At 44.8% G+C, this 100,292-nt stretch carries 100 protein-coding genes, 1 tRNA gene and 1 other annotated feature (1 of these 102 only partly in view); of the genes, 50 read left to right on the top strand and 51 right to left on the bottom strand.

Going from position 1 to position 100,292, the window contains the following annotated elements; translation table 11 throughout:
• The 15 genes from DWW81_RS02780 to DWW81_RS02710 all read right to left on the bottom strand — a co-directional run.
• Positions 1-243 (bottom strand): DUF4314 domain-containing protein (locus DWW81_RS02780; protein ID WP_117945372.1); only part of this gene is annotated, 243 nt, incomplete at its 3' end.
• Between the two features lie 431 nt (positions 244-674).
• Positions 675-758: transfer RNA gene (locus DWW81_RS02775), tRNA-Leu, on the bottom strand.
• A 337-nt stretch (positions 759-1,095) separates the two neighbouring features.
• The gene (gene rplL / locus DWW81_RS02770) at positions 1,096-1,467 is read right to left on the bottom strand and encodes a 50S ribosomal protein L7/L12 (RefSeq protein ID WP_117891382.1); all 372 of its coding nucleotides are present in this window, start codon (positions 1,465-1,467) and stop codon (positions 1,096-1,098) included.
• A 66-nt stretch (positions 1,468-1,533) separates the two neighbouring features.
• Entirely contained in the window at positions 1,534-2,043 is a 510-nt protein-coding gene (rplJ, locus tag DWW81_RS02765; RefSeq protein WP_022288200.1) for a 50S ribosomal protein L10, read from the bottom strand.
• A 41-nt stretch (positions 2,044-2,084) separates the two neighbouring features.
• Positions 2,085-2,218, bottom strand: a sequence feature (ribosomal protein L10 leader region).
• 69 nt (positions 2,219-2,287) lie between these two features.
• Positions 2,288-2,731 (bottom strand): hypothetical protein, encoded by a 444-nt coding sequence (locus DWW81_RS02760; protein WP_117897160.1) that lies wholly within the window; start codon positions 2,729-2,731, stop codon positions 2,288-2,290.
• On the bottom strand, positions 2,718-3,275 hold the full coding sequence (locus tag DWW81_RS02755; protein ID WP_181982650.1) for a sigma-70 family RNA polymerase sigma factor: 558 nt from the start codon (positions 3,273-3,275) through the stop codon (positions 2,718-2,720). Before DWW81_RS02755 ends, DWW81_RS02760 begins: the two co-directional genes overlap by 14 nt.
• Before the next feature lie 107 nt (positions 3,276-3,382).
• Positions 3,383-3,808, bottom strand: a complete 426-nt coding sequence (locus DWW81_RS02750; protein ID WP_117865184.1) for a F0F1 ATP synthase subunit epsilon — start codon at positions 3,806-3,808, stop codon at positions 3,383-3,385.
• 27 nt (positions 3,809-3,835) lie between these two features.
• Positions 3,836-5,230: a F0F1 ATP synthase subunit beta gene (gene atpD / locus DWW81_RS02745; RefSeq protein WP_022288198.1), complete on the bottom strand. Its 1,395-nt coding sequence runs from the start codon at positions 5,228-5,230 to the stop codon at positions 3,836-3,838.
• Positions 5,231-5,258: 28 nt separating this feature from the next.
• Positions 5,259-6,143 carry an ATP synthase F1 subunit gamma gene (gene atpG, locus DWW81_RS02740; protein ID WP_038672510.1) on the bottom strand — a complete coding sequence of 295 codons (885 nt, stop codon included), beginning with the start codon at positions 6,141-6,143 and terminating at the stop codon, positions 5,259-5,261.
• 29 nt (positions 6,144-6,172) lie between these two features.
• Complete coding sequence (atpA, locus tag DWW81_RS02735; protein ID WP_337399820.1) at positions 6,173-7,687, bottom strand: F0F1 ATP synthase subunit alpha; 1,515 nt, start codon at positions 7,685-7,687, stop codon at positions 6,173-6,175.
• On the bottom strand, positions 7,684-8,190 hold the full coding sequence (gene atpH, locus DWW81_RS02730; protein WP_117897162.1) for an ATP synthase F1 subunit delta: 507 nt from the start codon (positions 8,188-8,190) through the stop codon (positions 7,684-7,686). The genes atpA and atpH overlap by 4 nt, the downstream gene beginning before the upstream one ends.
• On the bottom strand, positions 8,187-8,672 hold the full coding sequence (atpF, locus tag DWW81_RS02725) for a F0F1 ATP synthase subunit B (protein ID WP_117897163.1): 486 nt from the start codon (positions 8,670-8,672) through the stop codon (positions 8,187-8,189). Before atpF ends, atpH begins: the two co-directional genes overlap by 4 nt.
• A 34-nt stretch (positions 8,673-8,706) precedes the next feature.
• Positions 8,707-8,925, bottom strand: coding sequence for an ATP synthase F0 subunit C (gene atpE / locus DWW81_RS02720; protein WP_022288193.1), 219 nt, complete (start codon positions 8,923-8,925; stop codon positions 8,707-8,709).
• A gap of 47 nt (positions 8,926-8,972) precedes the next feature.
• On the bottom strand, positions 8,973-9,191 hold the full coding sequence (gene atpE / locus DWW81_RS02715; protein ID WP_022288192.1) for an ATP synthase F0 subunit C: 219 nt from the start codon (positions 9,189-9,191) through the stop codon (positions 8,973-8,975).
• Between the two features lie 27 nt (positions 9,192-9,218).
• Positions 9,219-9,914, bottom strand: a complete 696-nt coding sequence (locus DWW81_RS02710; protein ID WP_022288191.1) for a F0F1 ATP synthase subunit A — start codon at positions 9,912-9,914, stop codon at positions 9,219-9,221.
• A gap of 275 nt (positions 9,915-10,189) precedes the next feature.
• Between DWW81_RS02710 and DWW81_RS02705 the strand changes: the two genes are divergently transcribed.
• Positions 10,190-11,095, top strand: coding sequence for a LysR family transcriptional regulator (locus tag DWW81_RS02705; protein ID WP_117876924.1), 906 nt, complete (start codon positions 10,190-10,192; stop codon positions 11,093-11,095).
• Positions 11,096-11,375: 280 nt separating this feature from the next.
• Here the strand turns inward: DWW81_RS02705 and DWW81_RS02700 are convergent, their stop codons facing one another.
• Positions 11,376-12,275, bottom strand: coding sequence for an FAD-dependent oxidoreductase (locus DWW81_RS02700; RefSeq protein ID WP_117897164.1), 900 nt, complete (start codon positions 12,273-12,275; stop codon positions 11,376-11,378).
• 71 nt (positions 12,276-12,346) lie between these two features.
• The gene (locus DWW81_RS02695; RefSeq protein ID WP_117897165.1) at positions 12,347-12,799 is read right to left on the bottom strand and encodes an Rrf2 family transcriptional regulator; all 453 of its coding nucleotides are present in this window, start codon (positions 12,797-12,799) and stop codon (positions 12,347-12,349) included.
• A gap of 296 nt (positions 12,800-13,095) precedes the next feature.
• Between DWW81_RS02695 and DWW81_RS02690 the strand changes: the two genes are divergently transcribed.
• From DWW81_RS02690 to DWW81_RS02660, 7 genes are read left to right on the top strand one after another with little or no spacing between them, the layout of a single operon-like run.
• Positions 13,096-14,322, top strand: a complete 1,227-nt coding sequence (locus DWW81_RS02690; protein ID WP_117897166.1) for a PLP-dependent transferase — start codon at positions 13,096-13,098, stop codon at positions 14,320-14,322.
• 12 nt (positions 14,323-14,334) lie between these two features.
• Complete coding sequence (locus tag DWW81_RS02685) at positions 14,335-15,198, top strand: 4Fe-4S binding protein (protein WP_117897167.1); 864 nt, start codon at positions 14,335-14,337, stop codon at positions 15,196-15,198.
• Complete coding sequence (locus tag DWW81_RS02680; RefSeq protein ID WP_022288185.1) at positions 15,191-15,436, top strand: sulfurtransferase TusA family protein; 246 nt, start codon at positions 15,191-15,193, stop codon at positions 15,434-15,436. Before DWW81_RS02685 ends, DWW81_RS02680 begins: the two co-directional genes overlap by 8 nt.
• Positions 15,436-15,753: a thioredoxin family protein gene (locus DWW81_RS02675; protein ID WP_038672494.1), complete on the top strand. Its 318-nt coding sequence runs from the start codon at positions 15,436-15,438 to the stop codon at positions 15,751-15,753. Before DWW81_RS02680 ends, DWW81_RS02675 begins: the two co-directional genes overlap by 1 nt.
• A 13-nt stretch (positions 15,754-15,766) precedes the next feature.
• Positions 15,767-15,973: a sulfur carrier protein ThiS gene (thiS, locus tag DWW81_RS02670; protein ID WP_022288183.1), complete on the top strand. Its 207-nt coding sequence runs from the start codon at positions 15,767-15,769 to the stop codon at positions 15,971-15,973.
• Positions 15,973-16,785 (top strand): molybdopterin-synthase adenylyltransferase MoeB, encoded by an 813-nt coding sequence (gene moeB, locus DWW81_RS02665; protein ID WP_117897168.1) that lies wholly within the window; start codon positions 15,973-15,975, stop codon positions 16,783-16,785. The genes thiS and moeB overlap by 1 nt, the downstream gene beginning before the upstream one ends.
• A complete protein-coding gene (locus tag DWW81_RS02660; protein ID WP_117858160.1) occupies positions 16,782-17,192 on the top strand; it encodes a M67 family metallopeptidase in 411 nt (136 codons plus the stop codon). Before moeB ends, DWW81_RS02660 begins: the two co-directional genes overlap by 4 nt.
• Positions 17,193-17,365: 173 nt before the next feature.
• Here DWW81_RS02660 and DWW81_RS02655 read toward each other — a convergent pair whose 3' ends face one another.
• Positions 17,366-18,643 carry a glycoside hydrolase family 5 protein gene (locus DWW81_RS02655; protein ID WP_242989578.1) on the bottom strand — a complete coding sequence of 426 codons (1,278 nt, stop codon included), beginning with the start codon at positions 18,641-18,643 and terminating at the stop codon, positions 17,366-17,368.
• Between the two features lie 256 nt (positions 18,644-18,899).
• On the opposite strand from DWW81_RS02655, the gene DWW81_RS02650 reads away from it, so the two are divergent.
• The 16 genes from DWW81_RS02650 (at position 18,900) to DWW81_RS02575 (ending at position 38,263) form a co-directional block, all read left to right on the top strand.
• Positions 18,900-20,069, top strand: a complete 1,170-nt coding sequence (locus tag DWW81_RS02650; protein WP_117897169.1) for a cation diffusion facilitator family transporter — start codon at positions 18,900-18,902, stop codon at positions 20,067-20,069.
• Between the two features lie 277 nt (positions 20,070-20,346).
• A complete protein-coding gene (locus DWW81_RS02645) occupies positions 20,347-20,550 on the top strand; it encodes a DUF1858 domain-containing protein (RefSeq protein ID WP_022288179.1) in 204 nt (67 codons plus the stop codon).
• A gap of 75 nt (positions 20,551-20,625) precedes the next feature.
• On the top strand, positions 20,626-21,294 hold the full coding sequence (locus DWW81_RS02640; protein ID WP_117897170.1) for a class I SAM-dependent methyltransferase: 669 nt from the start codon (positions 20,626-20,628) through the stop codon (positions 21,292-21,294).
• 29 nt (positions 21,295-21,323) lie between these two features.
• Positions 21,324-21,809, top strand: coding sequence for a hypothetical protein (locus DWW81_RS02635; protein WP_117897171.1), 486 nt, complete (start codon positions 21,324-21,326; stop codon positions 21,807-21,809).
• Positions 21,793-22,554 (top strand): Nif3-like dinuclear metal center hexameric protein, encoded by a 762-nt coding sequence (locus DWW81_RS02630; RefSeq protein WP_117897172.1) that lies wholly within the window; start codon positions 21,793-21,795, stop codon positions 22,552-22,554. The genes DWW81_RS02635 and DWW81_RS02630 overlap by 17 nt, the downstream gene beginning before the upstream one ends.
• A gap of 16 nt (positions 22,555-22,570) precedes the next feature.
• The gene (locus DWW81_RS02625; RefSeq protein ID WP_117897173.1) at positions 22,571-24,322 is read left to right on the top strand and encodes an NFACT RNA binding domain-containing protein; all 1,752 of its coding nucleotides are present in this window, start codon (positions 22,571-22,573) and stop codon (positions 24,320-24,322) included.
• Positions 24,323-24,571: 249 nt separating this feature from the next.
• The gene (locus DWW81_RS02620) at positions 24,572-26,860 is read left to right on the top strand and encodes an NPXTG-anchored protein (RefSeq protein ID WP_117897174.1); all 2,289 of its coding nucleotides are present in this window, start codon (positions 24,572-24,574) and stop codon (positions 26,858-26,860) included.
• Between the two features lie 193 nt (positions 26,861-27,053).
• Entirely contained in the window at positions 27,054-28,919 is a 1,866-nt protein-coding gene (locus DWW81_RS02615; RefSeq protein ID WP_181982649.1) for a DUF4430 domain-containing protein, read from the top strand.
• A 10-nt stretch (positions 28,920-28,929) separates the two neighbouring features.
• On the top strand, positions 28,930-30,660 hold the full coding sequence (locus DWW81_RS02610) for a prenyltransferase/squalene oxidase repeat-containing protein (RefSeq protein ID WP_181982648.1): 1,731 nt from the start codon (positions 28,930-28,932) through the stop codon (positions 30,658-30,660).
• Positions 30,648-31,580: a MoxR family ATPase gene (locus DWW81_RS02605; protein ID WP_117897177.1), complete on the top strand. Its 933-nt coding sequence runs from the start codon at positions 30,648-30,650 to the stop codon at positions 31,578-31,580. Before DWW81_RS02610 ends, DWW81_RS02605 begins: the two co-directional genes overlap by 13 nt.
• Positions 31,577-32,542, top strand: a complete 966-nt coding sequence (locus DWW81_RS02600; protein WP_117897178.1) for a DUF58 domain-containing protein — start codon at positions 31,577-31,579, stop codon at positions 32,540-32,542. The genes DWW81_RS02605 and DWW81_RS02600 overlap by 4 nt, the downstream gene beginning before the upstream one ends.
• A gap of 20 nt (positions 32,543-32,562) precedes the next feature.
• Positions 32,563-34,584: a transglutaminase family protein gene (locus tag DWW81_RS02595; RefSeq protein WP_117897179.1), complete on the top strand. Its 2,022-nt coding sequence runs from the start codon at positions 32,563-32,565 to the stop codon at positions 34,582-34,584.
• Positions 34,581-35,111 (top strand): DUF4430 domain-containing protein, encoded by a 531-nt coding sequence (locus tag DWW81_RS02590; RefSeq protein WP_117897180.1) that lies wholly within the window; start codon positions 34,581-34,583, stop codon positions 35,109-35,111. Before DWW81_RS02595 ends, DWW81_RS02590 begins: the two co-directional genes overlap by 4 nt.
• On the top strand, positions 35,108-35,974 hold the full coding sequence (locus tag DWW81_RS02585; RefSeq protein WP_117897181.1) for an energy-coupling factor transporter transmembrane component T: 867 nt from the start codon (positions 35,108-35,110) through the stop codon (positions 35,972-35,974). Before DWW81_RS02590 ends, DWW81_RS02585 begins: the two co-directional genes overlap by 4 nt.
• Entirely contained in the window at positions 35,947-37,587 is a 1,641-nt protein-coding gene (locus DWW81_RS02580; RefSeq protein WP_117897182.1) for an ABC transporter ATP-binding protein, read from the top strand. Before DWW81_RS02585 ends, DWW81_RS02580 begins: the two co-directional genes overlap by 28 nt.
• The gene (locus DWW81_RS02575; RefSeq protein ID WP_117858119.1) at positions 37,577-38,263 is read left to right on the top strand and encodes an ECF transporter S component; all 687 of its coding nucleotides are present in this window, start codon (positions 37,577-37,579) and stop codon (positions 38,261-38,263) included. Before DWW81_RS02580 ends, DWW81_RS02575 begins: the two co-directional genes overlap by 11 nt.
• A gap of 31 nt (positions 38,264-38,294) precedes the next feature.
• On the opposite strand, the gene DWW81_RS02570 is transcribed toward DWW81_RS02575, so the two are convergent.
• A complete protein-coding gene (locus DWW81_RS02570) occupies positions 38,295-40,976 on the bottom strand; it encodes a cation-translocating P-type ATPase (RefSeq protein WP_242989579.1) in 2,682 nt (893 codons plus the stop codon).
• A 236-nt stretch (positions 40,977-41,212) separates the two neighbouring features.
• Between DWW81_RS02570 and DWW81_RS02565 the strand changes: the two genes are divergently transcribed.
• Complete coding sequence (locus DWW81_RS02565; protein WP_117897183.1) at positions 41,213-42,004, top strand: Bax inhibitor-1/YccA family protein; 792 nt, start codon at positions 41,213-41,215, stop codon at positions 42,002-42,004.
• A 132-nt stretch (positions 42,005-42,136) separates the two neighbouring features.
• Here DWW81_RS02565 and DWW81_RS02560 read toward each other — a convergent pair whose 3' ends face one another.
• The 5 genes from DWW81_RS02560 to DWW81_RS02540 all read right to left on the bottom strand — a co-directional run bounded on the left by DWW81_RS02560 (position 42,137) and on the right by DWW81_RS02540 (position 47,144).
• Positions 42,137-44,497: a phosphoketolase family protein gene (locus DWW81_RS02560; protein ID WP_117897184.1), complete on the bottom strand. Its 2,361-nt coding sequence runs from the start codon at positions 44,495-44,497 to the stop codon at positions 42,137-42,139.
• A gap of 260 nt (positions 44,498-44,757) precedes the next feature.
• A complete protein-coding gene (locus DWW81_RS02555; protein WP_022288164.1) occupies positions 44,758-45,078 on the bottom strand; it encodes an AzlD domain-containing protein in 321 nt (106 codons plus the stop codon).
• Complete coding sequence (locus tag DWW81_RS02550; protein WP_022288163.1) at positions 45,072-45,782, bottom strand: AzlC family ABC transporter permease; 711 nt, start codon at positions 45,780-45,782, stop codon at positions 45,072-45,074. The genes DWW81_RS02555 and DWW81_RS02550 overlap by 7 nt, the downstream gene beginning before the upstream one ends.
• A gap of 34 nt (positions 45,783-45,816) precedes the next feature.
• A complete protein-coding gene (locus DWW81_RS02545; protein WP_117897185.1) occupies positions 45,817-46,347 on the bottom strand; it encodes an isochorismatase family cysteine hydrolase in 531 nt (176 codons plus the stop codon).
• 590 nt (positions 46,348-46,937) lie between these two features.
• Positions 46,938-47,144 carry a DUF378 domain-containing protein gene (locus DWW81_RS02540; protein ID WP_022288161.1) on the bottom strand — a complete coding sequence of 69 codons (207 nt, stop codon included), beginning with the start codon at positions 47,142-47,144 and terminating at the stop codon, positions 46,938-46,940.
• 272 nt (positions 47,145-47,416) lie between these two features.
• On the opposite strand from DWW81_RS02540, the gene DWW81_RS02535 reads away from it, so the two are divergent.
• From DWW81_RS02535 to DWW81_RS02520, 4 genes are all read left to right on the top strand, one after another.
• Entirely contained in the window at positions 47,417-48,421 is a 1,005-nt protein-coding gene (locus DWW81_RS02535; protein WP_117897186.1) for an aldose 1-epimerase, read from the top strand.
• A gap of 112 nt (positions 48,422-48,533) precedes the next feature.
• The gene (locus DWW81_RS02530; protein ID WP_117897187.1) at positions 48,534-50,993 is read left to right on the top strand and encodes a glycosyl transferase; all 2,460 of its coding nucleotides are present in this window, start codon (positions 48,534-48,536) and stop codon (positions 50,991-50,993) included.
• A gap of 26 nt (positions 50,994-51,019) precedes the next feature.
• On the top strand, positions 51,020-51,532 hold the full coding sequence (locus DWW81_RS02525) for a hypothetical protein (protein WP_117897188.1): 513 nt from the start codon (positions 51,020-51,022) through the stop codon (positions 51,530-51,532).
• A 99-nt stretch (positions 51,533-51,631) separates the two neighbouring features.
• Positions 51,632-51,853 (top strand): helix-turn-helix domain-containing protein, encoded by a 222-nt coding sequence (locus DWW81_RS02520; RefSeq protein ID WP_242843639.1) that lies wholly within the window; start codon positions 51,632-51,634, stop codon positions 51,851-51,853.
• Between the two features lie 120 nt (positions 51,854-51,973).
• Here DWW81_RS02520 and argF read toward each other — a convergent pair whose 3' ends face one another.
• The 9 genes from argF to DWW81_RS02475 all read right to left on the bottom strand — a co-directional run bounded on the left by argF (position 51,974) and on the right by DWW81_RS02475 (position 61,197).
• On the bottom strand, positions 51,974-52,888 hold the full coding sequence (gene argF, locus DWW81_RS02515; RefSeq protein ID WP_117897189.1) for an ornithine carbamoyltransferase: 915 nt from the start codon (positions 52,886-52,888) through the stop codon (positions 51,974-51,976).
• A gap of 78 nt (positions 52,889-52,966) precedes the next feature.
• A complete protein-coding gene (locus DWW81_RS02510) occupies positions 52,967-54,151 on the bottom strand; it encodes an aspartate aminotransferase family protein (RefSeq protein WP_117897190.1) in 1,185 nt (394 codons plus the stop codon).
• Positions 54,152-54,183: 32 nt separating this feature from the next.
• The gene (argB, locus tag DWW81_RS02505) at positions 54,184-55,041 is read right to left on the bottom strand and encodes an acetylglutamate kinase (RefSeq protein ID WP_022288154.1); all 858 of its coding nucleotides are present in this window, start codon (positions 55,039-55,041) and stop codon (positions 54,184-54,186) included.
• A gap of 34 nt (positions 55,042-55,075) precedes the next feature.
• Complete coding sequence (argJ, locus tag DWW81_RS02500; RefSeq protein WP_117897191.1) at positions 55,076-56,332, bottom strand: bifunctional glutamate N-acetyltransferase/amino-acid acetyltransferase ArgJ; 1,257 nt, start codon at positions 56,330-56,332, stop codon at positions 55,076-55,078.
• Between the two features lie 127 nt (positions 56,333-56,459).
• Positions 56,460-57,407 carry an N-acetyl-gamma-glutamyl-phosphate reductase gene (gene argC, locus DWW81_RS02495; protein WP_117897192.1) on the bottom strand — a complete coding sequence of 316 codons (948 nt, stop codon included), beginning with the start codon at positions 57,405-57,407 and terminating at the stop codon, positions 56,460-56,462.
• A gap of 135 nt (positions 57,408-57,542) precedes the next feature.
• Positions 57,543-57,986, bottom strand: coding sequence for a hypothetical protein (locus tag DWW81_RS02490; RefSeq protein WP_117897193.1), 444 nt, complete (start codon positions 57,984-57,986; stop codon positions 57,543-57,545).
• Positions 57,967-59,340 carry an argininosuccinate lyase gene (gene argH / locus DWW81_RS02485; protein WP_117897194.1) on the bottom strand — a complete coding sequence of 458 codons (1,374 nt, stop codon included), beginning with the start codon at positions 59,338-59,340 and terminating at the stop codon, positions 57,967-57,969. Before argH ends, DWW81_RS02490 begins: the two co-directional genes overlap by 20 nt.
• A 107-nt stretch (positions 59,341-59,447) precedes the next feature.
• Entirely contained in the window at positions 59,448-59,882 is a 435-nt protein-coding gene (locus tag DWW81_RS02480) for a pentapeptide repeat-containing protein (RefSeq protein ID WP_117876987.1), read from the bottom strand.
• A gap of 79 nt (positions 59,883-59,961) precedes the next feature.
• Positions 59,962-61,197, bottom strand: a complete 1,236-nt coding sequence (locus DWW81_RS02475; RefSeq protein WP_117897195.1) for an argininosuccinate synthase — start codon at positions 61,195-61,197, stop codon at positions 59,962-59,964.
• A gap of 475 nt (positions 61,198-61,672) precedes the next feature.
• Between DWW81_RS02475 and DWW81_RS02470 the strand changes: the two genes are divergently transcribed.
• The 4 genes from DWW81_RS02470 to DWW81_RS02455 all read left to right on the top strand — a co-directional run bounded on the left by DWW81_RS02470 (position 61,673) and on the right by DWW81_RS02455 (position 64,783).
• A complete protein-coding gene (locus tag DWW81_RS02470; RefSeq protein WP_022288147.1) occupies positions 61,673-62,209 on the top strand; it encodes a flavin reductase in 537 nt (178 codons plus the stop codon).
• A gap of 30 nt (positions 62,210-62,239) precedes the next feature.
• Entirely contained in the window at positions 62,240-62,437 is a 198-nt protein-coding gene (locus DWW81_RS02465; RefSeq protein ID WP_022288146.1) for a ferredoxin-thioredoxin reductase catalytic domain-containing protein, read from the top strand.
• A gap of 17 nt (positions 62,438-62,454) precedes the next feature.
• Positions 62,455-62,778 (top strand): thioredoxin, encoded by a 324-nt coding sequence (gene trxA, locus DWW81_RS02460; protein WP_117897196.1) that lies wholly within the window; start codon positions 62,455-62,457, stop codon positions 62,776-62,778.
• Positions 62,779-62,971: 193 nt separating this feature from the next.
• Complete coding sequence (locus tag DWW81_RS02455) at positions 62,972-64,783, top strand: beta-L-arabinofuranosidase domain-containing protein (RefSeq protein ID WP_117897197.1); 1,812 nt, start codon at positions 62,972-62,974, stop codon at positions 64,781-64,783.
• Between the two features lie 115 nt (positions 64,784-64,898).
• Here DWW81_RS02455 and DWW81_RS02450 read toward each other — a convergent pair whose 3' ends face one another.
• The 13 genes from DWW81_RS02450 to fabD all read right to left on the bottom strand — a co-directional run bounded on the left by DWW81_RS02450 (position 64,899) and on the right by fabD (position 78,827).
• Entirely contained in the window at positions 64,899-65,729 is an 831-nt protein-coding gene (locus tag DWW81_RS02450; protein ID WP_117897198.1) for an AraC family transcriptional regulator, read from the bottom strand.
• A gap of 178 nt (positions 65,730-65,907) precedes the next feature.
• Positions 65,908-66,867: an ABC transporter permease gene (locus DWW81_RS02445; RefSeq protein ID WP_117897199.1), complete on the bottom strand. Its 960-nt coding sequence runs from the start codon at positions 66,865-66,867 to the stop codon at positions 65,908-65,910.
• Complete coding sequence (locus DWW81_RS02440) at positions 66,860-67,966, bottom strand: ABC transporter permease (RefSeq protein WP_022288141.1); 1,107 nt, start codon at positions 67,964-67,966, stop codon at positions 66,860-66,862. The genes DWW81_RS02445 and DWW81_RS02440 overlap by 8 nt, the downstream gene beginning before the upstream one ends.
• Positions 67,959-69,494: an ABC transporter ATP-binding protein gene (locus DWW81_RS02435; protein ID WP_022288140.1), complete on the bottom strand. Its 1,536-nt coding sequence runs from the start codon at positions 69,492-69,494 to the stop codon at positions 67,959-67,961. Before DWW81_RS02435 ends, DWW81_RS02440 begins: the two co-directional genes overlap by 8 nt.
• A gap of 145 nt (positions 69,495-69,639) precedes the next feature.
• Positions 69,640-70,791: a BMP family ABC transporter substrate-binding protein gene (locus DWW81_RS02430; protein ID WP_117877001.1), complete on the bottom strand. Its 1,152-nt coding sequence runs from the start codon at positions 70,789-70,791 to the stop codon at positions 69,640-69,642.
• A 45-nt stretch (positions 70,792-70,836) separates the two neighbouring features.
• Entirely contained in the window at positions 70,837-71,412 is a 576-nt protein-coding gene (locus DWW81_RS02425; protein WP_022288138.1) for a xanthine phosphoribosyltransferase, read from the bottom strand.
• A gap of 203 nt (positions 71,413-71,615) precedes the next feature.
• Positions 71,616-72,425, bottom strand: a complete 810-nt coding sequence (locus tag DWW81_RS02420) for a hypothetical protein (protein ID WP_117934522.1) — start codon at positions 72,423-72,425, stop codon at positions 71,616-71,618.
• Positions 72,426-72,520: 95 nt separating this feature from the next.
• A complete protein-coding gene (locus DWW81_RS02415) occupies positions 72,521-75,061 on the bottom strand; it encodes an EAL domain-containing protein (RefSeq protein ID WP_117897201.1) in 2,541 nt (846 codons plus the stop codon).
• A gap of 342 nt (positions 75,062-75,403) precedes the next feature.
• Complete coding sequence (locus DWW81_RS02410) at positions 75,404-75,919, bottom strand: shikimate kinase (RefSeq protein WP_117891417.1); 516 nt, start codon at positions 75,917-75,919, stop codon at positions 75,404-75,406.
• 26 nt (positions 75,920-75,945) lie between these two features.
• Positions 75,946-76,794, bottom strand: a complete 849-nt coding sequence (locus DWW81_RS02405; protein ID WP_117897202.1) for a shikimate dehydrogenase — start codon at positions 76,792-76,794, stop codon at positions 75,946-75,948.
• A 65-nt stretch (positions 76,795-76,859) separates the two neighbouring features.
• Positions 76,860-77,339 (bottom strand): dCMP deaminase family protein, encoded by a 480-nt coding sequence (locus DWW81_RS02400; RefSeq protein ID WP_117897203.1) that lies wholly within the window; start codon positions 77,337-77,339, stop codon positions 76,860-76,862.
• A gap of 18 nt (positions 77,340-77,357) precedes the next feature.
• Positions 77,358-77,885: a hypothetical protein gene (locus tag DWW81_RS02395; RefSeq protein WP_117897204.1), complete on the bottom strand. Its 528-nt coding sequence runs from the start codon at positions 77,883-77,885 to the stop codon at positions 77,358-77,360.
• An 18-nt stretch (positions 77,886-77,903) separates the two neighbouring features.
• Entirely contained in the window at positions 77,904-78,827 is a 924-nt protein-coding gene (gene fabD, locus DWW81_RS02390; RefSeq protein WP_117897205.1) for an ACP S-malonyltransferase, read from the bottom strand.
• 413 nt (positions 78,828-79,240) lie between these two features.
• On the opposite strand from fabD, the gene DWW81_RS02385 reads away from it, so the two are divergent.
• The 13 genes from DWW81_RS02385 to DWW81_RS02325 all read left to right on the top strand — a co-directional run bounded on the left by DWW81_RS02385 (position 79,241) and on the right by DWW81_RS02325 (position 89,244).
• The gene (locus DWW81_RS02385) at positions 79,241-80,248 is read left to right on the top strand and encodes a beta-ketoacyl-ACP synthase III (protein WP_038672435.1); all 1,008 of its coding nucleotides are present in this window, start codon (positions 79,241-79,243) and stop codon (positions 80,246-80,248) included.
• A 90-nt stretch (positions 80,249-80,338) separates the two neighbouring features.
• Positions 80,339-81,277, top strand: coding sequence for an enoyl-[acyl-carrier-protein] reductase FabK (fabK, locus tag DWW81_RS02380; RefSeq protein ID WP_117877015.1), 939 nt, complete (start codon positions 80,339-80,341; stop codon positions 81,275-81,277).
• A 9-nt stretch (positions 81,278-81,286) separates the two neighbouring features.
• On the top strand, positions 81,287-81,901 hold the full coding sequence (locus DWW81_RS13380; RefSeq protein WP_117897206.1) for a hypothetical protein: 615 nt from the start codon (positions 81,287-81,289) through the stop codon (positions 81,899-81,901).
• A 15-nt stretch (positions 81,902-81,916) separates the two neighbouring features.
• Positions 81,917-82,651 (top strand): 3-oxoacyl-[acyl-carrier-protein] reductase, encoded by a 735-nt coding sequence (gene fabG / locus DWW81_RS02370; RefSeq protein WP_038672431.1) that lies wholly within the window; start codon positions 81,917-81,919, stop codon positions 82,649-82,651.
• A 106-nt stretch (positions 82,652-82,757) separates the two neighbouring features.
• Complete coding sequence (gene fabF, locus DWW81_RS02365; protein WP_117891419.1) at positions 82,758-83,990, top strand: beta-ketoacyl-ACP synthase II; 1,233 nt, start codon at positions 82,758-82,760, stop codon at positions 83,988-83,990.
• Positions 83,991-84,005: 15 nt separating this feature from the next.
• Entirely contained in the window at positions 84,006-84,482 is a 477-nt protein-coding gene (gene accB / locus DWW81_RS02360; protein WP_038672426.1) for an acetyl-CoA carboxylase biotin carboxyl carrier protein, read from the top strand.
• A gap of 20 nt (positions 84,483-84,502) precedes the next feature.
• Positions 84,503-84,934 (top strand): 3-hydroxyacyl-ACP dehydratase FabZ, encoded by a 432-nt coding sequence (gene fabZ, locus DWW81_RS02355; protein WP_022288125.1) that lies wholly within the window; start codon positions 84,503-84,505, stop codon positions 84,932-84,934.
• 38 nt (positions 84,935-84,972) lie between these two features.
• Entirely contained in the window at positions 84,973-86,343 is a 1,371-nt protein-coding gene (locus DWW81_RS02350; RefSeq protein ID WP_038672424.1) for an acetyl-CoA carboxylase biotin carboxylase subunit, read from the top strand.
• Positions 86,343-87,221, top strand: coding sequence for an acetyl-CoA carboxylase, carboxyltransferase subunit beta (gene accD / locus DWW81_RS02345; RefSeq protein ID WP_117897207.1), 879 nt, complete (start codon positions 86,343-86,345; stop codon positions 87,219-87,221). Before DWW81_RS02350 ends, accD begins: the two co-directional genes overlap by 1 nt.
• Entirely contained in the window at positions 87,214-88,029 is an 816-nt protein-coding gene (locus DWW81_RS02340; protein WP_022288122.1) for an acetyl-CoA carboxylase carboxyltransferase subunit alpha, read from the top strand. The genes accD and DWW81_RS02340 overlap by 8 nt, the downstream gene beginning before the upstream one ends.
• 110 nt (positions 88,030-88,139) lie before the next feature.
• Entirely contained in the window at positions 88,140-88,373 is a 234-nt protein-coding gene (locus tag DWW81_RS02335; RefSeq protein WP_022288121.1) for an acyl carrier protein, read from the top strand.
• 175 nt (positions 88,374-88,548) lie between these two features.
• A complete protein-coding gene (locus tag DWW81_RS02330) occupies positions 88,549-88,953 on the top strand; it encodes an NUDIX domain-containing protein (protein WP_046439839.1) in 405 nt (134 codons plus the stop codon).
• Between the two features lie 66 nt (positions 88,954-89,019).
• Positions 89,020-89,244, top strand: coding sequence for a hypothetical protein (locus DWW81_RS02325; protein ID WP_181982947.1), 225 nt, complete (start codon positions 89,020-89,022; stop codon positions 89,242-89,244).
• A gap of 709 nt (positions 89,245-89,953) precedes the next feature.
• Here the strand turns inward: DWW81_RS02325 and DWW81_RS02320 are convergent.
• The 4 genes from DWW81_RS02320 to DWW81_RS02305 form a co-directional block, all read right to left on the bottom strand.
• Complete coding sequence (locus tag DWW81_RS02320) at positions 89,954-90,307, bottom strand: hypothetical protein (protein WP_117897209.1); 354 nt, start codon at positions 90,305-90,307, stop codon at positions 89,954-89,956.
• A 598-nt stretch (positions 90,308-90,905) separates the two neighbouring features.
• On the bottom strand, positions 90,906-92,399 hold the full coding sequence (locus DWW81_RS02315; protein ID WP_117897230.1) for a sodium/solute symporter: 1,494 nt from the start codon (positions 92,397-92,399) through the stop codon (positions 90,906-90,908).
• Between the two features lie 241 nt (positions 92,400-92,640).
• A complete protein-coding gene (locus DWW81_RS02310; RefSeq protein ID WP_022288118.1) occupies positions 92,641-92,745 on the bottom strand; it encodes a DUF3789 domain-containing protein in 105 nt (34 codons plus the stop codon).
• Between the two features lie 80 nt (positions 92,746-92,825).
• Positions 92,826-94,001 carry an SLC13 family permease gene (locus DWW81_RS02305; RefSeq protein ID WP_243004727.1) on the bottom strand — a complete coding sequence of 392 codons (1,176 nt, stop codon included), beginning with the start codon at positions 93,999-94,001 and terminating at the stop codon, positions 92,826-92,828.
• 135 nt (positions 94,002-94,136) lie between these two features.
• Here DWW81_RS02305 and DWW81_RS13510 point away from each other — a divergent pair, with 135 nt between their 5' ends.
• The 4 genes from DWW81_RS13510 (at position 94,137) to DWW81_RS02290 (ending at position 98,480) form a co-directional block, all read left to right on the top strand.
• Entirely contained in the window at positions 94,137-94,352 is a 216-nt protein-coding gene (locus DWW81_RS13510) for a TetR/AcrR family transcriptional regulator (RefSeq protein ID WP_242989580.1), read from the top strand.
• Positions 94,336-94,743, top strand: coding sequence for a hypothetical protein (locus tag DWW81_RS02300; RefSeq protein ID WP_242989581.1), 408 nt, complete (start codon positions 94,336-94,338; stop codon positions 94,741-94,743). The genes DWW81_RS13510 and DWW81_RS02300 overlap by 17 nt, the downstream gene beginning before the upstream one ends.
• A gap of 249 nt (positions 94,744-94,992) precedes the next feature.
• Entirely contained in the window at positions 94,993-96,741 is a 1,749-nt protein-coding gene (locus DWW81_RS02295; protein ID WP_117897231.1) for an ABC transporter ATP-binding protein, read from the top strand.
• A gap of 2 nt (positions 96,742-96,743) precedes the next feature.
• Positions 96,744-98,480: an ABC transporter ATP-binding protein gene (locus DWW81_RS02290; protein WP_117897211.1), complete on the top strand. Its 1,737-nt coding sequence runs from the start codon at positions 96,744-96,746 to the stop codon at positions 98,478-98,480.
• A 61-nt stretch (positions 98,481-98,541) separates the two neighbouring features.
• On the opposite strand, the gene DWW81_RS02285 is transcribed toward DWW81_RS02290, so the two are convergent.
• On the bottom strand, positions 98,542-100,292 hold the end of the coding sequence (locus tag DWW81_RS02285; protein ID WP_117897212.1) for a DUF3320 domain-containing protein. It continues 4,018 nt past the right edge of the window; 1,751 of the gene's 5,769 nt are visible here — the last part of the coding sequence; the start codon falls outside the window, past its right edge; its stop codon occupies positions 98,542-98,544.

Below are 100,292 nucleotides of genomic sequence, written 5' to 3'. Positions count from 1 at the left end.
CTTATCAATCTGACTCTGTTCCTGAGCGATTTTATGGAACTTATCCACATCGGGGATAACCCCAAGCGTTCTTCCGTTATCAAATTTACAGTGCAGAGTACCCGCATCGTCCACAAATTGAACTATGCCTTTAGTACCTGGTGGAATCGGACGGGGATCGTTATCCATACTGTCAAGGCATATCCGAGTTCCTTCGGGATATCTCTGCCTGAGCATTTCTACCTTCTTTTCGTTGTAAATCATATAACACCTCACATCGTCATTCCCATATCGGGTCTTTGGTCATGTCCTCGGTCTGACTGCTGTTCATTTTTTACTTGATCACCTCCAGTCGTTTTAGATTCCCTTTTTATAGTATATTTGTTATCAAGCCTCCTTTGAAATAAAAAAAGACCGCTTTGTCGTTTATCGCATTTCGTGATATTTGACAAAACAGCCTTCTAAACTTTGTGAATGTTTTTTTATAAAAAAACGGCAAGCCGGGAGCGAAATCTGCTCAAAGCTTGCCGTTTTATTTGACAATATTCATTTGTCGAGGGTTCGAACCCTTCCGGTCGGTGAAAATCATGAAAAAGCATCCATGGTTTTTACCTTGAATTTTTCAGCTGAAAAGCATGAAAAAAGCCCGTAAATACGAGCTTTTAAGGGTGAGCATCCATTTAGTCTCACCAATATGGTGCGGCAAACGGGACTTGAACCCGTACGTCAAGGACACACGCCCCTCAAACGTGCCTGTCTGCCAATTCCAGCACTGCCGCATTTGCTATTCTTTTCGCTGAACTCTTTCGTTTTGTTTGTGTTCCGTGTCATTCAGCTTAATTATTATAGCATTTATTTTTTCTATTGTCAAGGCTTTTTTTCAAAAAAATTCGACTATTTATAAATATACATACCACATACTTATTTATATATATTCAAACTCCGCTATTGACAAATCAGTCAGGCAGTATAACAGTTCTGTTAGGCTAGATATTCTAAAGCAAAGCAGAAATTGAGCTGTTCCACCTATACAAAACAGTTTCACTCATTATGAATTTTCTCAACAAAAAAAGGACTTCATTACGAAGTCCTTTAATTATTTGTGCAAACTCAGGATTACTTGAGCTCAACAGAAGCGCCAGCAGCCTCAAGCTTTGTCTTGATCTCCTCAGCGTCAGCCTTTGAAACACCTTCCTTGATAGCCTTAGGAGCACTCTCAACGAGTTCCTTAGACTCCTTAAGACCAAGACCTGTGATCTCCTTAACAGCCTTGATAACAGCCATCTTAGCATCGCCGAATGAAGTCAGAACTACGTCGAACTCTGTCTTCTCCTCAGCAGCAGCGCCAGCAGCACCGGCAGCTGGAGCAGCAGCAACAGCAGCTGTTACACCGAATTCTTCCTGGATAGCGTCAACAAGCTCTGAAAGCTCGAGAACGGAAAGTTTCTTGATCTCTTCTACAAAATTCATAATCTTCTCTGAAGCCATGATAAAAATCTCCTTTTTATTAAATAATTTTTCGGGTCAAAGCCCATTCGTTAAGCGGCATATAAATTATGCAGCCTCGTTGTCCTTGTCCACAACAGCCTGAAGTGTTGCGGCAAGCTTCTGGATAGGACCCTGAAGGGAACCAACCAGCTGTGCGAGCAGTGTTTCTCTTGAAGGGATCTTCGAGAGAGCCTTAACGCCTGCCTCGTCGTAAACGTCCTCACCAATGTAACCAGCCTTGAGGAAGAACTTTTCGTCCTTGCAGTCCTCAGCAAACTTACCGAGTATTCTTGCAGGAGCTGTCTGGTCGTCGTTAGAGATAGCGATAGCTGTTGTACCCTCGAGTACGTTTGTGATACCGTCAAGACCAGCTTCCTTAAGAGCAAATCTCAGGATAGTGTTCTTCTCAACGAAATAACTTACGCCAGCCTCTCTCAGCTCTTTTCTGAGCTTTGTATCCTCTTCAACAGTGATACCCTTGTAATCAACGAGTACGCCTGCAGCAGAGTTCTTGAGCATTTCAACGAGCTGTGCAACTCTTTCCTTCTTAGCGGACAATGTCTTTTCGCTTGGCATTTCAATTTCACCTCTTTGAACTAATTTACGCAAACCGTAAACTAACAAAAGAAAAATCCCTTTCGTCGCAAGACAAAAGAGATACAAAGTCATAATTACTTTGCTATTCCTTTCCTCGGCTGGACTTCTGCAGTTTCCTGCTGCCAACTGTCTTTAGATACGAATGCTCTAATATTATAACAGACCCCTGACATTTTGTCAAGAGCCTGCTACATTTCTAATGTAAATTTTTTATGAACTGGCGTTATTCAGCCTCGTCAACATCCATCTTATGCTGAATGCCGTTATCATCAGCGTCGTAAACATCTCCCCTAAGCTCCACAGATACCTCGCTGTCCGTGTCCTCATTGACGTGAAATTCATAATACTGATCGCCGTTCTCGTCAACGCCTTTCTTGATATTTGAGTTGTCGATATCCTGCTCTTTGCCATTTATGAATAGACTTATCTTCTCAACAAGCTGTCCGTCTGTGGCGGCGTTTACTGATACCATAGAAACTGCGGCGGTGGCTGCAACTGCTGCTGCGATAACAAGCGGCTTCATTCTTTTTTTGTTTGTTTTCATCGTTATGTTCCTGCCCTTCTCTGCGTTTATCTTTTCTCTGACAGAGCCTGCAATGCGGACGGGGTCACATTCTGCCGTATTGAGCGGTGCAAAGCTCTGCGACCAGTTATCATTTTTTTTCATTTTTATAGCCCCTTTCTGCCAGATATTCTCTAAGCTTTTTTCTCGTGCGTGAAAGTCTTGTTTTGCAGGCGTTTTCTGTAATGCCCATTTTTCCGCTTATGGCGGCAAGCCTTTCTCCGTAATAGTAAAATCTTATAAAGATCTCTTTGTCCTGCTTTGAAAGCCGTTCAAGACCGTCGGATATCAGTTCAAGCTTCTCGGCGTTTTCCATATCATTTTCAATGCTGCCGCAGGATAAGATATCCTCCATAAGCTCGCCGCACTGCATATCCTTGCCCTTTGACCTGAGCTTGTTTATAGCACAGTTTCGTGTGCAGGCTGCAAGATACGGTGAAATGCTGCGGCTCTCATCAAGACTGTCGGCGGTCTGCCAGATACGGAAAAACACATCTGATGTTATCTCCTCTGCGTCCTCTGCAGTGAACGCACCTCCCAGAATGTTTCTCGCTATGGTATACACATAAGCCGAATAGGAGCTTATAAGCTGATCCAGAGCTTTCTGGGATCTCTTTTTCAGCTTTGTTATCAGATGTTTTTCGTTCAAGCTTTCCACCTCCTGTCTTTTGGCTTTCACTAATATATACACGCATTTTTGAAAAAGGTAACACACAAACACGAAAAAGCTCCCCGTGTGAGCGGAGAGCCTTTGTATTAAATATTTATCTTATGCTTTGTATACTTGCTTGATATTTTAAGCCTTGCCACAGCCTTGTTAAGAGCCGCCTGCGTGTGATAATATTCTGAAATGCTCTGCTTCTGCCTGAGCTTCTCCTCAGCTCTCTCCTTAGCGGCTTCCGCACGCTTTTCGTCTATCTCCTCAGGGCGTTCCACAGTGTCTGCAAGAAGCGTCACATATGACGGCATTATCTCCACAAAACCGTCGCTTACCACTGCATAGTGCCACTGATCCCCCGTCCTGAAACGCAGCTCGCCTGCATTAAGACAGGTTATCATGGGCTGATGATTAGGCAGTATTCCGAAAGAGCCGTCCTGACCCGGGAATATAAGCTCGTCACATTCTCCCGAATAGAAAACGTGGTCGCTGGCAAGTATTTCAAGCTTGAATGTCTTTACCATTTCAGCTTCTCCTTTCGGTGAGGGTCATCACTCGTTTTCAAGCTGTTTAGCCTTTTCGATAACATCGTCGATAGTGCCTGCGTTAAGGAATGCAGCCTCTGGATATTCGTCCATTTCGCCGTCGATTATCTTCTTGAAGCCTCTGATAGTTTCTTTAAGCGGAACGTATTTGCCCTCTATGCCTGTGAAGTTCTCTGCAACATGGAAAGGCTGTGAAAGGAATTTCTGTATCTTTCTTGCTCTGTAAACAGCCGTCTTGTCGGCGTCGTCAAGCTCCTCCATGCCCAGGATAGAAATGATATCCTGAAGCTCCTTGTATTTCTGCAAAAGCTCCTGCGTCTTTCTTGCGACCTCATAATGCTCCTGACCTACTACGTCAGGCTCAAGTATTCTTGAAGTTGACTCCAGTGGGTCAACGGCAGGATAGATGCCCTGCTCAACTATCTTTCTTGACAGCACCGTTGTTGCGTCAAGATGTGAGAACGTGATAGCAGGTGCCGGGTCTGTCAGGTCGTCCGCAGGGACATATACAGCCTGTACAGATGTGATAGAGCCTTGCTTTGTTGAGGCGATACGCTCCTGCAAAGCGCCCATTTCGTTCGCAAGGGTAGGCTGATAACCAACGGCTGACGGCATTCTGCCAAGCAGTGCAGATACCTCAGAGCCTGCCTGAACGAATCTGAATATGTTGTCTATGAAAAGCAGTACGTCCTGATGTTCCTTATCTCTGAAATACTCAGCCATTGTAAGTCCTGTCTGAGCAACTCTCATTCTTGATCCTGGTGGCTCGTTCATCTGACCGAACACTAGGGCTGTCTTTTTGATAACGCCTGAGTCTGTCATTTCGTGCCATAGGTCATTGCCCTCTCTTGAACGCTCTCCAACGCCTGTGAAGATAGAATATCCGCCATGCTCTGTGGCAACGTTTGTGATAAGCTCCTGAATAAGCACAGTTTTACCAACGCCTGCACCGCCGAACAGACCTATTTTACCGCCCTTTGCATATGGAGCAAGAAGGTCTATTACCTTTATGCCTGTTTCAAGGATCTCTGTTGCAGGCTTCTGATCTTCAAATTTTGGCGGCTCTCTGTGTATCTCCCAGTAGTCGTCAGCCTTGACAGGCTCGCCGCCGTCAATGCTCTCACCAAGGACATTGAACATTCTTCCAAGGGTAGCGTCGCCTACAGGAACTTTTATGCAAGCGCCTGTGGCAGTGACCTCCATATCCTTTTCAAGTCCGTCGCTTGAAGCAAGCATGATAGCTCTGACAGTGTTGTTGCCAAGCTGCTGAGCCACTTCCATGACCTTTGTCTTGCCGTCAAGCTGTACAGTAAGAGCGTCCTTTATCATAGGAAGCTTGCCGTTTTCAAATTCAACGTCAACGACAGGTCCCATTATTTCAACGATCTTTCCTTTTTCCATTTTAATCTCAACACCTTTCCCGAAAGCCTTAACTCTCGTCCTTTTGAGCATTTGCTCCGCTGACGATCTCGGTTATCTCCTGTGTGATAGCCGCCTGTCTTGCTCGGTTATACTGCAACGACAGCTCCTTTATCATCTCCGAAGCACTTGTGGTAGCACCGCTCATGGCGGTCATTCTGGCATTCTGCTCACTAGAGAACGCCTCTACCAAAACGCCGAATATAAGACCTTTCATGTAGTTCGGCACAAGATGATCCATTACCTTTTCAGGACTTGGTCTGAACGTCACGATATCGTGATCCTGCTTTTGCAGAGGGTGTTCAAAGTCCTCACGCTCCAGCGGAAAAAGCTTGAGCATCTCAGGCTCCATATCCATGGAATTTATCATCTTGGTGTAAATAACATAAACCTCGTCAAGATATTTTCTCTCAAAAAGATCTGTGACAGTTTCGGCGATCGCCCTCGCCCTGTAAAGGGTAGGATTTTGAGCCGTGTAAAGGAACTCAGCGTCGATGGTCACGTTCTTTCTTGAAAAATAATGTCTTCCGATCTGTCCCACAACGAAAAGGCAGGTGTTCTTGTGCTTAGCCATTTCCTGCTCTGCAAGCTTTAAAACGTTGTGGTTATAAGCTCCTGCCAGACCCTTGTCGGCTGTTACCACTATGTAGCCTATCATTTTGTCCTCAGGCTTTTTCTCCTCACGCTGGTCGAAATACTTGTGCTCGAACTCAGGTGTGTGGAGCAGTATGTGGTGAATGGTAGATTGGAGCTTTTCAAAGTAAGGCTCGGTGTTTTCAAGCCTTTTCTTGGCTTTTTTCAGATTTGAGGAAGAGATAAGGTACATAGCGTTTGTGATCTTCATGATCTCGCTTACGCTTGCGATCCTTTCTCTTATCTCTCTCATTCCTGCCATGCCTTATGCCTCCTTTCGGTGCAGAGCCTTTATCTGCCCTGCTTAAATTCCTTTGCGGCAGCAACTATCTTTGCGTCAAGCTCGTCTGTCATGACCTTTTTGTCGTTTATCTCGGCAATGATATCGCTGTGATTTGCCTCAAAGTAGGAAAGCATATCCAGAGTGAATTTTCTTATCTCCTTAACAGGCACGTCAAGCAAAAGCTTGTGCTGTGCGCAACAGAGGATAATTACCTCCTCGTGCATTGAATAAGGGTGATAAAGCGGCTGTTTAAGTATCTCAACGAGCCTGTGACCATGGTCGAGAAGCTCCTGCGTTGTCTTATCAAGCTCAGAGCTGAACTGTGTGAACACTTCCATTTCTCTGAACTGCGCAAGGTCGATACGCAGATTACCTGATACTTTCTTTACTATCTTGGTCTGTGCCGCACCGCCTACACGGGATACTGAAAGACCAACGTTTACAGCAGGTCTTACGCCTGAGAAGAACAGCTCTGTTTCAAGGAAGATCTGTCCGTCTGTGATAGAAATAACGTTTGTAGGGATATATGCGGAAACGTCGCCCGCCTGTGTTTCGATTATAGGCAGGGCAGTGATAGAGCCGCCGCCGTGAGCGTCGTCAAGTCTGCATGAACGCTCCAGAAGTCTTGAATGAAGATAGAATACATCTCCAGGGTAAGCCTCACGTCCCGGAGAACGTTTCAGAAGCAGGCTCATTGCTCTGTATGCAACTGCGTGCTTTGAAAGGTCATCGTATACTATAAGAACGTCCTTGCCCTTATCCATGAAATATTCAGCCATTGCTGTGCCTGCGTATGGGCATATGTACTGCAATGGCGCAAGGTCGCTGGCCATAGCCGTTACAACTATGGTGTAATCCATGGCACCGTGCTTTTTAAGATCCTCAACGAACTTTGCGACTGTGGAAGCTTTTTGTCCGATAGCCACATATACGCATATCATATCCTTGCCCTTTTGGTTAAGAATGGTATCAAGAGCAATGGAAGTTTTACCTGTCTGACGGTCGCCTATGATAAGCTCACGCTGACCTCTGCCGATAGGGAACATCGAGTCGATAGAAAGTATACCTGTTTCCAGCGGCACTGTAACAGACTTTCTGTCGCAAACGCCTGCGGCTTCACGTTCGATAGGGTAATAATCGTCATACTCTATCTCGCCCATGCCGTCGATAGGAGCGCCCAGAGCGTCAACAACTCTGCCCAGAAGCTTTTCGCCAACGCCGACGCCTGCCCTTTTCTTTGTTCTGACTACCTTTGAACCTTCCGTAAGACCATGGTCAGAGCCAAGAAGAACGCAGCCGAGAGTTTTTCTCTCCACATTCTGAACTATTCCTTTAACGCCTGTTTCAAATTCAACAAGCTCACCATACATTGCATGATTAAGACCGTAAATATTTACGATACCGTCATTTATGGATATTATCCTGCCTGTTTCGTTGACCTGAGTTTTCGCCTCAAAGTCAGCTATCTCACTTTTAAGCACCGAGATAATATCGCTTCTGCTTGAACCTGCCAAGCCGTTCACCTCCCTGATATCCTGTTCTGCAAAGCTTTTATCATACCCTGAACGCTCTTGTCATACTCGACCCCGTTCACTTCAAGACGATAGCCGCCCATGAGGGCTTCGTCGGTATTCACTTCCAGCAGAACATCGCTCACGCCGTATTTCTTTTTCAGCGTTTCTTTTATTTTATCCGTCTGTGCCTTTTCAGGCGGGCAGACGCAGTAAAGCTCAGCTTTAAGTATATTTTTGCTTTTGAGGACTTCCTCATCGTATGCGTCAAAAATGTCCATGATGTTATCCATGTGACCCCACTGACACATGACCTTGAGAAAGTTTCTCATATCTTGTGGAAAAAGCCTGTCTATAACTTTCTCCTTTTCCTTTATTTCCACAGCAGGGCTTGCAAGAGCGTCCTTAAGCTCGTCACAGCTTTCAAAAAGCTCTCTTGAAGCCTTTACGCTCTCAGCCTTTGGCGAAAGCTCAAAAAGCACTCTGCCGCAGACTTCCTCGGGATAAAAGATCATTTGGCAGCACCTACCTCGGAGAGAAATTCATCAACAGTTTCTCTGTCGGAGTCGCCTCCCACATTTTTCTTAATGACCTTAGCAGCCGCCAGTATAGCAAGGTCTGCGATCTGGTATTTTGCGTCGTCCATAGCCTTTTCCTTTTCGTTTGCAATGGACTTTTCAGCTTCTTTCATTATCTTAGCAGACTCGGCTCTTGCATTTTCAAGCATAAGGTCGCATTCTCTGCCTGCCTGTGCTTTAGCCTTGTTTGTTATCTCAACAGCCTGACTGTGTGCGTCGGCTATCTCAGCTTCATAGTCAGCTTTCATTTTTTCAGCGTCCGCCTTAGCCTGTGCCGCACCGTCAAGGTCGCTTTGTATCTTTGCAGACCTCTCGTCCATCATTTTGCACACGGGCTTGAAAAGAAACTTTTTAAGGAGCAGATACAGTACCAGCAGATTTATTATTACCCATACCAAACTTATATCAAGACTTATCATAGCTATGCTCCTTTCATAAAGATGTTTTGTTTTATTACTTCAGGAAGAAGATGATAAGGATAGCTACGATAAGACCATAAATAGCGGTCGCCTCTGCAAGTGCGCAGCCGAGAAGCAGTGAGCTTCTTATATCCTTTTTTGCTTCAGGCTGTCTTGCGATAGACTCTGTTGCCTTTCCTGTTGCAAGACCTATTCCGATGCCTGCGCCTATTCCTGTAATAACGGCTACAGCCGCACCAATTGCTACTAACATGATATATACCTCCGTTTTTATTCTTTTACTTTTCTACGCTTATTCTCTTACTTCAGGAAGAAGATGATAAGGATAGCTACGATAAGGCCGTAGATAGCTGTTGCCTCTGCAAGTGCGCAGCCGAGAAGCAGTGAGCTTCTTATATCCTTTTTAGCCTCAGGCTGTCTTGCGATAGACTCTGTTGCTTTTCCTGTTGCGATACCTATTCCGATACCTGCTCCTATTCCTGTAATAACGGCTACAGCCGCACCGATTGCTACTAACATAGATCATACCTCCGAATTTCTGTTATCTTAGTCGTCGTCCTCTATTGCTTCATTTATGAACAGGGACGTGAGGAACACGAAAACATATGCCTGAATGAAGCCGTCGAAAATATCAAAGTATGCCGAGAATGCCAGCGGTATCACTATCGGGCAAACGGCGTCGATAAGCTCCATGATGATATAAGACGCAAGCACGTTTCCAAAAAGTCGCATACAAAGCGACAGCGGTCTGATAACAAGCTCCATTACATTCAGCGGAGCGATTATCGCCACAGGTTTGGCAAAGCTTTTCAGCCAGCCCTTTGTTCCTTTTGCTCTTATTCCTGCAACCTCCACAAGCACAATGCTCATGATCGCAAGTCCTGCGGTAACATTCAAGTCTTTTGTAGGCGGTGTAAAGCCCAGCAGACCGATGATGTTCGCAAAGCCTATGTAGATAATGACAGTTGCAAGGAACGGAAAATACGCCATACCCTTTTCTCCGAGCTGTTCTCTGAAGAAATCTCTGAGAAAGCCTACGAATGATTCAAGCATCATCTGTTTCCTGTCAGGGATAAGTTTAAGGTTTCTTGTGAGAAGTATTGAAGCTATCACAAGTATCGCCATTATTATCCATGTTACCACGCAGGACACAGGAACGGGTATGCCTCCGAAAATCGGTATCCTGAAAGCTACTTTGTTTTGCATAGCCTCGGAAAGATTTTCGGAAATCCTCTCCAGCATTTTATCACCTCCAAAAAAATAAAACCAATAAGAATGCCAGCCTCATAAGGGTACAATAAGGTCCTTACCGTTCACCCCCAGCGGTCGAATGCAATCGTCATTGATTTTATCATGATAAAACTATTTTTTGTATGCGTCCCCCTATGGGCGCAGTGATGTAAGACTTGCTTTTTGTCTACGAATATATTATAATACAATCATAAGCATATGTCAAATAGATATTTTCTATTGTAAACATACTCATAGTGTATGGATAGAGAGGAGAGGAACGGTTTATGAGAGAGATAAATTTCGAGCATTATAAGATATTCTATTATGTGGCAAAGTTCCAGAACATAACAATGGCGGCAAACTATCTGTTTTTGTCGCAGCCGAGCATAAGCCGATGCGTAAAAAATCTTGAGGACGAGCTTGGGTGCAAGCTTTTTGTGCGGTCAAAAAAGGGTGTAGAGCTGACAACGGGCGGAGAGATGCTCTTTAAGCATATATCCATAGCCTGCAAGCATATATTCTCGGCAGAGGAGGAGCTTGCGCTGATAAGCGAGCGTGACAGGGCGATAGTAAGGCTTGGAGGAAGCGAGGTGGCACTGCAAAGCTTTCTTATCGACCGAATAGTAGAGTTTCACAGAGAACACCCGAAGATACAGATAAAGATAGACAGTATGTCCACCCCTGACGCTATAGAAGCGTTGAGGGCAAATCTAATAGACGTGGCTGTAGTTACCTCGCCGTTTGCAGACAAAACGGGGCTTAACATAAATGTGATAAAGAAGCTTCAGGACATCGTTGCCGCAGGAAATGGCTTTTCCTATCTTAAAGACAAGGAGATATCCCTGCATGAGCTTGTGAAATATCCGCTTATCTGTCTTAAAAACACCACCACCACCCGAAACTATCTTGACCATATATTCAGACAGCACAACCTGCTGTTAAGACCTGATATTGAGCTTACGTCCATAAACTTTGTAATGCCGATGGTAAAGAACAATCTTGGCATAGGCTTCATGCAGTATGCGACCACCAAGGCGGAGATAGAGGCAGGGAACATCTTCAGGGTGAACACAAAAGAGCAGATACCGCCCAGGAGCATATGTGCGGTAACGGCTTCCCAGTATGAAACTCCGGAGCCTGTTCAGAGGTTTATAGACAGCCTGCTTGAAAAGGAGAGCGTGGAGGCATAAGTGCAATTTGGGGCGTTGGTGACAGCGTCCTTTTTTTGCGGTTTACACACAACGTTTGGCACATTGTTTCAAACACTATACGGCACGTCTACACAAATTCGTGATAAAACCAAACCTTGCCGCCCTCAGAGCGGGCTGTCGAGGGCGCCAGCCCCTACATTTATACCTGCAGTTTCTACTGCCGCAAAATCGCTGTCGCCCTTTGCAGGGGTTACTTTGTATAAGGATATAGAAAAAGCGGTGCAGAGTTTTACGCTCCGACACCGCTTTGTTTTGCTTTTTACAGCTCCATTATATATTTTTCCGCAGAAGAAAGTGCGTTTGCACCGTCTGCCGCTGCTGTTATTACCTGCCTGAGAGGTGTAGTACGGACATCTCCTGCCACAAAAAGACCCTTTGCAGTGGTGATCCCGTCCTCGCCAGCTTTCACATATCCGCTTTCGTCAAGCTCGCAAACGCCCTCTAAAGCTTGTGTATTCGGCACGCTTCCGATTGCGCAGAACACTCCGTCCACGGCAATGTTCTTTTCCTCGTCGTTTTGCGTATAGGTAATGCCCTCTGCATTTTCGCCCCCTGTTACCTCTTTTATAACTGCGTTCATAACAGGCACGATATTGTCTGTTTCAGCGACCTTTTTCTGCAAAGCTTTGTTTGCTCTGAACTCGTCACGTCTGTGGATAAGGTAAACAGTTTTTGCAAGCTTTGAAAGATAAAGTGCGTCACCAAGTGCAGTATCTCCTCCGCCCACAACAGCCACAACTTTATCCTTATAGAAGAAGCCGTCGCACACTGCGCAGTAAGAAATGCGCTGTTTCTCACCGCCTGCCACGTCAAGATGACGATATGAAGTGCCTGCGGTGTAAATAACCGTTTTTCCTTCTTTTACAGAGCCGTCCTTGAATATGACCTTCCAGCCCTCGGCTGTTTTCTCAAAGCTCTCAGCCTCACCCTCGTAAAACTCAGCACCAAGAGTTTCAGCCTGCTCTCTGAACTTTTCTCCAAGGTCATAGCCGTTTATGCCATAAAGACCAGGGTAGTTCTCAACTCTGTCTGTAACAGATATCTGACCTGTACCCATGTAGTCCTTTTCGCACACCAGTGCGGAAAGCATTGCTCTGCCTGCATATATCGCTGCAGTAAGCCCCGCAGGACCACTGCCTATTATTATAACGTCATACATAAAAACACATCCTTTATATATAGTATACACTCTCTGTCCCTAATTATAAAATGAAAACCGACTTTTGTCAATCAGATATAATACATAGGCTCTGAAACGTTCTCTGCTGACTCTTTATTATAGAAGTCAACAAGCTGTCTGAGGGTGATAGACTCAGTGTAGCTTTTCAACTTGTTCTCTAATCTCAGCCATATAAAATCGTCAAGTACCTGTGCAAATTCTGTGTTTTCGTCATTTACTACCGCAACATCGCTTCCAAGCACCGATGGGTCGAGGGCGTCGATTATTTCTTTGAGTGTTATCTTCTCCGGCTTTTTGTTGAGTATATATCCGCCCCTAGAGCCTTTTATGCCTTTTATGAGCCTTGCCTGCCTCAGAGAAGTAAGCACCTGCTCAAGATATTTTCCTGAAAGTCCACGTCTTTCTGCCACGCTGTATACTGTTACTGTTTCGCCGTTTTCTGAGTTCATTGCAATGTCTGCAATGGCAATTATGCCACATTCTACTTTTGTTGAAATTTTCATTTCTGCACCTCCCTGAGCAAACAAATACGATCTGTTCTAATGCTTTTTCATGTTTTTGATACTAACTTTGCTATTCATAGTAATCCTATCAACATAATATATTTTATACTTTTTTGAGCAAACTGTCAAGAGTTTTCATAAAAATAAGGGCATATTTTAAAAGAAATGTTAAATCTATAGTAATCCTATTGACTTTATATGATTTATGTTGTATAATATCTACAGTAACAGAGAACATCGCACCTTGACAGGCTTGCGGTGATAGCTATATAATAAGAAAACAGGGGGCGTTTCCTTTGAAATTCAATACAAAATTGCTCCATGGCGGATTTGGACCTGAGAAAACAACAGGCTCAACGCTCACTCCGATATATCAGGTGAGTGCCTTTGCGCAGGAGTCGGCTGAGCAGCTTGAAAAAGTATTCAATAATAAAGCACCGGGATATGCTTATACAAGAATAAGCAACCCGACAGTGGCGGCTTTTGAGAACCGAATGAATACACTTGAAAAAGGTGTTGGCGCAGTGGCTTGTTCATCAGGCATGGCGGCTGTTACAATGTCGCTTCTGAACATTCTTGAAGCAGGGGACGAGATAATATGCGGCGCAGGTCTTTTCGGCGGCACTATCGACCTTTTCGGTGACCTTGCGGCATTCGGTATCAAAACCAAGTTCGTAAAGCACGTTACAAAAGAGGAGATAGCCCCTATTATAAATAGTAAGACCAAAGCGGTCTTTGCCGAGCTTATCGGAAACCCTAATCTTGAAATAGTTGATATAAAGTCGGTGGCTGACCTTGCCCATGAAAATGGTGCAGTGTTTATACTTGACAGCACAACGGCTACGCCTTATCTTATAAATCCATTTGACTACGGTGCTGATATCGTGGTACATTCCACATCAAAGTATATAAACGGCGGTGGAAATTCCATAAGCGGCGTTATAATCGACAGCGGAAACTTCAAATGGGATTATGACAAATTCAAGGGTCTGGCAGAATATAAGAAATTCGGGAAGTTTGCTTATATCGCAAAGCTGAGAAACGGCATATGGAGAAACGTTGGCGGCTGTCTTGCTCCAATGAACGCATTTATGAACAGCGTGGGACTTGAAACACTGGGTCTTAGAATGGAGCGATGTTGTCACAACGCTTTGAAGCTTGCGGAGTTTTTTGAAAGCTGTGAGGGCATAGATGTAAACTATCCTGCACTGAAAGCCAGCCCGTTCTATGACCTTTGTCAGGAAGAACTTGGCGGCAAGGGCGGTGCTATACTCACCATAAGGGCAGGCTCGAAGGAAAGAGCCTTCAAGCTTATAAACGGTTTGAAGCTTGCAACAAACGCAACTAATATCGGAGATACACGAACACTCGTTATACACCCTGCAAGTACGATCTACGCTCACGGAAGCGAGGAGCAGAAGACAAACGCAGGCGTGTTCGGCGACACAATCAGGATAAGCGTCGGAATTGAGGACGCATCGGATCTGATCGAGGACTTTAAACAGTCTATAGAAAAACTTTAGGAGGAATTTACTATGGCAGTTGACTACGCAACACTTAAAAAAGGCGGTTTCATGCGCCAGAAGCAGAAGAATAACTTTTCACTTAGACTTAGAGTTGTGGGCGGAAACCTTACGGCAAAACAGCTTGCAGCTATTGCAGAGGTGTCAGATAAATACGGCGAGGGCTATGTTCATCTTACATCACGTCAGAGCGTTGAGATACCTTTTATAAAGCTTGACGATATCGACGAGGTAAAAGCGGCACTTGCAAAGGGCGACACAGAGCCGGGCGTTTGCGGACCGAGAGTAAGAACTATCACAGCCTGTCAGGGCGCTGCGGTCTGTCCAAGCGGCTGTATAGATACATACGCTCTTGCAAAGGAGCTTGACGAAAGATATTTCGCAAGGGAGCTTCCTCATAAGTTCAAGTTCGGCATCACAGGCTGTCAGAACAACTGCCTTAAAGCGGAAGAAAATGACGTTGGTATCAAGGGCGGAATAAAGGTAGAGTGGCGTGAAGCTGATTGTATCGGCTGTGGCGTGTGCGTAAAGGCTTGCCGTCAGGGTGCGCTTACAATGGAGGACGGAAAGATAGTCCTTGACAAAGAGAAGTGCAACTTCTGCGGACGCTGTTTTAAGGCTTGTCCTACAGAAGCGTGGGATACTATCCACGGCTATATAGTTTCATTCGGCGGACTTTTCGGCAACCATATCAACAAGGGCGAAACTGTTATCCCATTTATCGAGGATAAGGAAACTCTTATGAAGATTTGCGATACCGCTATACAGTTCTTTGACGATAACGCAAAAGCTGGCGAAAGATTCAAGTTCACTATCGACAGAGTGGGCAGAGAGAAATTTACAAATACTATACTGGAGGTTTATAACAATGGCTGATTTTAAAATAGACGATACAGTGGATATCACCACAGTGGTTTGCCCGACAACATTTGTCAAGGCAAAGGTAGCTCTTGAGGAGCTTGACGACGGACAGATACTTTCCATTAAAATGAATGACGGTGAGCCTGTTCAGAACGTTCCAAGAAGCATTAAGGAAGAGGGTCACAAGATACTGAAGCTCATCGATAATGAGGACGGCACTTATGACCTTATCGTACAAAAGGTGGGAGATTAATGTCAGTAAGAGCAAATAAGGATACTTTCGAGAGCGAGATAAACGAGGCAGGAAAGCTTGTTATAGCAGATTTCTATTCAGATTCCTGCGTTCCGTGTAAGCGAATGTCACCGCTTCTTGCGGAAACTGAGGAGGAGAACCCTGAGGGCATAAAGCTTGTGAAACTCAATATCAATTTTGACGGCGAGACTGCTCAGAAGTATAATGTCACAAGCGTTCCGACACTTGTGTTCTTCAAGGACGGAGCAGAAAAAGCAAGACTTACGGGAGCTGTAAAGAAAGCACAGCTTGCCGAAACAATAAATTCTATAGATTAAGGAGAAATGTATCATGACTATAACAGTAGCAGGCAATAAAAAGGACGTTGCAGAGGGACTTACAGTGGCACAGCTCGTTATCGACGAGAACGTTGAAACACCACAGTATGTTACAGTAACTATCAATGACGAATTTGTAGAGAGCGGTGCTTTTGAAAGCACAGTTCTTAAAGACGGCGACGTTGTAGAATTTCTTTACTTCATGGGAGGCGGACAGTAATGGCATTTACAGACGAACAGCTCGAGCGTTACTCACGCCACATCATTCTTAAAGAGGTTGGCGCAAAGGGACAGAAAAAGCTTTTTAACGCAAAGATTCTTATCATAGGCGCAGGTGGACTTGGCGCACCTGCCGCTATGTATCTTGCCGCAGCAGGCGTTGGTACTATCGGCATTGCAGACGCAGACGAGGTAGATCTCTCAAATCTGCAAAGACAGATAATCCACACAACACAGGACGTTGGCAAGGCAAAGGTTCTTTCCGCAAAGGAAACAATGGAGGCTATCAACCCTGACGTCAAGGTGAATACATACCGTACCTTTATCGACAGCGAGAACATCATGGATATAATCAAGGACTATGATTTCGTTATCGACGGCACTGATAATTTCCCTGCAAAGTTTCTTATTAATGACGCCTGCGTAATGGCTAAAAAGCCATTTTCTCACGCCGGCATCATCAGATTCAAGGGTCAGCTCATGACCTATGTTCCAGGTCAGGGACCATGCTATAGATGCGTGTTCAAGAACCCACCTCCGAAGGACGCTGTTCCTACTTGCAAGCAGGCTGGCGTTATCGGTGCAATGGGTGGTGTTATAGGAAGCTTGCAGGCAATGGAAGCTATCAAGTATATCCTTGGAGTTGGCGAGCTTCTCACAGGCTATCTGCTTACTTATGACGCACTTAAAATGGAGTTCAGAAAGGTAAAGCTCCCTCAGGATACAAAGGGCTGTGCAGTATGCGGCGAGCACCCTACTATCACAGAGCTTATCGACTATGAACAGGCAGAATGTGACGGTGTACATCTATGATAAAACTCAGCAAAAGCGATTATGAAAAGATACTGCACCACGCTGAAAGCGAGCTTCCAAACGAAGCCTGCGGTCTTATCGGCGGAGTAAAAGAGGGCAGTGACAAGATAATAAAAAAGGTCTATCTTCTCACGAACATAGACCACTCAAACGAGCATTTTTCTCTTGACCCTAAGGAGCAGCTTGCTGCTATCAAGGATATGAGAGCGGAGGGACTTGTTCCTCTGGGCAACTGGCACTCACACCCTGAGTCACCTTCTCGTCCTTCTGATGAGGATAAAAGGCTTGCTTATGACAAGACTGCAAGCTATATGATACTCTCACTTATGAACAGAGATGAGCCTGTGCTCAATTCTTTCCATATCGAGGGAACAGATTCCACAAAAGAGGAACTTGTGATAGAATAGCAAAAAGTAGGGGCGAACAGCGTTCGCCCGCAATTCGCCCACTCTCGTTTCGTAAGACACAAACAAAAAGCAGTACCCCAACAGGTACTGCTTTTATTATTTCATCATTCAGATCAAACGGGCGAACGCTGTTCGCCCCTACAAATGTATCAGCATATTTGCGTGTGAAAAACTTATGAAGCCTTTGCGCTCTTTCTGACCTCTGTGTAGCCTGCCGGTGACGGGATCTCATAATCGTCAGTTGAGTTTATGGCTCTCATCATGCCTGCAATAAGGTCAGGCTGTGTGATAGTGTAGTCAAATCTGTTTATGATGCCAAAGCCCTTGTTGCCGTTGTAGCCGTTGTCCCAGTATACACAAACAACGCCGTTTTTCTTTGCCGCCTTGATAAGATATTCAGCCCAGTAACGTCTGAACTCATTGTAGTCTGCAAACTTTTCTGTCTTGTCCTGTGCGCCAAATTCGCCGATAACAACAGGGTAGCCCTGACTTACAAACTTTTTGTTAAGAAGTGCCATTTGGCTGTCAACATGATCCTCCTGACCCCAGTTGTCATAATTCTTTACTGCATATTTGCCCCACTGAGTTTTTGCGGTCTTGTTCTCGTCAATAGTGAAATTGAATGGGTCATAATAGTGAACTGATATCATGATACGCTTGCCGTCTGCCTTGCAGCCGTTGTCGGTCGGTATCTTGAAGTTGTAATCATCTCCTGCTGTGTATTCAATATTGGTGTTCCAGCCTGGGAGAAGCAGCCAGCGTTTTTCATTGTTTGAACCTGTTGCTCTTACTGAGTCAACAAATATCTGATTGTATGCGTTTATGTTCTCATAAGCATTAGCGTCAGGCTTGCCGTAGTCGTTGTTGAATTCCTCGTTCATGGACTCGAAGATAAGGTGCTGGTCATAGTCCTTGAAACGGTCTGCTATCTGAGTCCAAACCTTGCCGTATTTGTCCTTTATCTCCGTCTGCTTGTCATCGTCTTCAGCACAAAGCAACCAACTGTGGTCAACAGTGTAATATCCGTCACCATGCATATTAACTATAGCGAACATATCGTTGTCAACAACATAGTCAACGACCTCCTGAACTCTGTCCAGCCAGTCGGTGTCTATCTTGTAGTCAGGGCCGTCGCCTATCATGTCAAGATAAGAAACAGGTATTCTTACTGTCTTGAAACCCTGTGCCTTGACAGTGTCGATAAGCTCCTTTGTTATCTCAGGATTGCCCCAGCAAGTTTCGCTGGGAAGTCCGCCGCTGGAAGCTTCAAGCTGATTGCCTAAGTTCCAGCCAAGCCCCATGGCTTCTGTTATCTGTGTCTGGTCAAGCTCAGTCCACTTCTTTGCTGTGTCTTTTGCCTCTCTGTCGGAGTTTTTTCCGCAGCCTGCCACAGCCACTGTCATAACTCCTGCCAGCAGCAGAGCCGCAGCTCTCGATATGAATTTTCTCATTTTTTATATAACCTCTTTTCTTTTTGCGTATGTAAACGATTAACGCTAATGACTATTATAGCACACTGCACAAAATTTTTCAATAGCGAAAAGAAAATTTTATTATGTGGTTGAAATGAGAAATAAGTGGCTGCATATTGCCTGCTGCGGCGAATATCCATATAAATAAGCATTTGCACTTGATTTTGTAATATTATGTGTTATAATAGTAGATAAACTTATAAGTTTACTTTGGTAAACAAAAGGGGATATTCATATGGCAGCACTTCTTATAAGATTATTCATAAAAGACAGAGATAACGTGAAAGATAAAAACGTCCGAAAAAAATATGGCTACCTAGGCTCATGTACTGGTATAGTCCTTAATATCATGCTTTTCCTCGGTAAGCTTATTGCAGGATTTGTGTCAGGGGCTGTGTCCGTTATGGCGGACGCCTTCAATAACTTGTCCGACGCCGGTTCGTCTATAATGTCGCTGGTTGGCTTTAAAATGGCGGCCAAAGCTGCAGACGAAGATCACCCTTTCGGTCATGGCAGAATGGAGTATATCTCAGGTCTTGTCATTTCGTTTATTATAATGATGATGAGCATTGAACTTGGAAAATCATCGTTCACAAAAATTTTCGCCCATGATAAGCTTGCTTTCTCGGTAATGACCTTTGTGATACTTGCCTGCTCTGTGGCTGTGAAGCTTTGGATGTGGTATTTCTATAGAAAGCTTGGAAAAAAGATAAACTCTACCTCGCTTTTCGCCTCTGCTGCTGACAGCCTTTCCGATTGCGCCGCAACAGGGGCTGTTATGCTTGCAATGGTATTCTCTGCGTTCACAGGCATAAACATAGACGGCTATATGGGCGTTCTCGTTGCTCTCTTTATCTTCCGCTCAGGCTTTATGACCTGCAAGGACAGCGTTTCGCCGCTTCTCGGCTCAAAGCCCGATAAGGAGTTCGTTCAGGATATTGTTGATACCGCAACAAGCTTTCCTGAGATAATCGGTATCCATGATCTGCTCATACATGATTATGGCGTAGGGAATACTGTTATCTCTTTTCATGCCGAAGTGCCATGTGAAATGGACTTTATGGCGGCTCATGAGCTTATAGACGATCTTGAGGATAGCATGAAAGAAAAATATCACTGCGCAGTGTCTATACATATGGATCCGGTGGCAGATCATGACGAGCAAACTATCGAAACTAAAAAGATAGTAACAGACGTTGTGAAGTCTATTGATCAGTGCTTGTCAATACACGATTTCAGAATGACAAAGGGAGAAAACCGTGAAAACCTTATCTTTGACGTGGTAGTGCCTTTTGATTTCAGACTTTCAGACAGCGAGGTAAAAGCAAAAATATCAAAACGGCTCACAGAATTTGACGGAAGATATAACGCTGTTATAAATGTTGATAAGGGAGATACATTATAATATATAAGGCAACACCGCACAAAGCCCGCCTGACGGCTTTGCACGCCATCTGCTTGCAGATTTTCCGTCATATCACACAAAAATCCCTTGACATACGACAGTATGCCTGCGGAATTTTTATGCAATCTGACAAAAAATCTGACTACGCATCTGACGCACGATCTTTGTGCGGTATTGCCTTAAAAAGGGCTTGCTTTTTTTCGCAGGATTGGTTATAATATAGGTATAGCGCAAAGCGTTTGCGGTGCGTGGTCTATCATGATAGGAGGAATATAAAATGGCATTCACAGTTACAAAGGATACTATTATAGGCGATATAATGGACGCTGATGAAAATACAGCACCATACTTTATGGAAATGGGTATGCACTGTCTGTTCTGCCCAGCGTCAAGAGGCGAAACTCTTGAAGAGGCTTGTGCTGTTCATGGCGTTCCTGTTGAGGAAATGCTCGAAAAGCTCAACAAGCACTTTGCAGAATAAGCGTTTGGAACTATTTTCGCCGCCCAGCCGCCTTTTCAGGGGGCGAGCGGCGATTTTTTTCTTTGGAGGAAAGTTTTGGATAAAAGACTTGTGACCTGTGCAAAGCTATGTACAGGAGATTTTGTATGCGACGTGGGGACAGATCATGGTTATCTGCCCTGTTTTATGATAAAGGAAAATATGTGCAAAAAGGCTCTAGCTTGTGATGTTGCACCAATGCCGCTAAAGTCGGCTGAGGAGCATATCCGCCGTGAGGGGCTTTCAGACCGCATTGGAACAGTGCTTTCAGACGGACTTGACAATGTTCCGCCTGAGGGCATAACAGACGTTGTTATGGCAGGCATGGGCGGTGAGCTTATTGCAAGACTGCTTGAAAAATGTCCGTGGGTGAAAAACAGCGTAAACCTCGTTTTACAGCCTATGACAAAGTGGGACGTGCTTAGAAAGTGGCTTTATGACAACGGCTTTGAGGTGAAAAAAGAGCTTGCCTGCACAGAGGGGCAGTTTGCATATTCTGTCATGCAGGCGGTGTATACAGGCAAAACGCCGTCCTATGAATGTGATGACAGATATTTGCAGTTCGGCTTTGTTGAGCCTGAGGGCGAGGGGAAAGAGTATGTCGCAAGGCAGGCAAAAAGAATTTTTGTTGCAGGCAGCGGAATGATGAAGTCCGAGGACAAAAAGGAGTTAGGTGAAAGGCTTGTTAAGCTTGCACAGAGCGAACTTGAAACGTTGAAAAAATAAAAATGTGATACAAAAAACAGGGGGATAAAATGAAATTTCTGAAAGCTTTAGGGATAGGCGTAGCGACCCAACTTTCCGTAACGATACTGTCAGTAATTCTGTTGCTTGCATTCTGCTCCGTAAGTCCCGGCGGTGCAAGCGTGATATTAAGCGGCGTTGTTGCTTTGGGTGCGTATATAGGTTTTTATTTTAAATTTAAGAAACCAAACGTGGGCAAAGCCTTTTATTGGCTCAGCTTTGCGTTTATACCGCTTGTTATACATACCATTGTTATGGTTTTGGGATATATTTATTGCGAAAAAGATGCGGCAGCGGCTTTGTCCAGCGGCGAAAGATTTCCTGCATTAAATTTCTTGCCTTTTGAGGCTATGCTTCCTGCATTGTTTGTTCTTATAGTGGTGGTATTTATCACGGGCTTTTACGAACTTCTTGACGCAGTTATCAAGGACAGAAATATCCCTGACAGCACATCAGACACACAAAAAGGAGCTGACAAAATTGACGACAGTTTATGATATTTATAGTTTTATAGAGGATTTAGCCCCGTACCGCCTGCAGGAGGGCTATGACAACAGCGGTCTTAACGTGGGAGAAATGTACGCAGAGGTAAGGAGCGTGCTGGTGGCGCTGGATTGCACCGCTGAGGTGGCAAGAGAGGCTTGTCAGCGCGACTTTGACCTTGTTCTCACCCACCACCCTGTTATTTTCAGAGGACTAAAGACCCTCGTGCCGAACGATCCTGCTGTGATACTTGCGGCAGGGGGAAAGAACGCTCTTTCCATGCACACAAATTTCGACTCTGCAGAGGGCGGAATGAATGACGTGCTTTGCAAAATGCTTGGTCTAAAACCCGAGAGCGCTTTGCATGAGGAGCATGGCGTTGGCTGTGGATATGTCTGCGAGTGTGACGGCATGAACGTCCGTGAGCTTGCACAGAGAGCAAAGGACGTTCTCGGCTGTAGGGTAGTCCGTTTCAGCGGCGGCGAGCGTGAGATAAGGCGTGTGGGAGTATGCTCAGGCTCAGGCGGTTCGTTCCTTGCTGACGCCGCAGAAAAAGGCTGTCAGGTGCTTTTGACAGGTGACGTGAAGCATGACGTTTTCATAGACGGCGGAAATATGGGCATTTCTGTTATAGACGCAGGTCATTTCTATACGGAAAATATCTTCTGCGAGTTTATCGCCAACGAGCTGAAAAACAAGTTCAGCGGTCTGAGAGTAGAGATAGCCGTAAGCAACAGGGATATAGTTGAAGTAATATAAAAAGCAGGTAAGTAAAATGGCATTGGACGGAATTTATCTGAGCTTGCTCAGAAAAGAATTTGACCCTCTTATTGACGGCAGGGTGGATAAGATACACCAGCCTTCACGAGAGGAGCTTATAATGACTATCCGCACTAAAGAGGGTGCGCAGAAGCTTATGTTCAGCACAGGTGCAGGCTCGGCAAGGGTTCATATAACAACGGCGGATATAGAGAATCCGAAAACACCGCCTATGTTCTGTATGCTCATGAGAAAGCATCTTGCAGGAGGCAGACTCACTGCCATTAGGCAGGACGGCTTTGAGCGTATACTTTTCTTTGACTTTGAAGCCACCAACGAAATGGGCGACAGGGTGAAGCTCACACTTGCGGCGGAGATAATGGGCAGGCGTTCAAATCTTATCCTCTATCATGAGGACGGCAGGATAATAGACAGCATAAAGCGTGTGGGACAGGAAATGTCATCAGTGAGAATGGTTCTTCCAGGTGCGCAGTATACTTTGCCCCCAAGAGAGCAAAGGCTGAATCTTATGGAATGTACAAAAGAAGAATTTCTTGCAAAGATAGCCGAAAACCCCACGGCGGAGCTTTCAAAGGCAATAATGAAAACGCTTGAGGGCATTTCACCAGTGTTCGCAAGGGAAGCTGTGTTCTTTGCGGCAAGGGGTGCTGAGATAACAGCCGAACAGCTAAGCGGCGACACTGCGGACAGGCTGTGGTTTTATTTCTCGAAAGTCCGTGACAGCATAAATGACGGCACTAACGTCTACACAGTGCTGAAAACAAAAGAGGGCAATCTCAAAGACTTCTGCTTCTGCGATATTGCACAGTATGGTGCGCTCATGGTGACAAAAAGCTTTGAGTCGCCAAGTGTTCTGCTTGATTATTTCTATGCGGAGAGGGACTCCCTTTCAAGAATAAAGCAGAAAGCCAACGACCTTTTCAAGCTTCTTATAAACACCTCCGAGAGAACTCAAAGGCGTGTGCAAAATCAGCGTGAGGAGCTTAAAGAGTGCAAGGACAGGGAAAAATACCGCATTTACGGTGACCTTATCACTTCAAATCTCTATGCGCTCCAAAAGGGCATGGCATATGCCGAGGTGCAGGACTTTTATGACGAGAATTGCCCTACAGTGAAGATACCACTTGACAAAAGGCTTACGCCAACACAGAACGCTCAGAAGTATTATAAGGAGTACAGAAAGCTCGACACCGCAGAGAAAAAGCTCATTGTGCTTATTGCAGAGGGCGAGCAGGAGGTCAAGTATCTGGATTCTGTTTTCGATTCTCTCACGAGGGCGCAGACGGAGGGGGATATAGCCGAGCTTCGTGAGGAGCTTTTTCAGGAGGGCTATGTAAAGCGCTCAAAGTTCAAGGGCAAGCCTCCAAAGGCTCTGCCGCCTATAAGATACCGTTCTTCTGACGGATATGAAATAAGGGTAGGCAGGAACAATAAGCAGAACGACCGCCTCACCTGCAAGGAAGCAGAGAAAACTGACCTTTGGCTCCATGTCAAAGATATCACAGGAAGCCACGTTATCGTCACCTGCGACGGGGAAATGCCACCTGACAGGACAATAGAGGAAGCGGCAATAATCGCCGCCTGCAACTCAAAGGGAAGAAATTCCTCCAGAGTGGACGTTGACTACACTTTCATAAGAAACGTGAAAAAGCCAAACGGCTCAAAGCCGGGCATGGTTATTTTTACAAACAACTACACTATCACTGTCAAGCCTGACACGGAACTGGAGGAGAAACTGAGGGTATAGCCTAAAACTATATCCAACAAAGTTTCAGCCTATGAGTTTATGAAAATGCCACAAAAACGGCGTTGTATCGGACTTATTAGTGGTGTAAAAAGGTTATTGAATAATCCATAGCAATATGGTATAATTATCATGATGTGAATATTAAGAAAGCACAGTTTGAAAAGTTGTTAGCTGAGTAGAGCGTGTCAGGGCGAAAGCCTTGCCGTCAGGGAAGCAGGTCCAAATCCTGCACAACCGCCATTACTGTGTTTGACAGGCTTTTTGTGCGCTGTCATAAGTCAGGTATCTGCTGTGTTTTCGTTGACTATTTCTGTCTTGGGCGATGAAGATGACGGTCTGCTTTATCGCTGTGCAGGCAGTAAAGCGGATAGAATGCTTTTTCGTTTCGGCGGAAAGGCATTTTTTGCTGTGGTCGGGGTGTTCATAAAAAGTGCATTGACGGCGGAACAGTGTGTATCAACGAAAGGACAGAAAAGAATGAAGAAGAAAATTTTGAGAACAGCCAGCTTCGCTCTTGCGACTGCTCTTAGTCTGAGCGTGTGTGTAAGCGCATTTGTTTCAGACGGAACAAACAACAACGTAACAACATCAGTCCTCCCTGACAGTGCGGATAACGCAGTGCTTAACTGGGCAACTAAGGTAGGAAAAAGCTGGAACGATGGTCCGTCGCCTGTGGCTATCGTTGGAGATGATATCGTTTATACATCCGGCGACAAGCTAATGAGAATGAATAAGGAAACGGGCGTTGTGGATTCAGTAGTTGGACAGCGAGCAGGCACAAACAGCTACGCTATCCAGCCTGTTACTTATGCAGACGGCATGATATTCTCAGCCTTTAACGGCGGAATTCAGGCATTTGACGCTGACACCCTCGAGTCGCTGTGGGTATACAAGGACAGCGTTGGCGGACAGTCTGTAAGCCCTATCTACTATAATGACGGCTGTATCTACACAGGCTTCTGCAACTATGGCTCAGGAAAAGACGATCAGTATGTCTGCATAGATGTTAAGGACGAAGATCCTGACACAACAGATGAAGAGAAGTCACCAAAGTGGACATTCACAAACAAAAGCGGTTTCTATTGGGCAGGCGCATATGCAACTGATGATTTTGTCGTTCTCGGCATGGAAAATGCAAAGGCAAACACTACCGACCCTGCAAGAATAGTTACTCTTGACAAGAACTCAGGAAGCGTTATAGATACTGAGTATACAGTAGGCGGAGGAGTAAGAAGCACTATTTCTTACGATAAGGATACAGACGCTTATTATTTCACATCTAACGGCGGATATTTCTATAAGGCAACAATAGACGATGAGGGCAATTTCACAAAGCTTGACAGCATCCCACTTGGCGGTGCAAGCACATCAACTCCTACAGTTCTTAACGGAAGAGCTTATGTTGGCGTAAACGGCTCAGGCTGGGGCAACTATAAGGGCAGTGCTATCGCAGTTATCGACCTTGACAGCTTTGAGATAGCATACAAGGCAGAAACAAAGGGCTATCCACAGACATCAGGTCTTGGCGTTGTGAATGAGAACGGCTATAACTATGTTTACTTCTCAGAGAACGCATCAGCAGGCGCTATCCGCTATGTAAAGGATAAAAAGGGCGTAACAGACGTTCTTGACGCTCAGATAGTAAACGGAAAGAAAACAGCTCCGTCACTTTTCACACCAACGGGTGCTCAGGCACAGTACGCTATAGCTGACCTTGTTGCAGACGAAAACGGCACTATCTACTTCAAGAACGATTCAGGCTACATAATGGCTGTCGGCTCAGAGGTGGAAAAGCTTGTGACCGAGAATGCTAAGACAGTATGCAAAGAGGGCGAAGCTTATGACGCTTCCGACTTGAAGGTTTACGCAGTTCTCAAAAACGGCGTGAAGAAAGACGTTACAGATTATGTGACTATCGACGATACAGCTCTTACAGCAGACGATGATTTCGTTACTGTTACATACAAGTACGGTATGTACAGAGATAAGACAAACGAGGGTGCTGCAAACACAACCGGCGTTGCCGTTTCACCTGTTGAAGCAACTATCGACGTAACAGTTCTTGCAGCAGAGGATTATGACAGCGTAAAGGCTGTTGAGAAGCTTATCAGTGATCTTGGCGAGATAACACTTGACAGCGAGAATGACATCAAGGCAGCAAGAGCCGCTTATGACGCTCTTGGCGACCTTAAGGAATATGTAGGCAATGTTGACACTCTTACGGCCGCAGAGGAAAAGCTTGAAGAACTCAAGACACCAAGCTCTTCATCAGAAGCAGAAAGCTCTGTAAGCTCATCTGACGTATCTTCCGAAAGCACAGTATCTTCTGCAAACTCTGAGGATACATCTTCTGCCACTTCATCAGCCGCAGAGTCAGTAAGCAGTGCTGACACATCAAAGGCGGCTGACAGTTCATCAAAGACAGCAAATAACGCAGGTTCGGCTAACCCTAACACAGGTGCGACAGCAGGCGTTTGCGTAGCAGGTCTTGCACTTCTTATCAGCGGAGCGCTTACAGTTTCAAGAAAGAGAAAGTAAAAAATTAAGACAATTAAGATATAAGTTATTTTGCAGGATACTCGCCCTCTATTTTCAGGGGGCGGGCATTTTCTGTGATATGAAAAGCGAGAATATTATGAAAAAGCATACACAAAAAAACAGGCAAATAATAATGCTGTCAGCAGCGGCGTTTTTTATCGCAGCGGCTTTTTTGTGTATGCGTTTTTATAATATGAGCAGTTATAAGACACCTGAAAATCCGTTTTCAGTACTGTCTGAAAGCCTTGCGGAGGAGGACGGACAGGGCGGAGAAGGCTATGAAACAAGCTCTCAGCCAAAGGACGAAAGTTCAGATATGGACAGCTCACAGGCAGATGACAGTGATAACACTGATAGCAGCGACAGCAATACAGATACAACAGAAAGCTCTCCGCAGGCTGACAAAAGCGACGGAAATTCCCCCACAGTAAATGGCGGGAACACAAATGTTACCATAAATGCCCAAGGTGAAAATAAGTCTGACGAGGTAAAGAAAAAGCCTGACAGCAAGACCGAAACTGTCACAAAGAACACCGACACAGAATATTTCACCACCTCTATAAAAGAGGGCGAGCGTGTAAAAAAGCCCCTTTATGAGTTCACAATAACACATAAAAACAAGGCTCTCACAGTGCAAAAAGTTCAGGTCACTGTGAACGGCAGCGTTGTAAATCAGTTTTCGGGCAGCGTTACCCTTCACGCAGGAAAAAACACTATCCGTGTTGCCTGCACTTATACCGACAAAAGCGGTCAGGTGAAAAGGGCTTATAAGGACTATACAGTTTATTTTGACAAAAAGGAGATAACCTTTGACACCGACCTTGCGGATAAGGATACTGACACAGAAAGCATAACATTTTCAGCCACAGCTTTTTACGGCAGTGATAAAATACCTTTGACGGTTAAAGTCAACGGTGAAAAGCTTTCCGGCAGCGAAACTTATACCGCACAGCTTTCAGAGGGCGAGAATATTATAACTCTCTCTGCGGAAAAGGACGGCTCAAAGGCTGAAAAAAGCTTTAAGATAAAATACACTCCTGCGGAGTTTTCAATCGATACCGATCTTTATGACCGCACTGTAAATGACGTTGAGTTCAGCTTCTATGCGAGAATGAAAGGTCAAAGCGGCAGTGCAAAGCTAAGCGTTATTCTAAACGGCAAAAAGCTTTCGGGCAGAGATAATTATACCTGCACCCTCCAAAGCGGTGATAACCGTATAAGGCTTTATGCAAAAGACGGTGACAAAAAGATAGACAGATATTTCACCGTCACCTATGTACCCATTGCTGACGATACCACAAGACCTGAGATAACGTATATAAACGTCACCAACGGACAGACAGTGAAAGGCTCGGGCTTCACCCTCAGATTTAACGCACAGGACTATCAGGGCGGAAGGATATATGCCGACAAGACCGAGGTCTGGCTCAATGGGCTTTCTGTTGAGTGTATCGCACAGGACAGGAACTCAGCCTATTATCTCCAGCTTTCGGGCGGGGCAAATCTTCTTGAAATAAGGGTGTATGACCCCGAGGGCAGATATGCGGATCATGCCTATACCATAAATTCGGTGAGCGCACAAAAGGGCGAGCAGACAGGTGTTATAACAATGAGCTTTGACGCCGAGACCATAGGGCTTGGACAGCTTGCCGCAGGCTCAGAGGTGGCAATATACGAGGGGGACACAGGCGTTGATGTTATAGAGCGTTTTCTCCAGCAAAACGGCTTCACAGGTGACTTTACAGGCAAGGACGACCAAAGATATCTAAGCCGAATACACAAAAGCGGTGCGTTTTCAGGTGGAGCAGTAAACAGCGAGCTTGCACAGCTTATAAAAAATGACGGCATTGCAGACAGCAACACACAGTATGCCGACAGCCTTGGAGAATTTGACTACACCTACGGCTCAGGCTGGGTGTACACTGTAAACGGCAATATGCCTGCATACGGCATGGGCAAGGTGAACTTCACCGACGGCGACACTGTAAGGCTTGCGTTCACAGTTGCCTACGGAAGAGATATAACAGGTTCACAGGATAGCTATGACAAAACATGGTAGGAGGATATTGTTGAAAACGAGAGGTTTTCTTGGCAGATTAGTGGCGGTGTTTGCAGGGGCAGTAATGCTTCTGACAAATGTTCCTGCGGTGAATGCAGATAACGCAGATAAAAGGGACAGGATAACTGAAAGCGCAGAAAAGGTCTGTCAGTGGCAGCGTGACAAAATGGGTATTTCTCAGGACGAGAGCATTTTTTCGGGGGATTTTCTGCAAAACGCAGGCATAGGAAGCTCCGATTGGCTTGCCATAGGCATTTCACGCTTTGGTTTTGAGGAGGACTATGAGGCTTATCTCACTGCGCTTTCTCAGCGTGTGAAAGCTCTTTCAGATACCGACAACGCTACCGAGTGGCAGAGGTGCGCTATAACAGCCTCCGCAATGGGAGGCGATCCTGCCGACCTTGGGGGCATAGACCTTGTAAAAGGCGGTGTTTACGGCAGAGATGAAAATAATTCCGTAGGCAAACAGGGCCTTAACGGCTGGATATTTGCACTTTTGACCCTTGATACAATGGGCTACAAGACCTCAGAGGGTGCAGAGTTTGACAGAGAGCGTATACTTGACGAGATAGTTTCTTCGCAGAATACCGATGGTGGCTTTTCGCTGTCAAAAGGTGAAAGCGATATCGACATCACCGCAATGGCTTTGCAGGCGATCGCCCCATATTTCAACGATTTTTCCCGTGACGATGTTAGAAAAAGCGTTGACAAAGCGGTGGAGTATCTAAGCGGCAAGCAGGACAGCTCAGGTACGTTCGGAAGCGCAGAAGCTGATTCGCAGGTAGTAATAGCACTTTGCTCGCTTGGTATCGACCCCGAAGCTGACAGCCGTTTTGTGAAAAGTTCCGACCTTTTGACCGCCCTGCTTTCCTATCAGAACAGCGACGGTGGATTTTCACATGAAAAGGGCGGTGATTCTGACGAGCTTGCCACAGGACAGGCGCTTTGCGCACTTGCGGCACAAAAGCGTTTTGAACTTACGATGCGACGTATTTACGATATGAGAGAGGAGCTTTCAGTTCTACAGCGTGAAAAGCTTGACGGCATAAACGGCAGGCTTTCGGATATCTCAGACGAGGAGAGCGCAGAAAAAGCCTTGAAGCTTTTCAATGACCTTGATTGTGACGAACGCACATATGTGAGATACGGTGCAGAGCTTGAAAATGCGGCAGAAAAATATGGTCAGACCTTGAGCGACAGGGCTTTCACAGAGGAGCTTGCACAGACAGACCATGGGAACGGCTGTATATACAGTATCGAGAAAACGGAAATATATAAGGGCAAGAAAGGCTTTACAAAAAGCGACAGGAACAAGCTTGAAGTCCTGAGAAAAAACGGCGTTACTTCGGGGGACTGCACTGCTACGGCTGTGCTTTTAGCCCATGCAAAGGCTGACGAGAGCCTTTCCGATAGGGATAAGATAATATCAGAGCTTGAAGAAATGAACGCCAAAGCGAACGAGCTTTACAGTGAGATATCAGACCTTAACAGTATCATAAGCCGTGAGCTTTATCCTGTTGATAGTGTTGGAAAAGACAAAAAGGAGCTTTTGGAAAAGACCGCAGAGAGGATAAAAAAGCTTCCTGAAAGCGAGCGGAAAAAGGTCACTTCTGCCGACGAGATAATAAAAGAGGCGGAGGATAAAAACGTGACAGTGTATGTGATATCTGCGGCAGCGGTGCTGTGCGCATTGGGAGTTTTCAAAGTGGTAAGAAAGAAGGGTAAAAAATGCGTGAGATAACAGATGAAGTGAAAAAGGTCATAATCGGCAAGGACGAAGTGGTGGATATGGTGTTCGCCGCAATTTTGGCGCAGGGTCATGTGCTTATGGAGGACGTTCCTGGCGTGGGAAAAACTACTCTTGCGGTGGCGTTTTCAAAGGCTTTGGGGCTTGAAACAAAGAGGATACAGTTCACCCCTGATACTGTGGCTTCCGACATCACAGGCTATACGGCTTTTGACAGACAGGCGCAGGGCTTTGCTTTTCACAGCGGTGCGGCAATGACGAATATACTTCTTGCAGACGAAATAAACAGAACCTCAGGCAAGACGCAATCTGCTCTTTTGGAGGTCATGGAGGAGCGGGCCTGCACAGTTGACGGAAGAACATATCCTCTGCCTGAGCCTTTTGCAGTGATAGCAACACAAAACCCTACAGGCACAGTTGGCACGGCGGCACTGCCTGTTTCACAGCTTGACAGATTTATGATAAAGCTTTCAATGGGCTATCCTGACAAGGCGGCAATGCGAAGCATAATGTCAGACCGAAGCAGTTCAGACCCACTGGTAGATGTGAAAGCCGTCTGCACAGCTGAAAAGCTTATAGAAATGCAGAAAAAGGCAAAGGCTGTTTTTGTTGACGACAGCGTTTATGACTACATCTCAGACCTTTGCGACGCCACAAGGCATAATGAAAATATTTCTCTGGGCGTATCCCCAAGAGGTGCTTTGGCACTTTGCAGGATAGCAAAGGCGTGGGCGTGCTATAAGGGCAGAGAATATGTCGTTCCCCAGGACGTAAGAGATTTTTTTGCCCATGTTTGCAGCCACAGGATATCACTTTCTGCAAAGGGCAGGCTCTCAGGACTTGCGGCAGAAAGTGTGCTTGACGAGATACTTAAAAGCGTAAAATGCCCTGAGAATGAGGAAAAACGCAGATGAAGAGGCTATGCTTCTGCCTTTGCACAGCTTTGGGCATACTGCTTTTTGTGCTGAAAAAACCCATTGGCATATCGGTGCTTGGTTTGTGCGCAGTGCTTTTTGTATTGTCAGTATGTGTAAATATATTCTCAAAGAAAAAGCTGTCAGCAACACTGGTAAGCCACGGCACAGGCTTGAAAAATAAGGACATGAGCCTTAAATTTATCTTCACAGGAACTTGCGGCGAATACAGCGGTAAACTGCGGCTTAGAAATATGCTCACAGGACAGTGCGAGGACATAAAGGTGCATTTTATCATCAGCAGAGAGTCTGCTCAGGTGGATATCACTGTAAAAAGCGACACCTGCGGAAAGATAAAAGCAGAGTTTCTGACACTAAGAGCCTTTGACTTTACAGGGCTAACATGGAAAAAGGCGCAGTGCGAAATAAAGGGCAGTGTGAACATAATGCCTGATGCCGCAGAGATAGATGAGAGCGAGGAAGCAAAACTCAAAGAAGCCCTTGAAAGCGACTTTTTCAGCAATGAAAACGAGGGCTTCGACCACAGTGAGCCTATCGGGATAAGAGAATATCGTCAGGGGGACAGCTATAAATCGGTGCATTGGAAGCTGTCTTTCAGACTTGGTGATATTTACGTCCGTGAATATGGCGAGCCTGTTACTGACAGCCTTTGTATCTACGTTGAAACAGGCGGAAATGTCCCCGCAGCGGATTATGACCGCATTGCCGCAAAGGCACTGAGCCTTTCAATGTATCTTTCAGACGGCGGTATAGGGCATTACATGGCATTTTACAGCTTTTCTCAGCAGAGAAAGGTTTTCGAGCATATCGACAGCGCAGACAGCTTCACTGTCGCTCTGGACAGCCTGCTTTCTTCACAGCCTGAGCAGGGAAAAGAGCGACTGACGGAATTTTCAGAGCTGTTTGAAAGAAGCGGCATAAGCCGTGTTATCGAGATATAATAGTAAAAGAGGTGACAATTTTGACAGCAAGTGTTTGCTATGTGGAAAAGCACTTTTCAAAGGGTGTTTATATCATGCAGAGCCTTTTTGGTGCAGTGACAATGCTCCTGCTGTCATTGTCGCTTGGTATGGGCTGGCGAGCCTTTGTCCTGGTAGGTGTGTGCATATTGACAGCCCTTGCAGGGGTATCAAAAAAGACTTTGCCTATACCATTTTTCGCCGCACTATTGTCGGCGGTGATATTCCACCAGAAGTTTCTAACAAGCCTTGCAGGGCTTTTGAACTGCGTCTTGACCGCCCACGGTAAAAGCGCAGGAGTAGTGGAAATGCTTGTGGAAAAAAGCTCAGACCCTTGGTTTGCTCTTTGCGTGGGTGCGGTGATAGTTTCCACAGTGCAGAGCATTTTCAGCCGTCTTGACAGCAGAGTTTTTACAGTGGCAATGCTTGCGCTGCTTTTGTGCGCAGGTATCTTTATTGATATCCCTCTGTACTATGCCACTGCAGAAGTTACGTTAGGTATCCTTGCATTGACGTTTTCCGGCAGTATAAAAGGCGATTTGAAGCCCTTTGTGCTTATACTTACAGCATTTTGCGCAGTGCTTATAGCCTGCCTGACAGGGCTTTTTGATAAGCTTTCCAACTTTGCCTTTGCCGATCGCTTTAATACGAAAAGTGAGTATGAGATCATAATGGAGCACCCACAGCCATTGTATCTTCTGGAGAGCCGTTTTGAGAAAGAAACTAACGGCGTGTGGGGGGAGCTTAGCGGTGAGGAGAAATATGCCTACTCAGACGAGTTTTATTGGCTTGATAAGCTTGATCTCTCACCGGCTTTTCAGACCGCTTTGCTTGACAATGCCCTTGATATATCCGACAGCGGCAACGTTACAGTAAACATCAAAAATGGCGGAAAGCCCCTTTATACCTACGGCATGACCGCCGCGGAGAACGCTTTTTCCGACCCTAAGATAATAGGCGGAAGCTTTGAGAACACCAAAAGCTATTACAGGCTTGCGGTGTCGGAAGGCTATCTCACAAAGCCTTTTGGCACATTTGATACCCTGCGCACTTCTGAGCCTACGGATTATCTTGCCGCAGAAAAGGGTTATCGTGACTATGTTTATTCCACCTGCCTTGACATATCAGCCGAGGACAAACAGCTTGCCGCAAACCATTTTGATCTGCAAGGTTCCCAGGGTAAACTGCGGTCTGATATGCTAAGCTTTTTTGTGTCAGACACAGTGCTTGACAGGTCAAAGACCTATGGGGGCGAAAGCTCTTTTGCAGATATGCTTGAGGTAACTTGCCGTGGGGGCGAGGAGGATTTTGCTGCCGCCGCTGTGAAGATCTTCCGTGCAAAGGGCGTTCCTGCCAGGCTTTGCAGAGGATATTTTATCACATCAGATATGACCAAAGACCTTACAGATAACTCAGCCCTGACCGTCACTTCAAAACAGCTTCACTATTGGGCGGAGTATTACAAAGATGGCATAGGCTGGCAGCCTTTCGAGGTCTGCCCCGATTATGTTGGCATGATAAAAACTGACGACAGCTCTGTAAAAGCAAAGCCCACCAACCAAGGCGGCGAAGCCCTTGCTCCCGAGGACGAGGACAAACCAAGGGAAGAGATCTTTGAGGAGAACAAGACTAAACCTGCGGAGAAAAGCTATGCGGTATATATCGTTATAGGTGCGGTAATACTTATACTCTGCCTTATTGTGGCAATAATAGCTTTGGTAAGAAAAAGAAGGTTTGCCGCTCTGCCTGACAGCAAAAAGGTGGAGAAGCTGTTCTTTGCAGGCAGAAAAAAGCTTTGCGGCAGGGATTTCTCAGACCATACGCCAAGAGAGCTTTCCGAGAGCATAAAAAAGACCTTTGGCGCTGATATGGCGGAAAGCTTCGCAGAGTGCGAGAAAATATACGAAAAGGCGAGATTTTCAAGGCTCGAGATTTCCCCACAGGAAATGCATATAGTGAAAAACTTTGCAGTTTCGGCAAAGAAAGCCAAAAAGCTCAAAGGTCAGGAGGGAGCAGAAAAGTGAAAAAGGATATCGCTCTGCTCATAGTCATAATTTTAGCAGCGGCAGCGGTCATAAAGGGAGTTGATATCCAGTCTGTTGACGAGTATTACAGCCTGCACAGCGACGATACCGCAAATGCCGCTCACACTGTCACTCTGACAGTGGATTGCTCTGATATTTTGGATAATTACGATATGCTTGACAAAAATCTCCGTGACGAGTGCTATGTTCCCTCAGACGGCATTGTTATGCCTGCGGAAAAATATGTCCTCCGTGAGGGCGACACCGCATTTGACCTGCTTGAAAAAGCTACAAGGTGCGGGAAGATACCCCTTGATTATCAAGGCTCAGAGGATAACATTTACAACACGGTGTATGTTCGTGGCATAAACAATATCTACGAGTTCTCTTGCGGTCCGTCCTCGGGTTGGACCTATACGGTAAATGGTGAAAGCCCCGATAAGGGCTGTTCACAGTATGTGCTCAACGACGGTGACAGCGTGGAGTTTTACTACGTTTGCGACTACACAAAGGAGGCGGTGAAATGAGGTTGTCAGCTTTTCACCCTTTGACCGCCCTTGTGTATTTTGCGGCTGTGCTTGCGGTGACAATGTTCTGCTTTTCACCAGCCGTTGGTATATGCTCGGCAGTGGGAGCGTTCCTGTTCTGTGCCATAACTCAAAGCTGTAGACAGACCGCATCAGACCTTGCTTTCTACATTTTTCTTACCGCCGTTTTGACTGTCACAAATCCACTTTTTTCACATAAGGGCGTAACGCCGCTGTTTTTCGTAAACGGCAAGGCTTACACAAAGGAAGCCCTTTTTTATGGCTTGACCGCCGGTTTATCCCTCACCGCCGTGATAATGTGGTGCAAAGCTCTTGGAAAGGTGCTTACAAGGGAAAAGCTCCTATACATTTTCGGCCGAAAAACGCCAAAAGCTGCCCTTGTGATAACAATGACAATGGGCTTTATCCCAAAGCTCAAAAGGCTTCACAGACAGCTTTTGGACGCTTTGAACTGCTCAGGAGCGAACACCTCCGACAGCCGTTTTGACCGCCTGAAAAAAGACTGCACAGTGTTCACAGCCCTTTGTGCAGGCACGCTTGAAAGGGGAGCGGACACAGCCGCTTCAATGAAAGCCCGTGGTTATGGTATCCGGAAACGAAGCTTTGCACACTCGTTCAAGTTCAGAGCATGTGACGGCATTTTTGTGGCGGTTTTTGCAGTTATCTTTGCATTGGTGCTGATATTTTCCGCAAGGGGCGAGCTGTCCGCCGCTTTTTACCCTGTGATAAAGCTTGAAAACAGCGTTTTTCCTGTGGGAATGTTCGCATTACTATGCGTTTTCCCGTTTATTCTTGAAGTAAAGGAGAGCATAAAATGGAAATATTGTCTTGCGAAAATGTAGCTTTCAAATATAAAGAAAGCACGGACTATGCCATTTCTGACTGCACTTTTTCAGTGAAAAAAGGCGAAAAAATAATGCTCTGCGGTGCTTCGGGAAGCGGAAAATCTACTTTGCTCAGGCTTCTGAAAAGAGAGCTTTCCCCAAGGGGCGAGCTTTCTGGAAACATCACCCTTATGGGCAAGGACAGAAGCGAGCTTTCTGATAGAGAAAGTGCCGAAAAGATAGGCTTTGTAATGCAAAGCCCTGACAGCCAGACGGTGTGCGACAAAGTATCGGCTGAGCTTGCTTTCGGGCTTGAAAGTTTTGGTGTGAAAAGAGGTGAGATACAAAGCCGTGTTGGTGAAATGGCGGCTTTTTTCGGTATCGAGCCGCTTTATGACAGGGATATCTCCACACTTTCGGGCGGTCAGAAACAGCTCGTCGCTCTGTGTTCCGTCATGGCCACAGACCCTGATATCCTGCTTCTTGATGAGCCTACCGCACAGCTTGACCCTGTTGCCGCAAGGGAGCTTCTTGGCATTTTAGACCGCCTTAACAAAGAAATGGGCGTGACTATCATCATTGCCGAGCATGACCCCGAGGAGCTTTTTGACTCCTGCGACAAAATTTTGTATCTTGCAAAGGGTAAAACCGAGTTTTTCGGTACGCCTGCCTTGACTGCAAAATATTTTGTGGAGAACGCTCTGGAGGGCTTTCTTCCCGAAACCGCCAAGGCTTTCGCAGGGCTTTGCGATGACCTGCCCCTCAATGTAAGACAAGGCAGGGCGAAGCTTGAAAAGCTTGGCGTGATGGATATTCCCAAGCAGGTTGTCAATGCCGCTGATAGTGCTGAGCCTTATGCCCTGCAGTGCAAAAATCTGTGGCAGAGATATGAAAAAAACTCCCCCGATATCCTCAAAGGCTGTGATCTTGGTATCAGAAAAGGGGAGTGTTATGGGCTTTTAGGCTCAAACGGCGGCGGAAAATCAACGCTCCTGCGTGTTATCTGTGGGCTTTGCAAGCCTTATATGGGCGCTGTATCCCTTTTCGGGAAAAAGCAGAAAGCCTATAAAAACGGCTCGCTTTTTCGTGAAATGCTTGCATTTTTGCCTCAAGAGCCTGTGACAATGTTTGTAAAAGAAAGCGTCCGTGAGGATCTTTTGCAAAGCGGTGAAAAATCCGCAGTAGAAAATGTTTCACAGCGCATGGGCATAGAACATCTTCTTGACCGCCACCCTTGGGATCTCAGCGGCGGTGAGATACAGAAATGTGCTTTTGGAAAAATTCTTCTTGCCGACCCGAAAATAATAGTCCTGGACGAGTGTACAAAGGGCATGGACAGCTTCGCCAAAAAGGCTCTTGGTGATATTCTTTTGGGCCTAAAAAACGAGGGCAGGACGATACTTCTCGTGACCCATGACCTTGAATTTGCCGCACAATACTGCGACAGGTGCGGACTTCTTTTTGACGGGAAGATAGTCGCCGAGGATAATGCCGTGGAGTTTTTCTCTCACAATCGTTTTTACACCACCGCCGCCGCAAGGCTCACAAGGGGCTTTTTCAGTGGTGCAGTGACGTCAACAGCCGTAAGAGAACGGCTCGCAATGGTGAAAAGAGGTCAAAATGAGCAGTAAAAAACTTGTGTCAGGGCTTATCTATCTTCTTGTCATACCCCTTGTGTGCTTTGGCGGCATAATGTTTTTCAGAGAACGCTTCTATTCTTTCGTCACCGCCGCACTTGCCATTCTTACCGTGGCAGGCTATTTTCTCCACTTTGAGAAAAAGCATTCCGACAGTACACAGCTTGTGATAATAGCCGCCATGACCGCATTGTCCGTTTTCGGCAGGATAGTTTTCAGCTTTCTGCCCGGCTTTAAGCCCTGCACCGCTATAGTCATTATCACCGCCCTTTATATGGGAAGAGAATCGGGCTTTATGACAGGCGCAATGACTGCCCTTATCTCAAACTTCTATTTCGGACAGGGTGCGTGGACGCCTTTTCAAATGCTGGTTTGGGGTCTGACCGGATATTTTGCAGGAATGTTGGCTGATAAGCTTATAAAAAGCAAGCCGCTTCTTGTGACCTACGGCATAATTTCAGGAGCGGCATTTTCACTTATCATGGACTTGTGGAGCTGTCTGTGGGCTGATAACGCCTTTATTCTCAGCAGATACCTTGCCCTTGTTGGCTCGTCAGCCTTTTTTACCCTTATATACGCAGTTTCAAACGTGTTCTTCCTGCTGGTTTTATCAAAACCTTTTGGCAGGATATTTAAAAGGCTGGATAAAAAATATGGATTAAAAAATTAGACCGACAAAGCTCTGCCCTGTCGGTCTTTTGCTATCTCTGCGGGGCGTTCACTGTTACGTCAGGAGATTTTTTGCCCATAAAAAGCTTTGGTATTATACCTGCCCCAACAGGCACGATAGCCGCCGCTGACGCCGCCACAAAAAACTCTCCAAGGCTCGGAACGGCTGTGAAAAATACCTTTTGCAAAACAGGGAGCCATATGCCTGCAAACAGCGCTGCCGCTGATATGAATACAGAGAAAAGCAGGAATGGGTTTGAAAGATAAGGCACTGTGAAAAGGGTCTTATCTTCCGATTTACATTCAAACACATGGATAAGCTGACTAAGTACAAGTGTTATAAGCGCACCTGTCCTTGCAGTGCCGAGAGAATGGGTGTTAGTGAGCAGAACAGTGAAGCTTGCAAGGGTGCAGATACCGATAAGAAGTCCTCTTATGACGATACGCCACATAAGACCGCCGCTGAAAAAGCTGTCGTCCTCTTTTCTTGGTGGTTTTTTCATTACCGAGCTTTCCGCAGGCTCAAGCCCCAGCGCAATTGCAGGAAGGCTGTCGGTAACAAGATTTACAAGAAGTATCTGCGCAGGCAGCAGTACCATTGGAAGCCCCATTAAAATTCCACCGAGCATTGTTATGACCTCGCCTATGTTGCAGGAAATAAGGTAGCGCACGAATTTTCTTATGTTCTGATATATGGTCCTGCCCTCCTCAACGGAGTTCACAAGGGTGGCAAAATTATCGTCAAGAAGTATCACGTCAGCCGCCTGCTTTGTGACCTCTGTACCTGATATTCCCATTGATACACCTATGTCGGCTTCTTTTATAGCAGGTGCGTCGTTTACCCCGTCGCCTGTCATTGCACAAACGTGCCCACGGCTTTTGAATGCCTTTACTATCCTGAGCTTGTGTTCAGGAGTGACCCTTGCGAACACACGGCAGTTTTCTATTACCTCGTCAAGCTGTTTGTCGTCCATTCTGTCAAGCTCGTCGCCTGTCAAAGCGATAGCGCCTGCTTTCATTATCCCAGCCTCTTTTGCAATAGCCTGTGCAGTGAGCTTGTGGTCGCCTGTTATCATAACTGTCTTTATGCCTGCACGCTGACATTCCGCCACCGCCTTTGCGGCTTCAGCCCTGAGAGGGTCTTTCATTGCCATTAGTCCAAGAAAAGCCCATTCCCCGTCCACCTGCTGTGAAAATGCTATCACACGCAGACCTTTTGAAGCGTATTCGTTACACTTGTCAAAAGCCTGTTTTCTCATTGCTCCGCCAAATGTCAAAAGCTCGCCGCTGTCAGAAAAAACGTGGCTGCATTCTTTTATGATAACGTCAAAAGCGCCTTTCCTGAATGCCGTTGTAACCCCCTTTTCGTCAGCACATATTACCGTCATGGAGCGTGTTTCACTTTCAAATGGCAGCTCGTCAGTTCGTCTGTAACCAAGGGAGCTGACGTTTATACCTGAGTTTGCGCAGGCTATGAGTATAGCTGTTTCTGTAGGGTCGCCCTCTGCACAAAGCTCGCCTTGTCTGCCGCCTCTGTCACGCTTTCTTGTCTTCTCAGGCGGGCAGAGCCTTGCATTGTTGCAGGCTGCACCGCACAAAAGTATCCTGCTAAGGTCAGGGCTTTCCCATGCTTTGAGGGCTTTGTCATCAAAGCTTGCTCCCTCTTTTGTTACGCCGTAAGCACGGCTTTTCTCGGTGCAGGTGAAAATATCAGTAACTGTCATTTTGTTCATTGTCACAGTGCCTGTCTTGTCAGTGCAAATTACTGTCGCACAGCCGAGCGTTTCCACTGAATGAAGCCTGTGTACAAGTGCTTGACGCTTTAGCATTTTTCTGACCGCAAGGGCAAGCGCTATAGTCACAGTGGCAGGCAAGCCCTCAGGTATTGCGGCAATGGCTATGGTTATTCCTGTCATTGCCATGTTGAGAACAGGCTCACCCCTTAGTACGCCTGCAATAAAGACTACCACGCACACTGCAAGGCAGATGATAGCAAGAGTTCTGCCAAGCTCTCCGAGTTTCTTTTGCAATGGAGTTTCAGGCTCTTTTATCTCATCAAGCATGGTTGAGACCCTGCCCATTTGGCTTCGCTCACCTGTTGCCACCGCCGTGACCTCCCCAACGCCCTTTGTGACAACCGTTCCCATGTAGACCATGTAGTCTTTGTTCAGTGCGGTAAAATCTATCTCAGATGTACGGCATTTCTTTACCGCAGGCACAGCTTCGCCAGTGAGTGCAGATTCGTCGCATGATAACGCCCTTGATGAGTTTATGTAGCCGTCGCAAGGCACTCTGTCACCTGCTTCGAGAGTAAAAACATCTCCTGCCACGACCTCCGATGCAGGAATTTTCACAAGCCTGCCGTCACGATATACCATGGCGGTGGGAGCGGTCATGTTTTCAAGCTTTTCCAGAGTTTTTTCACAGCGGTATTCCTGAATAAATCCCAGCGCAGCGTTAATGATAACTATAAGCACGATAGGCACAGCGTCAGCATATTGCCCAAGTGCTACGGATATCACCACCGACACAAGAAGTATCATCACCATAACGTCATGAAACTGTCCTGCAAAAATTTTCGCCGCAGAGGTCTTTTTCTTTTTGGCAAGGCGGTTTTCCCCGTCCGTACTGAGCCGCTTTTCGGCTTCCGCAGTTGTTAGCCCCTTTCTTGTGGTCTGGTTTTCCGTAAGCTTCTTTTCAAGTATATCCAGCACAATGTATCTTCCTTTCCGATTTTTTGGCATAGCCTTGATAACATTGTGCGAAACGTTTTGACTGCACAAGATTTTTCAGTGCTTTTGCCTTTGCTTACATCATATGCGGACAAGTCCCAAAAAAGAACCTTGCGTTGTTGCCTGAAAAATCATATTGACTTTTTTAAGAAAATATGTATAATAGTATATAAGCCATAAAAATAAATATTGGCGAAAAAAATAAAGGAGGCAAATTCATGAACGATTATAATAATTTTTCTGAAAGCTATTCAAATCCACGAGTTAAAAAGCTGCGCTCTTTTGCACAGTCCACTTACGGCATGGAGGCGGCAAGCTATAAGGGCATTGCAATGAAGACCTTGTATTTTGTTGCAGTTTTCGCCGCAGGCATGGGAGCATATTTTTACATTCACAACTTCTTCGGCGGCGGTGCGCAGGCTTTTTCCACTGAGTATACCATCTTTGTCGGCGCTCTTATCGCAACAGCAATAGCAGGACTTGTGGCTTCATTCGCTCCGAAAACAACGGCGGTAACAGGCTCTATCTATTCCGCAGGCATGGGATATGCCCTCACCTTTATGTCAATGATCTACGCAATGCAGTGGAAAGGCATAATAGTTGAAGCCGTTACACTGACGCTTCTCACAGTTGCAGTGCTTGCAGTTATCTATTCAAAGGGCGTTCGTGTGGGAAGCAGAATGAAAACTGCTCTTATCACCTGCCTTTGGGTCTCTATCATAGGCGGATTGCTTTTCATGCTTCTTGCATGGCTCGCACCTCATTCAGCGATCTACACTTCAATCGTTGCAATAAACAACGGCCCTGTCGGCATACTTTTCGCTGTTATCGGCGTTCTTATCGCCGCAGCGCTTCTTATGTGCGATTTTGAAACTATCCAGATGACAGTTGAACAGGGACTCCCTGCTCAGTATGAATGGTATGCAAGCTATGGTCTTATCGTAGGCGTTATTTATCTTTATCTTAAAATACTGAATCTCCTTGCAAAGATAGCAAACAACAGAAAGTAATTTATTGACTTAGCACTTTTATCCCTCGTCATACGGCGGGGGATATTTTTATATGCACAGCAAAAGAGGACTCCCTCATTGTCGGAAGTCCTCTTTTATGTTGGTATATTTAATTAATTGGTTGGCTTCTTATTAGATATCCCATTTCCAATCTCTGATCTCAGGCATATCAAGACCATACTCAGCAATATACTGCTTGTGTTCAACAAGCTTGTCCTGCATGAGCTGGTGGAGATAAGCGCCTGTGTTTCCGAGCTGTGGAAGTCTCTTGATAACCTCCATAACAAGGTGGAAACGGTCTATCTCGTTCTGAACTCTCATGTCGAATGGAGTTGTGATCGTACCCTCCTCGTTGTAGCCGCATACATAAAGGTTGCGGTTGTGACGATGATAGAGAAGCTCGTGGATAAGTGTAGGATAGCCGTGAAATGCAAATACGATAGGCTTGTCCTTTGTGAACAGTGCGTCAAAGTCAGCGTCGGAAAGTCCGTGTGGGTGCTTTGACTGTGGCTGAAGCTTGAACAGGTCAACAACGTTGATAAATCTTATCTTTACCTGTGGAAGATTCTTTCTCAGGATAGTTACTGCCGCAAGTGCTTCAAGTGTAGGTGTGTCGCCGCAGCAAGCCAGAACAACGTCAGGCTCCTGACCCTGATCGTTTGAAGCCCATTCCCAGATACCGATACCCTGTGTGCAGTGCTTAACAGCCTGCTCCATTGTGAGCCACTGCTGTCTTGGGTGCTTTGATGTTACCATTACGTTTACATAGTTCTTTGAACGTATGCAGTGGTCAAAGCATGACAGCAGACAGTTTGTGTCCGGTGGGAGATACATTCTTACAACGTCTGCTTTCTTGTTTGCAACGTGATCGAGGAAGCCCGGATCCTGATGTGTAAATCCGTTGTGATCCTGCTGCCATACGTTGGAAGAAAGTATGTAGTTAAGTGAAGCTATCTTCTGTCTCCATGGGAGCTGTGAAGTAACTTTGAGCCACTTAGCGTGCTGTGAGAACATTGAGTCAACTATTCTGATGAAAGCCTCATAGCTTGCGAAGAAACCGTGACGTCCGGTGAGCAGATAGCCCTCCAGCCAGCCCTCGCACATATGCTCAGATAGCATAGAGTCCATAACACGACCGTCAGCGGCAAGGAACTCATCGTTGTCGAGCTTGTCAGCGTTCCAATCTCTGTTTGTTGCCTCAAAGACCTTGCCTAGTCTGTTTGACATTGTCTCGTCAGGTCCGAAGATACGGAAGTTTCTGCTTTCTTCATTAAGCTTGAATATATCTCTTACAAATCCGCCAAGCTCTATCATATCCTGTGCTTCAACAGCACCAGGAGCAGGCACGTCGATACCGTATTTCCTGAAATCAGGAAGTCTGAGATCTCTCAGAAGAAGTCCGCCGTTGGCATGTGGGTTAGCTCCCATTCTTCTGTCGCCTGTAGGAGCAAGCTCCTCAAGTTCAGGGATAAGTCTGCCCTCTTCTGTGAAAAGCTTCTCGGGGTGATAGCTCTTGAGCCAATCCTCAAGCATTTTCAAATGCTCAGGAGCTTCCATTGTCATTGGTACCTGATGCGCTCTGAATGTACCCTCTATCTGCTTGCCGTCTACAACCTTCGGACCTGTCCAGCCCTTTGGTGAACGGAATATTATCATAGGCCACTTTGGTCTTTCAGTAACGCCGTTTTCTCTTGCTTTCTTCTGGATAGCCTTTATTTCCTCGATAACAGTGTCAAGAGTTTCAGCCATGAGCCTGTGCATCGTCATAGGATCGTCGCCCTCGACAAAGTATGGCTTCCAGCCGCAACCCTCAAAGAAACTCTTTATCTCTTCATGAGAAATTCTTGAAAATACAGTTGGGTTTGATATTTTGTAGCCGTTAAGGTGAAGTATAGGAAGTACAGCACCGTCAGTCTTAGGATTCAGGAACTTGTTTGAGTGCCATGCTGTTGCAAGAGGGCCGGTTTCCGCCTCACCGTCGCCAACAACGCAAGTTGTGATAAGGTCAGGGTTGTCGAATACAGCGCCGAATGAGTGTGCAAGTGAATAACCAAGCTCGCCGCCCTCGTTTATAGAACCGGGTGTCTCAGGTGCAACGTGTGATGAGATTCCTCCTGGGAAAGAGAACTGCTTGAACAGCTTCTGCATACCCTCAACATCTCTTGAAATGTTAGGATATACCTCAGAATAAGAGCCTTCAAGATAGGTGTTTGCTACCATGAAGTTTCCTCCGTGACCAGGACCTGAAATATAGATCATGTCAAGGTCATATTTCTTGATGACTCTGTTAAGGTGAACATAGATAAAGTTCTGACCAGGTACAGTACCCCAGTGACCGACTATCTTTTTCTTGACGTGATCCATTGTGAGCGGCTCACGGAGAAGCGGATTGTCAAGCAGATAGAGCTGACCTGCCGAAAGATAGTTGGCAGCCTCCCAATACCTGTTCATTTTCTCCAAAAGCTCAGGAGAAATGTTCATTGTGTCTGACATTGCAATACCTCCATATATTTTGTCATAGTTCAAAAAACGGTAAACGTTTTCACACAATAAAATTATATCACAGCCTATAATTTTTTTCAAGGCAAGAATATGAAACTAGCCGAAAATTTTATACTCCATTTATGATATTTCATATGCTATATAAAAACAGTGATAATAAAGACCTCTCCGCATATAGCAGAAAGGTCTGAGCTTGTCAAATATCCAAAATTTATAGCGGGCGACCTCAGGTCACCCCTCTGCACAAAACTTTAAATAAGCTGACAAATAAGTATTACGCAGAAGCTTGCAAGGCAGGCAAACGCCGCAACTATGATAAGGCTTTTTTCCTTGAATGCAAGCACGCAGGCTGTTATAAGTCCTGCTATGGAAGCCGCAAGGTTTCCCGTTGAGAATAGTATTGACGGGAAAGTCATTGCTCCAAGCACAGCGTATGGCACATAGTAAAGAAAGCTTTGCACAAATCTGTTTGTTATCTTGCCCTTGAAAATTACCAACGGCAGGGCACGAATAAGATAGGTCACTCCTGCCATAATGAAAAGATAAATGAAGAAATCTCTTATACTCAGCATTGACCGTCCTCCTCATTTTTCACAGGCATGAGAGCCGCCATTATCCCTGCGGAAAGAACGGTGCAGATTATTATGGAAAATCCTCCTGATACCTTATTAAGAATAGGCAGCCACTTGAAACAACAGCTAAGAAGAGCCGCAAATATCGCCGCCATTGCAATGCCCTTGTTTTTCTTTGCAGGCGGTATTATTATTGCAAGGAACATTCCGTATATTGCAATACTAAGTGCGCTTATGACTATCTCAGGGAGTATCTTTCCCGCCGCTGCACCTATAAGAGTCCCCAGCGACCAGCCTGCTACAGGTAAAGCGATAAGCCCATACATATACTGCCTTGAAACTTCACCTATATTTCCCATTGCCATGACAAATATCTCGTCTGTCACTCCGAAGCCTACCAGCCAGCGGTGTATTCCCGACAGTGACTTGTCAGCTTTCTGTGAAAGAGATATTGACATAAGTGCATATCTCAGATTGATGATAAACTGGGCACAAGCCATTTCTATCCAGAAACCGCCCCCCGACAGCATAATGTCAAGTCCTGCGAACTGACCTGCCGAGGTCACGTTGCAAATAGAGATCAGCACAGTTTCCCACCAGCTCAGACCGCCTTTTACGCCTTGAAGTCCGAATGTAAAAGATACCGAAAGATACCCCAAAGCAATAGGTATGCCGTCTTTAAGACCTTTTTTGAAACCACTCATAAATCATTCCGCCGAAGCGGAGTTCCCCCTCAAATCAAAAATTATCTATCCTGCACTGACATGACGCCATTGTAACAAGTGCCGCCTTGTGGCTTTTTTCCGTTACTCCTGCACAGGCGTTTGCGTCAACTATGACCTCACATTCAGGACAAAAAGCCTTTATGAGCAGGGCATTCGATACCACGCAAATGTCTGTGCAAAGTCCGCAAAGCTCTATCTCGTCCCCTGCCTTTGTTATTTCAGCAAGGTGCTGTGCAAGCTCAGCCGAGCCGAATGTGCTTTTTTCATAGACCTCTGCGCTTCCACCGATAGCCTCAGCTACCTGAGCCGCAGGCTGCCAACCCTCTGTGCCTTTTATGCAATGCGCCACAGGGAGCTTTTTTCCCTCAGGCGTTTCAAGATAATCCTTGAAATGCGTGTCAAGGGTCATGAATACAGTGCTGCCCTGAGCCTTGTAACTGCGTATTTTTTCACACACAGCAGGAACGATCATTTCTGCCATTTTTGAACCAAGACTGCCCGTGACAAAATCATTCTGCATATCAACAACTATAAGATATCTCATATTCTATTTACTCCTTTCTCTCACGACGAAAACGTTTTGACAGGTAAGAACTGACATATTGTTTTATTAGTCCATAAAGTAACATTATAACCCTAAAATATGAATTTTTCAACGTGTGCATAAAATGGGCAAAAAAAATGCTGAGCAACGGTGCTCAGCAGAAAATAAAATAAAAAAACTATGTGTAGAACAAAAGAAAGGAGACAACAAAACGGATGTTAAATCAAACAAATTATGTTCAATATCCTTAACATCAATTAAATTATAACCTCTTTTGTAGCGATAGTCAAGAAAAAGTTGCAAAGAACTTGTTAATTTTCTGAAAATTCGGGATTTTGCACAAATATTTCGTTGACATTATGCTAACAATGACATCTGCGTGAGGTCTGAACTTAAATCGACTTAAAAAAGTAAAATATCTTATCCATTTTTAGCGTCTGTGATGTTCAAATTTTAATGTTTAAAGCAAAAAAATAAGGTCATGACAGCAGGAAAGAGAGCCGATTTTAGAATATGCAGCAGGCAAACCCGTGATAAAATGCTGCCCTCTGAAACAAGCTCCCTCTCCTGCCGTCATGACCTGCAGGGGACTACTGCTCGGTGACAAGTCTGTTGTCTTTGAAAAACAGTGAAATGCACCAGATAGCCGAAATAGCTACCAAAACGTAGATGATCCTGCTTAGTATCGCTGCAGCGCCTCCGAAAAGAAATGCCACAAGGTCGAACTGGAAAATGCCCACAAGCCCCCAGTTTATGCCGCCTATTATGAGAAGCAGCAGTGCGATCCTATCTATCATGAGAACTCCTCCTTTGATTGTTTAAGATATAGAGCAGTCCGTCTGTCAGCGGGCTGTTGATTGTAGTATTGTCATATTTTTTTGGATTATTCATTGAACGTTTGGTAAAAAACTACTAAAAAACACATCGAAAATTCTATATAAAAATCTGCGTTTTGTACTAGACAAAAGCGACGGGCTATGTTATAATAATTGTATGTTAATCGTTTAAGTAAAAATGTATGGTAAGGCGGGAGCAGATCATCGCTTTGCACTATGGGGGCGTTACTTTTTTGAATAATATAGACCTTAAATTCATGTTTAAAGATACGGAATGTGTCAGAATGCAGTCGGGAAAGTATTCCTGCGTTATCGCACCAAAACTTGGTGCTGCTGTGCTGAGGCTTCGTGACGAGGAAAACGGCATCGAGGTGTTCAGATATCGTGATGACTGCACTCTCAAGACTATAAATAAGGCGAGAGAGATATGGGGACTGCCTACTCTTTTCTTGCCTAACCGCTTTGATAAGGGCGTTATAAAGACTTCTGACGCAGTGTATCAAATGCCTGTAAATGAGAAAAAGCTTGATAATTTTATCCATGGCTGGGTGCATAAGAGAGAACACGAAATAGAGTGTTATTCAACACAGGATAAAAAAGCTGTGCTTGTTACTTCTTATAACTTTGACAAGAATGACGAGATGTATTCTTATTTTCCGGTGGATTTTAAAATATCCTATACGTTTACGCTTTCTGAAAACGGTCTTTTGCAGGAAATATACCTGACAAACAACAGCGACAAGGCTCTGCCTGTTTCCATATGTACTCATACCTGCCTTAATGCGCCAATGTGCGACGGTGGCAGGGAGGAATCAATGAGAATGTGCGTGCCGATAATCGAAAAGTGCGAGCTTGACAAGAGATGTCTGCCAACAGAAAAGCTTTTGCCTCTTAAAAAGAAAGACCTTGAATATAAAGAGGGTACAAAAATGCCTACCCTGCACAATATCTCAAACGATATGTACACCGCAGGCATGAACAAGCTTGACGGCAAGGAATTCTATGGCTCTTATGTTGTGGATACTGACAATGGTCATAAGGTCTGCAACGAGGTGTCAAAAGAATTTAAGTTCTGGAATATGTGGAACGATAAGGGCAATAAAGGATATTTCTGCCCTGAACCAATGACAGCTATGATAAACTCTCCTAATCTCAGCCTGCCTAAGGAAGTGAGCGGATATGAGGAGATAACAAAGGGTCACACATTCAAGTGCTGGCAGAGATTCTTTACTGAATAATAGAAAATGCAGCAGGGGTGAACTGAGGTCACCCGTTGATATACGCATTTGTATGGGTTATAATTAAGAAATTAATTAACAATAGATAAAATACGAAAGGTGGAAATTATTGATGAAATTTGGTCATTTTGATGACGTGAAAAAGGAATATGTCATCAGCAATCCAAGAACGCCATATCCATGGATAAACTATCTTGGCACACAGGAGTTCTTCTCACTTATCTCCAACACAGCAGGAGGCTATTCCTTCTATAAGGACGCAAGACTGAGAAGAATAACTCGTTATCGTTACAACAACGTGCCTATCGACATGGGCGGAAGATATTTCTATATCAAAGACGGCGAAACTATCTGGAATCCGGGCTGGTCACCGGTAAAGACAGAGCTTGACTCTTATGAGTGCCGTCATGGTATGGGCTATACTATCATCACAGGTAAGAAGAACGGACTTAAGGCTGAGGCTACATTCTTTGTTCCTCAGAACTATAACGGCGAAGTTCAGCAGGTAGTTCTCACAAACGAGAGCAATGAAGAAAAAACATTCTCATTCTTCTCATTTGCAGAGTGGTGTCTTTGGGACGCTCAGGACGACTGCACAAACTTCCAGAGAAACTTCAGCACAGGACGTGTTGAGGTAGTAGGTTCAACTATCTATCACAAGACAGAATACAGAGACAGAAGAGATCACTTTGCATTCTATACAGTAAATGACGAGATAGACGGCTATGATACAGACAGAGATTCATTTATCGGTCTTTATAATGGCTTCCATAACCCACAGGCTGTTGAAGCAGGCAAGGCTAACAACTCATTTGCAGACGGCTGGTCACCTATCGCTTCACACTATAAGAAGATAACACTTGCTCCGGGCGAGTCAAAGACTCTTGTATTTATCCTCGGCTATGTTGAAATGCCTGTTGACAAGAAGTTCGAGGCTGACGGCGTTACTATCAATAAGGAAAAGGCTCTCGCAATGATCGAGCAGTATAACACTCCTGAAAAGGTAGCCGCAGGTCTTGAAGAACTCAAGGCAACTTGGGACAGACTTCTCAGCGTTATCAATGTTGACACACCTGATGACAAGGTAAACAGAATGGTAAATATCTGGAACCAGTATCAGTGTATGGTAACATTCAACCTTTCACGTTCCGCATCATATTTCGAGAGCGGTATCGGCAGAGGAATGGGCTTCAGAGATTCCAATCAGGATATCCTCGGCTTCGTTCATCAGATACCGGACCGTGCAAGACAGCGTATCATCGACATCGCTTCTACACAGCTTCCTGACGGCGGCTGCTATCATCAGTATCAGCCTCTTACAAAGAAGGGCAACTCCGATATCGGCGGCGACTTCTCAGACGATCCGCTGTGGATGATCCTTTCAGTTTCAGCATACATCAAGGAAACTGGCGACTGGTCTATCCTTGACGAAATGGTTCCTTATGATAATGACGAGTCAAAGGCTAAGCCAATGCTCGATCACCTTAAGGTATCATTCTATCACGTTGTAAATAACCTCGGCCCTCACGGTCTGCCACTTGCAATGAGAGCTGACTGGAACGATTGTATCAACCTTTCATGCTATTCTGACACTCCGGGCGAGAGTTTCCAGACTTATACAAATCCTAAGTTTGCAGCCGAGGGCGGCTACTCAAAGGTAGCTGAGTCTGTAATGGTGGCAACACTCTTTACATACACAGGCCCTAACTATGTGTCTATCCTCAAGCACCTTGGCAAGGACGATGAAGCTGCCGCAGCACAGGCTGAGATAGACAAGATGAAGAAGAACGTTATGGAATCTGCATTTGATGGCGACTGGTTCCTGAGAGCTTACGATTCCACAGGCGCAAAAATGGGTTCTAAGGAATGTGAAGAGGGCAAGATATTCATCGAGCCACAGGGCTTCGCAGTTATGTCTGAAATAGGCAAGGACGAGGGCGCTGACATCAAGACACTTGATTCTATCGACAAGTACCTCAATACAAAGTATGGTCTTGTTCTTAACAACCCTGCATACTCAAAGTATTATATCCAGTATGGTGAGATATCCACATATCCGGGCGGATATAAGGAGAACGCCGGTATCTTCACACACAACAATGCTTGGATAATCTGCGCAGAAGCATATGCAGGCAGAGGCGACAAGGCGTTCGAGTATTACAGCAAGATAGCTCCTGCATTCAACGAGGAGATATCTGATCTTCATAAGACAGAGCCTTATGTATACGGTCAGATGATAGCTGGTAAGGACGCAAGCAGATTTGGCGAGGGCAAGAACAGCTGGCTCACAGGTACAGCCGCATGGAACATGGTAGCTATCTCACAGTACATTCTCGGAGTACAGGCTGACTTTGACGGCTTGAAGATAGATCCATCTATCCCTCACGAGTGGGACGGCATGACAGCAACACGTCAGTACAGAGGTGCAACATACAACATCACTGTTAAGAACCCTGACCACGTTTGCAAGGGCGTAAAGAGCGTAACTGTTGACGGCAAGGCAGTAGAGGGCAATGTTCTCCCTGTAGCTGAAAATGGTGCAACAGTAAATGTTGAGGTAGTAATGGGCTAAGCAATACAAATTTTAAAGGCGAGATTATGTTTTTTTGGAAAGACAAAGAAAAAAATAAACCAACTACAATTGAGCATCCTGTATTAGGAACTTTGATTAAAAAAACAGATTGGTACACAAAGAAGAGCTTTATCATTACATTATGGGATAAAACTTTTGACCTGTATCTATGTATATACTCAAATCAAAAAGATGCTGTAATTTCATTTGAACAAGAAGAAGCAATCAGATATTATCTTGATAATCAGATTCAAATCGAACGAGATATTCAAAAAATGTTGTTGAGTTTTTTTCACACTTCAGATTGTTCTTTGATTGAAAAGAGTATACAAATTGAAGGATTGAATTTTACAAGGAATGGAGCTATCAGCATTGGTTTAATAGCTGATTTTTCTGATGAGTTTCTTGAAAAACATATTGGAGAAGATGTTATTTTTACAGATTCTTTTGGGATGTCAGTTTATCCGATTAAGGCGGTGCTTCCAAATGAGAAAGTATATTACAACTTCAATAATAAATACGAAGGAGACCAGCTTTAATATGAATGTGTTTGACAGCATAATTACTGGACTTAACGAGGCAGTTGACTACGAAAAAGGTAAAATTTCTGCTAAAAAACAACTCTTAGAATAGAGCCTTTGCCTGATATATCTGCTGAAGATATAAAAGCGATCCGAAAAAAGCTGGGATTTACGCAGGCGGTATTTGCCGCGGTGATCGGAGTTTCGACAAAAACTGTTGAGGCGTGGGAAACAGGTACGAACCAGCCTATCGGTCCTGCACGCAGAATGATCTCACTCATTCAGTTTGACCCAGAAATTCTGCAAAGCTACCATATCGTAAATGAAAATGTTATTTAACTATGACCGCAGTTCTTTGAGGACTGCGGATCTTTTTATCCCGTCACATCAAAGACCTTTTTGATGTGTTCAACACAAAAAAGCCGCCCACCAGCGTGGACGGCTTTTGTCATATGCGAATTATTCCTGCGGACCCATTACCTTGACCATAACGGCTTTCTGTGCATGAAGTCTGTTTTCAGCTTCCTCGAATATCTCATTTGCGTGAGCCTCGAATACCTTTTCGGTTATCTCCTCCTCACGGTGAGCAGGCAGACAGTGCTGAACCATTGCGTCAGCCTTTGCAACAGCCATGATATCGTCATTTATCTGATAGCCCTTGAATGCGATCTTTCTCTTCTCAGTCTCAGCTTCCTCGCCCATTGAAGTCCAAACGTCTGTGAAAAGTACGTCAGCGTCCTTTGCAGCCTCAAGAGGAACGTCTGTCATTGAGAACTTGTCGCCGTAGCTCTTGGCAAATTCAAGGACCTCAGCAGCAGGCTGATAATCCTTAGGGCAAGCGATAGAAACTTCCATGCCTACTTTAAGTCCACCAACGATAAGCGAGTTTGCCATGTTGTTGCCGTCGCCTATGTAGCACATTTTCAGACCCTCGAAACGTCCTTTGAACTCTCTGATGGTCATAAGGTCAGCAAGCACCTGACAAGGGTGGCAGAAGTCTGTCAGACCGTTTATTACAGGGATAGAGCCATATTTAGCAAGATCCTCAACCTCTTTCTGTTCAAAAGTACGGATCATGATGCCGTCAAGGTAACGTGAAAGAACACGGGCTGTGTCCTGAACAGGCTCGCCTCTGCCTATCTGGAGGTCACGGTTTGAAAGGAAAAGTGCCTGACCGCCAAGCTGATACATACCTGTTTCAAAAGAAACTCTTGTACGGGTGGAGGACTTCTGGAATATCATTCCGAGAGTTTTGCCTTTAAGAATGTGATGCTCGATACCGTTTTTGTTTTCGTATTTGAGCTGGTCTGCAAGATTGAGAATGTCGAGAATTTCCTCCTTGGAAAGGTCGAGCATTTTAAGTAAATGTTTCATAATATTTCCTCCGTAATTTGATTTTTATTTGGTATTGCGTATCAAACGGGCGAACGCTGTTCGCACCTACACACTTTGTTATTTCTCATCAAGAACTTTTTTCAGAATAGCAAGTCCCTTGTCTATCTGCTCATATGAGATATTCAGCGGTGGCAAAAATCTCAGCTTGTCCTTTGCTGTGAGAATAAGAAGTCCGTTTTCAAAGCACTTGTTGAGCACATCAGCGGCTTTCTTGGTTTTGAGCCTTACGCCTATCATAAGACCAAGTCCGTCAACGCCTTCAACTTCGTCTATCTGGACAAGCTTTTCTCTGAAATATTCGCCCTTTTTGCGAACTTCTTCAAGAAATTCAGGCTTTGTCACCTTGTCAAGAACTGCGTTTCCGCCTGCGCAGGAAATAGGATTTCCGCCGAATGTTGAGCCGTGTGTACCCTTGCCAAGTACCTCACTGCACTTCTTGTTAGCAAGGCACACGCCTATTGGAACACCGCCTGCAAGACCCTTTGCAAGTGTTGTTATGTCAGGCTTTACGTTGTAAATCTCAGATGTGAGGAGCTTGCCAGTTCTGCCAACGCCTGTCTGTACCTCGTCTGCGATAGTGAGGATATCCCTCTTTGCACATTCAAGCATGATAGTGTTCACAAAGCTCTGCTGAAGAGGTATAACTCCGCCCTCGCCCTGAACAAACTCGAACATTACAGCGCAGACCTTGTTGTCAAGCTTGTTGAGCTTGTCCATAAGATCGTCAATATCATTAGCGATAACATTCTCAAATCCACCAACGAACGGGAAGAAGTAGTTGTGGAAAACCTCCTGACCTGTTGCGGAAAGGGTGCAAAGTGTTCTGCCGTGGAAGCTGTTTACAAGGGTGATGATGATATTTCTCTCAGCGTCTTTGCCGTATTTGTCAAAGCTGTATTTTCTTGCAAGCTTGATAGCGCACTCGTTAGCCTCTGCGCCCGAGTTGCCGAAGAACATTTTCTCATAGCCTGTTGCCTCGCAAAGTCTTTTTGCAAAGTCAGCCTGTACCTTTGTGTAATAGTAGTTTGAGGTGTGCTGTATCTTGTGTGCTTGCTCGCAGATAGCGTTCACCCAATCCTCGTCGCAGTAGCCAAGGCTGTTTGTGCCGATACCGGAGCCGAAGTCGATATACTCTTTTCCGTCCTCGCCAACAGCCGTCTGACCATGACCGCTTTCCATAACAAGACCTATTCTGCCATAGGTCTGCATAACGTGTTCGTTGAACTGTTCTATGGTGTTCATTTTTATCACTCTTTTCAATATGTATTGATATTTTATATAAACTGTGTACCGATACCCTCGTTAGAGAGCAGCTCGATAAGTATCGAGTGCGGTACTCTGCCGTCAATGATAGTGGTCTTTTTAACGCCACGTCTTACGGCTTCAACACAGCAGTCTATCTTTGGTATCATTCCACCGCTTATGATGCCTTTCTTTTTGAGATAAGGTACATCGCTGACGTTTACCTGTGGGATAAGTGTGGAATCATCGTCCTTGTCCTCCAGCAGACCAACTATATCCGTCATAAGAATAAGTTTTTCCGCTCTCAAGCAAGAGGCTATCCTAGCCGCCGCAGTGTCAGCATTGATATTGTAAGACTGTCCGTCCTCGCCAACGCCAACTGTGGAGATTATAGGAACATAACCGTTGTTCAGTGCGTCAACTATAGGCTTTGTTGTTACCTTTTTGATGTCGCCCACAAAACCAAGGTCTACCTCGCTGTCAAGCTTCTGCGCAAGTATCATCTGACCGTCACAGCCGCAAAGACCGAGAGCCTTTCCGCCATGAAGCTGCAAAGCGCAAACAAGCTCCTTGTTTACCTTGCCGCAAAGCACCATTTTAACGATATCTATAGTTTCAGCGTCAGTGTATCTCAGACCGTTTATGAACTTGCTTTCAATGCCGACTCTTTTGAGCATTGCATTTATCTCAGGACCTCCGCCATGAACAAGAACTACCTTTATGCCTACCTCGCTGAGAAGCACAATATCGCTCATAACAGCTTCTTTAAGCTCAGCGTTTGTCATAGCGTTGCCGCCGTATTTCACAACGACTATCTTGTCGTGGTATTTCTGAATGTGTGGCAGAGCGTCAATAAGTATCTGACTTCTGATTTTATTGCTTATGTCCATTTCTCATTCTTCTTTCCTATACTGATTTTATGTCTTAGCTTCTGTAATCGCCGTTTATCTTAACATAATCATATGTAAGGTCACAGCCCCATGCAGTGGCAGTGCCGCTGCCGTCGCCGATAGAAACGCTTATTGTGATCTCGTCCTCAAGAAGAACGGTCTTAGCAACTTCCTCAGAGAACTCTATGCCTGCGCCGTTGTGGCAAACGTGTATCTCTCCTGCCTTTGATGACAGTGAAACGTCCACCTTGTTTATGTCAAAATCAGCTTCAGCGTATCCAACAGCACAGAGTATCCTGCCCCAGTTAGCGTCAGCACCGAACATTGCGCACTTGAAAAGCGGCGAGCATATAACGCTCTTTGCAACGATTATAGCGGTGTCAAGGTCTTTTGCACCGGTAACAGTACATTCAAGGAGCTTAGTTGCACCCTCACCGTCCTTTGCGAGCATTTTAGTAATGTTCATCATAACAATATAAAGAGCTTTTTTGAACACCTCGTAGCTCTCACCCTCGGCTGTTATCTCAGGGTTTCCTGCAAGTCCGTTAGCCATAACAGCACAGGTATCATTCGTTGACTGGTCACCGTCAACTGACAGACAGTTATATGTTATCTTGACGATATCAGTAAGAGCCTTTTTGAGCATTTCGGAGGATACAGCGCAGTCTGTAGTGATAACATTTAGCGTAGTCGCCATGTTAGGGTGTATCATACCGCTGCCCTTGCCCATGCCGCCAACGTGGCAGGTCTTGCCGTCCAGTTCAAATTCAACAGCCACTTCCTTTTTCACTGTATCAGTAGTCATGATAGCAATAGCGGCTTTTTCGTTGCCCTCATAGGAAAGTCCCTCATAAAGCTCGTCTATCTTTTCCTCGATAGGTTCAAGAGGGAGTATCTGACCGATAACGCCTGTCTGAGCGATAAGAATTTCCTCAGGCTTAACGCCCATTTTCTCGGCAGTCATCTCGCACATTTTGTAAGCCTTTTCCTCGCCGTCAGCGTTGCAGGTGTTAGCGTTTTTGGAGTTGAGGATAAAGCCCTTAGCCTTGCCGCCTGTTTTAGCAAGATTTTTCTGAGAAACAGTAACAGGGGCACCCTTGACCTTATTCTGAGTAAAAACGCCGGCGGCTGAACACATAACGTCAGACTCCACAAGGCAGAGGTCAGGCTTTTTTGTAGGGTTTTCCTTTATGCCGCAATAAAGACCGTTAGCCTTAAAGCCCTTTGCAGCACATACGCCGCCGTCTACATACTTATAGCCGTCGAAATTTTTCTTTGATATCTCTTTCATATTCAAAACTCCTTACAAAATTTTCACACTAATTAGATCAGGACAGATTTTTTCTATTAATTATTTCTGTAGGGGCGAACAGCGTTCGCCCGCTTATTTTTGCACTTTTGTCGGTGGGTTATTTTTGTTATTCCAGACCTGTTGCTTCGTTTATACCCAACATTATATTCATATTCTGTATTGCTGCGCCGCTTGCGCCTTTTCCAAGGTTATCAAATCTCGACATAAGCAAGATCTGATCTTCATTTCCGCAGACGAATATCTGCATATTATTCGTTCCTGCCAATGTATTCGCTGCGATAAATCCGTCAGGGAGTGTTTCCGTTCCCCCAAGCTCCATTACCTTAACGAAATGCTGACCAACATAATGCTCCGCCATTATTTCGTGAATATTCTCAGGTGTATACTTCTTTGTCAAACATCTTGTCACCAACGGCACAGAAACAACCATGCCATTATAATAGTCGTCCACTATCGGATTGAACATAGGCTTATATTTAAGTCCGCACACCGCCTGCATTTCAGGGATATGCTTGTGCTTCTGCCCAAGTGCATACTGACGTGGAGAATACATTTCCTTTGTTTTATTTTCGCTCTCCATAGCGGCTATCATTTTCTTTCCGCCGCCGCTGTAGCCTGAAACTGCATGGCAGGTAACAGGATAATACTCAGGAAGCACTCCTGCCTTTACGAGAGGATAAACAAGGCTTATAAAGCCGCTTGCATAACAGCCTGGGTTTGCAACTCTTTTTGAATTGCGGATATTCTCTCTATGCTTTTCAGAAAGCTCAGGGAAGCCGTAATCCCAAGCAGGGTTTGTTCTGTGGGCGGTAGAAGCGTCGATTATCCTAACGTCAGGGTTTGTGCAAAGTGAAGCCGCCTCTATTGCCGCTGCGTCAGGCAGGCAGAGAAAGGTTATATCAGATGAGTTTATCATCTTTGCTCTCTCGTTCACGTCCTTGCGCTTTTCCTCGTCAATGAGCATTATCTCAACGTCATTTCTGTTCTGAAAACGCTCATATATCTGAAGTCCCGTTGTTCCTTCTTTTCCGTCAATAAAAACTCTTGTTTTCATTTTTCTTCATATCCTTCTATAAAACTTTATGATTTTGTCTGTCAATAATCTGTATGCTCATGCAAACGCAAACTTTTGTAGGGGCGAACAGTGTTCGCCCGTTTGGCTGACAGCTCTTTAGCCGTCCGCATACTTTTAATTATCGTCCAAAATGTTCTTGTATTCAGGTTCTTTTTTCAGCTTTTTACGCTTTTTATCTTCCTTTGCGGCATTTATTGCGTCCTTATCCGCAAAGCAGTTTCCAAGACCTGCGGCAAAGCCTGCGGTCAACACAGTGAGTACGATAAAGTTCGGCACTACCGACCTTGCTTCCTCCACGAAGATATATTCTATCACCGAAACCGCTATCATCACAGGCGCAACATACCATTTCAAGCCGTAGTTCTTAGCGTGTCGGTAGCAAGCCCACCATGTACACACAGGGTACACCACCGTAAATCCCACCGCAAACAGCGGATATAACACAAAAAGCTTAGCCGTAAAAAGCCACATTATAACTGTCGCAAGCTCCCACAGCACAAGATATAGCAGTGCCGCCTTAACAGGGGAGCGGCGTTTATCAAAGCTTATTTCTGACATATTCTATCTGAGCTTTTACAGATTCAGGCGCAGGACCGCCTGCCGCTTTTCTCTGCATTACGCAGGTTTCAAGGCTGATAGCGTCATAAACGTCCTCATCGAAGTTGTCAGTGAGCTTCTTGTACTCCTCCAATGGGAGAGTTTCAAGTGTACAGCCCTTTTCAATGCAGGTGTGAACGAGAGTGCCTGTTATCTTGTAAGCGTCCCTGAAAGGCATACCCTTTTTAACAAGATAGTCAGCACAGTCAGTAGCGTTTATAAAGCCCTTGGCTGCGGCGTTTCTCATGTTCTCAGGGATAACTCTCATTGTGGCGAGCATCGGGTCGAACGTTTTAAGACAAAGCTTAACAGTGTCGATAGCGTCAAAAATAGCTTCCTTGTCCTCCTGCATATCCTTGTTGTATGCAAGCGGCAGACCCTTCATCATTACGAGCAGTGTGTTAAGGTCGCCGTAAACTCTTCCTGTCTTTCCTCTTATAAGCTCAGTAACGTCAGGATTTTTCTTCTGCGGCATGATAGACGAGCCTGTTGCATAAGCGTCGTCAAGCTCGATGAATTTGAACTCCCATGAGCACCAAAGTATTATCTCCTCAGAAAATCTTGAAAGGTGCATCATAAGCAGTGAGATAGCTGAGCAAAGCTCGATGCAGAAATCTCTGTCCGAAACGCCGTCAAGTGAGTTCTGTGTTATCTCGTCAAAGCCAAGCAGGTCGCAAACTCTCTGTCTGTTTATAGGGTAAGTTGTAGATGCAAGAGCACCGCTTCCCAAAGGCATGATGTTCGTTCTCTTGTAGCTGTCCTCAAGCCTTGAAATATCTCTCAGAAGCATATTTGCATACGCCATAAGGTGGTGAGCAAATGTGATAGGCTGTGCCCTCTGAAGATGAGTATATCCCGGCATAACAGTTGTGAGATTTTTCTCTGCAATGTCAAGGATAGTGTGTTCAAGCTTTTTCACAAGCTCGATTATCTCTTTCGTTTCGGCTCTGAGTATCATTCTCACGTCAAGAGCCACCTGATCGTTTCTTGATCTTGCCGTATGAAGCCTCTTGCCTGTGTCGCCGAGCCTTTTTGTAAGCTCCGCCTCAACAAACATATGAACGTCCTCTGCAGTAGGGTCGAACTGTAATTTGCCCTCGTCGATATCCGCAAGAATACCCTTAAGTCCCTGGACTATTTTTTTGCTTTCGTGCTTTTCGATTATACCGCACTCGCCCAGCATTGTGGCGTGCGCCATAGAACCCTCTATATCATAGCGGTACATTCTTGCGTCAAAGGAAATAGATGAATTGAAATCATTGACTCTTTCGTCAACTTCCTTTGTAAATCTTCCTGCCCACATTTTTCCTGCCATTTTAAAACCGTCCTTTATGTTTATTTCAAGTTATCAAATATAAAAAATGTATGGGCAAAATGACCCCAAAGGATCATCCTGCCCCAATACATTTCAATAAGTGCGGATCACATTTCCTTTTCGTGCTGTTCAAGCAGCTTCTGGATATCCACACCGTTGATCTTCAGACCGTCTATCTTGCAATCGTTTATCTCAACGTTTGTAAGGTCACAGTGAATGAACTGTGAGTTCTTAAGATCAGGATTTTTAAACTCAACATTGTTCATGATAGAGCAGCCAAATCTCGAGTTGCTGAGATTTACGCCCAAGAACTTTGTGTTTACCATATACATATCTGCAAAGTCGCTTTCTTTCATGCTGACGTTGTTGAAATGTGTCTCGTCCATATTAACGTCATCGAAAACGGCTTCCTTAAGATTTACGTTCGAGAACTTTGCTCCGCCGAGGTTTACGTCCTCAAAAGAGGAGTTCGGCAGGCTGTCGTAAGAGATCTCGACCTTCTTGTCTATTGCAGGCTCAAAAATGCTGTTGTTATCTGACATATCAAAACCTCCGTGAAAAATATTATACAAACTTTTTAAGGCTATACACCTTTATGCTCTGTGAAACAGAGCGTCGCTATTAGTCCTTCTTAGCGTTTCTCTTCTGCTCGAGTTTAGCTCTTACCTTGATAGGCAGACCGAAGAGGTTGATGAATCCTGCTGAATCAGCCTGATTGTAAACATTGTCCTCATCGAATGTAGCAACTTCTTCATCATAAAGTGTGTATGGAGATGTTACGCCTGCGTTTATCATGTTGCCCTTGTAAAGCTTGAGCTTAACGTCACCTGTAACAGTCTTCTGTGTTTCTGTAACAAATGCGCTCATAGCCTCACGGAGAGGAGTGAACCACTGACCATTGTAAACAATGTCAGCAAACTTGATCGAAAGATACTGCTTAACTCTTGCCGTTTCCTTGTCAAGTGTGATAGTTTCAAGAACTTCATGAGCCTTGTAAAGGATAGCTCCGCCCGGAGTTTCATAAACGCCTCTTGACTTCATGCCGACAAGTCTGTTCTCAACAAGGTCAGCAAGACCGATACCGTTTACACCGCCAAGCTCGTTAAGCTTTGTAACAAGCTCCTTGCCGTTCATCTCAACGCCGTCAACTGCTGTTGGGATACCCTTTTCAAAGTGGATAGTTACATAAGTTGGCTTGTCAGGAGCCATGATAGGTGAAACGCCCATTTCAAGGAAGCCCGGCTTCTCATACTGTGGCTCGTTTGCAGGATCTTCAAGATCCAGACCTTCGTGTGAAAGGTGCCAAAGGTTCTTGTCCTTTGAGTAGTTTGTTTCTCTGTTTATCTTCAGAGGAATGTTGTGTGCCTCAGCATACTCGATCTCCTGCTCTCTTGACTTGAGATCCCAAATTCTCCAAGGAGCGATTATCTGCATATCAGGAGCGAAAGCCTTGATAGCAAGCTCAAATCTAACCTGGTCGTTGCCCTTACCTGTGCAGCCGTGGCATATAGCGTCAGCACCCTCTTTGATAGCGATCTCAGCTATTCTCTTTGCAATGATAGGACGTGCAAATGAAGTGCCGAGGAGGTACTGGTTTTCATAAACAGCGCCGGCCTGTACTGTTGGATATACATAATCCTCGATGAACTCTTCTGTAAGGTCCTCGATATAGAGCTTAGAAGCGCCTGTCTTGATAGCCTTTTCCTCAAGACCGTCAAGCTCTGTGCCCTGACCAACGTTTCCTGAAACAGCGATTACTTCGCAGTTGTTGTAGTTTTCCTTGAGCCACGGAATGATGATAGATGTATCAAGTCCGCCGGAATATGCAAGGACAACCTTTTTGATCTCTTTTGCCATAACAAAATTCCTCCATTGTATGTAGTAAGTATGTTTGTATAATATTTTCACGGCTCTCATGCCGATAAAATTATTATACACCTTTATACAGCATTGTCAAGTGCTTTTGCATAAAAATTTTATATTTATACACATTTTAAGGCTTTTTAATGTATATTTTTAGACAATATACAATTTATTCTGTATAAACTTCAAAAGATATACATATCGAGTGTTTTAACGGCATAAAATAAAACAGCTAAACCAAAAACACAAAAACAGCTTTACAAATACTTAATTCAATTATATCACTATTCTTCAAAAAAAGCAACACAAAAAAGCCCTGTTTTAACGATTTTTGTACAATATTTCAGGGCTTTCAAGGGGTTGCAATTTCATAAGAAATGATATATAATATACTCAGACGTTTTCTATACGATATTGGTGTACAATAAGTATGATAAGTCGGACATAATACTGAAAGGCGGTAATGAAAATGAGCAGTTTCAACGGTTTCAAAGAGGTAACAGAAAAGCTTGACGCTATTGACTTCAATCCATACAAAAAGATAGGCAAGGAGTGGTTTCTTGTAACAGCAGGCGACGAGAGCGGCTGGAACACAATGACAGCTTCATGGGGCTTTGCAGGCGTTATGTGGGGAAAGAACACCTTCACCACAGTTATAAGACCACAGAGATATACAAAGGAATTTATCGACAAGGCAGAATATTTCACCATAAGCTTTTTCAAAGAGGAGTATAAAAAGGCACTTTCATTCTGTGGTTCACATAGTGGACGTGACTGCGACAAGGCAAAGGAAACAGGTCTTACCCCTGTGTTCGTGTCTGAAAACGGCGTGGAGGTAACAGCTTTTGCGGAAGCTGATATGGTGCTTGTGTGCAAAAAGGCTTATGTTCAGGAGATGAAGCCTGAGTGCTTTGTTGATACTGAAAACGATGAGAAATGGTATTCTGACAAGGATTATCACTATCAGTATATCGGCGAGATTGTAAAGGCATTTGTCAAGGAATAATTTAAACATATCTGCAAAGGATAGGTAGTAATGGTACGTCTTAATGATGATAAAGAAATGGTAAAGAGCATAAAAGAGGGGCTTAAACGCACAGGTGGCTATTGTCCGTGCAGGATACAGCGCACAGAGGAAAACAAGTGTATGTGCAAAGAGTTCCGTGAGCAGATAGCCGACCCGAATTTTGAGGGCTTCTGCCATTGTATGCTCTATTACAAAAGCAAGGACTAGAAAAGGAGCTGTGAAAAATGTCTGTAAAGGTCATAACAAAGGATAATTTTGAAAACGAAGTAATGCACTCGGAAAAGCCTGTCCTGCTTGACTTCTGGGCAGCATGGTGCGGTCCGTGCAAAATGCTTTCACCGCTGGTGGATAAGTATTCTGATGAGGACAGTTCTGTAAAGGTGGGGAAGGTCAACGTTGACGAGGAAAACGAGCTTGCAGCCGCTTTCGGTATCTCGAGCATACCTGCCCTTTTTGTTGTGAAACATGGCAAGGTAGTTGCTTCAACTGTCGGCTATATGCCTGAGGAGGAGCTCAAATCTTTTGTGGCTTCGGCAAAGGCGAAGTAAAAACAGTTTATCATAACATAACAAAGCAAAGCGTAGGGGCGACCTTTGGTCGCCCATTTCTTTTGTTGTATCGTAATTGCGCTATGAATACCTAAGCTTTGTCCATAAAATCTCGGGTTTTGTCCACTTGAAAGATATGCGGTTTGCTGTTATAATCAAGTATAGAAAAAATAAAATTTCGGAGGTATCTTCTATGCTTGATAAAGTGAACAGACATAATGTGTCGCTTCTTTCAGGACTTTTTCGTGAAAGAGCCGACCTTAACAGAAACTATCTTTTTGAGCTTGACTCCACTTGTCTTTTGCAGAATTTCTACCTGGAAGCAGGCATTGTAATGCCGGGGCTTCAGGTGGTGGACGATCCTGCAGGAGCAAAGCTCCACTGGGGCTGGGAAGCTCCTACCTGCCAGTTGAGAGGTCATTTTCTCGGTCATTGGCTGTCTGCGGCGGCAGCTTATTGCGCTTCAAATGAGGATATTGAGCTTAAAGCAAAGCTTGATAAGATAATAAGCGAGCTTGCACGCTGTCAGAAGCTCAATGGCGGCGAGTGGATAGGCTCTATCCCTGAAAAGTATTTCGATTTGATGGCAAGAGGTCAGTATGTGTGGTCGCCTCAGTATGTAATGCACAAAACTGTCATGGGTCTTACTGACGTGTATAAATACACAGGCAATGAGCAGGCTCTTGACGTTGTGGGCAAGCTTGCAGATTGGTATGTTCATTGGACAGACGAGATGCTGAAACGTTCACCCGACGCCATCTTTAAGGGCGAGCAGGGCGGTATGCTCGAAGTCTGGGCTGACCTTTACGGCATAACAAAAGACGAAAAGTATATGAAGCTTGCCGAACGCTACAGCGGAAACTGCGTTTTTGATACTCTTGATAAGGGCGGCGACGCTCTCACAAACGACCACGCAAACGCAGGCATTCCGCTTTCTCATGGTGCGGCAAGAATGTATGAGATAACAGGGGACGAAAAGTGGAAAACGCGCACAGAGAGATTTTTCAAGTGCGCTGTCACAGACCGTGGAACATACGCCACAAGCGGTGCAAACTCAGGTGAGTTCTGGGTGCCGCCTCATCAGCAGGGTCATTTCCTTGGTGCGTCAGATCAGGAGTTTTGCACTGTATACAACCTCGTAAGAACTGCCGACTACCTCTTCAAGTGGACAGGTGACACAAAGTATGCAGATTATATCGAGCGTTGCCTTTATAACGGCTTCCTTGCACAGCAGAACGCTTCTACCGGTATGCCAACATATTTCCTGCCTCTTAAACACGGCTCAAAGAAAAAATGGGGCAGCAAGACCCACGATTTCTGGTGCTGTCACGGAACAATGGTGCAGGCTCAGACTCTTTATCCTGACCTTGTCTATTTTACAGACAGTGAGGGCATTATTGTCAGCCAGTATATACCTTCAAAGGCTGATATCACAGTATCAGACAAGCCTGTTCATATTGAGCAGACAACTGATATGAAAAACTACAACAGCCAGACTTTCTTTGATGAACATTCTGACTTCACAATGTCACGCTGGTCAATGAAGTTTACAGTAAGCTGTGAAGAAAAGACAGCTTTTGTTCTGAAGCTTCGCCTGCCTGAATGGGTAAGCGGTGAGCCTGAAGTGACAGTGAACGGCAATGCAGTAAAGGCTGAGATCGCAAACGGCTATATAAAGCTGGCAGGGGAGTGGCAGAATGACACAGTTGGTCTTTTCTTCCCGTCAGAAATAAGAATGGAGCGTCTTGAAGATATGCCATACCTTGCGGCAGCAGTTGACGGACCGATAGTTCTTGCAGGCATAACAGGCTGTGACTGCGGTCTGCAAGGTGACTACTCAAAGCCTGCCGATATTTTCGAGCCACAGATAGAACACACCTACAGCACATTCCCATGGAAGCAGAACGAGTATATCACAAAGGGACAGGAATATAACATCACATTCAAGCCACTTTACGACGTTATGGACGAGGAATACACAGTTTATTTCTCTGAGAAGAAGTAAGTTTTTATCAAACCTCCTGTAGGTGCAACCAGTGTCCGCTCACTTGTTTTATCAACCTTTAGTTAATATAAAATAAAGGCGATACCGCACAAAAAGCCGTGTGGTATCGCTTCTTTTATTTACTGTTTATATTTCTTTTCCTAAACGCCTCACGATATTGCATAGGCGTCATGCCCTCAAGCTTGCGAAAGGTCCTCATAAAGTATTTTTCGTCAGAAAAACCGCTTGAATAGGCGGTTTCCTTTATACTTATGCCCTCCGTTTCAAGAAGCCTTTTGGCAATGTCTATCCTAGTGCGGCTTAGATATTTTATAAGCGTACAGCCTGTTTCCCTCTTGAAGATAAGGGAAAGATATTCAGCGTTGTAGTGAAAATGCCGTGCTATCATCTCTGCCGTGAGCTTTTTCTGACAGTTCGATCTTATCCATTGGCAGATGTTGTATATCTTTGGGGATATCTCATGTTCATTCCCGGCGGCAAGATATTGCTGTGTTATCTCCATAAGAAGCATTGAAAGTGTGCAAACAGGGAGCATTTCAGTGTAAAGCCTCTCCTGTCGCTGATAGTCAAGAAGCTGTCTGAAAATGATGCTCACACGTCCAGGGTCTGCGGCGGTGAAATGCTCAGGGATAAGGTATGCAAAGCCGCTTTCAGGACAGCTTTCTCCACGGGTTTTCGGAGCAGAGAAGTGTACCCACATATATGAAAGCCTGCCTGCGCATGGCTTTGTGCCCCAATGTTCTGTGCCGGAGGGCAGGAGGACATATTCTCCCGGACACACGGCAAGATCGGTGTCGTTCATTGTGATAAAAAGCGTCCCCTCTGTCACAAAAATAAGCACATCACAGTTAAGCGTTCTCCTGATGTGCAGAAAACCACCGTCATTCTCAAGACAGCCGCAGGTGAAAAACCTAGGCTGTGGGCATTTTTCGTATATATTGAGCATTTTCTCACCCCTCTTTTGTTTGATTATATCACATCTTCTGCATTTTGTCACTAGGGCAAAAAAAAGCCCTGCAAAATGCAGAGCTTTTAAATATGTTGCTTTAGGTATTATCTGTAAAATAATTCTCAGGGCTTGAGAATTATTTTACACTTTGAAAACAATGCCAAGCTTCGATATTCTATCTCTCCTCACGGAAATAATTTATACCGCAGGATTGTGGCTGTGAACGCTCTCTTGATTTTTTCACTGAAGTGATGATAAGAACAAGAGCCGTTACAAGATATGGGAGCATATCAAAGAATGACTCAGGAACAGTGAAGCCGAGGTTTTTCGGGAAGTAGTATTTCAGCACCATGAATGCACCGAAAATATACGCTCCGTAAATAGCCCTTGCAGGATTCCATACGGCGAAGATAACAAGTGCTACAGCTATCCAGCCAAGACCGTTCACGCTGTTTGCCATCCAAACACCGCCGTTTATTACCATTGAGCAGAACGCTCCGCCTATTCCGCATATTCCTCCGCCGATAAGAACGTTTATGTATTTGTATTTCACAACGTTTATTCCCACTGCGTCCGCAACAGCAGGATTCTCACCGATAGTTCTAAGGTTAAGACCCACCTTTGTCTTTTTCAGATAGATAAACATTATCACAGCGATAACAATGCTCAGATATGTGAAAATGTTCTGTGAGAAAAGTACCTCTCCAAGAACAGGTATCTTGCTGAGAAGCGGTATGTCAATGTTTTTCAGACTGCTCATCACTCCGTCAGGCAGTTTGAGGTTGCCTGTAGGTGAAGCGGATATCATCTGCTCGCCTATGAAGTTTGAAAGTCCTGTGCCGAATATAGTCAGTGTAAGACCTGTTACGTTTTGGTTCGCCATCATTGTTATGGTAAGAAAAGCATAGATAAGGGAAACAAGCGCACCCATAAGAAATGCCGCAAGTATGGAAAGCCATAGACTGCCTGTCTTGTATGCTACCATAAAGCCTGCGCAAGCGCCCATTGCCATTGTTCCCTCAACACCAAGGTTAAGGTGTCCCGCCTTTTCGTTCTGTATCTCTCCTACTGTGCCGAAAAGCAGAGGAGTACCCATATATACAGCATGGGCAAGGAATGAAATAAGTCTAGTCATTTTTCCTGCCTCCTCTTGTTACAAATCTGTATCTGATGAAGAACTCACAGCCAAGCACGAAGAACAGGATTATTCCCTGCAAAACGTCCGAGCAGTAAGGTGAAAGAACAAATTCAGACGATACCACAGTGCTGCCCTTTTCCAAAACTGCGAATAAGAATGACACCACAAGTATGCCGAATGGATTGAGGTTTGCAAGCCATGCAACTATGATAGCCGTGAAGCCTACTCCGCCTGCAACAGATGTTGAAAGTGTGTGTTCTGTTCCGCAAGCCTGTACCATTCCTGCGATGCCGCAGATAGCACCGCTCAAAAACATCGTTCTTATCATTATCTTGCTAGGGCTCATGCCTGCATATCTTGCTGTTGCATGGCTGTCTGATACTACAGTTATCTCGTAGCCCTGCTTTGTGTATTTAAGATAGATAAATACCAATACCACAAGCACCAGACCTATCAACCAGCCTATCTGCACACCGCCTAGCGAGTCAAGCCATGCGTTAAGGTCAAATCTTGCTATCTTAGGATATCCCTTTGACTCAGGATCCTGCCATGCGCCCTTTGTGAGCCAATCTATAACGTAAAGTGCGATATAGTTGAGCATAAGGGTGAGCAAAGTTTCGTTTGTGTCGAATTTTGCCTTGAAAAATGCAGGTATAATGCCATACAGTCCTCCGCCTATCATCGCCGCAACGAACATTACAATGAAAAGCAGATAGTGAGGCATATCGTAATGATACAGTGCAAAGTATGAAGCGAAAACTCCGCCCATTATTATCTGACCCTCTGCACCGATATTCCAAAACTTCATTTTAAACGCAAGCGTGATGCCAAGAGAAGATATTAGAAGCGGTATCATTATCTTTATGGTCTCTTTGAACGGCATAAAAGGGCTTGCGGCGTTCTTGCCGATAAAAGCGCCCTTTACCATTTTTGCATAGTATGAAAACGGATCTTTGCCAAGAATAAGAATGAATATTCCGCCTGCACAAATAGCCAGAAGCACCGACAGAAGCCTTATGATAAGCTTTTGCTTGTTTGAGCGTTCAGCACGCTTGGCTATTCTTATAAGAGGCTCTTTTTTTATAATATCAGCCAATGCCCAGCACCTCCTCCATTGTCGAGCCTGTCATCATCATGCCCACCTGTTCCTTTGTGACCTTTTTGGCGTCACAAATACCTGTTATCTTGCCGTGACAAAGCACCATTATCCTGTCGCAAAGCTCCAGAAGAACGTCAAGATCCTCGCCTATGAAAAGCACAGCCGTGTTCTTTTTCTTCTGCTCGTTAAGAAGCGAGTATATAAGATATGATGAGTTGATGTCAAGTCCACGAACAGGATATGCGGTTATGAGCAGATCAGGCTCACTGTGTATCTCTCGTCCAAGCAGGACCTTCTGAACGTTTCCGCCCGAAAGCATTCTTACAGGAAGCTCCGTTGACGGAGTTTTTATTTCAAGCTTTTCTATAAGCTCCTTTGAAAGCGCCTTAGCAGGCTTTCTGTCCACAAAGCAAAGCTTGCCCTGCTTGTATGTTTTAAGAAGCATATTGTCCGTCATACCCACCGAAGCGATAAGACCCATTCCAAGTCTGTCCTCAGGGATAAAGCTCATGCTTATGCCGAGATTTATTATCTCCTTAGGTGTCTTGCCTATGATGTTCTCCTTGTTGTAAAGCACTGCTCCCTTTTCTATCTTCTGAAGCCCTGCGATAGTCTCGCAAAGCTCTTTCTGACCGCTTCCTGCAATGCCTGCCACACCAAGTATCTCGCCCCTGTTTATAACAAAGCTTACGTCATCGAGAGCAATGCTTCCCTCAGAGTTCTTTACCGTCAGATCGACTACGTTAAGTATCGGCTTTACGTTCACAGGTTCAGGTCTTTCTATTGAAAGCTCCACCGCCTTGCCCACCATAAGCTCAGTGAGCTGTTTTTCACTGCTCTCGGCAGTGTTTACAGTTTCAACGCTCTTGCCCTTTCGCAGTATGGTCACTCTGTCAGATATATCCATTACCTCGCCCAGCTTGTGGGTGATGATAATGATAGCACAGCCCTGAGCTTTCATTTTTCTCAGGATATTGAAAAGCTTTTCAGTTTCCTGCGGAGTAAGAACCGCCGTAGGCTCGTCAAGAATAAGTATTTTAGCACCCCTGTAAAGCACTTTCAGTATCTCAACTGTCTGCTTTTCACTGACGGACATATTGTATACCTTTTTGTCAGGGTCAACTTCAAGACCAAGCTGTTCAGATATCTTTTTTATCTCATCTCTTACAGCGCCCTTGCTCTTAAGCTTGCCCTTTGTGCCTGCCACAATGTTGTCTGCGGCGGAGAACACCTCCACAAGCTTGAAGTGCTGATGTATCATGCCTATGCCAAGTTCGATAGAATCCATAGGTGAATTTATCGCCTCAGGCTTGCCGGCAATGTAGATATTGCCCTTGTCAGGGTGATAGATACCCGAAAGCATATTCATCAACGTGGTCTTTCCTGATCCGTTTTCGCCCAGCAGTGCAAGTATCTCACCGTATTTTACTTCAAGATCAATGCCGTCGTTTGCAACCACGCTTCCGAAAACTTTTGTTATACCGCTGCATTTTACAGCGATCTCAGCAGATATTTCTTCACTCATACTTTCAGCTCCTTTTTATGAACTTCCTTAGATTTGCTAATGTCATCAGAAACCGACAGCAGAATTAACTGCTGCCGTATGCTCATATCATTAACAAAACAGGCGGCAACCTGCACCGCCTGTTTTGTTAAGCTGTTAAGCCTTATTACTTGACCTCAACGTTCTTGAAGTACCAGTTGATTCCGCCTGTGATAGTAGCGTCGTCGAGAGTTTTGCCCTCTTCGCCAACTGTTTTGCCGTCGTTTGTTTCGATAACGCCGTCAAATACGTTGAATGAGCCGTCCTCAAGCTTAGCCTTAGCCTCGTCAACAGCCTTCTGCATATCCTCTGTGCAGAGATCCTTGTTCAGAGGAGCGATGTCTACAAGACCGTCAGCCATGCCGCCGTAGTAGTTCTCACACTTCCAGTTGCCATCTACGATCTGCTTTACCTGATATGTGTAGTATGCAGACCAGTTCCAAAGAGTTGAAGTAAGTGTAGCCTTAGGAGCGTCCTTAGACATATCTGTGTTGTAGCCTACGCCCCACTTGCCTGCGCTTTCAGCCTCGAGCTGTGGGTTAGGTGTGTCGCAGTGCTGAGCGATAACGTCGCAGCCCTCAGAAAGAAGAGCCTTTGCAGCGTTTGTTTCCTCTGTTGGTGAATACCAGCTGTTTGTTACCTTTACATATACCTTAGCGTCAGGGTTTACAGAATAAACGCCCATTGCGAAAGCGTCGATACCGCCTGTGCACTCAGAGTTCTCGCTGCCCATAGCGGAAACGTAACCGATAAGATTTGACTCTGTCTTCATACCTGCAACGATACCGGTGAGATATCTTGCCTGATAAATTCTTCCGAAGTAGTTGTTAAGGTTCTTGCCGTTGTTCTTGTAGCCTGTGCCGTGGCAGAAATAAACGTCAGGATATTCTTCTGCAAGGGACTCCATTTTGTCCATATAGCCCCAGCTTGTGCCAAAGATGATGTTGCAGCCTTCCTCGATGCACTCACGGATAGCTGTTTCTGTAGCAGCAGGGTCGCTGTCTGATACGTTGTTTTTTCTAACGATCTGATCGTCTTTAAGTCCAAGCTCCTTCTGCATACCAACGATACCCTGATCGTGAGCATATGTGTAGCCTGAACCGTCGGCAGGGTTGCCGATGTGTATAACACCGATCTTTACAGTGTCATAGCTGAGAGTTGCCGTCTGATTGTCAGCCGACTTCTGTGATGCTTCGTCCTTAGCAGATGTACAAGCTGTAAGAGCTGTTACAGCAAGAGCCGCAGAAAGAACGAGCGCAAGAATACGTCTTACCTTCATGTTTGATCTTCCTCCATAAAATATTTATTGGTAACGCCTTGTGCGTTAGTCCCTGAAAGTTATAGTGCCGTTGTCCATAGAGTCAACGATAGCAAGAGATTCGAGCTTTACGCCCATGTCACGGATAGTCTTTCCGCCAACCTGGAAGCCCTTTTCGATAACGATACCTGCTCCCGCAAGCTCAGCCCCGGACTGCTTCACAATATCTATAAGCCCCATAAGAGCACAGCCGTTAGCAAGAAAATCGTCTATAATAAGCACCTTGTCACCCTTGCCGAGATATTTTTCAGATACCATTACGTCATATGTAACGCCCTTTGTGTAGGACTTTACTTGAGTAACGAACATTTCGCCGTCAAGATTTTTGCTGAGAGTTTTCTTTGCGAAAATAACAGGGCAGTTGTTAAAATGCTGTGCCGCAATGCAGGCAATGCCGATACCGGATGACTCGATAGTGAGTATCTTGTTCACGCCTGTTCCTGCAAATCTCTTTGCAAACTCCTCACCGATATCGTTGAAAAGCTTTACGTCCATTTGGTGGTTAAGGAATTTATCGACTTTGAGAACGTTTCCTTCCTTTACTACTCCGTCCTTAAGAATACGCTGTTTTAAAATTTCCATGATCTTTTCCTCACGATACAAAAAATAGTTAAATATATTATTTTACATCAAAAAGCAACTATATAAGAAAATTATACTACACTTTCGACGATTATTCAATTGCTATGGCACGTTAAAAGTTTAACATTCTATTAATTTTCAACGTTCTTTTCTATATTGTGCAATAAAAAAAATCCGCCTGAGATCTCAGACGGATAAAAGTTTTATTTTTCTTTTACTTTTCTTGAAGCTATCTTAGCCGTGTTCGGCATACAGAGCATAGCAGCGGAGCTTTCGTAAATTGTGACATATATAGGAGAGTTCGTCAAATTGCAGAAAATAAGGTTTTTCGTGTCACAGTCATAAAACTCCATAAGCTCGCTGTCAATATAATATCTCCCCAGCGTATCCCATGATTCCAGCTTTTCCTCGCTTTCCGCAAGCCCCACAGAATCAATGACCAGCCCAACGGTCACATATGCAAAAACAGGCACTACCATATCTTCTTTTTTGTAGAACATCTTGTTTCCATGTGGGTCAGTGCCGTAATAGCATATAACGAGAGTATCTTCAGGTAACTCATTTGCAACGTCAGCCTGTTCATTATCGCAAAGCCTCTGGCAGATCGTGAAAAATTTATCAAGCTGTGCCGTGAGCTTTTCTCTCTGCATTTTAGCTGTTTCAGCAAGCTCACTGCTTCCTGTTTTTTGTGCGGCATTTTCAGCGATATCGCAGTCAAAATAATCGCTTGGCGTTTTAAGCTCATAAACGTTGTTTATTGTTTTGGCAAAAAGCTTTCCGTCCTCGGAGTATACCGAGGTCACAGGAGAACTGCGTATGAATTTTCCGTCAGGGAACTTTTGACTGCCATATACAAGACCTTGAACGCAGTAAAACACTGTGTCGTCCGTGATAGGGTCAGGGAAACAGCTTTGAGCCGTGTTTGGATATGAAAAAAGCGAATTTTTCAAATTCCTTATTGCCACACGCCACTTGTCAAGATACATTTTTTCTCCCTCGCTTTCAGCATTCATACCTATATAATATCAGATAGTGTATATTTTGTCAATAAAGCTGACTGCTTAACAAGAGAAAAAGTCCCACGCTTATCGCAGAGGACTTTTTCAAATCATTTCGTTCGGCTAAAATATTTTTCGTTTGCACTGCCTGAAATATTGATCTTTAAAAGATTGTTCGTTCTCAGGCGTACCAGCTCATCTATATACGGCTTCATAACAAAGTCTGAAACTCTGTTCTTCAATTTTGTCATGCCTTTAAGTACGCCATGAGCCTGGGTTATAGCAATAACGGGGAGTCTTCTCTCATCAATGTCAAGAGGAAATTCGTCGTCCTTGGAAATAAGCTGTATGTCAAAATAAATAAGGTCGATATCCTCGTTAAGAAGAAGCTTTTTCCCTTCCTGAATGGTTTCTGCAGTGAAAACAGTATTTTCCTGAGAAAGTATCCCCTCGAGCTGACAGCGTGCGTCGCTGTTGTTGCTTACAATAAGGATCTTGTGCTTTCGGTCTATTTCGTTTTGGATATAGTTCTTATAGTCGTTTATGCGTTTATCCGTCAACACCATGTCGGTCACGTCCGTGAAATACGCTATAAGCACAGAGCTTACACCTGTTTCGCTGATAAATCGTAAATGCGTCTTGAACCAGTGCTTCTTGCCGTTTATCTCGTGCATACTGAGAACACATTCTGCTCTGTCCTTGCTCTCTATTGCCTTGTTCACAGTGCTTGTGAATTTCTCTTTGCATTCGCTGTCAATGCAGTTCTTAACATTGAGTTTGCCGTACACACTGCTGTCATAGCCGTATTTTTGTGAAAACGCCTTGTTTGAACATACCATTACCACTGTGCCGTCCGGAAAACATTCATATATCGTAGCAGGCTGGTCGATGCTGTCGATATATGCCAGCAATCCTCCGCCCTTGCCCCACAGCAGGTCGTTTACTGACGTCCCGTTCTCAGGCACAGGCTGTTCCTCCTGATCTGAAATAAGCTTTTCATACTCTGCCGCAGGCAAAGGCTTTGAATAATAGAAACCCTGAATGTAGTCACAGCCTACGCTTTTCAGAAATTCTACCTGCTCCGCTCTGTCAACGCCTTCCGCTATAACGGGGATATTGAGCCATTTGGCCATTCTGATAACAGAAGAAATTATAGTTTCTGCACGGCCGTCATACTTTGCCTTGAACATGAACATCATGTCCATTTTTAGCATATCCACCTGAACATCTTTGAGTACGTTCAGGGAAGAATAGCCGCTGCCAAAATCGTCCATGAGGATAGTAAAGCCATTATTTCTGAGCTGGCTAGTGATATCATCTATCATTACATTGTCGTCAGTATAAACGCTTTCCGTTATCTCAATGTTGAAATACTTAGGGTCAACGTCATACTTTCTGGTAAGCTCTATGATGATCTTCGATAGATTAGGGTTATAAAGATTGACCCTTGAAACGTTTACAGACACAGGAAAAAGTGGTACTCCCTTGTCTTTCCATTCCTTGAGCTGTTTGCAAACGCATTCCCATATGTAGAAATCAAGCTTTGAGATAAAGCCGTTCTTCTCAAATATCGGGATAAACACACCAGGTGAGATAAATCCCTTGGTAGGGTGTATCCATCTTGCAAGAGCCTCCGCACCCACAGGCTTGTTTGTCTTTACATCATACTTAGGCTGATAGTAAGGCATAAACTCGTGGTTTTCAAGAGCGTCGCTCATTTCATTTATTATATTCTGCTCATTTTCGATAGAAAGCCGCATTTTGTCATCATAAAAAGCATAGCTTTTCATATAATGCCCTTTTACAGTTTTAGCGGCAAGAGCGGCACGGTCGCACATGAAGGATATTGGCAGGCTTCTGTCAGTCACCACATAAACGCCGTAAACGATCATGATGTTATAGATTGCGGACAGTTTTTTCATGTTTTCAACAGCCTGCTCTATCTGCTTTACTGTTTCTTTCTTGCCCTGATAAGGGGTGAAGATACCGAAAACGTCAGCGTCTATCCTACCGAAGGTACAGCATTCCGTTGTTTTTGCAAAATCTCTTATACGTTTTGCAACATGCTTTAGCAGTCTGTCTCCATACGCAGTGCCGAAAAATGAATTTATAAGCTTGAAACGGTCGATATCTAGTCTTAGAAAAGCGAACTGCTTGTCAGGATTAGCCTTAAGAAGTGCCTTTGACGCACTGAAAAATTTATTCTTTGAATATATCTCCGTAAGAGGGTCGTAATTCATAACGTTATTAAGCTCTTTGAGCAGCGATACCTGACTTCTTGCGATAACGTTTTTGAGCCTTAGCTTTATAATATCAGCGTCATAAGGCTTTGGAACAAAGTCCCACGCACCGCTTTCAAGCACCTTTTTTTCAGTGTCTCTGTCTGATTTTTCTGTTAGAATAATAACAGGTATCTGAGATAAGGTTTTATCATGCTTTATTTTATCCATGAACTCATATCCGTCCATTTCGGGCATTATGATATCCAGTATTATAGCGTCAACTTTTTTATCCTGTTTTTTTAGCATTGTAAGAGCCTGTATGCCATTTTCTGCTTGGATCACAGTATAGTCAGAATGTAGTATGTCGCAAAGTATAGATCGGTTCGTTGTGCTGTCGTCAACGACAAGCACGGTTTTCTGTATGTCCATTTGCAGCTCCCTTCTGTCATATGGCAGTTTAATATAACGTTTTCATACCATAAGTATACAACATATCGGGAGGATTTTCAATATTTTTTATCAGTGCTTGCTGGCTTTTTGGATTATTCGTTATAAATAGCTATTTTTGATTATCCAAGATACAAATAATTTGGTACTGTTTGCACAAGCCGTACTATTTATTATGACAAAGCTTTTCCGTTTTTGACATCATCACAAGCAGAAGTATGAAGAAAAATGCAAGATAAACGGGCATAAGCTTAAGGCTCGCGTGGTTTGCGATAAGCCCGAAAACAGTGGACATGAAGGTCGAGCCTGCAGGGAAGAGCTAAATCAGCCCTGCCCGAAATCAAATCTCTTGTAAAGCTTTTGTATCTTAGAAGCGATTACGATAGGCGGATAACCGCCGCTTATGACATAGTGTGAGTGAGCAAGATATAAAGGTCTTCGATAATCAAACCGCTCTAAAAGCTGTTCTCTGGTGGAGTTGTAAGCGATAGGTCTGTTAGGGTCGTTTTTTATGCGTCCGTAGCAGGTGTTGAAATATGTGTCGATAAAGACCACCATGCCCGATCTTTTAGCCACCTTGCCGTTCTCTTCCGAAAGCAATGCTCCGCCGCCTGTTGCAACAACGCCGCCAATGTCAGCAAATGCTGCAAGAGCCTCGGTTTCAAGCTTCCTGAAATGCTCCTCACCGTATTTGTCGAATATTTCAGGTATGCTCATTCCTGCCGTATCTTCGATATACTTGTCAAGGTCAACGCACTGACAGCCCATTTTTTTCGCCAAGATCTTTCCCACAGTAGATTTTCCACAGCCCATAAAGCCGCACAAAAAAATTGGTCTCATATTTACTATCCTTATTATAATGTATTTTACTTAAAATCCTTCTCCACAGCGATCTCCATTTCGTCTATGATAGACTGAACTTCCTCGTCTGTGTATTCGTCGCCGTCCCATATCTCGTGAGCGGAAACAGCCTGCCATACAAGCATTGCCATGCCTCCGACAGCGTTCTTGCCCATAGCCTTGGCTTTCTGCATGAGCAAAGTCTCACGAGGATTGTATATAACGTCAAATACCGCACCGCTCGCCTTTATAACTTCATCAGGAACAGGGCAGGCGTTTGTCTTAGGATACATTCCCGCAGGGCAAGCGTTCATAAGCAGCTCGTAGTGAACGTCGGTCGGTATCTCAGTGTTTAGAACAATAGTTATCCTAGCGTCAGACTTCATAGCCTTTATCTCTTTCTCTACCTGCTTAGCCAAAGGCATATCGCTCTCCAGTACCGCAATGTAAAGGTCAGCCCCGGCAAGAGCCGCCTCAATTGCCATCATTCTGCCTACTCCGCCGCAGCCTATAAGCAGTATCTTTCCTGTGAAGTCGATATTCATGGCACGAACAGTTCTGAGAAAGCCGTCGCAGTCAGTGTTGTAACCAACGTGCCTGCCGTTTTTGTTGTCAACGCAGTTCACAGAGTGATAACGCTTTGCCGACTGGTCAAGCTCATCAGTGTAGTCGATAATGCCTATCTTGTGAGGGATAGTGATGTTGTAGCCGTTAAGAGAATTAAGATATTCCGCCTTGTCTTTAAGCTCCTCAGGCTTTACTTCAAGTATCTCATACTCAAACTCACGTCCTTTCAGCTCAAAGAGCCTGGCGTGTATAGGAGGCGACATAGTGTGCTTAAGCGTTTCTCCAAGTATAGCGTATTTTCTTGACATTTTACATTCCTTCTTATAAAAAATTTCTGCATATTAATAATGTATATCCGTAGGGGCGAACGTTCCTACAGCTTAATAGTTATCTCCCTGTTAGTAGGCACATACCTGCGTATCTTTACCCCCGTCAGCTCAAACATTTTCTTAGAAGCCTTAACTCCGTCAGTGTCGGCGTATTTGTCCTCCCAGTAAACGACTTCCTTTATGCCGCTTTGAATGATAGCCTTTGCACATTCGTTGCATGGAAAAAGTGAAACATATATCTTGGCATTCTGTAAGCTTCCTGCCGCATGGTTGAGAATGGCGTTAAGCTCGGCATGACACACAAATGGATATTTCGTGTCAAGAAACTCTCCGTTCCTGTCCCACGGCATCTCATCATCAGAACACCCGGTAGGCATACCATTGTAGCCTACCGACAATATCTTGTTGTCCTGAGAAACTATGCACGCCCCTACCTGCGTGTGAGAATCCTTGCTCCTCTGTGCAGATAGCAGTGAAATGCCCATAAAATATTCGTCCCATGATATGTAGTCATTGCGTTTCATTTTATACACCGCCTTTTATCAGGTATCTTCATCGTCAATGTCTGATATGCTCAGCATTGTCACCTTGCCGTCATCATCAAAAAAGAAAGTCGCTAAAAAGCCCCTTTTCTTGTATTTCCATGCGTCTGCGTCAGGACTGTCAGGCTCACCGAAAACTTTTTTGACTTCCGTCTTGTCATCACCGCATTTTACCCCTGCAATGCTCATTCCCTTTTTATCGGAACTGCTTTGCGCCGCACTTATCTGACGTATCTTCGACTTCCTGTCAATATCGTCAACACTGTCCGCTTCTACCTTAACAGTGCCTATTATACTGCCGTCCTGCATAAGAGCCACCGAGAATATCCCCTTGCCGTTTGAGTTCCCCGAAAAAGGATAATCCAGCGTGTATTCATATTCCTCGCCAATATCGTCCAGAGTGCATGGTATCTGTATATCCTTGCCGTTTATCTTTATCTCCCACGCACATTTTCCACAGGCACTCAGACAGACAAGCATTGCCACCGCCAATGCCAACAGCAAAGCCCTTTTCATAGCCTTTTTCATTTTTCTCCCCTCGATATTTTAGCTCAGAGAAGCAAGAGCCTTTTCCATTGTGGCATTGTTCTCAATGTTCACAGCGTTCTTGCCCTTGAGAGTTTTCTTTACAAGACCAGTAAGCACCTTGTTAGGACCAAGCTCGATAAAGTTCTCATAGCCTGCCTTTTCCATTTCTGCAAGCTCAGAAGTGAACTTAACGGGTGAAACGATGTGCTTGGCAAGCATATCAGGCATAGCAGAAAAGTCTTCAAGCTTTGTTCCAAGGACGTTTGAGTAGAAATCAACGTTTGCAGTCTTGAACTCAACTGTCTTTGCAGTTTCAATAAATTCATCAGCCGCACTCTGCATGAGCTTTGAGTGGAAAGCAGACGCAACATTGAGCTTTATAGCCTTTTTCTTCATCTCCGCAAACTTTGCCGCAGCCGCCTCGCAAGCCGCAGTATCACCAGCGATAACAGTCTGAACGGCTGAGTTGTAGTTTACAGGAACAACATAGCCCTCTGTTTCCTCGCATATCTTCTCGACCTCTTCAGCAGGCAGACCGATTATAGCATACATTGAGCCACTGTTAGCCTCTGCGGCTTTCTGCATTGCAGCCGCTCTCGCCTTGATGAGCTCGAAACCGTCCTCAATAGTCACAACGCCTGCGGCTACCATAGCAGCATATTCGCCCAGTGAGTGACCTGCTACGCCGTCAAATGTGATGCCCTCAGCCTTTGCGGCTTCAAAAGCGGCAAGCGAGCAAGCCATTATAGCAGGCTGTGAGTTCACTGTCTTGTTAAGCTCAGTGTCAGGGCCGTCAAATGTTACCGCTCTCAGGTCATATCCCAGCACCTTTTCCGCTGTGTCGAAAACCGCATTTGCAGCATCATACTTTTCGCAAAGCTCCTTAGCCATTCCTACATACTGTGAGCCTTGACCTGAAAACAAAAAAATATTTTTTGACATAAAATTTTACTCCTTTGTGGTTAAATTTATACATAGCCGCCTGATAATATCAAAGACGCCTTATCTCATATATGTAAATTTCTGAAAGCTATCTCCATTAAATTATTGTTTTATGATTTAATTTTTGCAAGATATTTTCAAAAATGGACACATAATATTAACTAACGCCCTAAAACTTGTGAAAAATTCTCTAAATGTTTAAATTCATCAAGAGTTGTTCATAATTTGTTATTGACGTATCTAAAAAAACAGTTTATAATTATAATGTTATGATATGTGTTATATAGTTAAAAAATTAACTAATTATATTTTGATATAATATATTTTGATTTGCTCCATAGGAACAAGAACATTATAGCACAAATTGCGGAAATATACAATATATAATATAGAATTTTCAGGAGGAAAAATCAGTGGGAAGTAAAGTAACAGGCGTAAAGATCAAGGGCATAGGCAAATATGTGCCTGAAATGGTCGCAACAAACGAGGATTTCACAAAGATCGTTGAAACAAGCGACGAGTGGATAACTCAGAGAACAGGCATTAAGCAAAGACACATCACAAATGGCGAGCCTACATACTATCTTGGAGCAATGGCGGCAAAGGCTGCAATGGCTGACGCAGGAGTAAAGGCAGAGGATATCGACCTTATTATTGCCACAACAGTAACAGGGGATTATTTCACTCCGTCACTTTCCTGCCTTATCCAGAGAGAGATAGGTGCGATAGGCTGTATCGCATTTGACCTTAACGCTGCTTGTGCGGGCTTTGTTTACGGCTTTGATACCGCAAAGAGATATCTCCAGACAGGCGACGGAATAAAGACCGTTCTTTTGGTGGCTTCTGAGGAACTTTCAAAATTCGTTGATTATACCGACCGTTCTTCCTGCGTGCTTTTCGGTGACGGCGCAGCCGCTTTCGTCCTTGAAACAGCAGAGGATACTACATATTCAAGTTTCCTTGGCGCAGACGGAAACGGTGCAAAGTATCTTGCTTCCCGTGCTTTGAAGTCTGAGAACGCTTTCAGAACCAATAGCGAGGAATTTGATATGGATATGCCTGAAACAAAGGATTATTTCTTCAAGCAGGACGGCAAAGAGGTCTATAAGTTTGCCACAAAGGCACTTCCAAATGCAGTTGAGCAGGCTTGTGCAAAGATCGAAATTTCCCCTGATGACCTTGATTGGATAGTGCCGCATCAGGCAAATATAAGAATAATCGAAACTGCCGCAAAGCACCTTGGCGTTTCAATGGACAAGTTCCCGGTATATATCGACCGCTATGGAAACACATCTTCCGCATCTATCCCTATCGCATTTTGCGACGCAGTTGCAGAAGGCAGGATAAAAAGAGGCGACAAGGTTTGTCTTGTAGGCTTCGGCGGTGGACTTACTTATGGTGCGGCTGTTTTCGAGTATTGATAATAAATATACAGTTTATATTCGGTACATAATAAATTGTTATTATGTATTATGGCATAAAATTTGCTTTTGACAATAAGGAGAACTACTATGACTACTACAAAGACAAGAATAACTGAACTTTTGGGTATAAAATACCCAATCTTTCAGGGCGGTATGGCTTGGATAGCTGAGCATACTCTCGCTTCCGCAGTTTCAAACGCAGGCGGACTTGGCATAATCGCTGGCGGCTCTGCACCTATCGACTACCTGAGAGATCAGATAAGACAGACAAAGGCGGCTGTAAACGGCAAGCCTTTCGGCGTTAATATCATGCTCATGAGCCCTAATGCCGACGACCTCGCTCAGCTCGTTATAGACGAGGGCGTACCTGTCGTAACAACAGGTGCAGGCAACCCCGGCAAGTATATGGCTGCATGGAAAGAAGCAGGCATAAAGGTGATACCTGTCGTTCCGTCAGTTGCTCTTGCAAAGAGAATGGAAAGAGCAGGCGCTGACGCTGTTATTGCAGAGGGAACAGAGTCTGGCGGACATATCGGTGAGAACACAACCATGTGTCTTGTACCACAGGTAGTTGACGCAGTTGAGATACCTGTTATCGCCGCAGGCGGAATAGCAGACGGCAGAGGAATAGCCGCTTCATTCATGCTTGGCGCAGAGGGCGTACAGCTCGGCACACGTTTCCTTGCCGCAGAGGAGTGTCAGATAAACCCTGTTTATAAGGAGCTTGTTGTAAAGGCAAAGGATACAGACAGTATCGTAACAGGCAGATATACAGGTCACCCATGCAGAAACGTAAAGACAAAGTTCTCAAAGAAGCTTGCAAGCGGCGAAGCAAACGGCACAATCACACCTGAGGAGTTTGAGGAGATCACTCTCGGCTCACTGAGAAAAGCAGTTCAGGACGGCAACCTTGAGGAGGGTTCTTTCCTCTGCGGAGCGATCGCAGGCATGGTAAAGAAGGTCGAGCCTGCAAAGGATATGATAGAAGAAATGTTTGCACAGGCTGAAGAGCTGTTGAACAAATAAACTAATAATATGATAAAGTTATTTCAATATCCGCCGGCTTCGAGAAGTGAGATCGGTAAAAGTGTGCTTGTCAGAATGATACCTGCACTTTTAGTGCTGATACTTTCAACGATACCATTATTTATTTTTATTGGAAAAGATTCAGCAGCAAACCGTGATGCGGTCAGAAAGGTCACTTCACAGGAAACAGAAATGGCAGCAGCTGCTGTGTTTATAGTATTTTTACTGTGCGTTGTATACATCAGTATAGCTGCCGCAAAAGCATCGGCAAAACATATGAGGCATTTTACCTGCTATGCGTATTATAAAGGGACGCTTTATAGTATAGGTGCAGCTGTACCGCATTCGCATTCTAATACTTCAAATCACGGCATGAGAAGCATTATGAAAGCACAGGACGACGCAATGGGATTTTTAAGCGACCATTATACGTTGAAAAAGCTTCTTGACGGGGAGATCGAAAACAGCAGGATATTAGTATATGAGGTAAAGGAGCTGACCTTGCTTAAGGAAAATAAAAATGGAATGAAGGTACTTTTACCGAACGGAAGAAAACAGACCATTTACAAAGATATGATAGATTATGATACTCTCAGAGATATCATTTACATCATGCAGAAATAACAGGAGGAAAATAAAATGGCAACAGCATTGATAACAGGTTCTGCAAGAGGAATAGGTGCAGCGATAGCACTCAGACTTGCAAAGGACGGCTATAATATTGCTCTCAACGACATCTCTGAGGCAATGTTTGAAGATAACGATATAATGGATAAGATAAAGGCAGAGGGCGTAGAGTGTGAAAAGTTCATCTGCGACGTTTCAAGCTATGCACAGGTAGAGGAAACAGTCAAGGCAGTAAAGGCTCGTTTCGGCACTATCGACGTGCTCGTAAACAACGCAGGAATCACTCGTGACGGTCTTATGGCTCGTATGAGCGAGGAGCAGTACGATATGGTAGTTGCTGTAAACCAGAAGAGCGTGTTCAATATGTCAAAATTTGTGGGCAGCGTTATGATGCGACAGAAGTCAGGCAAAATAATAAATCTTGCTTCCGTTGCAGGACTTTACGGCAACCCTGGACAGATAAACTATTCCGCAACAAAGGCAGCTATCGTCGGCATGACAAAGACAGTTGCAAAGGAGCTTGGCTCAAGAGGTATCACCTGCAATGCTGTAGCCCCCGGATTTATCAAGACCCCTATGACAGACAAGCTCACAGACGCTCAGAAGCAGGCTATGATAAATCAGATAGCAATGAAGCGTTACGGCGAAGTTGACGAGATAGCAGGCGTTGTATCCTTCCTTGCTTCCAAGGACGCAAGCTACGTTACAGGACAGGTAATAGAAATAAGCGGCGGACTTATGATGTAGCCACTCACCGTGACGGGCATCTTACGTCGTGCGTTTCGGTTTAATGGCGACTATTTTTATGCCATGTAGATTTGATATGTTTTAAATGATACTAAGGAGTGTTTAAATGAGAAGAGTTGTTATCACAGGTATGGGTACAGTAAACCCTCTTGGCAAGAACGTAGAGGAATTTTGGGCTAATATCAAGGCTAACAAGAACGGCCTGTCTTATGTTGACCAGTTTGATACCGAAAATTTTCCTGTAAAGATAGTCGGCGCTGTCAAGGATTTTGACTGCACTGAGTATATAGATAAAAAAGAAGCAAAGAGAATGGATAGATTTACTCAGTTCGCTGTTTGCTCTGCAAAGCAGGCTCTTAAAATGGCCGGCTCTGATTTCAAGGACGTTGATCCATTTAAGGCTGGCGTTATAATCGGTGTTGGTATCGGCGGCCTTAACATGACCGAAAAGGAAGTAACAAAGTTCAACGAAAAACCTGATAAGGTATCGGTTTTCTTTATCCCTATGATGATAGGCAATATGGCGGCTGGTACTGTTGCAATGCATACAGGCTTTAAGGGCGATAATTTCTGTACCACCACAGCTTGCGCTTCAGGTACTCACGCTATCGGCGAAGCTTTCAGAAAAATAAAGGACGGCTATCTTGACGTTTGCCTTTGCGGTGGCTCAGAGGCTTGTATCTCTCATTTCGCACTCAGCGGCTTCAACAATATGAAGGCTCTCTCAAAGGCAACAGAGCTTGACAAGGCTTCAACTCCATTCGACCTGAACAGACAGGGCTTTGTACTTGGCGAGGGTGCAGGCATACTTTGCCTTGAGGAGTATGAGCACGCTAAAGCAAGAGGTGCAAATATCATAGCTGAAATAGCAGGCTATGGCGCAACAGGCGACGCTTATCACATGACAAGCCCTTCACCAACAGGCGAAGCTGCCGCCCATGCAATGAAGTATGCCTATGAAGAAGCAGGTCTGAAGCCTGAGCAGGTGAACTACATCAACGCTCACGGCACATCAACAGGTCTTAACGATAAGTATGAAACAACAGCTATCAAGCTTGCTCTTGGCGAAGAAGCCGCAAGAAAGACGGTCATAAACTCCACAAAGTCTATGACAGGTCACCTTCTTGGTGCGGCAGGCGGCATGGAAGCTATCGTTACTGCACTTTCTGTACAGAACGACTTTGTTCATAAGACAATAAACTACACCACTCCTGACCCTGAGTGCGACCTTGACTACTGCGTTGAGGGCAACAGAGAAATGCCTGTCTATGCAGCACTTTCAAACTCTCTGGGCTTTGGCGGACATAACGCTACTATCTGTATCAAGAAGTGCGACTGATAAGGAGAAACTGATATGAGCGAAAAAATTTATGGTCAGTTTGACCTTGAAACAATAGAGAAGCTTGCCGATATCGTGAAGAATAAAGACCTCGGTGAGATAACAATAGCTGACGGCGACAAGGTGATAACAGTAAAGGGCAAGAAATGCCCTCCTCCTGCACCAATGGGAATGCCTATGCCAATGGCTGTAGGCACAGCTTTACCTGCTGCCCAGACAGCACCGGAAGCATCGGCAACATCAGCGCCGGTAACAGGCGGCAAGGCAGTTAAAGCCCCTATCGTGGGAACATTCTATGCCGCTCCGTCACCTGATTCAAAGCCGTTCGTAAGCGTTGGCGACAAGATAAAGAAGGGCGACACTATCTTCATTATCGAGTCCATGAAGGTAATGAGCGAAGTACAGAGCGAATTTGACGGCGTGGTAAGAGAGATATGCGTAAACAGCGGCGACGCTGTTGAGTTCGATCAGACCATAATGATACTTGACTAAACTGATTTGGAGGAAAGACAATGGCAGTTGTTTTGAATAAAGAGCAGATCATGGAAATAATCCCTCACCGTGACCCTTTTCTGCTTATTGACGAGGTAAACGAGCTTGAAGTGGGCAAGCGTGTAAAGGCTACAAAGTATATAAAGGCTGAGGACTTTTGGTTCAAGGGACATTTTCCGAACTATCCTGTTACCCCGGGTGTACTTATGGTAGAGATGTGTGCGCAGGCAGGTGCAGTTGCACTGCTTTCACTTCCTGAGAACAAGGGCAAGATAGGTCTGTTCGGCGGCATAAACAACTGTAAGTTCCGTCAGCAGGTAGTGCCTGGTGATAAGTTGGATATCGAGGTGGAGATAATCAAAGTCAAGGGTCCTATCGGCGTTGGAAAGGCACTTGCTTCTGTAAACGGCAAGAAGGCTGTTTCCGCTGAGATAACTTTTGCGATAAAGTAAGGTATCTCTTATTCTAGTCATAATTAGTGAGGCATAATATGTTCAAAAAAGTATTGATAGCGAACAGAGGCGAGATCGCTGTCCGCATTATAAGAGCCTGCCGAGAGCTTGGCATACATACTGTTGCGGTATATTCAACCGCCGACAGAAACGCTCTCCATGCTCAGATAGCAGACGAGGCAGTCTGCATAGGTCCTGCACCAAGCAAGGACAGTTATCTTAATGTCAGGGCGATAATCTCCGCCTGCGAGATAACAGGTGCAGACGCTATCCACCCGGGCTTTGGCTTTCTGTCTGAAAATCCGTCCTTTGCAAGAATGTGCGAAAAGTGCGGCATAACTTTCATAGGACCAAGAGCCGAGTCTATTGAAATGCTTGGCGATAAAGCGCAGGCAAAGGAAACAATGAAAGAAGCAGGTGTGCCTGTTATAATGGGTTCAGACGGCGCTATCTCCAATATCCATGCGGCGCATACCCTTGCAAGAGATCTTGGCTACCCTGTTATGGTAAAGGCTTCAGCAGGCGGCGGAGGACGTGGTATAAGGATCGTTCACTCCGACGATGAGCTTGAAGCGCAGATGACCGCCGCAAAGCAGGAAGCTCTTGCCTGCTTCGGCAATGATGAGATCTATATTGAGAAATTCATAGAAGACCCTAAGCATATCGAGATACAGATACTTGCGGATAATTACGGCGACGTTATCTATCTGGGTGAGCGTGACTGCTCCATGCAGAGAAGAAATCAGAAAGTCCTCGAGGAAGCCCCTTCCCCTGCAAGCTTTATGAATGAGGAGCTTCGTGCGAAAATGGGCAAAGCCGCTTGTACAGCCGCTAAGGTCTGCGGCTATAGGAACGCAGGCACTATTGAGTTCCTCGTGGATAAAAACGGCGAGTTCTATTTCATGGAAATGAACACCCGTATACAGGTGGAGCACCCTATCACAGAGGCTGTCACAGGCGTTGACCTTGTAAAGCAACAGCTCCTTATCGCATCAGGACAGAGATTGTCCATAAAGCAGGAGGATATAAAGCTGACAGGTCATGCAATAGAGTGCCGTATAAATGCGGAAAATCCGCTTCTTGATTTCAGACCGTCACCGGGCAGGATAAAGTCGCTCTTTATCCCCGGAGGACCAGGAATAAGAGTAGATACCGCAGTTTATCAGGGCTATGAGATACCGCCTTATTACGATTCCATGATAGGCAAGCTCATTGTTCACGGTAAGAATAGAGAAGAAGCTATTGCAAAAATGACATGGGCGCTGTCTGAGTTTATCGTAGACGGCGTTGCAACCAATGTTGATTTCCAGCTCAAGCTTATAAGACGCCCGGAGTTTTTAGAGGGCAATTACGATAACGGTTTTCTTAACCGTACCGACATTTTGGCAGATGAGAGGAGTAAGGAATAATGCTTGAAGATCTGTTTTCTGTCGTTAAAGTAAGATTTAACGGCGATAAGGCGGACGATGACAAGAAAAAGACCGATATCCCAAAGGGTCTGCTTTTCAAGTGTCCAAGATGCAGAAACGTCACTTTTATGGAGGAGTTTCAGGCAAACGGAAAGGTTTGTCCTCACTGTAACTATCATTCAAGACTTACCGCTAAAGAACGTCTTGATATCACCATAGATAAGGGTAGCTTTGAGGAATTTGATAAGGATATGGTATCAAAAAATCCTATAGATTTCCCTGACTATGAAGCAAAACAGCAGGCTTTGAGAGAAAAGACCGGTCTTAAAGACGCCGTTATCACAGGAAAGGCTGCCATAAGAGGAGAGAAGATAGTTATAATCGTTATGGATTCCAACTATATGATGGCTTCCATGGGCAGTGTTGTGGGCGAAAAGATAACACGAGCTATCGAATACGCCACCGCAAATAAGCTCCCTGTTATCGCATTCACAGCTTCAGGCGGAGCAAGAATGCAGGAGGGTATAGTTTCCCTTATGCAAATGGCGAAAACAAGCGGTGCTGTGGCCAGACATAACCAAGCAGGTCTGCTTTATATCGCAGTTATGACCGACCCTACCACGGGCGGAGTAACAGCTTCCTTTGCGTCACTGGGCGATATCATAATTGCAGAGCCAAAGGTGCTTATCGGATTTGCAGGCAGACGTGTTATAGAGGGTACTATCAAGCAGAAGCTTCCTGACGATTTCCAGTCTGCCGAGTTCATGCTTGAAAACGGCTTTGTGGATATGATAGTTGAGCGAAAGAAAATGAGAAGAGTTCTCGCTCATATACTCAGACTTCATAAGCCAGTAAAGGAGGTGTCCTCAAATGAGTGAGCTGACAGCTTGTCAAAGACTTGATATAATCAGACACAAGGGCAGACCTACTGCCAAGGACTATATCCCTCTTATATTCGACGATTTCTTTGAGATGCACGGAGACAGACTTTTTGGTGATGACGGTGCTGTTATGGGCGGCATAGCCTATTTTAAGGGCATACCTGTTACAGTTATCGCAGAGGTAAAGGGCAGAGATCTTGCAGAAAATCAGAAGTGCAATTTCGGTATGCCACACCCGGAGGGCTATAGAAAGGCTCTCAGGCTTGCAAGGCAGGCTGAGAAGTTCCATAGACCTGTTATATGCCTTGTTGATACAGCAGGCGCATTCTGCGGCGTAGAAGCTGAGAAGCGTGGTCAGGGCGAAGCGATAGCCAAAAACATCATGGAGTTCATGACCCTCAAGACTCCTGTTATCTCCATAATACTCGGAGAGGGCGGCTCGGGAGGAGCGCTGGCTCTTGCAGTGTGCGATGAGCTTGCAATGCTTGAAAACGCTATCTATTCGGTAATATCACCGAGAGGCTTTGCAAGTATCCTGTGGAAGGATTCCACAAGAGAGCGTGAAGCCTGCGATATAATGAAGATAACCGCCGAGGATCTTACAAGACTTGGCGTGTGCGACCATATAATTTCCGAAGCCGACGGCGGCGCACATAACGACCCACAGCTCACTGCGGAGAATATCTCTGACTATATCGAGGGCGCTTTGAAAAGAAAATTGCAAAAAGGTCTTGACGAATTGCTTGAGGGGCGGTATAATAAGTTTAGGACTGTGGGCGAGTTTGAGGAAAGTTCGCAGGAATGAGTTTTTTTGATGATCATGCCGAATGATTTGCCGACTTATGAGCGGCGGCGGCTGACATAAATGCTGCGCTGAGCGGCAGACCCAGTAAAGTACAGAATGGAGGTAAAGTAATGGTATTTGATAAGATCAAGGACATTATCGTAGAGCAGCTCGACGTTGAAGAGGACGCAGTAACTATGGAGGCTTCTATCACAGATGATCTCGGCGCTGACTCACTGGACGTAGTTGACCTTGTAATGAGCATCGAGGAGAGCTTTGATGTAGAGATCCCTGATGAAGAGGTCGAGAACATCAAGACTGTTGGCGATATCGTTAAGTATATCGAGAACAAGGTCGAGGAATAATCTTTGACTGTTTCAAAAAGCTGTGCTTTTGCACGGCTTTTTTTATTTTACCTGATTTGTGGAATATGCACAAAATGGGAGTATATTTATTAAAGGGTATAGACAAATGAGGGCTGTTGTGATATAATTAAATCAATGAGTAAATATTGGGGCTAAGCTCCGGAAAGGAAAAATGATGCTGCATGAAAAATCCTGCGGTGCTATCGTTTACAGAAAGTATCACGGAAACACCGAGATACTGCTGATAAAGCATATCAACAGCGGTCATTGGTCATTCCCAAAGGGTCACGTTGAGGGCGATGAAACAGAGGAAGAAACTGCCAAGCGTGAGATCATGGAGGAAACGGGGATAGACGTAAATCTCGATACAACGTTTCGGGAGATAGTGTCCTATTCACCAAGGAAGGACACGCAGAAGATCGTTGTCTACTTTATCGGCAAAGCAAAGAACACCGACTACACTCCTCAGGAAGAGGAGATCGCAGACATACGCTGGGTCGAGATCGGCAGGGCAGGACAGGTCCTGTCTTACGAAAACGACCGCAGTATTGTAAACAAGGCGAAGAAATTTATAATCTGAAAAAAGTTCCATAAAATGCGTTCAGGTGTTGAACGGTGTTTTATGGAACTTTTTGCTTGTATCAAAATGAAAAAAAGAGCCGACAAAATGCTTCATTCTGTCGGGCTACAATTGCCCCTAGAGAACACATTCGTCGGCTCTGATAACAGTATAGCCCATTCTGTGGCAAATGTCAAGACCTATAGAGAAAACCTTGACAATTTTGCAAAAATCGAATATAATAATACCAGCAACAGAAAAACTGTTGAGCAGACAGCGAGAGCTGTCGAACGATCTGACGAAACTTGGTAGCCGTGGCAGATCGTCAAGTGATGAAGTGGCTGTTTATTCGAGTGAGTACGCTATGGAGCCTAACGGAAGGTTGCATATCAGCCTTGACTCGAATAGACTAACAAGTTGAAAGAAAAATGTGACTAATGGGACTTGTGCTTTGGCATAGGTCTTTTTTAGTGTCAAGACTTGACATTTACCGTTGAATTGATTATAATAGTATTGAGAAGATCTATCCGTAGCTTTTCTTAGTGTGGCTGACACTTGAGGGACGCATTAGAAATGGTGACGTGTATCCGAAACTGTGAAGTTCACTGCTGCTTGAAAGTATAGTATGCAATGTGCAAAGGCAAAACGCCCTCTGCATGAAAGTTGGTCGACCGCAGCGACTATAAAAATCAGCCCTGCTATGAAAAAGACCGCCCTGAATTATCAGAGCGTTTTTTTGATATATACTTGACATTATTAAAAAAATTGGATATAATGATATCAGCAACGAAACGTTGTCAGAAAACAGGAGTTTTCGGTCAGAACTGACGTAAACTTGATAGTCGTGGCAGTTCTGTTAAGCGATGATACCAAGGGGCGTGCCAAGAGCGTTGTTTGGTTGAGCTTTCGGGAGGGGTTGCACAGTGAAACCTCAACCTGGCTAGGCGTTTGCCGAAAGAAAATGTGAATGATCTGACGCTGCCTTTTTGGCGGCGTCTTTTTTGTTTTGATTATTAGATTTTTAGTAGAAAAATCCCAAAGCCGTGTCCCCTAACCAATCGCCAATGCTTTCAAAAAGGTCAGCCGCTGCACTGCTTAAATAGAACATCATGCTGAAAGCCATGGATATGAGCCATAAAAAGCCTATCAATACACCGCCTTGCAGGCCTGTAAGAGAGCCATTCTGAATGTTTCTGACAAGTACGATAGTACCTCCGATAGCCACCAATACAAAGACACTTCCAAGTATGTATTGCAAAGCGACTAAGACCTCAGAAATAAAGTTCAGAATAAACGCAAGCAAGTATAGAACACCCTTTAGTATAAACGCAACTATCAGGAAAACTATCTTGAACGGCAATAAAAGTATCGACATTTTTCTTCCCCCCTTGCATAATTGTCATGTTGTTTTTGTAACTTATCTTCAATATTTTATCATAAAATGCCCTATAAGTCAATTACAGTGCAGCAAATTTCCATAAAATGCGTTCAGGTGTTGAACGGTGTTTTGTGGAAATTTTTGTTTGCATCGTCATGGTGCGTGATAAAATCAAAGCTGAGTGCATTTTAGCCACCTTTTTATATTTGATTTTCAAGTTACGTTCGGGGTGTGTCACCGAGTATAATGCCCTAGGTTTTGCATACACAAAATATCAAATGCACGCCCACGTTCTGACACAAGTACTCTACAGCCTGCTCCAGAAACTCCCTTCGGTTTCACTAAGTCACAGGGCTTGTACGTGCCCGCAAGTGTCAAAACGCTTTCTACTTATACACGAAAAAGGGGTGTTTTGTTGCATAAAAAATGCAACAATTGCAGAAATGTTACCAAATTAAAATATAAATCATTTGTTTACACAAATCATATGTGCAAAAATTGTGCATAATTGATGCAAGTGGCATTATCCCCCTAAAAAACAGGAACGAACAAAGTCCGTCCCTGCCTGCGTTTCAATTATGTAAGCGATATGAGATCATATCTCGCTGTCATTATAACACTCAAACACCTTTTCAGCATGAGCCTTGTCAGCGTCGCTCTGCCTTGTGATAAGGCTAACGATAGGTACAAGAACAAGTCCGAAAAGCATTGCAAATGCGCCTGCGTTGATAGGCGAGGCAAGGTTTATGCCCCAAAGTGTTCCTGTGTGTCCTGCAAGGGTGTAGTATGCCATGTGTATTACTGTTATGCCTACTCCTGCGATAAAGCTTGCCATGCAGGCTGACTTTGTTACGCCCTTCCAGAAAAGTCCGTACATAAACGGCGCAAGGAATGCTCCTGCAAGTGCGCCCCATGAGATAGACATGAGAGTTGAAATTACTGTCTGTGGATTTTCAAGGGTGATTATTGCAAGCACAACTGAGATGATAAGAAATACGGCAATGAAAATTCTCATTGTGATAAGCTGTTTTTTCTCGTCCATTTTTTCTTTCATTATAGGCTTGATAAGGTCGATAGTCAAAGTGGAGCTTGATGTAAGCACCAGTGATGAAAGCGTTGACATTGAAGCCGAAAGCACAAGAACGATAACAAGTCCGAAAAGCAGTGAAGGAAGCTTTTCCATCATAGTCGGAACTATTCCGTCAAAACCGCCCTCAGGAAGTCCGTCAGCGCTCTTGACAAAAAGTCTGCCGAAGCCACCAAGGAAGTAACAGCCGCCTGCTACCACTACTGCAAAAAATGTTGATACTATAGTTCCTGTTTTGATAGCCTTGTCGTCTTTTATTGCATAGAATTTCTGCACCATTTGCGGAAGTCCCCATGTGCCGAGAGAGGTAAGAATAACAACGCCTGCAAGGTTTATAGGATCAGGGCCGAATAGTGACGAATATGCACCCTTATCGCCATTTGCGTCAGAAATATCGCCAAGCAGGTCAAGAGAATTTCCAAGACCACCGTTTTCGCCAAGCACTGCAAGCACTACTGCCGCAATGCCTACAAGCATTACTATTCCCTGAATAAAATCGTTCAGTGCTGTAGCTTTGTAGCCACCCATGATGACATACACCGCAGTGAAAACTGCCATGCCGATTATACAATATTTGTAAGGAATGCCAAAGCCCTTCTCAAAAAGTCTTGACAAGCCGTTGTAGACCGAAGCCGTATAAGGGATAAGGAATACGAACACGATAAGTGCCGAAACTATCTTCAAAGGCTTGCTGTTGTATCTCTTTTCAAAATACTCAGGCATGGTCTTTGCCTCAAGGTGCTTTGACATTATCCTTGTACGTCTGCCCAAAACTTTCCATGCAAGCCATGAGCCTATGACGGCGTTTCCAATTCCTACCCATGTGGAAGCCACACCGTAATTCCAGCCGAATTTTCCTGCGTAGCCTACAAAAATTACTGCCGAGAAGTATGAAGTTCCATATGCAAAGGCTGTGAACCATGCTCCAAGACCTCTTCCTCCCAGTACAAAATCATTGACGCTTGCCGATTTTCTGCGGTAATAAACACCTATGCCTATCATAAGTGCAAGGTATAATACCAATACTATCCACCTTGCTGTCAATCCAATACACTCCTTTTACTTCATGTGTCACTTTAAAGCTTTTATGCTTTTGTGTTTTTACTTGCTAAAGTACAATGATACTATTATAGTACAAAGCGGAGTATTTGTCAATACGGACAGGCATAAAAAAAGCCACCGCAAAGGGAAATTTTGCGGCAGCTTTTTTGGTGAAAATCACGAAGCTTACCTGTGTAAAACATCATCGTTCATCGTGACGGTCGCTTTCGCCTGCGGTGATACAAAGGCACATTGTCACAACGCCCACAAAACCGCCTACCAGCGTTCCTGCAAAAAATTCAAGCATAAAAACACCTCCTGCGGATAGTGTGGGCATTTAGCGAAAATGTTATGCAGATAAAGTGGGCAGGGTATAGAAAACTTATTTCAGTATGCGATCTTTACAGTCAGAGCCATTACAGCGAGAAAAGCGATATTTGCGGCTGTGAAATATGCGAAATATCTGCCTTTGATATGGGGGTGGCTGCGGCATATCTGCTTGTAGGATATAAGGCTAGCCATGGAGGCGATAAGAGTGCCAAGGCCGCCTATGTTCGTTCCTATTATAAGTGCGTTTAGCTTGTTGGTGAAGCCTGAAAGGAGTATAGCGCATGGAACGTTGCTTATTATCTGACTTGCGACAACGGCAATAAAAAGCTCGTGACCGTTTATTATGCTGCTGAGTACACTGCGGAAAAACTCTACTCTGCCCATATTTCCGATAAAGATGAAAAATCCGCAGAATGTAAGAAGCAGTGAGTAATCAACTGTTTTAAGCACGTTTCTGTCAGCAATGGCAGAGAAAGCAAGTGCGCAGAGGGTTGTTATCTGCCATGGGATAAGCCTTGCAACTGTAAGCAGGCAAAGGACAAAAAGCAGTACGTATCCTGAAAGCTTTGTCTTGTCTTTAGTCGAATATGTATCGAAGTTTTCAGCAGTTATATCTGTCTTGACAGACAGGTTTCCTGATTTTTTACACACTGCAAGCGTCCACAGAAAAAGCATCGCTCCTGCCACAATAGTAAAGGGAAGCATAAGTACAAGAAAATCTTCCAGCTTCATATCTGATACACCAAAAAGGTATAGATTCTGAGGATTGCCTATAGGCGTGAGCATACTGCCAAGATTTGCGGCAATGGTCTGCAGAACGACAATGGGTATGAGAAGCTTGTTGCCTGCTTCACCGAGAGTTGATAGGGCGGTGAGAGTGAGGGGAACAAAGGTCAGAAGTGAAACGTCATTTGTTATGAACATACTTGAAAAGAAGCAAAGCCCCACAAGCACTATGGAAAGCTGAAATGCGGTATTGACTTTGCTTATGATGAATTTTGCACTGCGTTCAAAAATGCCAAGACCTTTGCAGCCCTCGGTCACTGTCATAAGAGAGAACAGAAGTCCAAGCGTTCGGAAGTCGATATAACTTGCATATGCTTTGTCAGGTGTGACGAAAAATGCAGATATAACGGCTAAGAGCATTGCCACTATCAGGACGGTTTCTTTTTTAGCGAAGTTAAAGGCTTTTTTTATGGCGTTCATTTTTATCATTTCCTGTCGTTTATTCATATGATAAAATTATATCATGAAAATGATATTATTACAAGATTTTGAGCTGTTTTAAGAAAAAAACTTGACAAGTTTAAATAACCATGTTATAATAACGATGTTATTATAACATGGTTATTTTCAGGCAGGTGCAAAATGAGAACGGAAACAGCAGGAGTTACAGAAACTCTTATAGAGAGTGCAAAAAAAGAATTTCTTGAACACGGCTTTCAAAATGCAAATCTTCGCAGGATCTCTTCTGAGAGCGGAGTAAGTACGGGGTCTATATATACACGCTTTGGGGACAAGGCTGGACTTTTTTTCGGCGGTAGTAAAGCCGGCTGCAGACGGACTTATGGAGTTGTATCTTGAAAGCATAACCGCTGCAAGGGAGAGCGGCGACCCTGCGGAGGCGACAAGTCAGGGCAATGAGGGAACTGAGCTTGTGCTGAAATATATTTATGAAAACTTTGACGTTTTCAAGCTTATCTTCTGCCACTCGGCAGGAACGGAGTATGAGTATTATTTTGACGAGCTTGCTGAGATAGAGGAAAAGTATTACAGGGAGTTTGTAAAGCAGTTTTCAAGGCGTGAAAACATGGTGAGCGGCTTCTTTATACACGTTATCTGCCGAACAGGCTGGTCTTATATTTACGAGGTGGTATCTCATGATCTTTCTTATGATGAGGCGCAGATCTTTATGAAAAGCATAAGAGAGTTCTGCTTCGCAGGCTGGGGGAAGGTTCTTGGGGCAGACCTGTGATGATATGCACTTGTAGGGGCAAACAGTGTTCGCCCGCTATAGCTATGTTTGGAGCTGTTTAAGAAACGTTGAGCCGCTCCCTTACAAATAAACCGTCAAAATCATTTTATTCTTTTAACATTTTCAGCAACCCCATATAGGGTGTTGCTTTTTAAATGGCAATAGGTTAGTTTAATCTAACTTTATAAACAAACAGGAGGTATTGTTGTGAAAAAGAAAGAGAAAAAGAAAAGTTCCTTTGCAGTTCTTATGCACTATGCAGGCGGACATAAGTATTATTCCTACGCTTCTGCTGTTCTTGCTGTAATAAGTGCATGGATAGCACTGATACCGTTTTATGATGTTTGGCGCATCATAAAAGAGATACTCAGGGTAAGACCTGATTTTTCAAAGGCGGAGAACATAAGCCGATACGGCTGGGAGGCTGTGGGCTTTGCACTTCTTGGAATGGTTATATATATCGCTGCGCTAATGTGTTCTCACAAGGCAGCGTTCAGGGTGCAGGCTAACATGAGAGTGAGCATGATGAAGCATATTATGAAGCTTCCACTTGGTTATGTTGAAGCTGAGGGAACAGGAAAGATAAGAAAGATAGTTATGGATTCAAGTGCGTCAACGGAAACCTATCTTGCCCACAATTTTCCCGACAAGGCTGTTTCAATGGCGACCCCTGTGGGTCTGCTTGTTATGATGTTCATATTCGACTGGCGGCTTGGACTTATTAGCCTTATCCCTGCGTTCATCGCATTTGTGCTTATGGGCACGCTTATGATGGGTCCTAAAATGGCGGAGGATATGAAGCAGTATCAGAATGCACTTGAAAAAATGTCCTCTGAGGCGGTGGAGTATGTTCGTGGAATACCTGTTGTAAAAACCTTTGGTCAGACGATATTTTCTTTCAAGCGTTTCAAGCTTGCTATTGACGAATATGAAAAGTGGACTCTTGGATACACAAAGAACATGATGCTTCCTATGATATGCTTCACCACTGCGGCAAACGGCATTTTTGCGGCGCTTATAATTGCGGCTTTCAAACTCACTTCCCATGGAGTTACGGACGAGTTTGTTCTTAATCTTTTCTTTTATGTGATAATAACTTCTATTCTTACTGTAACACTTATGAAGATAGCATATGCAGGAGAGTCACAGATGTTGGTGGACGACGCTGTGAACAGAATGTATTCTATTCTTGAAACTGAGCCGCTTGCTGAGACAAAGAGCGGTGAAACTCCAAAGGACTCATCTATCCAGCTTGACAATGCGGTGTTTGCTTATGACAAAGCAGAGAGCAACGCTGTTGACGGAATAACCATGAACATAAAGGCAGGAGAGCATATTGCGGTAGTAGGTCCCTCAGGGGGAGGAAAGACCACCCTTTGTTCGCTTATCGCACGTTTCTGGGACGTAAAGAGCGGCTCTATAAAGATAGGAGGGGCAGACGTGAGAAACATTCCGTCAGAGGAGCTTATGAAGTATGTTTCATATGTTTTCCAGGACAGCAAGCTTCTTAAAATGAGTATTCTCGACAACGTGCGAATGGGCAGACCTGACGCCACGGACGAGGAAGTTATGCAGGCGCTTCGTGACGCACAGTGCATGGATATAATCGAGAAGTTCCCTGAGGGTGTTGATACTATGATCGGCTCAAAGGGCATATACGTTTCGGGGGGCGAGTGTCAGAGGCTTTCTATTGCAAGGGCGCTTTTGAAAAATGCGCCTGTGCTTATACTTGATGAGGCGACGGCTTTTGCCGACCCTGACAACGAGAGGTCTGTTCAGCAGGCTTTTGAGAGGCTTTCAAAAGACAAGACAGTTATAATGATAGCACACAGGCTTTCAACGGTAACAAATGCAGACCGCATTTACGTTCTGTCTGAGGGCAGGATAGCAGAGAGCGGAAAGCATGAGGAGCTTATAGAGCAGGGCGGGATCTACAGCCGTATGTGGAACGAATACAACAGGTCTGTAAGCTGGCAGGTCAGAAAGGCAGGGGTTTGATTATGAGCTTCACGGAAAAATTAAAACACAAATATGCCCTTTCAGACAAGGGTGCAAAAGGCATGATAAGGGCGTTTATTGCTGTTACGCTTGCTAACCTTGTGCTTATGCTCCCTGTGGGGCTTTTATATGTGCTTTCCTCATATCTTCTTGAGGGAGAGCTTCCAAGAGATAAGTTCTGGCTTTTTATGGGGACGATAGCGGGAGTGCTTTTGCTTATTGCCCTTACAACGCTGTTTCAGTATAAGTCCACGTTTTACTCTACATATGTTGAAAGCGGTGTAAGACGAAGGACGCTTGCGGAAAAGCTCAGGAAGATACCCCTTTCATACTTTGGCAAGAAAGACCTTGCCGACCTTACTAACACTATCATGACGGACTGTGCAATGATAGAAACAGGCTCTTCGCATTGGATACCTGAGCTTGTGGGCGGTATCGCCTCCACTACTATCATTGTTATAAGCTTGTTTTTCTTTGACTGGAGAATGGCTCTTGCTTCAGTTTGGGTAATGCCGGTAGCATTTATGATAGTTATTTCTTCAAAGAAGGTTATGTCAAGGATACACGAAAAGACGATGAAATATCGTATAGATTGCATTGACGGCATTCAGGAGGGGCTTGAAACTCTCCGTGACCTGCGTTCATACAACATGACAGAGAAATACTCTGAGGGGCTTGAAAAGAAGATAAAGGCTGTGGAAAAGCACGCTATCGTGGCGGAGTTTGCAAATGCGGTATTCGTATGCTCAGCACAGATGATACTAAAGCTCGGTATTGGAACTGTGGCTGTTGTGGGAAGCTCGCTTCTTGTAAAGGGTGAGATAACGGTGCTGACGTTCTTTATGTTCCTGCTGGTGGTAACAAGAATGTATGAGCCGCTTCAGATAGCGCTTCAGAATTTGGCTGCTATAATAAGCCTTGACGCAAACTGCAATCGTATGGACGAGATACTTTCGCACGAGGAGCAGTCGGGCAGTGATAAGCTTGACAACAAGGGTTATGATATCATATTCGATCATGTTGCTTTTTCATACAAGAGTGAAGAGCAGGTGCTTTCTGATGTAAGCTTCACTGCAAAGCAGGGTGAGATAACAGCACTTATTGGTCCGTCTGGCGGAGGAAAGACCACTGTTGCAAGGCTTGCGGCAAGATTTTGGGATAATGACAAGGGCAAGATAACTGTTGGCGGAATGAATGTTGCAGACGTTGACCCTGAGAAGCTTTTGTCACTTTACTCTATCGTTTTCCAAGATGTAACGCTGTTTAACAACACTGTTATGGAGAATATCAGGATAGGCAGAAAGGACGCAACGGACGAGGAGGTTATGGCGGCGGCAAGGCTTGCACACTGCGAGGATTTTGTTGAGAGGATGCCTGACAAGTGGAACAGCATGATAGGAGAGAACGGCTCGGAGCTTTCGGGCGGTGAAAGACAGCGTATATCCATAGCGAGGGCATTTCTAAAGGACGCTCCTATCATTCTTATGGACGAGGCTACGGCTTCTCTGGACGTTGACAACGAGTCGCTTATACAGGAGTCTATCGCAAAGCTTATACAGAACAAGACTGTGCTTATAATAGCACACAGAATGAGAACTGTTGACGATGTGGACAAGATAGTTGTGCTTAAAGACGGCAAGGTGGCTGAGACAGGCTCGCCTGAGGCGCTTAAAAAGACCAACGGTATCTACAAGCACATGGTTGAGATGCAGCTTTGCTCGGAGAAATGGAAATACTGATATGAATAGAAACCACCGCTGGGAGGAAAGCTCTCAGCGGTGGTTTTGGTTTGTTTGCGTATTATTTTGCGGAGATGTTTCCGCTTTCTGATTTTTTGATAAGACCTGCGGTGAGAGCTTTTTTCAGGGTGTAGCTTATTACGCTCTCCGTTATGCCTACGGCTCTTGTGTAGCCGAATTTCTTGGCTGTTTCTCTTACGAGGTCGGTTTCTGAAAGGCTTATCTGCTGGCAAAGCACTTCTTTCACGGCGTTTATTATCTCCTCGGAGGGGATATCCTCCATGCTTCGCTTGTTGGTATCGTCGCTTGTGCGGTAGATAGGATAGCTTTCAGGGGATTGACCCTCTTTCCAAAGGAAAACTCTGTTTTCATCGGCTGTGGCGAATGGTGAAACGCCTTGTGCGGCATCGGCAAAGATGCTTTCCACTCTTGAGCCGCTTCGTGTTATGCCCCATGCGGTGAAAACCTTTCTCATGAAAAGCTTCTCGCTTATTGGCGCTTCTGCGGCGATCACCTTTTCGGCTGTTTCCCTTATTTTCTGCTTATTTTCGGGTTTATAAAAGTCATCAGATGTACCCATTATGCCAATATCTGCGGTCACATAGGGCTGTGCAAAGGCTGATGTGAGGGCGGAAGCTTCTTCTCTTTCAAACTGCGCTGTGGCATAGACGGCAGGCTTTGAGGGGGGAGCGGTTTCGGCTTCATGCTTTGGTGCGCTGTCTATGGCGGCTTTTATGTTTCCCAGAACTCGGTCCTTATCGTCAAACCAATCGAGCGTCCACACTCTCAGGATATTCCAGCCAAGACCGTTAAGCACGCTTGGCTGTAGGATAAATCTATCCTGTGCGGTGGAGCTGTGGAGAGTGTTTTCACCGTCAAGGAGTATGCCCAAGAGATACTCCTTTTCGTTGTCAGGGTCGATTATGCCGATATCAACTTTGAACTCGGAGCTTCCGATGTTGCATTTCACCCCATAGCCAAGCTCTTTTATGGCTTTTGCGATACACTCTGTTACAGTGCTGTCGCTTGTATTTTTTGTGGTGCTGTGGGCTGTTACGGCAAGCTTTCCATGCTCGGCAAACTCCAGAAAGCCTTTAAGTCCTGCAACGCCCTCGGAACGTGTTCTTGAAAGGTCTATCTGCTCAGGACGGAGGACAGAGTAGACTATCATGGCTTTTCTTGCACGGGATATTGCTACATTAAGTCTTCGCCAGCCGCCGTCACGGTTGAGAGGGCCGAAGTTCATTGAAACTTGTCCCTTTTCGTCAGGACCATAGCCGACGGAGAAGAGTATAACGTCACGTTCGTCGCCCTGAACGTTTTCAAGGTTTTTGATGAAGACCGGCTCCGGTGACTTTCTGTCAAGCTCTTCAAGCTCAGGGTGGTTTGCCCACTCTTCGCAGAGCATATCGTCAATGAGATTTTGCTGAACGGAGCTGAATGTTACAACACCTATGCTGTCATTGTGGAGCTTTTCATCGCTCATTCGTCTTATTATCTCGTCAACAACGGCTCTTGCTTCCGCCTTGTTCTGCTTTGTTCTGCCCTTGTCATAGTGACCCTCGGGGTGGATAATGCTCACCTTTGAAATGAGGTCGTTATGGGACGGGAATGTGAGAAGCTTATTGTCATAGTATTTCATGTTGCTGTAGGCAATAAGGCTCTCGTGGCGTGAACGATAATGCCATTTGAGATACTGCTGCGGCATTGAGATAGCAAGGCAATCGTCAAGGAGGCTTTCAAGGTCTTCTTTTTCGCTGTTTTCTTCGTCTACCCTGTTTGAAGAAAAGAAGTTTGTTGGCGGGAGCTGTT

Origin of the sequence: Ruminococcus sp. AF17-1AC, from assembly GCF_003461385.1 — a bacterium.
In the GTDB taxonomy this organism is placed as follows: domain Bacteria; phylum Bacillota; class Clostridia; order Oscillospirales; family Ruminococcaceae; genus Hominimerdicola; species Hominimerdicola aceti.
This window is presented reverse-complemented; position numbering and strand designations above follow the sequence as displayed.

Bases quoted from the DNA above. Each gene is read 5' to 3' on its own strand.
- rplL (WP_117891382.1), bottom strand. From the start codon at position 1,467: ATGGCTTCAGAGAAGATTATGAATTTTGTAGAAGAGATCAAGAAACTT.
- rplJ (WP_022288200.1), bottom strand. From the start codon at position 2,043: ATGCCAAGCGAAAAGACATTGTCCGCTAAGAAGGAAAGAGTTGCACAG.
- DWW81_RS02760 (WP_117897160.1), bottom strand. From the start codon at position 2,731: ATGAAAAAAAATGATAACTGGTCGCAGAGCTTTGCACCGCTCAATACG.
- DWW81_RS02750 (WP_117865184.1), bottom strand. From the start codon at position 3,808: ATGGTAAAGACATTCAAGCTTGAAATACTTGCCAGCGACCACGTTTTC.
- atpD (WP_022288198.1), bottom strand. From the start codon at position 5,230: ATGGAAAAAGGAAAGATCGTTGAAATAATGGGACCTGTCGTTGACGTT.
- atpG (WP_038672510.1), bottom strand. From the start codon at position 6,143: ATGGCAGGAATGAGAGAGATAAGAGAAAGGATCGCAAGCGTAAGCGAG.
- atpH (WP_117897162.1), bottom strand. From the start codon at position 8,190: ATGATCTTTTATCCCGAGGAAGTCTGCGGCAGAGTGCTTTTTGAGCTT.
- atpF (WP_117897163.1), bottom strand. From the start codon at position 8,672: ATGATAAGTCTTGATATAAGTTTGGTATGGGTAATAATAAATCTGCTG.
- atpE (WP_022288193.1), bottom strand. From the start codon at position 8,925: ATGTTAGTAGCAATTGGTGCGGCTGTAGCCGTTATTACAGGAATAGGC.
- atpE (WP_022288192.1), bottom strand. From the start codon at position 9,191: ATGTTAGTAGCAATCGGTGCGGCTGTAGCCGTTATTACAGGAATAGGA.
- DWW81_RS02710 (WP_022288191.1), bottom strand. From the start codon at position 9,914: ATGCTGGAGAGGATTTCCGAAAATCTTTCCGAGGCTATGCAAAACAAA.
- DWW81_RS02705 (WP_117876924.1), top strand. From the start codon at position 10,190: ATGAGAGAGATAAATTTCGAGCATTATAAGATATTCTATTATGTGGCA.
- DWW81_RS02700 (WP_117897164.1), bottom strand. From the start codon at position 12,275: ATGTATGACGTTATAATAATAGGCAGTGGTCCTGCGGGGCTTACTGCA.
- DWW81_RS02695 (WP_117897165.1), bottom strand. From the start codon at position 12,799: ATGAAAATTTCAACAAAAGTAGAATGTGGCATAATTGCCATTGCAGAC.
- DWW81_RS02685 (WP_117897167.1), top strand. From the start codon at position 14,335: ATGGCAGTTGACTACGCAACACTTAAAAAAGGCGGTTTCATGCGCCAG.
- DWW81_RS02680 (WP_022288185.1), top strand. From the start codon at position 15,191: ATGGCTGATTTTAAAATAGACGATACAGTGGATATCACCACAGTGGTT.
- DWW81_RS02675 (WP_038672494.1), top strand. From the start codon at position 15,436: ATGTCAGTAAGAGCAAATAAGGATACTTTCGAGAGCGAGATAAACGAG.
- thiS (WP_022288183.1), top strand. From the start codon at position 15,767: ATGACTATAACAGTAGCAGGCAATAAAAAGGACGTTGCAGAGGGACTT.
- moeB (WP_117897168.1), top strand. From the start codon at position 15,973: ATGGCATTTACAGACGAACAGCTCGAGCGTTACTCACGCCACATCATT.
- DWW81_RS02660 (WP_117858160.1), top strand. From the start codon at position 16,782: ATGATAAAACTCAGCAAAAGCGATTATGAAAAGATACTGCACCACGCT.
- DWW81_RS02655 (WP_242989578.1), bottom strand. From the start codon at position 18,643: ATGAGAAAATTCATATCGAGAGCTGCGGCTCTGCTGCTGGCAGGAGTT.
- DWW81_RS02650 (WP_117897169.1), top strand. From the start codon at position 18,900: ATGGCAGCACTTCTTATAAGATTATTCATAAAAGACAGAGATAACGTG.
- DWW81_RS02645 (WP_022288179.1), top strand. From the start codon at position 20,347: ATGGCATTCACAGTTACAAAGGATACTATTATAGGCGATATAATGGAC.
- DWW81_RS02635 (WP_117897171.1), top strand. From the start codon at position 21,324: ATGAAATTTCTGAAAGCTTTAGGGATAGGCGTAGCGACCCAACTTTCC.
- DWW81_RS02625 (WP_117897173.1), top strand. From the start codon at position 22,571: ATGGCATTGGACGGAATTTATCTGAGCTTGCTCAGAAAAGAATTTGAC.
- DWW81_RS02615 (WP_181982649.1), top strand. From the start codon at position 27,054: ATGAGCAGTTATAAGACACCTGAAAATCCGTTTTCAGTACTGTCTGAA.
- DWW81_RS02605 (WP_117897177.1), top strand. From the start codon at position 30,648: ATGCGTGAGATAACAGATGAAGTGAAAAAGGTCATAATCGGCAAGGAC.
- DWW81_RS02600 (WP_117897178.1), top strand. From the start codon at position 31,577: ATGAAGAGGCTATGCTTCTGCCTTTGCACAGCTTTGGGCATACTGCTT.
- DWW81_RS02585 (WP_117897181.1), top strand. From the start codon at position 35,108: ATGAGGTTGTCAGCTTTTCACCCTTTGACCGCCCTTGTGTATTTTGCG.
- DWW81_RS02580 (WP_117897182.1), top strand. From the start codon at position 35,947: ATGGAAATATTGTCTTGCGAAAATGTAGCTTTCAAATATAAAGAAAGC.
- DWW81_RS02575 (WP_117858119.1), top strand. From the start codon at position 37,577: ATGAGCAGTAAAAAACTTGTGTCAGGGCTTATCTATCTTCTTGTCATA.
- DWW81_RS02565 (WP_117897183.1), top strand. From the start codon at position 41,213: ATGAACGATTATAATAATTTTTCTGAAAGCTATTCAAATCCACGAGTT.
- DWW81_RS02560 (WP_117897184.1), bottom strand. From the start codon at position 44,497: ATGTCAGACACAATGAACATTTCTCCTGAGCTTTTGGAGAAAATGAAC.
- DWW81_RS02555 (WP_022288164.1), bottom strand. From the start codon at position 45,078: ATGCTGAGTATAAGAGATTTCTTCATTTATCTTTTCATTATGGCAGGA.
- DWW81_RS02550 (WP_022288163.1), bottom strand. From the start codon at position 45,782: ATGAGTGGTTTCAAAAAAGGTCTTAAAGACGGCATACCTATTGCTTTG.
- DWW81_RS02545 (WP_117897185.1), bottom strand. From the start codon at position 46,347: ATGAGATATCTTATAGTTGTTGATATGCAGAATGATTTTGTCACGGGC.
- DWW81_RS02540 (WP_022288161.1), bottom strand. From the start codon at position 47,144: ATGATAGATAGGATCGCACTGCTGCTTCTCATAATAGGCGGCATAAAC.
- DWW81_RS02530 (WP_117897187.1), top strand. From the start codon at position 48,534: ATGAAATTTGGTCATTTTGATGACGTGAAAAAGGAATATGTCATCAGC.
- DWW81_RS02525 (WP_117897188.1), top strand. From the start codon at position 51,020: ATGTTTTTTTGGAAAGACAAAGAAAAAAATAAACCAACTACAATTGAG.
- argF (WP_117897189.1), bottom strand. From the start codon at position 52,888: ATGAAACATTTACTTAAAATGCTCGACCTTTCCAAGGAGGAAATTCTC.
- DWW81_RS02510 (WP_117897190.1), bottom strand. From the start codon at position 54,151: ATGAACACCATAGAACAGTTCAACGAACACGTTATGCAGACCTATGGC.
- argB (WP_022288154.1), bottom strand. From the start codon at position 55,041: ATGGACATAAGCAATAAAATCAGAAGTCAGATACTTATTGACGCTCTG.
- argJ (WP_117897191.1), bottom strand. From the start codon at position 56,332: ATGAAAGAGATATCAAAGAAAAATTTCGACGGCTATAAGTATGTAGAC.
- argC (WP_117897192.1), bottom strand. From the start codon at position 57,407: ATGAAAACAAGAGTTTTTATTGACGGAAAAGAAGGAACAACGGGACTT.
- DWW81_RS02490 (WP_117897193.1), bottom strand. From the start codon at position 57,986: ATGTCAGAAATAAGCTTTGATAAACGCCGCTCCCCTGTTAAGGCGGCA.
- argH (WP_117897194.1), bottom strand. From the start codon at position 59,340: ATGGCAGGAAAAATGTGGGCAGGAAGATTTACAAAGGAAGTTGACGAA.
- DWW81_RS02480 (WP_117876987.1), bottom strand. From the start codon at position 59,882: ATGTCAGATAACAACAGCATTTTTGAGCCTGCAATAGACAAGAAGGTC.
- DWW81_RS02475 (WP_117897195.1), bottom strand. From the start codon at position 61,197: ATGGCAAAAGAGATCAAAAAGGTTGTCCTTGCATATTCCGGCGGACTT.
- DWW81_RS02470 (WP_022288147.1), top strand. From the start codon at position 61,673: ATGAGCAGTTTCAACGGTTTCAAAGAGGTAACAGAAAAGCTTGACGCT.
- DWW81_RS02465 (WP_022288146.1), top strand. From the start codon at position 62,240: ATGGTACGTCTTAATGATGATAAAGAAATGGTAAAGAGCATAAAAGAG.
- trxA (WP_117897196.1), top strand. From the start codon at position 62,455: ATGTCTGTAAAGGTCATAACAAAGGATAATTTTGAAAACGAAGTAATG.
- DWW81_RS02455 (WP_117897197.1), top strand. From the start codon at position 62,972: ATGCTTGATAAAGTGAACAGACATAATGTGTCGCTTCTTTCAGGACTT.
- DWW81_RS02450 (WP_117897198.1), bottom strand. From the start codon at position 65,729: ATGCTCAATATATACGAAAAATGCCCACAGCCTAGGTTTTTCACCTGC.
- DWW81_RS02445 (WP_117897199.1), bottom strand. From the start codon at position 66,867: ATGACTAGACTTATTTCATTCCTTGCCCATGCTGTATATATGGGTACT.
- DWW81_RS02435 (WP_022288140.1), bottom strand. From the start codon at position 69,494: ATGAGTGAAGAAATATCTGCTGAGATCGCTGTAAAATGCAGCGGTATA.
- DWW81_RS02430 (WP_117877001.1), bottom strand. From the start codon at position 70,791: ATGAAGGTAAGACGTATTCTTGCGCTCGTTCTTTCTGCGGCTCTTGCT.
- DWW81_RS02425 (WP_022288138.1), bottom strand. From the start codon at position 71,412: ATGGAAATTTTAAAACAGCGTATTCTTAAGGACGGAGTAGTAAAGGAA.
- DWW81_RS02420 (WP_117934522.1), bottom strand. From the start codon at position 72,425: ATGAATGCTGAAAGCGAGGGAGAAAAAATGTATCTTGACAAGTGGCGT.
- DWW81_RS02415 (WP_117897201.1), bottom strand. From the start codon at position 75,061: ATGGACATACAGAAAACCGTGCTTGTCGTTGACGACAGCACAACGAAC.
- DWW81_RS02410 (WP_117891417.1), bottom strand. From the start codon at position 75,919: ATGAGACCAATTTTTTTGTGCGGCTTTATGGGCTGTGGAAAATCTACT.
- DWW81_RS02405 (WP_117897202.1), bottom strand. From the start codon at position 76,794: ATGTCAAGAAAATACGCTATACTTGGAGAAACGCTTAAGCACACTATG.
- DWW81_RS02400 (WP_117897203.1), bottom strand. From the start codon at position 77,339: ATGAAACGCAATGACTACATATCATGGGACGAATATTTTATGGGCATT.
- DWW81_RS02395 (WP_117897204.1), bottom strand. From the start codon at position 77,885: ATGAAAAAGGCTATGAAAAGGGCTTTGCTGTTGGCATTGGCGGTGGCA.
- fabD (WP_117897205.1), bottom strand. From the start codon at position 78,827: ATGTCAAAAAATATTTTTTTGTTTTCAGGTCAAGGCTCACAGTATGTA.
- fabK (WP_117877015.1), top strand. From the start codon at position 80,339: ATGACTACTACAAAGACAAGAATAACTGAACTTTTGGGTATAAAATAC.
- DWW81_RS13380 (WP_117897206.1), top strand. From the start codon at position 81,287: ATGATAAAGTTATTTCAATATCCGCCGGCTTCGAGAAGTGAGATCGGT.
- fabG (WP_038672431.1), top strand. From the start codon at position 81,917: ATGGCAACAGCATTGATAACAGGTTCTGCAAGAGGAATAGGTGCAGCG.
- fabF (WP_117891419.1), top strand. From the start codon at position 82,758: ATGAGAAGAGTTGTTATCACAGGTATGGGTACAGTAAACCCTCTTGGC.
- accB (WP_038672426.1), top strand. From the start codon at position 84,006: ATGAGCGAAAAAATTTATGGTCAGTTTGACCTTGAAACAATAGAGAAG.
- fabZ (WP_022288125.1), top strand. From the start codon at position 84,503: ATGGCAGTTGTTTTGAATAAAGAGCAGATCATGGAAATAATCCCTCAC.
- DWW81_RS02350 (WP_038672424.1), top strand. From the start codon at position 84,973: ATGTTCAAAAAAGTATTGATAGCGAACAGAGGCGAGATCGCTGTCCGC.
- accD (WP_117897207.1), top strand. From the start codon at position 86,343: ATGCTTGAAGATCTGTTTTCTGTCGTTAAAGTAAGATTTAACGGCGAT.
- DWW81_RS02340 (WP_022288122.1), top strand. From the start codon at position 87,214: ATGAGTGAGCTGACAGCTTGTCAAAGACTTGATATAATCAGACACAAG.
- DWW81_RS02335 (WP_022288121.1), top strand. From the start codon at position 88,140: ATGGTATTTGATAAGATCAAGGACATTATCGTAGAGCAGCTCGACGTT.
- DWW81_RS02330 (WP_046439839.1), top strand. From the start codon at position 88,549: ATGCTGCATGAAAAATCCTGCGGTGCTATCGTTTACAGAAAGTATCAC.
- DWW81_RS02325 (WP_181982947.1), top strand. From the start codon at position 89,020: ATGAAAAAAAGAGCCGACAAAATGCTTCATTCTGTCGGGCTACAATTG.
- DWW81_RS02320 (WP_117897209.1), bottom strand. From the start codon at position 90,307: ATGTCGATACTTTTATTGCCGTTCAAGATAGTTTTCCTGATAGTTGCG.
- DWW81_RS02315 (WP_117897230.1), bottom strand. From the start codon at position 92,399: ATGATAGGCATAGGTGTTTATTACCGCAGAAAATCGGCAAGCGTCAAT.
- DWW81_RS02310 (WP_022288118.1), bottom strand. From the start codon at position 92,745: ATGCTTGAATTTTTTGCAGGAACGCTGGTAGGCGGTTTTGTGGGCGTT.
- DWW81_RS02305 (WP_243004727.1), bottom strand. From the start codon at position 94,001: ATGAATAAACGACAGGAAATGATAAAAATGAACGCCATAAAAAAAGCC.
- DWW81_RS13510 (WP_242989580.1), top strand. From the start codon at position 94,137: ATGAGAACGGAAACAGCAGGAGTTACAGAAACTCTTATAGAGAGTGCA.
- DWW81_RS02300 (WP_242989581.1), top strand. From the start codon at position 94,336: ATGGAGTTGTATCTTGAAAGCATAACCGCTGCAAGGGAGAGCGGCGAC.
- DWW81_RS02295 (WP_117897231.1), top strand. From the start codon at position 94,993: ATGCACTATGCAGGCGGACATAAGTATTATTCCTACGCTTCTGCTGTT.
- DWW81_RS02290 (WP_117897211.1), top strand. From the start codon at position 96,744: ATGAGCTTCACGGAAAAATTAAAACACAAATATGCCCTTTCAGACAAG.